Below are 115,343 nucleotides of genomic sequence, written 5' to 3'. Positions count from 1 at the left end.
GCGGCTTGGAAGCTTGCGGTGCAGAGCACAAATCACCCAACAGCGCTTGTATTGACACGTCAAAACCTTCCTACAATCGACCAAACAGCTGAAGAGGCATTGGCTGGTGTAGAAAAAGGTGCTTATGTTGTTTCTAAGTCTAAAAACGAAACACCTGACGCTCTTCTCATCGCTACGGGCTCAGAGGTTGGCCTCGCAATCGAGGCACAGGCAGAATTGGCGAAAGAAAATATTGATGTTTCTGTCATCAGCATGCCTTCAGTAGATCGTTTTGAGAAACAATCGGATGAATACAAAAACTCCGTGCTTCCGTCAGATGTGAGAAAACGTCTTGCGATTGAAATGGGCTCATCATTTGGCTGGGGCAAATACACAGGGCTTGAAGGAGACGTGCTCGGTATTGACAAATTCGGCGCCTCCGCTCCTGGCGAAACCATTATCAATGAATACGGCTTCTCAGTTGCAAATGTTGTGGATCGAGTCAAAGCATTAATCAATAAATAAATTTTTCAAAGGGGATGAGTCAAATCATCCTCTTTTTCTTGTTTATCCGACAAAAATAGTATTGGCTGTTTAACAGTAATAGACAATTCTTTCTTCTCTTCTTTTGTATAATAGAATGCAAATGAAATGCTGCTGGAAAAGGGGATGAGAAGATGGAACGTCACTACTATACGTACCTGATCAAAGAGGAATTTGCCAATCACTATTTCGGGCGGGAATCGGTTATGTTTGATCTGTTTCAAGACTATCATTGGACAAGCCTGACGAGGCAGCAGTATGAAATGACAGAGAAACAAATTCAATATATTACGAAACCCATTCCGATTTTACATATGCATCAGCGGTTAAAAATGAATTTGAACAATACAAACTATACACAGCTGGATTATATTTATAGATTATCTCTCCCAAAAGCAAAGGGACAAGCGTCTTTTATGATGAAAGAACACATGATTGAAATTGTAGCTAACGGAGATTACGAGGCGGAAACGATATTTTTTGAAGTTCTTCGCAAAGTAAGCCCTTGCTTTCTCGCAATGGATTTCAATACGAAGCGGTATGGGTGGTTAAATCCGGTGAAAGAAAGAAATTTTGTCTAAAACCGAAGAAAAAGAGATGTAAATGTTGTATAATAGCTTTTGGTTTAGTACACTTTAAACTAGACAACATGAAGGAGGAAATAAAATGACTTTATGGGTTGGCATCCTAGTGGGCGTTGTTGCACTGCTCATAGGTGTTGCACTCGGGTTTTTTATTGCTCGTAAATATATGATGAGCTATCTTAAAAAGAATCCGCCTATTAATGAACAAATGTTACGCATGATGATGATGCAAATGGGAATGAAACCTTCTCAAAAGAAAATCAATCAAATGATGAAAGCCATGAATAATCAAACGAAATAATACGTAAAGATTATGATATAGAGAAACATGGTTATAAAATAAAAAACCCTTTATCGGGTTTTTTATTTTGCAATCATTCATCACCCGCTACTGCTCGAAGGCGCTGCTTTTGATATTGTATGAGAAGATGGTCAAGCTCCTGACTGAGTTCTATCGTAATATGAGATGTCATTCCGTTCGCCATGACAATTTGCAGCAGCTCTGCTCTTTTTTTTTCAATTTCATTTAATAGATGCTCTCTAATCACAGGGATGTATCCTTTCATACATTAGATCTTCAAAAGTGAATGTTTATATTATATCCATATTTATACTAATTTTCAAATGAGAAGGAGTACAATGTCTCAATGTCAAATTAAATTATATAAGTTTTTTTTGAAAATAGAAATCCTTCGAGTGAAAGTGTTAAAAAAATGAAATGATTTTGTCATAACTTGAAGGAATGTCAAATCATGAAGGGATGATGACATGGGAGATGTGAATTATTTTCTGACATTCGGGGCGGGATTTTTATCATTTATTTCGCCTTGCTGCCTGCCGCTTTATCCGGCTTTCCTGTCATATATTACAGGAGTCAGCATGGATGATGTGAAAACAGAGAAACTATTGCTGCAAAAAAGAAGCTTGGCCCATACGCTGTTTTTTTTGCTGGGGTTTTCAGTGATTTTTATAGCTTTAGGATATGGAACATCTTTTATTGGAACCTTGTTTAGAGATTATCATGATGCCATACGGCAAGTTGGCGCTTTGCTCATTATTTTGTTTGGTTTTATTACGCTTGGCGTGTTTCGGCCTGAGGTTATCATGAAAGAACGCAGAGTCCATTTTAAGCATAGGCCAAGCGGTTTTTTCGGTTCCGTTTTAATCGGTATGGCTTTTGCGGCCGGCTGGACGCCTTGCACCGGTCCCATTTTGGGGGCTGTTATCACATTAGCAGGTACTAATCCTGGCTCAGCGATACCGTATATGATGCTATATGTTCTCGGATTTGCCGTTCCGTTTGTATTATTGTCGTTCTTCATCACGAAACTGAAGTGGATCAGGAAGAATCAGCTTTTGATCATGAAAGCGGGCGGTGTACTTATGATTGTTATTGGGGTACTGCTATTTTTTGATTGGATGAACTTGATCATTATTTTGCTGTCGGATCTTTTTGGTGGATTTACAGGTTTCTGACTGCTAAATTACTTTTGCACTACTACTAATCCTTTTGTTTTTGGTACAATAAGACTATTACCTGAGGAATTCGATTTTTGGAGGGGAATATGACAAGAGTTTTAGTTGTAGACGACGCCAAGTTCATGAGAGTAAAAATCAGAGAGATCTTGGAAGAGGCAAATTACATAATAGCAGGCGAGGCGGCGGACGGTGAGCAAGCGGCTGACCTGTATAAAAAACTTCGGCCGGACTTAGTGACGATGGATATTACGATGCCGGTGAAAAACGGCATTAAGGCACTCCGTGAGATCATATCCTTTGACCCTAAAGCAAAGATCATCATGTGTACGGCAATGCGCCAGCAAAGAATTGTTACAGAAGCCATTGAACTTGGGGCCAAAGATTTTATTGTCAAACCGTTTGAGGAGTCCAAAGTATTAGAAGCTGTCAACCGCGTTATGGGAAATTGATAGTCATTTCTTTTCAAAATGGTTTTTTTTATTGTTTTGGAGTATAGTATATAGTGTCAACACTCCGAGAAAACAAAGGAATGATAAGTATGATGATTATAGTTTCATCAATTGTTGCTGTTTTAATGGCTGCAGCTGTGATGGTGGTCAGAATTAAGTCTTCCGATAAGCCCGTTTCACCGAAAAAAATCATTCTCCCGCCGATTTTTATGAGTACGGGGGCGTTAATGTTTTTATTTCCGGTTTTTTGGGTAACGGGTGAAGAGTTTTTAGAAGCGATCACTTTAGGCGTGATTTTCTCTATTTTTCTTATAAAAACTTCAAAGTTTGAAATTAAAAATAATGAAATTTACATGAAACGCTCTAAGGCATTTGTCTTTATATTAGTCGGCCTTTTAGTGATCAGAATTGTGATGAAATCAATTTTAAGCACATCGGTTGATTACGGCGCACTGAGCGGAATGTTTTGGATTCTGGCTTTCGGTATGATTGTGCCATGGAGAATCGCCATGTATCTGTCATACCGAAAACTTCAAAGCGAGCTGCAGTCAGCAGACATTCAAATGAATTAAAAAACCTTTCCTCCTTGCGGGAAAGGTTTTTTATTTAAGAAGGGCCTGATAAGGTTCAATATCGATTTTCTTGTCTCTTAGATGTTTCTTTAAAAAGGTATGGTCTCTTTTCGGAGTAGCCAGAATATAACCTTTGATAATAAGCCGCTGATCAATTGCTGCTGCGTTTTCTTTTAATGCCAGCTCTCCGATTTTTCCGGCAATTTTTGCTCGAGCTATATCTCTGAACAGCTCCGGAACAGGTGTGACCAATTCATCGAGAAATTGTTTGTTTTCATTGCTCCATAGATGTCTGCTGTTTTCAATATAGTAATCCTGCCAATCCAGCTCAGATTTGCCGTCCTCTTTTGGTAAACGCTTTAAAAACTTTCGAAACATAAAAAAACCGCCGATTGATAACAAGACAATCATCGTGATCACCCAAAACAGAATAAACCACAAAAACCAGCCTTCCAGCATCAATCATTCCCCCTTATACTAACCATATTGTATATGAAGAAAGAATAGAAGAACAATGTTTTAAAAAAATAGAAAAAAATGATAGACGTCTAGTCAAAAGAGATGGTAGATCATATTCTATTGTATAGTGAATCTGCTATTTGGCCATGGGAGAGTCACTAGAGGGTATTTGACGATAAATGGACGGAAAAAAAGTCACTTTCATTATAGGGGATGAAAGTGACTTTTGATTTTAGCTGAGAGGGAATTGAAGAGAAAAAGAAGAGCCATCATTCGTCTCTTTATTGACGGCAACTGTGAGAATTTGATTTTCGCATTCAGTCTCAATCGACTTGTCATTCAAATAAAAAGGAAGCATCATTTGTTTTTCAAGAGTCTGTTCTGAGGATTTAACCGTCAGGATGAACTCACATCCGGACAAGGTAATTGTGATTTGTGTCGGCTGTATAGACGACAGATCTGCTTCAATAATATATTGCTGACTTGTTTCATATAGATCAATAGGTAATGTTTCGTCGTACCAGGCGAACGGATCTTCAAAAAATTGCCGAAGCCATTCCTCCATACCATCGAAATCATTAGCATCGTTTCGTTTTGAATGGGTCATGGAAGCATTCCTCCATATATCAACCTTGCTTTAGCTTATGCAGTTGGTCAGAAATGGGTGAACGCATAAAAAAACAGACGCTAAGGTCTGCTTTTATTACATATCATGGCTGGAATTGTGCTTTTGTCTTGTGTGATTTCTGTTTTTAACTTTCTTGCTTCCGCTGAGGGGTTCCGGCTGACCCGGATTGTGTCCTTTAGGAGCGTTTTTATGCATATCTTTACTTGTATTTTTATTGGTCATAAAATGAGAACCTCCTTAAAAGAGTTCAACGTTATTGATTGGTTTTTCTTTTTTTGTTATTTTGGCGTTCTGCTTCAGTCAGTACAAGCTGATCGTTTTCTACATAGCCGGCGCCTTTGCCTTGGCTTTTCGCGTCATTCATCCCATTTATTACATGATTTGCTTTTCGTTTGACCATCATTATCACCTCAATCATAATATGGCTTCTTTCAATGAGGAATATGAGAGAGTGCAGACAGTAAAATTTCCCGCTTTTTTGCCCTGATAAGCCGATCTTATTGTATTTAATAAAAACATTGATATTTACTTATGTATGATTTTGTTTTAATATGAAATTGTGAGAAAATTGTGATGGAATGTAATGTTCATCTGAGAATGAACTGATCTGAAGGGGGATTTTGGAGAATGGCAAACGAGCAAAAAACTGTAGCACAAGACGTTTTCCAAGCGAGAAAATCGTTTACTACAAATGGGAAAACTTATCATTACTACTCTTTGAAAGCATTGGAAGATTTGGGGATCGGAAATGTGTCGAAGCTTCCTTATTCCATTAAAGTTCTTTTAGAATCTGTATTGCGTCAAGTTGACGGATTCGTCATCAAAAAAGAACACGTGGAAAATTTGGCAAAATGGGGAACTGCCGAGTTAAAGGAAATCGATGTTCCGTTTAAACCATCTCGCGTTATTTTACAAGATTTCACTGGGGTACCGGCAGTAGTTGACCTTGCTTCATTACGTAAAGCAATGGCAGCTGTCGGCGGAGATCCTGACAAAATCAACCCTGAGATTCCTGTTGATCTTGTCATCGACCACTCTGTACAGGTTGATAAAGCGGGCACAGAAGATGCTCTGGCTATTAATATGGACTTGGAATTCGAAAGAAATGCAGAGCGTTACAAATTTTTAAGCTGGGCAAAGAAAGCGTTTAATAACTACCAGGCAGTACCGCCGGCAACAGGTATCGTTCACCAGGTAAACCTTGAGTTCTTGGCAAGTGTTGTCCACGCAGTCGAAGAAGACGGAGAACTGATTACGTATCCTGATACGCTGGTAGGAACCGACTCGCATACAACAATGATTAACGGAATCGGTGTTCTCGGCTGGGGTGTCGGCGGAATTGAAGCCGAAGCCGGAATGCTTGGGCAGCCTTCTTATTTCCCTGTTCCTGAGGTAATCGGCGCGAAACTCGTCGGAAAGCTTCCGAATGGAACAACAGCCACTGACTTGGCGTTAAAAGTGACACAAGTACTGCGTGAAAAAGGCGTAGTCGGTAAATTTGTTGAGTTCTTCGGACCGGGAGTTGCTGAACTGCCGCTGGCAGACCGTGCGACAATCGCCAACATGGCTCCGGAATACGGTGCAACATGCGGATTCTTCCCTGTAGATGAAGAAGCTCTAAATTATCTGCGTTTGACAGGCCGCGATGCTGAACATATTGACGTAGTAGAAGCATACTGCAGAAGCAACGGTTTGTTCTACACTCCAGATGTAGAAGACCCGCAATTTACTGATGTCGTTGAAATTGATTTGTCTAAAATTGAAGCAAACCTTTCCGGACCAAAACGTCCTCAGGATTTGATTCCGCTTTCTGCTATGCAGGAAACGTTTAAAAAGCACTTAGTCAGCCCTGCGGGTAACCAAGGATTCGGATTAAACGCCGAAGAGGAAGACAAAGAAATTAAATTTAAATTGCTTAACGGCGAAGAAACAGTCATGAAAACGGGTGCAATCGCTATTGCTGCGATTACAAGCTGTACAAATACATCTAACCCATACGTCTTAATCGGCGCCGGCCTTGTGGCGAAAAAAGCGGTTGAATTAGGACTCAAAGTGCCTAACTACGTGAAAACATCACTTGCACCGGGTTCTAAGGTTGTTACAGGATATCTTGTTAATTCAGGCCTTCTTCCATACATGAAAGAGCTTGGTTTTAACCTCGTCGGATACGGATGTACAACATGTATCGGAAACTCAGGTCCGCTTTCACCGGAAATTGAAGAAGCAGTTGCGAAAAATGACCTGTTGATTACGTCTGTTCTTTCTGGAAACCGTAACTTCGAAGGACGTATTCATCCGCTTGTGAAAGGTAACTATCTTGCTTCTCCGCCGCTTGTAGTAGCTTATGCGCTGGCTGGAACAGTGAACATTAACCTGAAGACTGATCCGATCGGTGTCGGAAAAGACGGACAAAAAGTGTACTTCAATGATATTTGGCCGTCAATGGACGAAATTAATTCACTTGTTAAACAAACTGTTACACCGGAGCTCTTCCGCAAGGAGTACGAAACAGTATTCGATGACAACAAACGCTGGAATGAGATTGAGACAACAGATGAAGCGCTGTATAAATGGGATAATGAGTCAACTTATATCCAAAACCCGCCCTTCTTCGAAGAAATGTCAGTTGAACCAGGCAAGGTTGAACCTTTAAAAGGCCTTCGTGTTGTCGGTAAATTCGGCGATTCAGTCACAACCGACCATATCTCTCCAGCAGGGGCAATCGGAAAAGATACACCTGCCGGAAAATACTTGCAAGCAAAAGGAGTGTCACCTCGTGACTTTAACTCCTACGGTTCACGCCGCGGAAACCATGAGGTTATGATGAGAGGAACATTTGCAAACATCCGCATCAAAAACCAAATCGCGCCGGGCACAGAAGGCGGATTTACAACGTACTGGCCGACTGGTGAAGTGACATCAATCTATGATGCCTGCATGAGATATAAAGAAGATAAAACAGGCCTTGCCATCTTAGCGGGCAAAGATTATGGTATGGGATCTTCCCGTGACTGGGCTGCAAAAGGAACAAACCTGCTCGGCATTAGAACTGTAATTGCTGAGAGCTTTGAAAGAATCCACAGAAGTAACCTGGTATTCATGGGTGTGCTCCCGCTTCAATTTAAACAAGGTGAAAATGCGGATACACTCGGCTTAAGCGGTAAAGAAGTAATCGAGGTGGATGTTGATGAAAGCGTACGCCCTCGTGATATCGTTACAGTAAGAGCAATTGATGAAGACGGAAATGTAAAAACATTTGAAGCACTTGTGCGCTTTGATAGTGAAGTTGAAATTGATTATTACCGCCATGGCGGAATTCTGCAAATGGTGCTTCGCGAAAAAATGAAGCAATCATAATATATGAAGAAGAGAAGGCACCCTGCTTTCTCTTCTTTTTATGAGATAAGATAGCTCCGGGGGTGACATTATGCTGAAAAAATGGGTGGCAGGAATCCTGTTGATTGGGCTTGCCGGATACATGTGCTGGAACATCTATCAGCAATTTAGCAAAAAAGAAATAGGTATTGAAGAGGGACAGCAAGCGCCTGACTTCACTCTGAAAACACTATCAGGAGAAAGGACCTCTTTATCAGATGTCAAAGGCAAAAAAGTTCTGCTTAACTTCTGGGCAACTTGGTGCAAACCGTGCCGACAGGAAATGCCGGCGATGGAGGAACTGCAAAAGGAGCACTCAGATGTAGCGGTTATTGCAGTTAATTTCACTTCAGCTGAGAAAAGCGAGAAACAGGTGCAAACTTTTGCTGATACGTATCATTTAACCTTCCCCATTTTGATTGATAAAAAAGGAATTAATGCTGACTATAATGTGTTTTCATACCCAACTACGTATATTTTAGATGAAAAAGGCGTAATTCAAGACATACATATCGGGACTATGACAAAAAAAGAGATGAAAGAAAAACTGGATCTTCATTAGATTCAGTTTTTTTATGTGCAAACATGCTTACAAATTTTCAGAATTGGAAAAAATAAAAGAATACGCGGAGGTGAGAAGAGTGAAGAAGATGAGAAAACGGTCTTTTCATGAGCTCGTCATGGAAAACAAAAAAGAGCTGATGACGAATACGGAATATTTAAATCAGCTTGAGGAAAAGCTTGAACAGCGATTTAAGCAAAAATAACCTTTAATTTGTATTCATGTTTGCCCCTCCTTTTGAGAATCCTATTTGTTGAGGAGGGATAAACATGGGAAACAACAAGAAAAACGGTCAGCCTCAATATGCTCCAAGCCACTTGGGTACGAAACCTGTTAAATATAAACGCAATAAAGGGGAAAAAATGCACGATACTTCTGGTCAGCAGCCAATTATCATGCAGACGAAAGGCGAATAGCGCCGGATTGATTTTATTCTAGGAGGTTCATCCCAATGACAAAAAACCAAAATCAATATCAGCAGCCTAATCCTGACGACCGTTCCGACAACGTAGAGAAACTGCAGGATATGGTCCAAAATACAATCGAAAATATAGAAGAAGCAAAGGAATCAATGGAGTTTGCTTCAGGAGAAGATAAGCAGCGCATCAAAGAAAAAAACGCAAGACGGGAAGAGAGCATCGAAGCATTTCGCAATGAAATTCAAGACGAATCCGAAGCGAGAGAAAACGGATACCGTTCGTAAAAACCAGGGAAACCTGGTTTTTTTCTTTCTGATTTGGATGTGGTAAAATGGTGCTAAACTGATTAAGGGAGCAGAGTATCTTGCATGTATCAAAAACAGAAATAGAAGTGCGTTACGCCGAAACAGATCAAATGGGGATCGTGTATCATGCGAATTATCTTGTTTGGATGGAGGTCGGAAGGACGGCACTCATTAAAGACTTAGGCTTTTTGTACAGTGATATGGAAAAGAAAGGCGTGCTTTCCCCAGTCGTTGATATCAATATTTCCTACAAAAAGCCCCTCCATTATGGAGAAACTGCGGTGGTGCACACATGGATTGAGGAATACAACGGCTTTAAAACCATATATGGCTACCATATTTATAATCCGGCTGGTGAGCTATCAATTGAAGCAAAATCATCTCATATTTGTGTGGATAAAGAAAGTTTTAAACCGATTCAGTTTCGTAAGGCTTTCCCCGATTGGCACGCAGCATATGAAAAGGCCAAAAAATAGGGAAGTGAATGACGTATGGCATTTGGCGTGAAACGGGAGGAAGTTAACCGATGGAAGAAGGCAGTCAAAAGAGGGGAAATCGCATTTTTAACACATTATTGGCTGGATGACCGTTTCCCGGAATCTAAAACCGTGACAAAAGCAGGCTGTGCAGATATTGATAAGCTGGTACAATGGGGTGCGGCGTACGGTTTGAAGGAAGAATGGATACATAAAAAAAGCGAATTTCCCCACTTTGATCTTTTGGGCGAGACGCAAAAATATATCTTAGAACAAGAAAAGCTGACCGACCATCTCACACGTTTTCATTTATAAAAAAAGAACGCATATGATATGCGTTCTTTTTCTTAATGGTATTCAAATACAGGCTCATCGGCAGACTCTGAATAGCTGACGAGAAGATCATGGTTGTCAAAGTACCAAAGATCACTTTCTTCAATAAAGAAGGTGATGCCTCCGACTTCTGCCGTGACTCCTGCCTCTTGAGGAGCATCTTTCGCCACTCCGAGAGAAAAGCCTTTTTGAACGTTGCTGCAGCCGCCATAGCGGACGAAAAATCGAACTTGGTCTCCGTTTTGTAAATCAAGCTCTTCTTTATACCAGTTCAGCGCGTCTTCGTTAACTGTCATATTCATAACAGGACCCCCTTTTCCCTTTGTTATCATTTGATTTTCTCTATTATAAACGTATAAGGCTATCTCGTGTCAAAATAGAAGTTTTTTAAACATTTATAACCATTTAACTTTAGGTTCTGTTTTATTGATAATTCGTTTGATATTCGCCCGGTGCCTGTATATTACAAAAACAGTGAGCAGCGTGACGACAATCAATAAATACTTATCATGTACAAAGAGACTATATATGACAGTATATATCCCTGTTAACATTGATGACAGAGAGACAAATTTTGTCAAGTATAAAAAGATGAAAAAGACCGCAACCATTGTAATGAATAACAGAGGTGCATAAAACAGCAAGACGCCTCCCGAAGTTGCTACGGCTTTGCCGCCTTTAAATTTGGCGAACACTGGAAACACATGGCCAAGAACCGCTATGACTCCCGCAAGGAGCGGATGAATATCAACATGCATGAGGTAAGGCAATGCAGCTGCCAGTGTCCCTTTTAAAATATCTCCGGCTATGACAACCGAACCAGCTTTTACGCCCAGTGTACGGAACGCGTTGGTAGCGCCTAAATTTCCGCTTCCATGCTCCCGAATATCAATTCCCTTGGCAAGCTTACCTACGATTAAGCCAGATGGAATACTGCCTATCAAGTAGGCCAAAATAATCAATAAAGCAATTAACATCTACATTTCTCCTTTTTCAATGTCCCTAATCTCTATTTTAACATGAGATGTCATGATCTGATGATAAGTTTTTTTGTAAAGTTTGCTTACAAATCTAATCAGCCATACATCATGTTTTGATTTCTTCCTTTTCGGTCGTGTAGAATAAACAAAAAGGAGTGGTCTATCATGCAAAACCCTTCAAAAGCGGAAATCAAAGAAATTCTTGATGGAAGTAAGAGAATTGCGGTAGTCGGGCTTTCAGACCGTCCCGATAGAACATCGTATATGGTATCAAAAGCGATGCAAGATGCGGGATACGAAATCATACCAGTAAATCCGACGATCGAAGAGGCGTTTGGTGTAAAAGCCGTATCATCGTTAAAAGAAATTGACGGTCCGGTTGATATCGTAAATGTATTCAGACGTTCAGAACAGCTTCCTGATGTCGCTAAAGAGTTTCTGGAGACAGATGCCCCGGTATTTTGGGCGCAGCAAGGCCTGGTGAACGAAGAGGCTTATCAGATGCTGAAGGAAGATGGCAGAACGGTCATCATGGATCTGTGCATAAAAGTGGCACACGCTGTAACAAAATAGGTGCAGAGCTGCAAAAATCCTTGTGAATTCAAGGATTTTTGCTTTTTCATGTAAAGATATTGTTTGCGAATTACTGTGAAACAGATACAATAAAGCTTGAACAGCTTTTTTTGAAAGCCTTGCTAAGCTGGGTTCCGGCCGTTCGATTTGCGAAGGTCCGCTGCTTTATATATAATAAACAAACATACGTTCTCATTTCGGAAAAACAGCACTTTTGGATGTTTTACGGAATGATTCGTTAGCTGTATGTTGAGAATGGGATGACATTGGTTATAATGAAGAGTCCAAGGCAGAAGCGCACCGGGGCAAGGATTATGAAAAATACTTTTATACAATTGACAAGTAACAATGAAAAAGAGAATGTTAGTTTTTTGAAAGGGGTTTGTACGTTTGGCTAGAAAACAACAATTTGATTACAACGAAGATGCCATACAGGTGCTGGAAGGCCTTGAAGCCGTAAGGAAAAGGCCGGGTATGTATATTGGCTCAACCGACGCGAGAGGCTTGCATCACTTGGTTTATGAAATTGTAGATAACTCCGTCGATGAGGTACTTGCCGGCCATGGAGATCACATTATCGTTAAAATACATAAAGACAACAGTATTTCTGTACAGGATAGAGGCCGCGGCATGCCGACTGGAATGCATAAACTCGGCAAACCAACCCCTGAGGTCATTTTAACGGTGCTTCACGCAGGCGGAAAATTCGGGCAAGGCGGTTATAAGACAAGCGGAGGGCTTCACGGCGTCGGCGCATCTGTCGTGAATGCTTTATCTGAATGGTTGACGGTTACGATTGAGCGGGACGGCTTCATCTATCAGCAGCGTTTTGAAAACGGAGGTAAACCGGTCACATCTCTCGAAAAGATTGGCAAAACGAAAAAGACAGGCACACTTACTCACTTTAAGCCTGATCCGACAATGTTCAGCACAACAACTTATAATTTTGAAACGCTTTCTGAACGCTTACGGGAATCAGCGTTTTTATTAAAAGGATTAAAAATTGAACTGATTGACGAGCGGAACGGCCAGCGTGAAGTCTTTTATTATGAGAACGGAATAGAAGCGTTTGTTGCTTACTTAAATGAGGAAAAGGATGCCCTGTCTGAAGTGGTCTCGTTTGAAGGAGAGCACCATTCCATCGAAGTGGATTTTGCGTTCCAGTTTAACGACGGCTATTCAGAAAATATCCTGTCGTTTGTTAACAACGTCAGAACAAAAGACGGCGGAACTCATGAGTCAGGTGCAAAGACAGCGATGACGAGAGCCTTTAATGAATATGCGAGAAAAGTGGCTTTGCTGAAAGAAAAGGATAAAAACCTGGAAGGCACAGATATAAGGGAAGGGCTTTCAGCTATAATTTCTGTCCGTATTCCTGAAGAACTTCTTCAATTTGAAGGACAAACAAAAGGAAAACTCGGCACAAGCGAAGCAAGATCTGCTGTCGACGCAATCGTATCAGAACAGCTTGCTTACTTTTTAGAGGAAAATCGGGACACCGCTACTCTTCTTGTGAAAAAAGCAATAAAGGCGAGCCAGGCGCGAGAAGCGGCACGTAAAGCCCGGGAAGAAGCCAGAAGCGGCAAAAAACGAAAAAAATCAGAAGCGACATTAAGCGGTAAGCTGACACCTGCGGGTTCAAGAAATCCGGCAAAAAATGAATTGTATCTCGTTGAGGGTGACTCTGCGGGCGGTTCAGCAAAGCAGGGAAGAGACCGCAGATTCCAAGCGGTTCTGCCATTGCGCGGGAAAGTCATTAACACGGAAAAAGCAAAGCTTGCTGATATCTTTAAAAACGAAGAGATTAATACGATCATTCATGCCATCGGCGGCGGTGTCGGAGCTGATTTTTCAGTCGACGACATTAACTACGATAAAATCATCATTATGACGGATGCCGATACTGACGGCGCTCATATTCAAGTGCTGCTTTTAACCTTTTTCTATCGCTATATGAAGCCGCTCATTGAGAATGGAAAGGTATTTATTGCACTGCCTCCTTTATATAAGGTCAGCAAAGGCAGCGGGAAAAAAGAAATCATTGAATATGCATGGTCTGATGAAGAGATGGATGATGTACTGAAAAAAGTCGGCAAAGGCTATACAATCCAGCGATACAAGGGTCTTGGTGAGATGAACGCAGATCAGCTGTGGGAAACGACGATGAATCCGGAATCCCGTACGCTTGTAAGAGTCAAAATTGACGACGCGGCACGTGTTGAGAGACGCGTGACAACATTGATGGGCGATAAAGTAGAGCCGCGCAGAAAGTGGATTGAGAAAAACGTAGCTTTCGGCTTGGATGAAGAAAGCAATATTTTAGAAAATGAAAACTTATCGGTCGCTGAGGAGGTTTAATGATTGTCACAGCCAGAATTATTTCATGATTTACCATTAGAAGAGGTGATCGGCGACCGTTTTGGACGCTATAGTAAATATATTATTCAAGACAGGGCGCTGCCTGATGCGCGCGACGGTTTAAAGCCCGTACAGCGCAGAATTCTGTATGCGATGCATACGGACGGAAACACATTTGATAAAAATTTCAGAAAAGCGGCCAAAACGGTCGGTAATGTCATCGGTAACTACCATCCGCATGGTGACAGTTCGGTGTATGAAGCAATGGTGCGGATGAGCCAGGATTGGAAAGTGCGGAATGTATTAATTGAAATGCACGGGAATAACGGAAGTATAGATGGAGATCCTCCGGCGGCCATGCGTTACACAGAAGCGAAGTTGTCTTCGATTGCATCAGAGCTTCTGCGGGATATTGACAAAAATACAGTTGAATTTGTCCCGAATTTTGATGATACAAGCAAGGAGCCTGTCGTACTTCCGGCTATGTTCCCTAATTTGCTGGTCAACGGTTCTACCGGTATATCTGCAGGATACGCGACTGATATACCGCCTCATCATTTAGGAGAGGTCATTGATGCTGTTATTAAACGCATTCAAATGCCGTCATGCTCTGTAGACGATCTCATGGAAGTGATCAAAGGGCCCGACTTTCCGACAGGCGGAATTATCCAGGGCGTTGATGGCATTAGAAAAGCCTACGAAACCGGAAAAGGGAAAATTATTATCCGCGGAAAAGCTGAGATCGAAACGATCAGAGGCGGACGTGAGCAAATTGTGATTACAGAAATTCCGTTTGAAGTCAATAAAGCCAACCTTGTGAAAAAAATGGACGAGTACCGTATTGATAAAAAGGTTGAGGGCATCTCCGAGGTTCGAGACGAAACAGATCGAACCGGCCTTAGAGTGGTCGTAGAACTAAAGAAAGAAGCAGATGCCAAGGGCATTTTGAATTACTTATATAAAAATACTGATTTACAGATTACGTATAACTTTAATATGGTGGCGATCCACAACCGCCGTCCAATGCTGATGAGTCTGCCAGCTATTTTAGATGCATACATCGGCCACCAAAAAGAAGTTGTCACAAACCGATCCGTTTACGAGCTTCAAAAAGCAAAAGACAGACATCACATTGTAGAAGGTCTTATGAAGGCTTTATCGATCTTGGATGAAGTCATCGCAACGATTCGCTCCTCTAGCGATAAACGTGACGCTAAAAACAATTTAATGGCAAAATATGAATTCACTGAGCCTCAGGCTGAAGCTATCGTGTCCTTGCAGCTATATCGTTTAACAAATACCGATATCACAGCGCTCAAGGAAGAGGCTGAAGAGCTCAGCAAAAATATTGAAGAGCTTGAATCGATTTTGAGCAATGATAAGAAGCTGTTAAAGGTCATTACAAACAGCTTAAAAGCGCTGAAAAAGAAATATGCGGACACGAGACGCTCTGTCATTGAAGAAAAAATTGAGGAAATCAAAATTAATCTTGAAGTCATGGTTGCCTCTGAGGATGTATACGTGACTGTTACAAAAGATGGCTACTTAAAGCGCACAAGCCAGCGTTCCTTTGCCGCTTCAAACGGACAGGATTTTGGAATGAAGGACACAGACAGGATGCTGCACCAGTTTGAAATGAATACGACAGATGTGCTGCTGCTTTTCACGAATAAAGGAAGCTATATCTATTGTCCGGTTCACCAGCTGCCTGATATCAGATGGAAGGACATGGGCCAGCACTTTTCTAACATAATCACGATTGAACGTGACGAAACGATTGTAAAGGCCATACCGATAAAAGAGTTTGATCCATCTGCTTATCTTTTATTCTTCACGAAAAACGGCATGGTGAAAAAGACAGAACTCACGCATTACAAAGCACAGCGTTATTCTAAAGCACTTGTGGCGTTAAATCTAAAGGGTGAAGACGAGCTGATTGATGTACATGTGACAAATGGTGACAGTCAGATCTTGATGGCGACACATCTTGGATATGGCCTATGGTTTGGAGAAGATGAAGTAAATGTTGTGGGCGCACGTGCAGCTGGCGTTAAAGGAATTAACTTGAAAGATGGAGACTTTGTCGTGTCAGGAGAAATTCTGCATGAGTCTAATTCTCTCGTATTGTTTACACAGCGGGGAGCAGTCAAACGTATGAGTCTTTCTGAGTTTGAAAAGACCTCCCGTGCAAAACGGGGAGTCGTTATGCTGCGTGAACTGAAGAAAAATCCGCATCGTGTCGTTTCGCTGTTCGCGTGCGGACTTGATGAGCGGTTTATGGCAGAGACGGAAAAAGGGGACAGAAAAGAACTGCAGGCTAAAGAGCTGCGAACAAACGACAGATACAGCAATGGTTCATTCTTTATTGATGAAGAAGAATCAGGCAAGGTCACAGCTGTCTGGCGTCTTACAACTGAATAATCATTAAAAAACCCGCCCACATATCGTGAGCGGGTATATTTTGTTTTTCATCAGCTTTCATGGCTGGTGAATAAGTCTGTCACGGCATGAATGACTTCAATACCTTGCCATACAAATAAGTTCAGCGCTGTGAAAGAGAACAAGCCTAAAATCACCATTCTTAAGATAAACAACATGTTAACAGCCTCCTCATATTTTCGTTATATATTCGGGTGATGTTGAACATGAAGTTTGTCGAAATAAGACGATTGATAAAATTTGGCCAGTATAAAGCTTTTTCTTCGCTGCCGTCTCCGGGAGTAACATATATCTTTGTTTTCCGCGGTCATCAGCAGCACAGCCATTGAGAAGGCAGTCAGCGCAAAAGCTCCGGTGATGGATTTCTTTTCATCATCTGCATTTTGGTCAGCTTTCATCTCATGTATTTCCTGCTGGTCGGCTACCGCTTTATAATGATGGCCAATATCAAAGGCGTGGGGAATTGAGAACAAATGAAAACTGGCAATCGCCAAAAATAAGATGGAAGCTTTAAGTATCGTTACTTTTTTCAAATGATCTCCCCCCTTCGATATTACTGAATATTTTTATAATGATACCCCAGACCATCTTAAAAGTAAACCTGATTTATTAAATTTAAAAATAAAATTCACTTTGTTAAGTATATATCGTTTCAGTTCCTTTCTAAAGTGAAATGTCTTTTATTAGTATATGTATACCCGATCTAGGGTGTGATTCAAAACATATTTTAAAGATATGTTTGCACCTCAAAAATTATCACGATATACACCCTAAGGGTAGGGAGAAACAAGCGGAGAATGAATAGAAAGGGAGACTCTTTTTATTGGTTTCTAATGATTTTATTCATAGAAAATAAAAAATCAAACTAACATAATATTCTTCCGAAAAAACTTTCTAATTCGACATATTGTGATATAATAATACTCGTTATGTTAAAAAATCTAACATCGAAATTGAATTCACAATGAATTGATGAAACAGGAGGTAAATATGGAGTCTTTTTTCAACAGTTTGATTAATATTCCAAGTGATTTTATCTGGAAATATTTATTTTATATTTTAATAGGACTTGGATTATTTTTTACACTTCGTTTTGGTTTTATCCAATTCCGTTACTTTATCGAAATGTTTAGAATAGTAGGTGAGAAGCCACAAGGCAACAAAGGTGTTTCTTCTATGCAGGCATTTTTTATTTCTGCCGCATCCCGAGTCGGTACAGGGAACTTGACTGGTGTTGCCTTAGCGATTGCGACAGGCGGACCAGGCGCTGTATTTTGGATGTGGGTTGTAGCAGCTGTCGGTATGGCTTCAAGCTTTGTTGAGAGTACGTTAGCTCAGCTTTATAAAGTGAAGGACGGAGACGATTTCCGAGGCGGACCGGCTTACTATATCCAAAAGGGGCTTGGGGTCAGATGGCTTGGCATCGTATTTGCTGTCTTAATTACCGTATCATTCGGTTTAATCTTTAACGCTGTTCAATCAAATACAATTGCAGGAGCGTTAGAAGGCGCTTTTCATGTGAATAAAATAGTTGTCGCTGTTGTTCTTGCTGTTTTAACGGCTTTTATTATTTTTGGCGGTTTAAAACGTGTTGTCGCTGTAACACAGTTGATTGTTCCGGTCATGGCGGGGCTTTATATTCTTATTGCACTATATGTTGTATTCACAAATATTTCTGCATTCCCAAGCGTTATTGCGACAATTGTCAAAAACGCTTTAGGGATTGAACAAGTTGTTGGCGGAGGAATAGGAGCCATCATCGTCATCGGTGCACAGCGCGGACTTTTTTCTAACGAAGCGGGAATGGGTAGCGCGCCAAACGCTGCTGCGACAGCTCATGTTTCGCATCCGGCTAAGCAAGGCTTTATCCAGACATTAGGCGTGTTTTTCGATACATTTATCGTATGTACGTCCACAGCGTTTATTATTTTGCTGTACAGTGTAACACCAAAAGGTGACGGCATCCAAGTAACGCAGGCTGCTTTGGACCACCATATTGGGGGATGGGCGCCTAGTTTTATAGCAGTCGCAATGTTCTTATTCGCTTTCAGTTCAGTTGTCGGAAACTACTATTATGGCGAGACAAACATTGAATTCATTAAAACAAGCAAAACATGGCTGAACATTTACCGTATTGCGGTTATTGCTATGGTTGTCTTTGGATGTGTAGCAGGGTTCCAGATTGTTTGGGACATGGCGGATCTCTTTATGGGGGTTATGGCGCTGATTAACTTAGTTGTGATCACACTGCTGTCAAACGTAGCATACAAAGTCTATAAAGATTACGCGAAACAGCGCAAACAAGGACTAGATCCTGTGTTTAAAGCGAAAAATATCCCAGGACTGAAACACGCTGAAACTTGGGAAGAAGAGAAACAAGAAGCATAAAATCATAAAGAATACGGCTGCATTCAATGACTTGAATGCAGCTTTTTATTTGCCTAAAAAAGCGGAATCTTTTGATTTTATCAAAAAATAACGTGTAAAGTCCTGAACAAGCACTATTATCCCTGATATACACGTGTCAGCTGTATAGGAAGCAACACAAAAAGAGTCAATAGACAGGCTTTTAAGCCGCTTAAAAACAAGAAATTAGGTTGATAGACAATCATGAGAAAGATTTTTACAATGAGTCCGTGTTTAAAAAAAGAAAGGGAGGGAGAGCGGCAGCTAATAGACATACATTTTACATGATTATTTGGAGGAGGAGAGAATGCTATATGAAACGTTCAGTCTCTATCTTTATCGCTTGTTTATTAATGACAGTATTAACAATTAGCGGTGTCGCGGCACCAGAAATATCTGCAGCAGGGGCGAAAACGCCTGTAACCCTTAATGGCCAGCTTAGTATCAAAGGTACTCAGCTAGTCAATCAAAGCGGAAAACCGGTGCAGCTGAAAGGGATCAGCTCACACGGTTTGCAGTGGTTCGGCGATTATGTCAATAAAGACACTTTAAAATGGCTAAGAGACGATTGGGGAATTACCGTCTTCCGGGCGGCAATGTACACGGCTGACGGCGGTTATATCGAGAATCCGTCTGTGAAAAATAAAGTCAAAGAAGCTGTTGAAGCGGCAAAAGAGCTCGGGATATATGTCATCATTGACTGGCATATTTTAAATGATGGCAATCCAAATCAAAATAAAGAGAAAGCAAAAGAATTCTTTAAGGAAATGTCAAGCCTTTACGGAAGCTCACCAAACGTTATATATGAAATTGCTAATGAACCGAACGGTGATGTAAATTGGAAGCGCGATATCAAACCGTATGCGGAAGAAGTGATTTCTGTTATCCGTAAAAATGACCCGGATAACATCATTATTACCGGAACAGGCACTTGGAGCCAGGATGTCAACGATGCTGCGGATGATCAGCTTAAGGATGCAAACGTCATGTACGCGCTTCATTTTTATGCCGGCACACACGGCCAGTTTCTAAGGGATAAAGCGGACTATGCGCTCAGCAAAGGAGCGCCGATTTTTGTAACGGAATGGGGGACGAGTGACGCATCCGGAAATGGAGGGGTATACCTTGACCAGTCGAGGGAATGGCTGAATTATCTCGACAGCAAGAAAATCAGCTGGGTAAACTGGAACCTTTCCGATAAGCAGGAATCATCCTCAGCTTTAAAGCCGGGGGCATCTAAAACAGGCGGCTGGCCGTTATCAGATTTATCCGCTTCAGGGACATTTGTAAGAGAAAACATCCGCGGCTCCCAAAATTCGAGTGAAGACAGATCTGAGACGCCAAAGCAAGAGAAACCCGCACAGGAAAACAGCATCTCTGTGCAATACAGAACAGGGGATGGAAGTGTGAACAGCAACCAAATCCGTCCTCAGATCAATGTGAAAAACAACAGCAAGACCACCGTTAACTTAAAAAATGTAACTGTCCGCTACTGGTATAACACGAAAAACAAAGGCCAAAACTTCGACTGTGACTACGCGAAGATCGGATGCAGCAATGTGACGCACAAGTTTGTGACATTACATAAACCTGTAAAAGGTGCAGATGCCTATCTGGAACTTGGGTTTAGAAACGGGACGCTGTCACCGGGAGTAAGCACCGGAGAAATTCAAATTCGTCTTCACAATGAGGACTGGAGCAATTATTCACAAGCCGGGGATTATTCTTTTTTCCAGTCGAATACGTTTAAAGATACAAAAAAAATCACATTATATAATAACGGAAAACTGATTTGGGGAACTGAACCCAAATAGTGACTGTTTTGACGGACATCACAATTGGTGTCCGTTTTCATTATCTAATCAGCGGCAGTATAAGGAGGTACAAGCTGTGGACGAAACATTGAAACAGTATATGTTGCTGTTCAAACAAAATAGCGACTTGGTTAACGGACCGGACTATCCAGGTAAGGAAAAAGATATCCAAAACCAAAAAGAACAGATTGAAGCCTACGAAAAACTTCTGCAGCAAGGCTTTACCAGCGATTATGATTATGATGAGTTTGCTGATTCGGTGATCAAATGCGCATACGGTGATATGACATTGGAAGAGCTGGAAGCCGTATATTATGGGTTGACTTCGCCATTTTAAAGTTTCTTAATAAGACTTGCTGAAGCTCAGGCATTTGACACTTGAAATGAAAAGCAATCGAAATTGGTCAACCTGTAAGTAATTTTCTTATTCTGTCTCACTAACTTAAGTATACTTTGTTATTGAGACAGAATTTCTTTAAAATTTATTACTTCCTAGAATATATATTATGTTAACTAAAATAAGTCGCAAATCCACACCATTGTTGTTCAGCCTCTCTTATGCCAGGATGAAAACAATAATTGGTTTAGGTGCAATGAAATTTGACAAATCATTGCACCCTTGAGCTTGTAATAATAATCTATTCCGTCAGTTGATTTTTTTAATTGTTTTGCCGCTTCCAATGCCCAATATGGATTTAGGGTTATCGGCTCTGTGTCTGTACGACTAGCTCTTTGACTTGCGTTTATCAGCAACCTATCGGTTATGTCACTTGTTGCTGGTCTTCTTGATCAAGTCCACGCCATCGTATGCCAGACTCTCCACACTTGCAGCCTTCTCCAGTATGTAATGATCAAAAAAGTTCTTCGTATAGTCTGTAACAAGATTTCGCATCTCCATAGCATCCCGTTCGCCTCTGAGTTCCTCATTAACACTGGTAAACACGATGTCGCAGTAATCTAAATGCGCAACACGATCAACAGAGAAATAATAGGTTTCCATGCTATTGTTAGCGCCAATTATCGCATTCATGTTATAGTTAGGTTCACAAAACAGTAGCAAAAAGGGTTTCTTAAGGTCGCTGTCGAGAAGGCCGAACGCACCGCTATCCAAGCCAATCCCGCAGGCGAACCGGTCGTCGTCCCGGCAAACAATCGCCGTCGTAGGCCCTCCATAAGAATGTCCGACTATGCCCATGCCGATGTCAAGCAACAATCTGCCCTTAAAGATGGAATTCAGCTCTCCTGAGTCCAGTTTGTAAAGATAATCAGCTGCATACCTTACATCTTCTGCCTGTAATTCACTGTACTCTGTTAACTTGGCAAGTATCGGCAGTGTAAGCACGTTATGGCACATCTCAATGGCAGTTTCATCGTCAGGCCGCATCTCCATCTTACCAGCCAACGCCAGCATCTTCGGATCTCCAGAAAACGCCATAATGACATCCGAAAAATCCTTTGATACATTAAACAGGCGCCCATCTTTACGCTTATACATCGTGCTATTCTGATGGCCGATGCTTACCACAACATATCCCATGCTTGCCAAGTCTGTACAGATCACTGTACCCCATTCTGGAGAACCGCCCCCGCCGCAAACATAGAATAACACCGGATAGCGCTTTTCCTTCCCGGAGAGAGCAAGGTCGTCGTAACACTGGGTCTTGATATCTCTTGATATCTATAGAGAAAACATCCTTCCCTTTAAGATACGCAGTGACAAGTGGCTGCTCATTAAACATCTCGTAGACTTCAGGAAACATGTACGTTTCTGATGCCGTGTACTCAAAATCCATCTGGGTTCGGCCGACAGTATAGCCGCCAATAGGTTCTGGAAATGCGTCATAAGTTTTCATTCTCTTGTTCCCCCTTAATTAATAAAAGTGGCGAATGTGAAATACATACATTGCGCTCTAAGCGCTTTTCAAAACTGATTTAGGGTCTGTTTCAACAAGAACCCAAAAATCGTATTCTAGATCACTGAACAAGCGAACATTCCTTTTTAGTTAAGGACTATATGATCCCCAATAATTATTTCCAAACTTGCTGCTTCTTTTCATGTTAAAGGGCGAATACATGTGCACACCTCTTTTAACAAGATTTTTCTATAAAATTTCGACAAGGTTCTACAATACCCTTCTATAAATATTCATAATATCTCAGTAATAGTGCATCGGTCGTTCAGAATGGATCCACTTTTACTTTCTGTAAAGAGAACATAAAAGTGGATCCATTAAATGATAAAATACTTATTTGACTAGTTTTTACAATGCATAAAATGGATCTATGTTTACTTCCTTGTACAATTCCTCCTTGTTTCTATACCACCTCCTAAGCTGCATCCTTAACTTAACTCCCAAGATTACTCGATCACTTTTTACGATAGTATATTTCCATTGTGCATTTGAATTGATCATTGAACAGCCAAAAAAAGAATAAACCATGCCTAAAGGCGTTAAAACGGACAAATAAAAAAGGACACCTTCACCAACCGGTAAAGTCTGTCCAAAATGGAGTCGAATTTATACGTAAGTTACTGGGGCTGAATAGGCTACGTAGTCTCTATCACATTAGTTCACTAACTTTTCCCTCGCTAACCAAGCCCTCCTAATAATTCCCCTGCCTTAGACCCCTCCCCTATATTACAATAAAGTTATTTAAATACGCCCATTAGACTGTTCCAGAAAAGGATCATTTTGTTGAATTTAAAAGCGATAGCAAAATACCCTTAAAAACTTGACTAAAACGATTCAATCTAATAATAAATTTCGCTATAATTCACATTAAAGGGGATGCTTACAGATGGATAATCACTTAAGAATGTCTGGTACTTCTTCCGCTCATGCAAAGCCTATTATTGGAAAGGCGATACTTTGCATGGGGCGAAATGTTTCTAAGTCATTTTCTCCATTTTTAGAATCTTGCCGGATTTTTTTAAACAGTAAATAGACCCCAGCAAAATGTTAGGATAAACACGTGATGTTAGAGAAATACAAGGAGGCATAAAAAATTATGATACATTCTTTTTTACTAGTTGGTCAATCAAATATGGCTGGACGCGGATTTTTAAAGGATGTTCCAATGATTTGTAATGAACATATAAAAGTTCTACGAAATGGAAGATGGCAAATCATGATGGAACCTATAAACTATGATCGAGCTTTTGCAGGGGTTGGTCCTGCGGCTTCTTTTGCAGCTGCATGGTGCAGAAAAAATGAAGATAAAGAAATAGGTTTAATACCTTGTGCTGAAGGTGGTACAAGTCTAGATGATTGGTCAGTAGAAGGACCACTGTTTGAACATGCTATCTTACAAGCAAAACTTGCAAAGCGAAGCAGTAAGTTAGAGGGAGTTTTATGGCATCAAGGTGAAAATGAATGTTCTTCAGGACGTTCTAAACTTTATCATGAGAAATTTTTGGAAATTGTTGAGGCGTTTCGTCATGAACTTTGTGAGCCAGATCTACCTATTATCATAGGCGGAATTGGTAACTATTTAGGAAGTGGTTTTCTTGGTCATTACTTTCCAGAACACTCTGAGGTTAATCAGGAATTACTGGAGTTTGCTAAAAAGGAAAAGAACTGTTATTTTGCAACAGCATTGGGACTAACACCTAATCCTGACGGTATTCATTTGAACGCAGTTTCACAGAGAATATTTGGTCTTCGATATTTTGAGGCATATAATAAACGAGAGCATATATTAGAACCCCTAGAAGGTGAAGAAAATGCTATTAATATCGATAGTGAAAGACCTTTAACAAAGACTGAAAAGACTGCAATACTAGAAAAACAATTTGCTGGAGGAGAGATATCTTTAGAAGAGTATCAATCGCAGTTGATGAGTTAAAATCTAGAAAAATATACATATATTTCAGTCATTCGTACATCAGGGTAACACAATTCTGTCATTTTCAGTGACGAAATTGTGTTACCAAAAATTCAAAAAAACCCATCAAATTAGGGTTTTTTTGAACATATAATTGTATCGTTACACATCCTTCTTCTCTTCTTCCTGCAGTCCCGCTTGCCTGAGGTGCCCTTAACGATTTGCGACAAATGTTGTCACGCTTTGAGCTGGAAGATGGGCCCAAAAATGATTGCCCGTTACATTGAGATTCGTTCCAGGTTGAAGATTGCTGCTTCCGCTTGTTATCCACCTAGATACCTGAGAAGCAGATCCATTCTGCAACACAAAGTTTTGGTTGACGCCTGTATTGCTTTTGTTAATGGCAACAATAACGACCTTGTTGTCACCTTTATAGGCTGACACGTAAACGTTCGCATTAGGATTTTTCGTTGCATCAACCCTTACATAGCCGGGACGCACAAACTTCGAGAAATGAGCCATATTGTAACCTCGTTTGCTGATCGTACCGTCTTCTTTCATAGGACCGTAAGATCTGCGGATGTACCACCAAACATAAGCTTGAAAATCTCCCTCCACCATTGAATGGTGAATATGCTCTGAAACTCCTAATGCCTCGGGCCAGCGATCCGCTGAATTGTTGTCACTGTTTGGATAGTATACTTCCGTCATCCATAGCTCTTTCCCTGCTCCTTTTTGTTTGAATAGAGGATAAGGAAACTGACTGACCTGAGTACCGTACAGGTGAGTTCCGAGAATATCCATATTCCTAAGCGCCTGTGGATCGTTCAAAATGGGGTCCGATATATTTTTAAAGTACTGAAAAGATTCTGGTGCAATGACACGTGCATTAATGGAACCGGCATTTTCTCTCATGAAACGAAGTATTTCTTGCGGAGTCCACCACGTCCATTCGTGTGCATAATCAGGCTCGTTTTGAACAGAAATCGCATAAAGATTCACGCCATTATTCTTCATGTAGGTAACAAAATCGTTAAGATGCTGCGCGTATGCGGCGTACTTATCGTATCTTAGCCGTTTAGCTGATGTGTCACCATTACGATTGAAAGTCTCAACCATATCGCTTGGAGGATTCCAGGGAGAAGCAAAAACGATTGCTCCATGTTTGATCGCACTCTTTGCAGTCTCCACTTCTCTGTACCAATTATTTCTATTTTCATCCACATGAATTCTTAAGATTGAAAAACCTAACTGATTCTGTCCATTGCCAAAAGCAGTTTCTCTTTGAGCTGCTGTCAAATCTCCAATCCAAGCCGGGTGGTTCATGCCTCCAAAACCGCGAATCACTTGTTTTTCTGCAGATACATTAACTGTTACATCACTTGCTGCCAAAACTTCAGTAGCGCCTGGCCCGGTTAACATTACTGACAGCATAGTGAAACATACCAATAATACACAAATTGGTTTCTTCACGCTTGAAATCATTTTTTCCTCTCCTTGTCTTTTATGGTATTAAACAAACTGATCTGTCTCCTTTTATATTGCAAACAAAAGGTTTTCTCATCTGCTATCTTTGCGTAAACTGCCAGTAATCAAAATTAAACAAGTTTCCTGTACCTGTTCCGGTAAATACAAAGAAAACTTTGTGCACACCGGTTGCACCGCTTACCGCAGTTTCTATTTCTCTCCAGGTTTGCGCTCCGCCTGTGGAAGGTACATTCAGGGTTCCTGCAAGCTTACCGTTTGTACTGTCGAGGCGCACTTCTATTTTCCCGCCTATAGTGGATGCTACATTTGCTTTAAACGTTCTGGCACCGCCCGCCCCGAAGTCTGCATTTCCTACAGCAATCCAGTCTCCGTTATGAATGCTTGTTACATTTTGATTATTTAACGGCCCGCCGGTTGCTGAAGATTTCTCGGTCAATATGCGTCCATTCCAGGCAAACGTTTCAGCCTCTATCCGGTTATATGGATTCAAATTGGAAAGCTGTGTTACGCCTGCATAATTTGCCGCAACCTCTTGAATGGATTCATCTGCATTGTGCACCAGCTTATTAATATGGGGAGAACGGTATCCTTTGCCGGCCCCGAACAAAGCGGAACTGACAGTTTGAGTATGGTACATCGCATACCACTCGTTTTTAAAATTGAAAACAGCATGGTGGTTGTTTCCGCCACCTCCGAAAAATGCTCCCGGATTTTTCAGGAAGTGCCCTCTATATGTAAAGGGACCCATGGGACTTGAGCTGGTCATGTAGCCGATCTCACCTGGGGGTTTATCGGCCGGATGCGTGCCCCCGAAATTGATGCAATAGGAATAGTAATATTTTCCGTTATGCTTATGCATTCCCGAATCTTCAAACATAAAAGGCGCATCAATCGTAGATGCACTTCCAACAACACTGGTCATATCAGGTCCCAATTTCATGACTCTTGCTGTTTTAGGATTGGCCCATTGCCCCTGCGTTGGATTTGAACCGCCAGGGATGCCTCCGCCTGCATACAGGTAACCGGAACCGTCGTCATCTACGAATACTGCCGGATCAAAAAGCCACACAACACCGGACATTCCTGGTGTACTTGGCGTTACCAACGCTTTTCCGATTGGATCGGTCCATGGGCCAATCGGGCTGTCTGCGGTGAGAACCCCGATACCTCCGCCGCTGTTTGCGAAATAAAGGAAGAATTTATCCTTACCATTTATCTTTTTAACTGCGACCGACGGGGCCCAGGACGCACCTGCCCATTTCGCAATCCCCCGGCCGCCATTAGCCCCGTTGGCACCTGCTACCGGAATGGCTCCGTGGTCTGTCCAGTTCACCATATCCGCTGAAGAGATGACGAATACTCTATTCAAATTGGCAAATGAGTTATCCTTAATCGTTCCGTTGCTATTATATTCATAGTCATCACTTGACATATAGATGTAGACTCTTCCGTTATAGGTCAGCGCAAACGGATCTGCTCCCAAATGATGGTCGATAAGCGGGTTTGAATTCCCTGCATGTTTTGCAATTGTAGTACTGGCTGCATACGCAGACTCCCCAAATAAGCAACTCAATAATAAAGCAAGAACCCATAAACATACGCTACACTTTTTATTCATGACTTAACATCCTCCTTTTTTCTAAAAATGGGGGGTGATCACACAGGTCATGAAGGACACATAAATCGGATACTGATCGTATTATCGAACGGTGAAAAAGCGCACTGACATTCAAATAAGGTATATTTAGCCCCCCCTTTTCCTCCGCCATCCTGATGACACATTCCACAGCTTGCGGATGCCTGAAAATCACATGCTGCTGGCAGGAAATAAAAAGGCAGGATTTTTCATGAGTTCCCTCCGATCACATTGAATAGAGATGCAATATTATACAAAATATTCCTTTATCTAACATCCTAGCATGGTTATAATAAATGTGTATAGAATACTTTCGGAGGAATTATTGTTCGGTTTTACAAAGAAACTGGATACATTTATTCATTGAAAATATAAGGTGGGGCTGACACCGGAAAATCAGTCTTAAAAGGTTTTCAGGCGCAAAAAAACAGCCGTTCAGAGCGGCTGTTTTTTTTAGAGTACAAGAACTATTGCGGTATACCCGCCGTCCATGACTACGGCCTGACCTGTGCTGCCTTTTGCTTTGTCGCTGTCCCTCTTGAGTGCGAGAAGCCTTTATGTAATAAGCCATTCACCCCTTCCTGTAAACCGCTGTAAGTGATGACCCGTTCTCCGCCTTGTTCATAGGGGAGCGTCCTGGAAAGCTCTCATTCTGACGCTGTAATATGTTTCTTCCTGCACCATATCCCCCTCCTTTCTAACCTTGAGAATGAATGTTAACTAAATTCATTAAAGGTTAACACTCGTGCAGAATATTAGGATTCCTCGTAAAATATGTCAACCTACACGATCAAACGATTAACTTAATGAATCTGCAAGGCCTCATTATTTTTTCATGTTTTGTTCATATTTTAGTAATTGTTTATTCAACACTGTCCGCTAAAGTAATCCATATCAACAAATGTGACAGCCATCTGCATTTTTTATGAAGGGAGGTCAAAACGGGTGCCGTTATGTTGAAAGAAAAAATAAAAACATTAGGCCGTTTTTGCACCGTAGGCGTCGGCAATACGCTGATAGATTTTGGTGTCTTCTTTCTTCTCACCGCTTGTCATGTCCCTTATCTGCCGTCACAGATCTGCTCCTATTCCGCAGGTATCATCAACAGCTATGTGTGGAACCGGAATTGGACGTTTCGTGTAAAACGTAAGGCTGACGGAAAAGAGATCGTGCGCTTTCTCATGATTAATATTGCCGCGTCGGGGATCACCTTTTTGCTGCTTTATTTGTTTCAAAAAGGCGGCTGTTCGCTTTTGGTGAGTAAGCTCGCCGCCACTATCGGCGGAATGATGATGAATTTTATCGGAAACCGAATCTGGGTATTTGGAGATTCGCTGAAAAACATACAGGATCAGGAGTGAAGATGAATGAGAAAAAAAGTGAGAAAAGCGGTCATTCCCGCAGCGGGTTTAGGAACGAGATTTCTGCCGGCGACAAAGGCGCAGCCGAAAGAAATGCTCCCGATTGTCGACAAACCGGCAATTCAATACATTGTAGAAGAGGCCGTAGAGTCAGGAATTGAAGATATACTGATTATTACAGGGAGAAACAAACGCTCGATTGAAGATCATTTTGACCGGTCGGCGGAATTGGAATTGAATCTGCGGGAAAAAGGCAAGACGGAGACGCTTAAGGAAATGCAGCAGATTGCCGATTTGGCCAACATACATTATATCCGCCAGAAAGAGCCGCTCGGATTAGGTCATGCGGTGCTGTGTGCGGAGCATTTTATCGGAGATGAGTCTTTTGCCGTTCTATTAGGCGATGATATTATGGTGTCTGAAAAGCCGGCTCTACGGCAATTAATGGATGTATACGCCGATTATGGCACAGAGGTTGTCGGTGTACAGTCTGTTCTCCCTGAGGATGTCAGCAAATATGGCATTATTCAGACATCAGGCTCTCAAGACCATGTGTATGAAGTGAACGATTTAGTTGAAAAACCGTCTCCGGAAGAAGCCCCTTCCGAAATTGCAGTGATGGGCCGATATGTACTGAATCCTTCTATCTTCCCTGTTTTGAAGTCGATCGGGAGAGGCGCAGGCAATGAGATTCAATTAACAGATGCACTTCGTGAGGTTTGCCGCACCCAGCCTATTCATGCGCGGCTTCTGGAAGGAAAACGATATGACATTGGCGATAAATTGGGCTGTTTTAAAGCAAGCACCGAAATCGGCTTAATGCGTCCTGAAATGAGATCTCAGCTTTTAGCTTATTTAGAAGAAGTGCTCAAACGGGAAACAAAAGAAGTGCTGCGATAAAAAAATTTGTAACCATCTTGCTCGTCAATCAGTCATATAATAGTGAAAAAGATAAGGACAGGTTGTGAAGAATGTGGGCAGTTTGATAAGCGAAATTTTAACTTGGCTGACGAATATGGGATATGCGGGCATTGCAATTGGGTTGATGATCGAAATCATACCGAGTGAAATTGTATTGGCCTATGGCGGCTATATGGTATCGGAAGGCACGATTGGATTTATCGGCGCCATCATTGCGGGGGTTATCGGGGGCACCATTGCCCAGATCTTTATTTATTGGATCGGACGCTATGGCGGCAGGCCGTTTTTGGACAAATACGGGAAGTACTTATTGATTAAAAAGCATCACATTGACATGTCAGAAAACTGGTTTCAAAAGTATGGTACGGGGGTTGTCTTCTCGGCACGTTTTATACCGGTTGTCAGACATGCGATATCAATTCCCGCAGGCATTGCCAAAATGCCGTTTCTCAAATTTGTGGTACTGACTGTACTTGCTATCATTCCGTGGTCTATCCTGTTTGTTTATTTAGGCATTCAGCTCGGAAGCCAGTGGGATGACGTTGAGAACATTGCGGGCACTTATACAACACCGATTATGATACTGGCTATAGTGGTCATTGCACTTTATTTTGTCATAAAAAAACGCACAGCCATTTTTAAACGATAGCTTATGGATATGCATAGGGATGACTCTCCCCTATGCATATTTTTTGTTATTTTCGATGATGATTTGAAAGCTTCATATGTTCCGCTAAAAATGCGACAAACACTTCATCCCGTACAAGAGATGCTGCGTAATTCCTTTTAATAAACCACTCTGCTTCCTCAAAAGCCGCGAAGGTTTCGTCCTGTGTCTCCCCGTTAATTTGAATGTTCCATGCGTTGTCCAAAGGAAACAGGAAGAATCTCATTTGTTCGCGATTTTCGTATAATGAGCCGTTTGCCGACCCTTTCAAATTATAGAAATTACGGAATGCATCTGGGCGGACCGGTTCCATTCGGAATGCTTCAGCTACAAACAAATCGTATACTTCGTCCGTTATGGAACAGCCTGAAGCCTTCGCATGCCCCCCGCCTCCGTACCGGCCTGCTACTTCTGAAACATCAATGTAATCATGAATGGTGCGCAAGCTGGCTCGTTTTGATCCCATGCTTAAAATGGCAATGTAATCAAGATGCGGATTGTCTTTTCCAAGTCTGTTTCCGAGTTCAGAATGGTACGATTCTGCGTGAACGATCCCTACACAGTGTTCGTGAACAAAGGTTTGCACCATTTCTCTTTTTTTCCTGCGAAGGTAGCGCTCGATTTTCTCTTCTTCTAAATCAAGCAGTTTCACTTCAAATTCATCAAAGAAGAATTCGTCATGGACAGAAAGCCGCTGAATCATTTTTTGTTCAAATTCATCAATTGAAAGCAAAAAGAAAAGGTCATTGAGCCGCTTTGCCTGTTTTTGATCGTACTGTTCCCATTCCCAAGTGTCGTATTGGCGGATGAGCTCTGTAAATTGATCTAAGGCGTTTGTCGGCTTCATCAGATCTTTTTGGACAAGATAGTCGTATAAAAGAGATGTGGCCGATGCAAGACGTCCGTCATCGTATTCCACCTGGACAAATCCCCACTCATGCTCATTCAAATGAAGGGCTGTTTTATGGTGGTCAATCAGTTTCACTTTTCCGCCCGCATGGACATACTCGTTCAGCCTCTTTTCATTTTCTTCATTGACAGCAAGATCCGTGATAAATAAAGCATCGTGTCTGCTGCTCTCTTTTGCTTTTTCTAAGAAGTATTGAACTTGAGCATTTAAGCCGTTGACAGAGTTATAACGGACCTCAACTTCTTTCCCGAAAGCCAATTTCGCAACGATCCCGCACCCTACTCCGTCCAAGTCGTTATGTGAATATAAATGGTACATAATAAAGGCCCCTTTGTATCATACTGGAGATTGCCGCTATAGGTGTGCGGCAGCCTTTATTTACTATTGTAAAAAACAGAGGGTTTTATGCACAGTTGATTAGTTAACATAATAAAATTATTATAAACAATAAAAAGAGCGCTTATTCACGCTCCTGGTACTTCCTTTAAACTGGATAAACCGGATGTTTTCGATTGGTGAATGTCACTTCCTTTGTCATGTACGCCATAAGCCGTTTGTGCAATTCTTCGCGCAATGAATTGGCTGGGATTACCGCGTCAATGATCATCTCTGAAGCCAAGCGGTATATATTGATGTCCTCTTTGTACTCCTCGCGTTTGCTGCTGATAAATTGAGCCCTCTCTTCTTTCGGCAGCTCGGAGATTTTTTTGGCATAGACAGCGTTTACGGCTGCTTCAGGGCCCATTACGGCGATTTGTGCGGTTGGAAGCGCTATGCAGCAATCCGGTTCAAAAGCCGGTCCGGCCATAGCATATAATCCCGCTCCATAGGCTTTTCTCACGATCACAGAAAGCTTGGGGACGGTTGCTTCTGACATCGCTGAAATCATTTTGGCTCCATGGCGGATAATTCCGGCCTGTTCTACCTTTGTGCCGATCATAAAGCCGGGAATGTCCGCTAAGAACAGCAATGGAATATGAAAGGCGTCGCATAATGTGATAAATTTAGCGGCTTTGTCCGCTGAATCGTGGAATAAGACACCGCCTTTTACTTTTGGCTGATTCGCAATAATTCCGACAGGCTGTCCGTGAATCCTCGCAAGACCTGTAATGATTTCCGGTGCGAATAAAGCTTTGATTTCAAAAAAAGAGCCTTCATCTATTACACGATCGATCAGCTCAAACATATTAAAAGGTGCATTTTGGTTTTGCGGAATAACGTCGGAAAGCGGTATGTCAAAGGGCTTTGGCGGCCGTTTTTCTTGTACAGGCGCTTTTTCTTTATAATTTGCCGGAAAGTAAGATAAATATGAGCGTGCCAAGTGAATGGCTTCTTGTTCAGTTTCTGCGAGAATATCTCCGCAGCCGGAAACTGAACAATGCATGCGGGCGCCTCCCATCTCTTCAAGTGACACCTTTTCGCCGATCACCATTTCTGCCATCCGCGGCGAACCTAAATACATGGACGCGTTACCGTCTACCATGACGACAATATCGCAGAAGGCAGGAATATACGCACCCCCAGCTGCGGACGGGCCGAATAGAAGGCAGATCTGGGGAATGCGCCCTGACAATTTGACCTGATTGTAAAAAATTCTCCCTGCGCCTCTTCTGCCCGGAAATACATTGATCTGGTCGGTGATTCTGGCGCCTGCCGAATCGACTAAATAAATGAGCGGACAGTTTAATTTTTCTGCTGTTTCTTGTATTCTGATGATTTTTTCAACTGTTTTTGCTCCCCAGGAGCCTGCTTTCACTGTAGAATCATTTGCCATGGCGCAGACGGTTTGGCCGCCGATTTTACCGATGGCGGTTACGACTCCGTCGGCGGGAAGCCCGTCTGACATACATTCTGCAAAAAAAGCGTCCTCAAGCTCGATGTCATCGTCAAATAAAAGGGCAAGCCGCTCTCTAACAAAGAGCTTGCCTTTTTCTTGGTTGCTGCGATGATACTTCTCCGCTCCGCCTTTTTGTATCCTTTCCGCCCGTTCTGTTCGTTCTTTTTCATAATCCATAAGGCATTCCCTCCGATCTTTATTCTCCCGTGTATACGGCACGTCTTTTTTCTTGAAAGGCTTGAAGTCCCTCTGTCCTGTCCTTTGTCGGGATCGTGTGTTCATATGCTTTTTGTTCAATTGATAATCCCGTTCCAAGGTTTGTTTCCAATCCTTTATTGATCGCGAATTTAGCCTGGCGGACGGCAATTGGTCCGTTAGCTGAAATGGCTTCTGCCAGTTCCTCTGCTTTCGCCATAAGCTCACAAGAAGCCGTAACATGCTCTACAAGGTTTATCTCTTTGGCTTCATGTGCGGTTATGCGTCTGCCTGTATAAATGAGTTCTTTTGCTTTTCCTCTGCCGATCAGACGCGGAAGTCTTTGTGTCCCTCCTGCGCCTGGGATAATGGCTAAAGCCGTTTCCGGAAGGCCTAACGTAGCGTTCTCGGCTGCTATACGTATGTCGCAAGCCAATGCCAATTCAAGCCCCCCTCCTAAAGCACTTCCGTTTATAGCTGCTATCACCGGCTGCGGCAAGGCTTCGAGTAAAGCAGCGGTTCTGTGAATGAAGGATACACTTTTGAGAACCTGATCTTGTTTCATTTTTATTCTTTCTTTCAAGTCTGCTCCCGCACAGAACGCTTTTTCACCGGCTCCTGTCAGGATGACGCAGCGGATTTTCGTGTTGAATTCGATTTCTTGGAGAATGGATTGCAGGTCTCTAAGCATTTCTGCCGAAAGGGCATTTGCCGCATGGGGCCTGTTAAGGGTGATAACAGCAATATGTTCTGTTTTTGCAGTGAAAAGAATAGATTCTCCCATTGGTATTTCCTTTCTTTTATAAAGATGATTTATACACCTGTAAATTTCGGCTCGGAAGATGTTTCCCGATTTTCTCCTCGATCCATTTGGCTGCTGGAAGTAACTTGGCGAGCTTTACGTTTGTTTCGATTCCCATTTGATCAAGCATGTACACGATATCTTCTGTCGCAGCATTTCCCGATGAACCTGGAGCATACGGACAGCCGCCAAGCCCGCCCGTTGAGCCGTCAAATGTGGTGATGCCCATTTGCAGAGCGGTGAGAATGTTGGCGAGAGCCGTTCCCCTTGTATCATGAAAGTGGAGTGCGAGCTGGCTTGCCGGAAATCGTTTTAAAAGCGCTTCAAGTACGATTTCAACCTGTAAAGGATTTGCCGCGCCGATCGTATCTCCAAGCGATAGTTCAGAAATTCCGAATTCAAATAAAGATTCTGCCAGGCGAATCACTTGTTCGATCGGTACATGTTTTTCATACGGACAGCCGAAAACTGTGGAGAGATAGGCTCTTACTGTAAGATTTGCTTTTTTTGCGTCGTCTGTTACTTGTTTGAGAACTTGGAGAGTGTTCGCAGTGGATTTGTTGATGTTTTTTATGTTGTGTGTTTCGCTTGCGGACATAAAGACAGAAGCTTCGTCAATGCCCCCTTCCAGCGCATTCTCCAGTCCCTTTTGATTAGGGACAAGTGCTGCGTACGTGATGCCTTTTGCCCGGCTGATGCCTTTTGCCACATCTAGAGCATCTCGAAGCGCGGGAATCCATTTTGGATGAACGAAGGATGTTATTTCGATATAGGAGAGTCCTGTCTGGGAAAGCTGGTTGATCCAAGCGATTTTGTCTTCTGTTGCAAGCCACACCGGTTCGTTTTGCAAGCCGTCCCGCGGGCCGACTTCTCTTAACATGACTTTTTTAGGATAGGACATGGTAAGCCTCCCCGATTATTGAGTTGGATCGTTCAGTTCGAGCAGCACATCACCTTCATTCACGAAATCACCTTCCTTTTTTTTCACTTCTTTGACTGTTCCGCTTCTCTCTGCAACAATCGGGATTTCCATTTTCATTGATTCTAAAATGGCGACTTCCTGGCCTTTTTCAACGTGGTCTCCGGCTTTGACATGCACCTTCCACAGGTTCCCTGCCATTTGAATGTGTATCGTCATGACAGCTGCCTCCTTTATAAGTTGTTTTTCAAAAAATCAGTTGTGACGTCTCCTTTTTTGAATGCTTCTAATGAAGCAGCCTGTAAGAGAAGCGGAATATTCGTTTTGATTCCTTCTATCCGATAGTTACGGAGCGCCTCCTTTAGCCTCTCAATCGCTTCCTCTCTGTTTGGGCCTTTGACGATCATTTTGGCGATCATCGGATCGTAAAAAGGCGTAACTGCGCTCCCTGTTGCTACTGCACATTCGTGTCGTACTCCATATTGTTCCGGGAGAGAAAAAGCGGTGATTGTTCCCGGTGACGGATAGAAGGTTTTCGGATCTTCCGCATATATTCTGACCTCTATGGCATGCCCGTTTCGTTTTATGTCCTGCTGAGCGAACCTGAGAGTCTGTCCCTCCGCAACCCTTAATTGCTGCTCAACTAAATCTAAACCTGTAATTTCTTCAGTCACGGGATGTTCTACCTGCAATCTCGTATTCATTTCCAGAAAATAAAAGTTTTTATTCTCATCGACTAAAAATTCGATCGTTCCCGCATTGGCATAGCCAATCGCTTTAGCTGCTTTCACTGCCGTTTCTCCTATCTTCATTCTCAGCTCATCATCAACAAATGGAGATGGGGCTTCTTCAATGACCTTTTGGTGGCGTCTCTGGACAGAACAATCACGTTCAAACAGATGCACGGCATGCCCGTGGTGATCGGCAAGAATTTGAATTTCGATGTGGCGGGCGTGTTCAATCACCTTTTCTATATACATGGACCCGTCTCCGAAAAAATCTGCTGCTCGCTTTTTGTTTCCTTCATACGCCTTTATCAATGCTTCTTCGTCAGGAACGAGCTGCATTCCGATGCCTCCTCCCCCTGCTGAAGCTTTCAGCATAACGGGGTAGCCGATTTCACTCGCGGCGAGGCAGGCTGCCTGAATATCTCCAAGGGATTCGGAAACACCCGGCACTACAGGAACACCTGCCTCCTCCATTGCCTTTCGTGCTTCAATTTTACTTCCCATTTTGGCAATCACAGCGGGTGAAGGACCGATAAATACAATGTTTTCTTCTTTGCAGCGTTGCGCGAAACGGCTGTTTTCTGACAATAATCCATATCCCGGATGGATGGCGTCGGCATTTGCCTTTTTCGCCGCCTCTATGATTCTCTCAATATTTAAATAGCTCTCACTGACTCTCGATTCTCCGATATAATAAGCCTCTGTTGCTGTCTTTGCATGGAGCGCATCTCTGTCTGCTTCAGAATATACCGCTGCCGTTTTGATCCCAAGGCGGCTGCACGTACGAATGATTCTCATTGCGATTTCTCCGCGATTGGCAATCAGCACTTTTGTAAACAAATGAAATCACCCCTCATTGACTTGATGGTAAGTGAAACAGCTGAATCGTTTTTTCACGAAGCTTGTATTTTTGAATTTTGCCTGAGGCCGTCATAGGATACTCGTCTGTAAAGATGAAATAACGCGGAATTTTGTGGCGGGCGATTTTCCCTTTGCAATAGGTTTTCAGCTCTTCGGGTGAAGCTGTTTTTCCCTCTTTCAGCTTAATCCAGGCAGCTGCCTCCTCCCCGTATTTTTCGTCAGGCACACCAACTACCTGTACATCTAAAATATTAGGATGACGGTATAAAAATTCTTCTATTTCTCTCGGATAAACGTTTTCACCGCCTCTGATGAGCATGTCTTTTAATCTCCCGGTGACGCGGCAGTATCCGTCTGCATCCATCACAGCGAGATCACCGGTAAAGAGCCATCCTTCTGGGTTGATTGCCTTTTGCGTAGCTTCTTCGTCTTTATAATAGCCCTTCATCACATGATAGCCGCGGGTGCAGAGCTCTCCCTGTACGCCTCTTTGAACCTCATTAAACGTGCCGGGCTCCACAATTTTCACTTCGACCTCTGGCAAGGCTCGGCCGGTTGTTTCCACTCTTCTTTGGAAGGAATCATTAGCTCTTGTTTGTGTGATCACCGGCGAAGCTTCCGTTTGTCCGTAGGCGATTGTGATGTCTGTCATGCCCATTTTTTCAATGACAGCTTTCATCACCTCACTCGGACAGGATGATCCTGCCATGATGCCTGTTCGCAACGAGGACAGATCATAAGAATCAAAATCTTGAAGATGAAGCTCCGCGATAAACATCGTCGGAACACCGTGCAGTGCTGTGCATGTCTCGTTTTCAACCGTTTTAAGGACTGTGGCAGGTTCAAATTCTACAACAGGTACCATGGCTGCTCCGACGGTCACACATGCCAAAACGCCAAGCACGCAGCCGAAGCAATGGAAAAACGGAACCGGAATGCACATGCGGTCAGATGAGGTTAATTTCATACATTCAGCGATATTTGCGGCGTTGTTGATGACATTAAAATGAGTCAGCATCACTCCTTTAGGAAATCCTGTCGTTCCTGACGTGTATTGCATGTTAATGACATCATCTTTTTCAAGGCTGCTCATTCTTGCTTCCAGCTCGGCATCTGACACTGTTTGTGCCAACATCTCTGTATCGTCCCAATGATACATACCAGGTAAACGTTTTTCACCGATATAAATCAATGTTTTTAAACACGGATAGCGTTCTGATTGCAGCTGCCCGGGCTCTGCTTCCTTCAGCTCGGGAATTAAGCTGTTCAAGATCTCAGTATAGGAAGTGCCGCGATATGAATCCATGACGATAAGTGCATCCGCATCTGATTGTCTCAGCAAGTAATCAAGCTCTTGGGATTGGTAATTTGTATTTACGGTAACGAGCACGGCCCCGATTTTTGCGGTGGCGAATTGAGCAGCAAGCCATTCCGGTATATTCGAGGCCCATATGGCCACGTGGTCTCCCTTTCTAATTCCCATCCCTATGAGCCCTTTAGCGGTTTGGCGGCACAGCCTGTTGAATTGCGCGTACGTATAGCGGAGATTCCGTTCGGGATAGACAACCGCTTCTTGATCAGGATAGGCTGCTGCCGTTTGTTCCAGCAGCCTGCCGATTGTGCAATGGATGAGTTCGGACATGTGTCGGTCCTCCTTTCACGAGATCAGAAAGCGTTTACATTTTATTTTAGAAGCTGTCTGGCGATCACGATACGCTGAATTTCTGATGTGCCTTCTCCAATTTCCATCAATTTTGCATCCCGCAGCATCCGTTCAACCGCATATTCTCTCATGTAGCCGGAACCGCCGTGAATTTGAATCGCTTGGTTGCATGCCCTTGTTGCCATTTCAGAGGCAAACAGCTTGGCATAAGCCGCTTCTTTCGTAAACGGGCGCTTATGATCTTTCAGCCAGGCAGCTTTTAATACCATTTGCCGGGCAAGATCGATTTCCATCGCCATGTCGGCAAGTTTAAACTGAATGGCCTGAAAGGAAGAGATCGGCTGTCCGAACTGCTTTCGTTCTTTCGCATAGGCTAAGGAGGCTTCAAGTGCCGCTTGGGCAATGCCGACTGCAAGAGCGGCAATTGAAATGCGTCCGCCATCCAGGGTATGAAGAAACTGTTTAAATCCTTTTGAAGGGTCGCCGAGCAGGTAACTTGCGGGGACACGGACATCCTCAAGCAAAATTTCCGCTGTATTTGATCCGCGCACGCCCATTTTATCGTACGGGCTCGTTATGGTAAGGCCGGGTGTGTCAGTCGGAACAATCAATGCGGAGATGATATTATTTCCGCTCTCATTTTTGCCTGTCACTGCCGTCACAATTATCGTACGTGCATAGCTGGCATTTGTGATCCAGCATTTTTCGCCGTTAATCACATATTCATCACCATCTATCACCGCTTTCGTTTGCGTGCCTCCTGCATCAGAGCCGGCATTTGGTTCTGTCAGGCCGAATGATCCGAGTGCTTTTCCGGAAGCCAGAGGAATCAAATGCGCCCGTTTTTGTTCTTCTGTCCCGAAGTAATATAGAGGGCTTGCACCGAGTGAAACTGCAGCTGCATAGCTTAATCCTGTACTGCCGCATGCTTTGCCGATTTCTTCAACAGCTAAGGCATAGGAAATCGTATCTCCGCCTGATCCCCCGTATTCCTCAGGAAAGGGGATGCCCATCAGTCCGAGATCACCCATTTTTTGAAACGTTTGTATCGGAAATTCACCCGTTTGATCTACATGTTCTGCGTGAGGAGCAATTTCTCTCTTTGCAAAATCCTTTACCATTTCACGAACCATTTGCTGTTCTTTTGTCAGCTCAAAATTCACTTGGTTTCCTCCTTCACATCTTTGTAACATCCTATTAAGTGAATTCAGGAATCATTCCCTGACAAAAGAAGTCTGAAAATTAAAACGTCAGCATTAAAATTAACCGGTGATAATAAGCATTTTCCTTCGTTGGGGCTTTTGCTGATTTTAGCTTTTCGGTTGGCGGACGCTGATTGTTCTTTACGTTTGCCCATGAACTGTCGCACACATGACGAACCACCTCCAGCATCAGGCTCTCTTTAGTACGAAAATGATAATAAACGGTTCCTTGCGTGACATTTGCTTGTTCGGCAACTGATTTTAACGTCATTGTAGTCCCTTGATACTTCTCATAAATCCCCCGCTTTTTTCTGATCATCTCGATCAAAATGGCTAATCATTTTATGTACTGTCTTTATGTTATGTTTAGGAAGGATGCCGCAGTTTTCAAATACTTCGTCATGATCATAGCTTGAAAATACATGTTGCAAGTGTGCCTCTTCGATCTTTTTTATACGAAATGCTCAGAAATCATTTTCTCTTAGTAATTCAGCACCGGCAATCCGTTTCTTGTCTCATTCATAAAAACGCAATTTGTTGAAAAAGACGGCTAGTAAACAGCCGTCTCTGCGCTATTGATTTATTTTTCTTTTCGAGGCCTTGCTTTCGTTATGAAGTCGGTCTGCGGACGTGACATAATACGTATATGTTTTATTTGGTTCTGCCGTGTCATCCAGGAAGGTTTGCTTGTCGTTTGTTTTTCTTGCTGTGGCCAATAATGTTTGCTCCTGTTTTCCTTCAGCCCTGTATATCGCATAATAGGCTGTTTCCTTTGTTTTTCGATTTGATGAGTGGTCTTGTATGTGCAGGAGGTTTCCGTTATCGTCTGCGGTTACTTTGATCAGTTTCGGTTTTTTCGGTGCTTTGCTGTCGAGCCAAGGCATTTCGGGTACCAATGCAGGCTTGCTGTACAGGTCGGTGATGAGTCTGTCTTTGATGCCGAGCGGATTTTTATTGAGGTCTTTGAGGCTGAAATGCATGCTTCCTTTCACCAGCTCCAGCTGACGGTTGAGATTGATTTGTCTGGCGTATTCTTCAGGGTCGGACCAAGGCGGGTCAAAATTGTTATTGATTTTATAGGCTGCCTGCCCGATGTATAAATGAACGGGTCTGTTTTTGACCTCGTTGCTCCACCAATCAGCCAGCACGTCATAAGCGGCTGCGTTGAAGCCGATGCTCCAGTAAATTTGCGGGGCAATATAGTCGATGTCGCCTTGCTGGATCCAATGTCTCGTATCTGCATAAAGGTCGTCATAATTTCTGACACCTGCTTTGGTATTCGATCCGGTTGGGTCGTCTTCTGCATTTCTCCATACACCGAATGGACTGATGCCGAATTTGACATATGGTTTTTCAGCTTTGATTGTTTGATTGATTTGGCTGACAAGCTGGTTTACATTATCTCTTCGCCAGTCATCAATATCGGGAAACGTGTCTTTCCCGTATTGTTCATACTGTACGGTATCAGGAAATTCCTGTCCGGCTATTTTATAAGGGTAAAAATAATCATCCATATGAACGGCATCAACGTCATAATGCTTTACGACTTCTTCAATACCTTCGATGATAAAATCCCTCGCTTCAGGAATGCCGGGATTATAATAAAGCTGCTTTCCGTGAGCCACGACCCAGTCCGGATGCTTTCTTGCCGGGTGATCATCAGACAATTTATTGAGATCTGTATGGTTCATCGTAATACGGTAAGGATTAACCCAAGCGTGAAATTCAAGATTTCGTTTATGGGCTTCTTCAATCATAAAAGCAAGCGGATCATAACCTGGGTCTTTTCCTTGAACACCAGTCAAATATTCAGACCAAGGCCCGTAAGCGGACGGATAAAAGGCATCGGCCGTCGGCTTAATTTGAACAATGACGGCATTCATTCCCATTGACTGAACGTCATCCAGCAGGCTGAGATACTCCTGTTTTTGCGCTTCAATCGATAAGCCTTTTTTTGACGGCCAATCAAGGTTTAGTACGGATGCAATCCATACGGCTCTCAGTTCCCTGTCCGTTTGTGCTTTGGCCAGATAAGGAACGGATATGATTAACGTTCCGATGAGCAAGCTGACAAGAATACGTACAATCGGCTTTTGACAACCCTTCATTCTGTTTCTTCTCCCCCATTACATCGCTTTCACTATTCGTTATTACGGTATTCCCGGGCTGTAAAAGGGTGCTTAATTGGATTGAAGAAACCGGATTTATAACCGGCTGAACGTAAAAAAGCCCCGAAGCCTCTTTACCCTGCTTTAGGACTTTTTATCATTTATGAGAATTTGGACACTTTTTAACACGTCTACGAGTTTTACGCCTACGCCGACAGCTGATTCAAGAATGGCCTGTGCGCCTGCGATCGATAATATGAAAATCACCGGAACAGCGATATCGGGTAAAAAAAGATAGCCAAGCCCGATCAGGATGGCACACCAAACGCCCGCGCACCAGTAGCAATTTAACATATAGCCAAAGTTTGAGGACGGCACGTTTTTTTCATTCACATGCCCGTTTGCATCAACGGTTCTTTTCTTTTTCATAAAAGGTTTTCGGATGAATTCAGTAATTTTGTCGAATACAATTAAGTGTGTCAGCCTGTAACTCGCCAGTATCAGCATAAAAAAAGTAAGCCAAGAAAGATGTTCCATGACAAGCCTCCAAGAAAAAGGATGATGTTATCATTCCCCGCTTTTTTGCATCCATTCTTATGCGCGACGCTCTTGCAAAAAGAAAACCGGACAGAGATACGCTTCTGTCCGGCAAGTATTTGTTTAATGCTTATTTGGCAGCACTTTTTGAACTGAATTGATCTTGTCTAAAATATAGAGGATAATATTTGCATTTTTTTCAGCAAATTCACCTTCCAACATGTCTTTGTGTGCGCCGTACCCGGTGTATTCGGCATAGCCTTCCTCAGCGGCGTCTTGCCATTTCTGTAATACCATAGCCCCGCTCGTTTCGGTTTGAATGCCAGCTTCAATGAAATGAATGTTTGATTTGATGCGGCCTTCATTTATTAACTGAGCCCAATATTCCTGATAACACCTTTTTTTCTGCATCACTGTTTCTCTGACTGCTTCCGGCAGGTATGCGGCTGAGTCGTCGTTTTCGGTATCTGCTGTTATAGACTGATCCTTTTTGTAGGCGTCTACGATAATGAAGTCACTGACTTCTAATCCTTTCTGCTCCATAGCCTGTACGACCTCAAAAGCCAAGTTTCCGCCCGCGGAGTAGCCTAATAGAACGTACGGCCCTTCTGGCTGTATTTCGGTAATGCGGCTGACATATTGTTCGATGCGGCTGTCTTCCTCAATAAAATGAAAGCCATACACGGCTGCTTTGTGATTCAGCTGCAATGCCAGGTCTTTAAAATAAATCCCGAAGCCTGAAATCGGCGGGAAGCAGAACAGGTTTTTTCCGCCTTGCTGGTTCAGTTGGATCACATGCTGTTCGCCGGCCGCTGACAGCTGATTAGAATAAAGCTTTTCCGCAAGCTGGGCGATCGTCGGATTTTCGAATAAGACATCAATCGGTATATCAATATGCTGATGATGTTTAAGCATGTGTATCACTTGAAGCGCTTTTAGTGAATGTCCGCCAAGAGCGAAGAAATCATCATGTATTCCGATCGTTTTGACGCCGAGTACGCTTTTCCAAATTTGCGCCAATTCCTGTTCGACCCAGTTTCTGGGCGGTGTGAGGTCCTGACGATTTTCAGACTCGTTTTCTGGAACAGGGAGTGCGCTGCGATTGATTTTTCCGTTTCCGGTAAGCGGCATACGGTCAACCCGAACCCAGCGCTGCGGAATCATGTAGTCAGGAAGCACTCGTGCCAATGCAGCGCGAATTTCCTTTTCGTTTCTGCTTTCATCACTAACATAATGCGTGTATAGCTGCGCCTCTCCATCTGTTTCCAGCAATGTAACTGCCGCTTCACGGACCCCTTCGATTTCTAACAGCCGCGCTTCAATTTCAGCGGGCTCAATCCGTTTTCCGCGAATTTTAATCTGTCTGTCAATCCGGCTGATATATTCTAGGTTCCCATCAGGCAGCCACCGCGCCAAATCACCGGTACGGTATATTCTTTCTCCAGGTATGAAAGGATCAGGAGAAAAAACGGCAGCTGTTACATCATCTCTGTTTAAATAGCCTTTTGCCACCCCGTCACCGCCGACACATAGCTCTCCGGGAACGCCTATTGGCAAGAGACATCCTTTTGCATCTAAAATGAAAGCGGTACAATTGCTGATCGGTTTCCCGATCGGGATAGGAGTGGCATAGTCTCTTTTAATCTCAAAAAAGGTTGAGAACGTCGTGTTTTCTGTCGGTCCATAGATATTATAAAGCGAAAGGTTCGGACACGCGCGCCTGACAGCATTTATAAGCTCAGGCGACAGCGCTTCGCCCCCGACATATAGCGTATGAAGCCTGTGAAACATGTCAGCTTGAGCTTGTGCCAGCTGATTAAAAAGAGCGGTTGTCAAAAACAGCACAGTGATGTTGTTTTCAATTAAATACGCGCCAAAACGATCTGGTGTCAGCATTGTTGATTTATCAATGATATGCAGAGTTGCTCCTTTTAAAAGCGCTCCAAACATTTCAAAGGTGACGGCGTCAAAGCTGATGGACCCTGTCAGGATAAACCGGTCATTTACAGAAGCTGATGTGTAATTGCTGTTGCAAACAAGGGACACGACATTGCGATTGGTAATCATGACGCCTTTAGGCCGGCCTGTCGAACCGGAAGTATACATGATGTACGCGAGATCATCCGGGCCAGTGACGATTTCCAAAGGTTTCGTATGTTCTTCAATCATCGCCTCTGCATCTGCAGAAATGAAGGTTCCAGCAAACGCTGTGTTTGGCTCCAGTCCTTTTTGAACAATCAGCATAGCGGCTTTTGTTTCGTCGAGCATATAGCTGATCCGTTCAGGCGGAAGCTCCGCGTCAAGAGGAAGGTATGTCCCCCCTGCTTTTAAAACAGCCAGTACACTAATGATGAATTCAGGAGAATGACCAGCCAAAATACCGGCTGTTCCGTTCCGGCGCAGCCCGTTTTCATACAATGTTCTGGCCAGTGCATCCGATTTTTGATCGAGTTCACGATACGAAATGGACCTATTTCCGTAAACTAGAGCTGTTTGATCTGGTGTTTTTACTGCCTGTTCGCGGAATATATCTATTACTGATTTGTTTTTCGGATACGCCGTCGAAGTGTCATTACATTGTGTTAAAATCTGCTCTTTTTCTTTCGGATCAAGAAAGGAAAAGTCTGCAACGGGAATGTCAGGGTGATCTGCAGCGGCTTGTAACGCTTGTGTCAGCTGTCTTTGGATGCAGGTCATCCAGGCAGCATCATACACGTGCGCATTATAGCTGAACTTGATGACGAGTTCATCACCGGGAGCAACGACAAGGTTGAAATTGTATCCTGACTGTTCAGATACTTTCACATTGTCTATTTGCAGAGGTGAATCAATCTGATCAGCTGAGTCAGCCATTTTTTGCTGTAACGGATAATTTTCAAAGACAATAATGTGGTCAATCAGTTCCTGTTTTAAGGCGGTGTTTGCCTGAATATCGAATAAAGGATGGCAGGTAAACGGCTCAGCGTCCAGCATATCTTGTTGACAACGGCTGAGCAGTTCTGCAAACGTTTCTTCTTTGCCTGTTTTAACACGAACCGGAACTGTATTGATAAACAATCCGATCATTGACTCAACACCCGGAATTTCAGATGGTCTGCCTGAAACGACCGCGCCAAAAACGACATCGTCCGTTCGGTTGTAGCGCTGGAGCATGACACCCCAGACCGTTTGAATAAAGGTGGCAAGCGTGACGCCTGTTTGTTTGGCGGTCTCTTTTAGCTTGTCCGTCAGCTTTTGATTTAGAGTGAAAATTAATTCTTCACGGTAATACCCTTCTTTTGCTTCTCTGTCCGTCACCCGAGGCAGCTGTGAGGGGGTGCTGTAGTTTTTCAGATAAGCACGCCAGTAGTCTGCTGCCGTTTCTTTGTCTTGTTTTGTCAGCCAAGAAATATAGGTGCTGTAGGGACGAACAGGCTCCAAAGCAAGGTGATTTCCTGTTTGGATAGATTGATAGATTTGCATAAATTCCTGCAGAATGATTCCGAGACACCAGCCGTCCATTAAGATGTGATGATGGCTCCAGACACAGACATGCTCATTTTCCGCTGTTTTGAGCAGAGAAATCCGCATCAGCATGTCTTTTTGCAAATCAAACCCTTTTTTCTTATCTTTCTCCTTAAACTGTTCAATATAATCATTCTGCTCATTCGTTTGCAGGCTGGAAATGTCCTCAGTGTGCAAATGGAATTTCCGTTCTGTCATCACGACCTGCCGAGGCCCCGATAGATTAGGGACGTGCGGCAGAAATACAGTTCTGAAAATATCATGGCGGTCGATGATGGCTTGAATACTGCGCTGAAACATCTCATAGCTAAGGCTTCCTTTTATCGTAAAGAGCGACTGCTCAACATAAGCTCCCTCCTCTTTATGGAGGAAGGAATGAAACAGCATTCCCTCCTGCATATGACTCAGAGGATAAATATTCTTGATTTTTTTGGTTTTAACCATATCGCCTGCACCTTTCTATACGGTTTCATTAGTGAAAACTGAGCATATCAGCGATTTCTTGGAGCGCATCCTCGGTCAGTTCATGATCATCAAAATCGCTGATGGTTTTTTCTGTTTCTGTTTTGTTCAGACAGTGATCAATCAGCTTCAGTAAGTAGTGATGGCAATTCTCACAAAGCTGTGCGATTGTTTTATGCTGGAAACGGGATGTTTCATACGTCATGTTGACTGTCATTTTTCCTTCTGCTGCCATCGCACTGATGTCAAGCGTTTGCTCACGGTTCCAAGAAGTGCTGATATCTTCTCCGGTCCCGAGCGGAGAAAACGAGAAGGTGTTTTCATCAGGCGCTTCAGTTGTACGGCTGTTTTCAAATTGACCCAGATAGTTGAAGCTGATGTCCGCCGTGCCGGTGAAATCGACGTCAGTTTTCTCAGGCGGGGTCAAATATTTGAGTACACCGTAGCCGAATCCTTTGTCCGGAACACGTCTCAGTGTATCTTTTGTTGTTTTTAACACATGAACCAAGTATTCTTCTTGATCCTTGTCGGTCAAGTCTGAATCTAGTTTGACGAATAATGGATAAATGGCGGTAAACCATCCAACCGTGCGGCTGACATCTATGCCGTCTAACACATCCTCGCGTCCGTGGCTTTCTAATGACAATTTGACGGCGGATTGTTTTGTCCAATCCCGCAAAGCTAGAATCACGGAAGCCAGCAGCATATCTTGCGTATCTGTGTTATATGTGCTGTTGACGCTTTTTAAAAGCGCATCCGTCTCTTTTGTATTTAGAGAGAATGAAACCGTATCCCGTTTTCTCTCATTTGCCGTTTGAGCGTCCATTTGATCAAACGGCAGTGCTTCTGTTTGATACTCTTCAGCTTCGCGCCAATATGCGAGCTGTTTCATAAGCTGACGGCTTTCAGCATAGTCAGCGAGTTTTTCCGTATATGCTTTGAAAGAGCTTGTTTTAGGCGGCAAATCAATGTCTTCTCCGTTTACAGCCTGACGGTATACGGTTGCCAAATCCTCAAGCAGGACACGCCATGAGACGCCGTCAACAATGAAGTGATGAGCCGTTAGGAACAAAAAGTCTCCGTCATCTGTACGGAAAAGTCCGGCCTGCATTAGCGGCCCTTTTTCCAAATCTATGTTCTGCTGAATGTCACGTACATGATGTTTAATCAGAGATTCATATTCATTAACTTCTGAACCTTTAAGATTGATGATCTGAAGGCTGTACAGCGCGTCATCTGAATGACTGACCGGCCGATTATATTGAACCCATTTGCCTTGCTCAGACTGTGTGAACACCATTCGCAGCGCATCGTGGTGGATGGTGATGGCTTTTAACGTTTTGCGCAGCGCGTCTTCTTGAATGGAGGTACTCCGATGCAGCATAACAGATTGATTAAAATGGTGTTTCTCTTTTATATCTTGAGAAAGGAACCATTTCTGAACAGGTGACCACTGTACTTCTCCCTCAACCGGAGCTTGGCTGGCACTAGTATCGGAATCACGGATATATGCTGCCAGTTCTTTAATTGTCGGATGACTGAATAAATCTTTAACCGACATTTGTTTCCCGATTCGATGAAGCCGTGCTGACACCTGTAACGCTTTAATGGAATCTCCTCCGAGCTCAAAGAACGAATCATCAATTCCGATTTTCTCTGCACCGAGCACTTCACCCCATATATCTGCCAGTTTTTGTTCCATCTCGCTGTTCGGTGCATGAAATGTACGTACTTGATTCAATGCCGGTTCTGGAAGTGCCCGGCGATCCAGCTTGCCATTTGGTGACAAAGGAAGCGAGTCCAGCGTTTGAATAAACGCCGGCATCATATACAAAGGCAGCTGTTTTTTTAATTCGGCACGCAGCATTTCTGTATTAAAGTCTTGCTCTGCCACAATGTAAGCACATAATTCGGTTTGAGCAGACGCTGTTTCGCGAGCAAGGACAACAGCCTCTTTGACTCCATTTATACGGCGGATAACCGATTCAATTTCTTTCGTTTCTACACGGTGGCCTCTGATTTTGACTTGATCGTCCATTCGTCCTAAGTATTCGATTGTACCGTCTGCCATCCATCTGGCTGCGTCACCTGTTCGGTACATGCGTTTTTCGGGCTGGAATGGGTGCTGAACGAACGTTTTTGCTGTCAGTTCCGGAAGATTGACGTACCCTCTCGCAAGCCCTGTTCCTGCTATGCAAAGCTCGCCGGCAACGCCGATTGGCTGAAGCTGATCCCCGTTTAAAATCAGCACTTCAGTATTGTCGATCGGCCGGCCGATGCATACGTTTTTCTGCCGTTCCATATGTCTCATGGCTGTGGTTGCCACACTGTTTTCTGTCGGCCCATATTCATTTGCTAGCTCTGTATTCGGGCATATTGCCATGCTGCGGTCTATCAATTCCCGGTCAGCTGCTTCTCCTGCAAGCGTGACTACTCTAAGCGTCTTCGCATCTTCCGGCTGTATGACGTCCAAAAGTGCCCGATATAAAACAGGGACGATAATCATATGTGTAATCCGATGATGAGATAGATCATGCTTAATGGACAAAATATCTTTCGCTTCGTTTTCATCAGGCAGCACTGTCTTTGCACCTGACAAAAGCGGTGTGAACATACTTGTTAAAAAGCCGTCAAACGAAAAAGAAAAGAGCTGAAGGACTGTGTCTGTCTCATTCAAAGCATAAGCATTTCGCCGCCACTGCAGGGTGTTGGCTATTCCTTTATGCTCGACCATCACGCCTTTTGGCTGGCCTGTCGTTCCTGAAGTGTAAATGATATAAGCCAAATGCTGAGGGCGTGACACTTGAGGAAGCGGTGATCCGTCGTATGTCTCCGCGTTCTCTATGGCGAATATCTCACCTTCAAAATCTTCAAGTGCTTCTTGGTCCGCAGCAGGTAAAGTGATGAGCAGTTTGGTTCGGCTGTCGCCGAGTATATAGCGTTTCCGTTCCGCCGGGTATTCCGGATCAATCGGGACATAACAGCCGCCGGCTTTCCAAACGCCCAGAATGGCTGCAATCATGCTGAATGAACGATGCATCATAATGCCGACTGGTGTGTCCGGTTTAACCCCGCGGTCTCGCAGGGCCCATGCTATGCCATTGGACCATTCGTCCAGTTCCTGATAGGTGAGCGTGTTTTCTCTGCTGACGAGTGCAGGAGCATTCGGAGTCAGCACTGCTTGTGTTTCAAACAGCTGATCGATTGTTTGCACTTTATGTTCATTTTCTTGCCCGCTGTTAAACTCATTCAACAGTTTGTTTCGCTCTTCATGAGTCAGAATGTCGATATTGTTAAGAAGTGTGTTCGGATTTTTGACGATATGGCTCAGCAAATTTGTCAGATGATATGTCCATTGTTTTATCGTTGCTTTTTGAAAAAGCGAAGTTGAATATTCAAATTGCAAATGAATTTGCTCGTCACCCTCAGAAGCCTGCAATGTGATATCAAACTTAGAAACATGATGAGAAACGCCGGTCGGCTGAAGTTGTATGTCATCCAGCTCCAAAGTCTGTTGCTCTGTATTTTGAACGACTAACATCGCATCAAACACTGGATTTCGGCTCATATCCCTTGTCACGCCGAGCTTATCGACAAGCTCTTCGAACGGATAATCCTGATGTTCATAAGCTTCCAATGCAGTCTCACGCACTTCCTGCAAAAATTGCGCAAACGGCTTCCCGCCCTCCGGGCGTGTCCGAAGCGCCAGGGTGTTGACGAACATTCCAAGTATCGGCTCAAGATCTTTGTGAGGACGTCCGGCAATTGGTGACCCGACGATGATGTCTTCCTGTCCGCTTAAGCGCGCCAATAACGCTGTGTAAGCTGCCAGAAGCACCATGTACAGGGTGCTTCCGTTCTCCCGTGCGAGCTTGTGAAGCCCGGCTGTGAGTTCTTGATCGAGCGTAAATGAGACTTGATCACCCGCGAAGCTTCGCACTGGCGGCCGGGCGTAATCAGCCGGCAGGTCCAGTACGGGCAGCTCGCCTTCGAGCTGCTTCAGCCAGTACGCCTCCTGCGTCTTGTACGTGTCTCCTTTTTTAAAGGCCTCCTGCCATACGGCATAGTCTTTATATTGAATGTGAAGCGCAGGTAGCTCTTGATTGGCGTACAGCTCCCCGAATTCGCGAATGAGCGTATTGACTGACACACCGTCTGAAATAATGTGATGCATATCGACCAGTAATAGATGCCGTCCGTCTGATACCTTGACGATTCCCGCTCGAAACAGCGGAGCTTGGCTGAGGTCAAACGGCTGGATAAACGCTGCCGCGGCTTCCTGTTCAGTTTGTCCGCCGAGCACAGAGGTGTGGAATGTAAACGTCACTTCGTCATGGATGCGCTGAACCGGCTCGCCGTCTGTGTCCGTTGTAAAGGACGTCCGCAGTGACTCGTGGCGTTTGATCAGCTTTTTGAATACAGCATCCATTCTTGTAAGATCCAGCTTTCCTTCCAGCTCCAAGACTGCCGGCATATTGTAGCCTGTGCCTCCATCCTCCAGCTGCTGGAGCACATACATCCGCTTTTGGGCGGAGGAAACCGGGTAGGTCTCGCGTTTTTCAGCCGGCTTCATGGCTTCATACGGACTTTCCGTTCCTTCGCTGATGACAGAAGCCAAACCTTCTACCGTCGGATGGGCAAACACATCCTTCAGCGGCACCTGGACGCCGAATTCCTTAGCGATCCGGGAGACAAGCGCGGTGGCTTTTAAGGAATGGCCGCCCCGGTCAAAAAAGTTGTCGTGAATGCCGACAGGTCCGCTTTTCAGCACTTCCTCCCACAGCTGGGAAAGCTTCATCTCTGTCAGATTTCTTGGCGCTGTGTAGGTTTCCCGATCTGCCGCTCCGTCAGGAGCAGGCAGCGCTTTTCGGTCGAGCTTTCCGCTCGGGGTAACCGGCCATTGTTCCATCTCAATGATATGAGCAGGGATCATGTAGCCCGGAAGCAAAGTATCAAGCTGCTTGCGCACTTCATTTCTGCCGAGCCCTTCCGCATACGCACATAATTCCGCCTCGCCGCTTTCTGTACGAACAGTCACAGCCGCTTCCCGCACGCCTTCTATGCTTCTGAGCGCCGCTTCGATTTCTCCCGGCTCAATCCGGTAGCCGCGGATTTTCACCTGGTCATCCAGACGGCCGAGGAATTCAACCTGTCCGTCTGGGAGCCAGCGCGCCAAATCACCCGTTTTGTACATGCGTTCACCCGGATAAAATGGATCATCAAGAAAACGTTCTTCTGTTAATTGCGGACGATTCAAGTAGCCTCTGGCGACGCCGGCTCCGGCGATGTACAATTCTCCGATACATCCAGCAGGCAGCATCCTCTGCTTCTGGTTCAGAATATACAATCTGACATGATGAATAGGTTTGCCAATGGGAATGCGGTCAAGTTTTTCATCCAGCGGGCAATCAAAGTATGCCGCTTCTACAGTAGCTTCGGTAGGCCCATAGGAATTGGTTAATGTAACACCTGGCAGCAATTCACAGAACCGAGAGACAAGGTGTGCCCCCAGCTGTTCGCCTCCAGAAAACACCCTCTTCAGCCTGTTCGTTTTGATCGGTACAGGGCCATTTTTTAGATATTCTAAAAACGCATGAAGCATAGAAGGCACAAAATGCATCGCTGTAATCTGCTGTTCTTCTATGACCTTCAATATCATGTCCGGTTCTTTTTCGCCTCCTTGAGGAAGCAGATAAACAGAGGCGCCGGCGTACGGCCACCAAAACAGCTCCCATATTGAAGCATCGAAGGAATACGACGTTTTATGCAAAATGACGTCCGATTGGTTCAAAGGATAGCGGAACTGAAGGGAATTTAAAAAATTCACTGCAGATTGATGCTCAACCTGTACACCCTTAGGTCTTCCAGTAGAGCCGGATGTATAAATCATATAGGCTAAAGAATCCGGATAGACTTCAACATTTGGATTGGACAGACGACGTTTCAGCCCGCTGTTTAATTGACTGAGATGAACGATTTCTCCATCAAAAGCCGGAATGTCTAGATTGTCAGATTGAATAAGGAGAATGCCAGAATCGCTGTCCTTCAGCAAAAAACGGATCCGTTCCTCTGGATAATCCGGGTCAATAGGAAGATAAGCGCCGCCTGCTTTTAGAATCGCATAAATCCCGATCAGCATTTCAGAGGAACGCCTTCCCATAATGGCAACAGTCGTTTCGGCTTTTACTCCCCGGTCGATCAGCTCCCAGGCTACACGGTTAGTCTGTTCGTTCAATTCCTTGTAGGTTATCTCTCTGTCTTCAACGATCACGGCCGGTTGGTCAGGTGTTTTTGCCGCTTGCTGTTCGAGTGCATGGTACAGGGTCTGTTTCAACGGATAGCCTGTCTCTTCAAGCGGCTGGCATGAGTCAATGAAAGACCTTTCTTCTTCTAAAGTCAGGATCGGGATATCGTCCAATTCCATGTCAGGACTGGAAACTGTGTTTTCCACAAGTGTCGTAAAAAGGTCGGCCCACCTTTGAACGGTATCTTTTTCAAACAAAGCGGTACTGTATTCAAACTGACAGTACAGCTCAGCTTCATGCTCCGTGACATACAGGGAAATATCGAACTTAGATATCGGATGCTGCAAATCGTTCCATCTAAGCAGCAAATCATTCATTTTCAGCGTTTGCTTTTCCATATTTTGCAGCACAAGTGTTGTATCAAACAGCGGATTCCGGCTCATTTCCCTCTGCACACCGAGTTGATCAACCAGCTCTTCAAACGGATAATCCTGATGCTCATAGGCTTCCAGTGCAGTCTGCTTGACTTCCTTCAGAAAATCCGTAAATGTCTTATTGCCGGCTGGGTGCGTCCGGAGCGCTAATGTATTGACGAACATGCCAAGGACCGCTTCAAGATCGGCATGCGGGCGTCCGGCAATAGGCGAACCGATCACGATGTCTTCCTGACCGCTTAACCGCGACAAAAAAGCTGAATACAATGCGAGTAGCGTCATGTACAGCGTGCTCCCATTTTTGCGGGCTAGCTGCTTCAGCCGGGACGTGATGTCTTCATTCATTTGAAATAAAACTTTGCCGCCTGAGAAATTCCGTTCTGCCGGTCGGCGCTTGTCTGTTGGGAGCTCGAGCACTGGCAGCTCACCGCTAAACTGTCTCAGCCAGTAAGTCTCCTGCTTTTTGTATGTGTCTCCCTTTTGAAATTCCTGCTGCCAAACGGCGTAATCTTTATATTGGATTCGTAACGGCTTAAGCGCCCGATTTGCATAGCGCTCAGTGAATTCGCGGATTAAAAGCTGAACGGATACACCATCGGAAATGATATGATGCATGTCCACCAGCAGCAAATGCTTCTCGTTCGCCAGTTTCACAAGGCCAGCTCTGAATAACGGCGCTTGACTGAGGTCAAATGGACGGACAAATCCTGCAGCAGAGGCTTCTTCACTTAACGTAAACGGAACCTCACTGTGAATACGCTGTACGGGCTCGGCATCTTCTCCCGGCACAAAGGACGTTCGAAGCGGCTCATGCCGGCTGATCAGTTCCTTGAATACAGCAGCCAGTTTTTCGCGATCAAGCTTCCCTTCCAGTTCTAAAACTGCCGGCATGTTGTAGCCGACACCGCCATTATCTAGATGCTGGAGCACGTACATCCGCTTTTGAGCTGATGATACTGGGTACGTCGGTTGTTCTTTTGCCTGTGCAACCGACGCATAGGGATTTTCCTCTGCATGTCGAATAATGAGAGCCAATCCTTCCACTGTCGGATGGGCAAATACGTCCTTCAGCGGGACTTGAACATGAAATTCCTTGGCGATTCGCGACACAAGCACCGTTGCTTTTAACGAGTGTCCGCCGCGGTCAAAAAAGTTGTCGTGAATGCCGATCGGGGCTTCCTTCAGCACATCTTCAAACAGCTGCGAAAGCTTTACCTCTAACAGGTTCCGCGGAGCAGCGTATGTATTACTGCTGATTGAAGCTTCCGGTTCTGGAAGAGCTGATTGATCGACTTTTCCGTTCGGCGTCAAAGGAATGCTGTCAACCCAGACCCATTTGGGCGGAATCATATATTCTGGGAGCTCATTTGCCAGATATTGTCGCAAAGCCGAGGCATCCAGCCTGTGCATACTGCAATAATAAGCGCATAACTCATGCTCTTCACTTTGATTTTGCCGGATAAGAATAGCAGCTTCTTTGACCTCTGGATGATTCATTAACGCGATTTCTATTTCTTGCGGCTCGATTCGATAACCTCTGATTTTCACTTGATCGTCGGCTCGACCGATATATTCAAAGCTGCCGTCTTCACGAATTCTCGCTACATCTCCCGTTCGGTACATGACCGCTCCGGACCTGAAGGGATCGGGTAAAAATTTCTCTCGCGTCAGTTTATCGTTATTGATATAACCCCTGGCTACACTTGAACCGGAAATATAAAGTTCTCCTGATACCCCCCGAGGCTGTAGCTGTTTTTGGCGATTTAAAATATACATATCAGTACAATCAATCGGTTTTCCGATCGGAGGAAACTCCGGAATTTGGTCACCCGGATATATGGTATATGCCGACACTACATGAGTTTCTGAAGGTCCATAATGATTGTGCAAGTACATACTGCGCTGACGCAAAACATCTTGGAGAAGACTGGAAACGATTAATTGCTCACCGGCTGTAATCAGGTGTTTTACATCATGAGGAAACACGTTCGCAAATTCCTGTTCGCTGAAAATCATTTTGATAAAAGCTGTTGGGAGAAACACAATAGTCGTCTGATGCTCTTTTATAAATGCAAACAGCTGAGGCACGTCTCTTTTTATAGCTTCAGGCACGATATGAAGTGTGCCGCCTCCCAGCAATGTTGAAAATATTTCTTGATAGCAGACGTCAAAAGCAGGAGTTGCAAATTGCAAAACATCATTTTCAAAGTCAATGCCAGAGCGAGTGAATTCGAACTGCAGCAAGTTAGCCATATTTCGATGTTCAAATTGAACGCCTTTTGGTTTTCCCGTTGTACCTGATGTGTAAATCATATAGAGCAGGTCGTCCGCACTATTCACTGAATGTAAGCAGCTGCCGTCTTCGATTTGAATATCTTCTATATAGGTAACATTCAGGCCAGTCTCAAGCAAAGGTGCAAAATGCGCTTGTGAAACGACATGAGAGCAGCCGCAGTCATTTAGAATATAATTTATTCTGTCAGACGGATAATGGGGATCGATTGGAACAATGGCGCCTCCAGCCTTCAATATACCGAGAATACCTGTAATGAACTCAGTTGAGCGTTCCATCATGATTGCGACAGGTTCCTGCCTCATAACGCCTTTTTTCCGCAAATGCCGTGCCAATCTGTTGGCGGATTCGTTCAATTCTTTATAGGTCAGAGAATGCGCTTGATCAATCACAGCCCGCGCGCCAGGCGTCCTTTCTGCCTGTTTTTCAAACATGGCATGGATGGTTTCATAAACTGGTTTGTGATCTTTGATTTCCCCAATCAGCTGCAGCTTTTCAGTGTCTGTTGTGATATCGATGTCTTCGGGTGAGAGATGCGGATGATCTAAGATTTGGGAAACAGTGTTCAAAAGATGCTCCTTAACAGAAAGCACAAAGGATCGGTCATGCAGTGCTGCATCATAGCTCATTTTTATATGGATTTCTTCCGCTGGCGCCACCATAAGATAAAAGCTGTAATTGGTTTCATCCGCTACTGTAAAGTTATGAATCTGAAAAAGATCCGAATCGTGCTCCTGGCTGTTCAGCATTTCTATTTCTTTCTGCACCGGATAGTTTTCGAATACAAGAATGTGATCAATCAAACCTTGCTTGACTGCTGAACGGGACTGTATCTCGTATAGAGGATGGTAGCTGTATGCTTCTGCAGCAAGGCGATCCTTTTGCATGTCTTTTACGAGCTGTAAAAACGGCGTTTTTGATCCATGCAGGCGTATGGGAATCGTGTTGATGAAAAGCCCGACCATTTGTTCAATTCCTTCAATATCTGAGGGCCTTCCTGAAATGACAGAACCGAATACCGCGTCATCACTATTGTTATATTTTTGAAGAAGAATTCCCCATAGGGTATGGAAAATTGTACTGAGTGTGACTTCTTCTCTTACGGCAAGCTCTGACAGCCTGCTGCTGTCTTCTTTTGAAAATGAAAATGTAATTTGCTCCTGCCTGCTTGTGCTCTTTGTTTTTTTCTGCTTCGGGAGCAAGGTTTGCTGCTCAATGCCGGAAAGATAATTGTCCCAATAGGAAACAGCTTTCTCTTTGTCTTGCTCCATCAGCCAATTGATATAAGTTCCGTATGGCTGAACGGGCTCCAATGATAATGGAGCCCCTTTTATTTTTGATGCATAAATCTGAAGGAATTCTTTTAGTACAATGCCGAGGCACCAGCCGTCCATCATGATGTGATGAAAGGTCCAAATACAAGTATATTGCCGCTTTCCTGTTCGAATAAGTGTGATGCGCATGAGCATATCTTTTTGCAGATGAAACCCTTTGGCGCGGTCCTTTTCTTTTATTTGTTCGACAAAAGCAGATTGGCCCGCTTCATCTAAATGAGCAATGTCCTCCTCCAGTACACTGACAGTCCGTTCCCTCAGGACAACCTGCTGAGGTGAAGAGACATTTTGGCTGATGAAAATCGTTCTGAAAATGTCATGTCTTGCTACTAAAGCATTGATGCTCTCTTGGAAAAACTGCAAATTGACTTCTCCCTCTATTGTAAAAGAGGCTTGTTCAACATATGCCCGTGAATCTTTTTGCAGGAGGGAATGAAAAAGCATTCCTTCCTGCATATAAGACAGCGGATAAATATCCTGTATTGAATTCGCTTTTGTCATGTTCATATCTCCCTGTCACGATTTTCTACAAGTCTTCCACCAAGCTGGATATACTGTCCAAATCCTCTGCCGTTAATGATTGGCTGCTGAAATCGCTCAGCGTCTTTTCTGTGTTCTGTTTTTCAGCACAGTGTTTCATAATATCCTGCAAATAGCATTCAATCATGGTGATGAGCCGCTCCATTGTACCCCTGTGAAACCGTGCCGGCGGATAGCTGAGCTGAAAATGAAGCTGATTTTCTGCTGCCATCGCACTCATCTCAATAAGTTGCTCCCGCTTCCAAGTAGGAGTGATGTCCTTACCGCTCCCAAGACCGGATGGGCGGAAACGGTCTTGACTTTCTATGTCGTTGAACTGCCCTAAATAGTTAAAGCCGATTTCGGGTGTTTTTGAAAACACCATGCTTTTATGTTCGGGATGTGTAAGATATTTCAACATGCCGTACCCTACCCCTTTGTTCGGTATCCGGCCCAATGTATCTTTCACAGTTTTAACTGCGGTTCCAAGCTCATCCGCTTGATTTTCAAAGTCAATAAGGACGGGGTAAATGGATGTAAACCAGCCAACCGTCCGGCTGATGTCTAAATCCGGCAGAATGTGTTCTCTTCCGTGTCCCTCCATTGCCAAACGGAGCTTGCTGCCCCCTGTCCAGTCACAAATCGCTAAGGAAGCCGCCGTCAATAAAATATCTTGTGTATCTGTGCCATAAGCGTGGTTTACCTTTTGCAGCAAGACCGCGGTGTCTGCTTCAGTGAGTGAAAAGCGCAATGTTTCCCTTTCACTGCTGTTCATATTCTCCATATAAGGCATTTCATATGGCAGTTCCGCTGCTTTTTCCTCTTCAACCGTCCGCCAGTACGTTTCCTCGCGAATCAGCTTGCTGCTTTGGGCATAATCTTGAATTCGCCGTGCGTATTCCTGATAGGAATCTGTTTTAGGCGGAAGCTGTATAGCCTGTCCTGAAGCTGCTTGATGATATGCCGCTGACAGGTCCTCCAGTAAAATTCTCCATGATACCCCATCAACGACCAAATGATGAATCGTGAGAAATAAATAATCTCCGGACAGCGTTTTAAACCAAGCGGCATGCAGTAATGGTCCTTGTTGGAGATTGATACTTTGCTGAAGATTTGCCACTTCTTCTTTAATGCTCGTTTCCCAATCGATTCCCGGATCTGAAAAATCAGAAATCCTTAAGCTGTACAGTTTGGATTCATGAATATCTTGGTTGATTTGTATCTGTTGTCCGCTATCATCCCGATAAATCATCCGAAGGGCATCATGATGCTCTGCCAGTTTTTTTAATGATGCGCGCAGTGCATTTTCCGACAAACAATCAGGGCTAAACAGCATGACAGACTGGTTAAAATGGTGCCTATCTTCTATATCCTGAGAGAGGAACCAATGCTGAATAGGTGTCCATGGAACAGCTCCCTCAACAGATCCTTGGTCTATTACTCTTTCTGTCTTCCGGATGACCGCTGATAAATCTTTTATGTTCGGATGGCGGAATAAATCGCTTGCATGCAAGCTCCATCCATAACGTCCGAGGCGCGCGGATACTTGAAGAGCCTTAATTGAATCTCCGCCTAGTTCAAAAAACGAATCTTCTATTCCGATCCTCTGTGTCCCGAGAACCTCCTGCCATATGATCGCAAGCTGTTCTTCAAGGTCATTTCGAGGCGGGACGTACGTTTGTTTAGATGTGATATCTGGTTCAGGCAGTGCTTTTCGGTTCAATTTTCCGTTGGCAGTGAGCGGGAGAGCATCCATTTCTATCACATAGGCCGGCATCATATAGCCTGGCAGCTTTTGAGAAAGGTGAGTACGCACTTGTTCAGCATCTGTACCCTCTTTTACGCTTATATAGGCGTAAAGCTCCTTGCTGCCTAATTGTCCTGTTCGCGCCAATGCGGCTGCTTCTTTGATACCGTCTATATGACGAAGCGCTGATTCAATCTCACCTAGCTCAACCCGGTACCCCCTTATTTTTACCTGATCATCGGCACGGCCTACATATTCAATTGTGCCGTCCGGTAGCCAGCGTGCCAGATCACCGGTACGGTACATTTGTTCGCCGGGCGCAAATGGATTTGGCACAAATTTCTCTTTCGTCAGGTCTGGTCGACCAAGATAGCCTCTTGCCACACCATCTCCGCCGACACACAGTTCACCGACAGCTCCGATCGGCTGCAGCATTCCCCATTTATTTAAGATAAATGCGGTTGAATTACCAATCGGCCGGCCGATCGGAATGGAATGTTCATACAGTTTTTCAATGTGAAAACAAGTCGAAAATGTTGTATTCTCAGTCGGCCCATATCCGTTCCAGATTGACAATTCCGGGCATGCTTGCTTGATTCGATTGACATGACTGGCTGACAAAGCTTCTCCGCCAATAATCAGATTTATGAGCCGGGAAAATGTTTTCTCATTCTGTTCTGTTAAATGGTTGAAAAGAGATGCAGTCAGCCACATTGTGGTGATTCCGTTTTGTTCTATGTACCTCTTAAGCTGATGGGAATCCAGAAATGTTTCTTTATCTGTGAGATGCAAAGCAGCGCCATTTAGCAGCGGCCCGAGTATTTCAAATGTAACGACATCAAAACCGAGTGAAGAAGTCAGCAGAAGCCGGTCTCCAGGTGTAAATTCAATGTAATTGCTGTTTTTGACAAGACGGATCACACTTCGCTGCTCAATCATGACACCCTTCGGTTTGCCGGTTGATCCCGAGGTATAGATGATATAAGCGAGTGAATGTGGTCCTGCTGGAGATTCAAAGTTCTTCGTTTCTCCTTGTCCTTGAATCTCTTCGATGACGATTTGCTCACATTTAAGCTCTAAGTCTAATCGTTGATTGTTTGCTTTTTCAGATTGAAGGAGTATTTTTGCACCGCTGTCAGACAGCATATATGATATTCGGTCAGCTGGAAGATCCTTAGCGATAGGCAAATAGGCTCCTCCAGCTTTCAAAATGCCGAGCATTCCTGCTGCAAGTTCTGGAGTTCGTGTTGTCAATAATGCAACTACAGTTTCAGGTCCGACTCCTTTTCGGCGAAGAACAGCAGCAATCCTGTTTGCCCGGATGTTCAGCTCCTTATACGTTAATGTTTGTTCATCGCCGGCCACAGCTATGGCATCAGGCGTTTGTGCAGCCTGTAACTCAAACAGCCTGCTGATGGTTTCATGTCTCGGATACTCTCTTTTTGTGCAGTTGAGTTCATGGATAAGGAAATGGGTTTCATTCTCGTCCAATACATGTATTGTTCCAAGGGCTGCTTCGCTGTCTTGGATGATGGCGCGCAGCATATTCATTAAATATTGAAGCCACATTTCAATCGTATTTTTCTGATAGAGATCAGTGCTATATTCCATTTGAAACATCATAGATCCATTAGCTTCCTCGTACGCATACAGGGTTAAATCGAACTTTGAGACTTGATGTCCCACATTTGTTGCGGGCCGGAGACACAGGTCCTTCAGCTGCATGGATTCTTGGTCCATATTCTGAAGCACAAACATCACATCAAACAGCGGATTTCGGCTCATATCCCTCGTCATGCCGAGCTTGTCGACAAGCTCTTCGAACGGATAATCCTGGTGTTCGTAAGCTTCCAATGCAGTCTCACGCACTTCCTGCAAAAATTGTGCAAACGGCTTCCCGCCCTCCGGGCGTGTCCGAAGCGCCAGGGTGTTGACGAACATTCCAAGTATCGGCTCAAGATCTTTGTGAGGACGTCCGGCAATTGGTGACCCGACGATGATGTCTTCCTGTCCGCTTAAGCGCGCCAATAACGCTGTGTAAACTGCCAGGAGCACCATGTACAGGGTGCTTCCGTTCTCCCGTGCGAGCTTGTGAAGCCCGGCTGTGAGTTCTTGATCGAGCGTAAATGAGACTTGATCACCCGCGAAGCTTCGCACTGGCGGCCGAGCGTAATCAGCCGGCAGGTCCAGTACGGGCAGCTCGCCTTCGAGCTGCTTCAGCCAGTACGCCTCCTGCGTCTTGTACGTGTCTCCTTTTTTAAAGGCCTCCTGCCATACGGCATAGTCTTTATATTGAATGTGAAGCGCAGGTAGCTCTTGATTGGCGTACAGCTCCCCGAATTCGCGAATGAGCGTATTGACTGACACACCATCTGAAATAATGTGATGCATATCGACCAGTAATAGATGCCGTCCGTCTGATACCTTGACGATTCCCGCTCGAAACAGCGGAGCTTGGCTGAGGTCAAACGGCTGGATAAAAACTGCCGCGGCTTCCTGTTCAGTTTGTCCGCCGAGCACAGAGGTGTGGAATGTAAACGTCACTTCGTCATGGATGCGCTGAACCGGCTCGCCGTCTGTGTCCGTTGTAAAGGACGTCCGCAGTGACTCGTGGCGTTTGATCAGCTTTTTGAATACAGCATCCATTCTTGTAAGATCCAGCTTTCCTTCCAGCTCCAAGACTGCCGGCATATTGTAGCCTGTGCCTCCATCCTCCAGCTGCTGGAGCACATACATCCGCTTTTGGGCGGAGGAAACCGGGTAGGTCTCGCGTTTTTCAGCCGGCTTAATGGCTTCATACGGACTTTCCGTTCCTTCGCTGATGACAGAAGCCAAACCTTCTACCGTCGGATGGGCAAACACATCCTTCAGCGGCACCTGGACGCCGAATTCCTTAGCGATCCGGGAGACAAGCGCGGTGGCTTTTAAGGAATGGCCGCCCCGGTCAAAAAAGTTGTCGTGAATGCCGACAGGTCCGCTTTTCAGCACTTCCTCCCACAGCTGGGAAAGCTTCATCTCTGTCAGATTTCTTGGCGCTGTGTAGGTTTCCCGATCTGCCGCTCCGTCAGGAGCAGGCAGCGCTTTTCTGTCGAGCTTTCCGCTCGGGGTAACCGGCCATTGTTCCATCTCAATGATATGAGCAGGGATCATGTAGCCCGGAAGCAAAGTATCAAGCTGCTTGCGCACTTCATTTCTGCCGAGTCCTTCCGCATACGCACATAATTCCGCCTCGCCGCTTTCTGTACGAACAGTTACAGCCGCTTCCCGCACGCCTTTAATGCTTCTGAGCGCCGCTTCGATTTCTCCCGGCTCAATCCGGTAGCCGCGGATTTTCACCTGGTCATCCAGACGGCCGAGGAATTCAACCTGTCCATCTGGCAGCCAGCGCGCCAAATCATCTGTTTTGTACATGCGCTCTCCCGGATAAAATGGATCATCAAGAAAACGTTCTTCTGTTAATTCCGGACGATTCAAGTAGCCTCTGGCGACGCCGGCTCCGGCGATGTACAATTCTCCCGCTACGCCGACAGGCTGTACGGCTAAATGAGGATCTAACACATACAGACGCGCGCCAGGCACGGGTATTCCGATCGGAAGACGCAAGCGATCCCTGTCCAGCTCAGGATCACACGCGTAAAATGCCGCATCAACGGTTGCTTCTGTCGGCCCGTAGCCGTGAACCAGCGATGTCTCCGGCAGCAAAGAAGCGAACCGGGCTGCCGTATGGGGTGCCAGCGGTTCACCTCCGGCGAATACGCGCTTCAGGCTTCTCGGTGCCTCTATTTCCGCTTGATCCAAAAAGCTGTTCAGCATGGCCGGAATAAAATGGGCCGTTGTAACGCCTTCCTCCCGAATGGCTTTTACCATCAATGCCGGGTCTTTCTCCCAGCCGGACGGAAGCAGATAGGCCGAAGCACCTGAAAGCGTCCACCAAAACAGCTGCCAGACAGATGCATCAAAGGAAAAAGACGTTTTCATCATAATGATGTCGTCTTCCTCTAAAGGAAACTGCATCTGCATGCCGGTCAGAAAGGAAACCGCCTGGCGGTGCTCCACGGTGACCCCTTTCGGCCGTCCAGTGGAGCCCGACGTATAGATTACATAGGCGAGAGAATCGCTGTCCGCTTGATGAAGAGAGTGATATTCGGATTCTTCATTCGCAAGCGCCGTCATATCCACTTCAAGTGTCTTTTTGGAAAAAACAGGTGCCTTTAATCCCGGCTGCGTCAGCAACAATGCTGCCCCGCTGTCTTTCAGCATATAGCTCAGCCGCTCCTCTGGATATGCAGGATCAAGCGGCACATAAGCTCCGCCTGCCTTTAAAACGGCGAGAACGGCTGTCAGCATGTCCGGCGACCGCTCGCTTAGAACACCGACAATGCTTTCCTTCGTGACACCATGCGCCGTAAGGCGCGCTGCCAGCCTGTTGGCGTACATGTCAAGCTCCGCGTAAGTCAGCGAGCCGCCAGAAAAGCGCAAAGCCGTCCGATCCGGCGTCAAAGCCGCCTGACGTTCAAACAGCCCGTGCAGTGTCGGAGCTAACGCTGAAACAGTTCCCGTCGTATTATATTCAGCAACCATTTTCTGTGTTTTGTCTTTATCTAGTAACGTCATCTTTGAAACAGGAAGAGAAGGATCAGAGATGACAGCTGAAATCATATGCTGTAAATAATCTTTTATCTCAGCTACTATGCCAGGCTCATATAAACCTGTATGAAAATTGATGCGCACGAACAATGTGCGGCCTGGAATTACTTTGACGCTGCATCCATAATTAGTCTCCTCCGCCATCGCAAAATTTTCCACTGAGAAACCGAACGATCCAGTCTGGTTTAGTCCTTCAATTTCTTGCTGGGTCGGCACGTTTTCAAACACGATAATATGATCAATGAGCTCTTGTTTAAGAGCACTCTGTGCTTGAATGTCATATAGAGGGAAATAGCTGTATGCTTCTGCTTCAGTCATTTCCTTTTGCATCTGGCTGACCAGGCCAGAGAAAGAAAGAGTTTTGCTTTGGACTCGGATGGGAATGGTATTGATAAAAAGGCCGACTATATTTTCTACATCCTCCAGCTCAGAGGGCCTGCCTGAGACGACTGATCCGAACACGGCATCGTCACACCGATTGAATTTTTGCAGCAAAATCCCCCACAAAGCTTGGAAAACGGTGTTAAGCGTTGCACCGGATGCTGCTGCGATTTTCTGCAAATCGGACGTTTCTTTTTCAGAGATGGTAAACGTCACCTGCTGTAATTCACCTTCTGATACTTGCTCGTTTCTTTTTGGCAAAGAAGAAGCTTTCTCGAAATGCTGCAGCCGCTTTTTCCAATACGCAGCTGCCTCTTCACGATCCTGCTGCATCAGCCATTTAATATACGTTCCGTACGGCTGAACTGGCTGCAAATATGGAAGCCGCCCTTCTCCCAGCGCTTGATAAATGTGGAGAAAGTCTTTAATGATGATGCCTAAGCACCATCCGTCCATTAAAATATGGTGATGGCTCCAGATGCACACGTAACGCTCAGGCGCCCATTTTAAAACGGATATTCTCATCAGTACATCCGACTGAAGATCAAAGCCCCTTTTTTTATCTTGTTCCTTGAATGCTTCTGTACAATGTTCTTTCTCTCTCTCATTAAGATGAGAAATATCTTCAAAATGAACATGGCAAGGACGGTTTTTAAGCACCACCTGACGAGGTTTGGCTACATTTTTGTAGATAAAAGTCGTTCGAAAGATTTCATACCTGTCAAAAACAGCGTCCATACTTTTCTGGAAACGGTCTAAGTCAAGCTGCCCATTGATTGTAAAAGACGCCTGTTCAAAATAAGCTCTCGACTGTTCATCATACAGCGAATGAAAAAGCATCCCCTCCTGCATAAAAGACAAGGGATATATATCCTGTATTTCGGGTTGCTGCGGCATCAATGAATCTCCTCTCCTATAGTTTGTTGACGGCCCCCATAATCTCACTTAAATCCTCCAGCGTTAAATCCTCATCAGTAAAATCAGCGGCACTCCATTCGCGGTTTTCTTTGCCCGCGCAATGCTGAATTATGTTTTCAAGCGCATGTTTAAGATGATCGGCTAATGCTTGTACGGTTTGTTTCTTAAATTGAAGACGGTTATAAATAATGTGCATGTGCAAGCATCCTGATGAAACGGCTCCACTGATATCAAGCACATAAGGACGCTCCCAATCCGGGCTGATTTCATTCCCTGTCTTAATATCAGAAATCTCAAAAGCTTTTGATTGAACATCCTGATCAAACTGGCCTAAGTAATTAAAGCTGATTTCCGGGTCGCTGTACTTAGAATCCCATATCTTGTTGATATATTTCAGCACTCCATAGCCTGCGCCTTTATGCGGTATGCGGTGCAGCATGTCTTTTGTCTGCTTAATGTGTCGCCCTAGCCGCTCACCTTCATCCGTATAGTCAGAATCACTCATATCAAGCCATACAGGATAAATTGAAGTGAACCAGCCTACTGTTCTGTTTATGTCAATATTGTCAAGATAATCTTCTCTGCCGTGGCCCTCCATACTGATTTTGAAATGGTCAAGTCCCGTCCATTCCTGCAAAGCTAGGCCTAAAGCAGTCAGAAGGATATCATTCGTTTCCGTGTTGTATGCATTGTTTGCACCAGTTAACAGCAATTCTGTATCTTCACGAGACAGCTCGAAATCAATTACTTCTGTATCTTTGAATGAGTTCGATGTGACCGAATGATCTTTGGGAATACGCTCAATATGCCGGTCCTCCCGCTCATTCCAATACGCGATTTCACGCTGCAGACGACGGCTTTTTGAATAGTCAGCCAATGTTTGTGCATAGGTGAAATATGAATCCGTTTTTTCCGGCAGTACGATGGGTTTTCCTGAGACTGCCTGTTCGTAAGCAATTGAAAAATCCTCAAATAAAATGCGCCATGAAACGGCATCAATGACTAAGTGATGGATCGTCAGAAACAAATGGTCTCCATCTTCGGCTTTAAACAAACCAGCATGAAGCAAAGGGCCAGTCTCCAATCGAATGGTTTGCTGAATTTGGTTTGCCATTTCTTCAATCTGTTTGTGTGCTTCGGCTGACAAGCCCTGTGCATTTCCGGCTGTATTTGAACGATGATCTCTTATATCAAACAGATCGAAGGCATATAGCTCCTCATCCGGAAGATCTGCTCCTCTGTTAACCTGTACAGGCTTGCCATCTTTGTAACGGCATATGATTCTCAGTGCGTCATGATGAGTCACCAAGCTTCTCAGCACATTTCTGAGTGCAATGTCATCAAATCGTTCAGCCCGGTAGAGCATGACAGATTGATTAAAATGATGGGCTTCCAATGACTGTGAGAAAAACCACTGCTGTACAGGTGTCCAAGGCAGCTCGCCTTCGACTGGCGTTTGGTCAATTACGCGTACAGCTTTTCGAACGCGGGCGGACAGTTCACCAAGCGTCTGATGCTCAAACATCTCACGCACTGTCGTTTCATAGCCTCGCTGCTTCAGCCGTGCACACACCTGCAATGCTTTTATTGAATCCCCTCCAAGCTCAAAGAAATTCGCGCTGACACCTATCTCCTCCGCTTCGAGCAGTTCCTCCCAAATGTCAGCAATCGCCTTTTCAATCTCATTTCTAGGGCTGATATCATTCTCAGCTTGAGCGCGCTTATCTGGTTCCGGCAGGGCTTTCTGGTCGAGCTTGCCGTTAACCGTCAGCGGGATGCTGTCAATCTGGATCAAGCGGGCAGGCACCATAAAATCAGGCAGAACGGCTCTCATGGCAGCCCTGATATCTGCTTCATTTACGACCTGTCCATCTTCCGCAACCAAGTAAGCATATACAGCGGATTGGCCTTGTTCATCATCTCTTGTGATGACAGCAGCCTCTTTGATTATTGGAAGCCGAAGCAGAGACGCCTGGATTTCGCCGAGCTCGATGCGGTGTCCTCTCACCTTTACTTGATCATCAATGCGGCCCATATATTCCAGATCTCCACTTGCCAGACGCTTTGCAAGGTCTCCGGTTCGGTATAATCTGTCTCCCGGAAGATAAGGATTAGGTACAAATCGGGCCGCGGTCAGATCATCTCTGTTCAAATATCCCCGGGCTACCCCTTCTCCGCCAATATACAGCTCTCCTGGAACTCCTGTAGGCTGAAGATTCATATGAGCATCCAGCACATAAGCCTGAAGAGTTGCCAGCGGTTTTCCGATATTGCTCTTATTTTTTTCTATATCAGCTGAGGACAATTTCTTATATGTCACATGTACAGTTGTTTCAGTAATGCCGTACATATTGATCAGATCAGTATCAGGGTATTTCTCGTTCCAGGTTACAAGCATGCCGGGCTGTAAAGCTTCTCCGCCGAAAATAACGTATCGCACATGTAATCGGTCCGTATGGTTTTCTTCTTCATGAATGAGTCCGTAAAAAGCAGTTGGAGTCTGATTGAGTACTGTGACGCCTTCGTTTTTTAACAATAGGCGGAATGCATTTGGATCGCGGGCTGTTTCTCTGGAGACAACAACCAGCGTACTTCCATTCAGCAACGCTCCGAACATTTCCCATACTGAGAAATCAAAGCAATATGAATGAAATAAAGTCCAAACGTCCTCACTGCCAAAATCAAAAGGCAGATCCTGATGCTTCAATAGACTAATCACATTGCGATGCTCGACAACGACGCCCTTTGGCTGCCCAGTGGTTCCAGATGTATAAATCACATAAGCTGGCTGGTCTGCTAATGTTTCTTGCGCTTTCAAATCAGGCGAAATCAATTCGTTTTCGGCGTCATTCAGATATAAAATTTGCCCATGGTAATCCGCCGGCTTGTTGTGCCCGTGCTCTGTCAGAAGAATTCTTGCCCCGCTGTCATTCAGCATAAAGCTGATGCGTTCTTGAGGATATTCAGGGTCAATCGGCAAGTATGCCCCTCCGGCCTTTAGAATAGATAAAACGCCAATCACCATATCAGGCGATCGATCAAACAATAAACCGATAATATCCCCGGATCGGACTCCCTGTTTCATCAGCATAGCCGCTGTACGTTCTGCTTTTTCATTCAGGTCGCGATAAGTCAGCCGTATATGATCGCATACGACTGCGGTATGTTCGGGATGTTCAGCTGCTTGTTTTTCAAATAAACGAACGAAGCTTTCATCTCTTGGATAGTCAGCATACTGACCCATCGTTTCAAGAAGCAATTCGCGCGCTGGAGCAGAAAGCAATTGCATTTCCGAAAGCTTCATATGGATATCAGACGTTATTCCTTTCACCAGCTCAATAAAATGGGAAGCCCATCTTACAATGGTCTCTTCTTCAAACAGCGCGGTACTGTATTCGAAGCGGCAGCGAATGCCATCGGAATGCTCCTCAGCGTGTAATGTCAAATCGAATTTAGATACATTGTGTGACGGGGTTACAGACGAGATAGATAAACCAGGCACTTCAAACCGGAAATCTTCGCTGTTTTGAAGCACAAGCATCGCGTCAAACAGCGGATTGCGATTTACCTCCCGTTTCGTTTCAAGCTTATTGACGAGCTCTTCAAAAGGATAATCCTGATGCTCGTATGCAGTCAGAGCAAGTTCGCGAATTTCCTGCAAATAAGAGCTGAACGTTTTGCGGCCCTCAGGCTGGCATCGCATAGCTAATGTATTGACAAACATCCCGATGACTCGCTCCAGATCAGCGTGCGGTCTCCCGGCAGCAGGCGAGCCGACAACAATATCCTCCTGCCCGCTCAGTTTGGAAAGCATGATGGAATAGACAGCCAGAAGGAGCATATACATCGTCGTTCCCGTTTCAAACATCAAGCGGTGCAGTTCTTCCGCCGTTCTTTTATCAATGTTTACTTCAAATGTTCCGCCGCTGAAATCAGGCAGAAGCGGCCTCGTTTTATCAAGCGGCAAATCCAATACTGGAAGGCTGCCGCCAAGCTGCTTCAGCCAGTAGGCCTCCTGTTTGCTGTAATGCGTTTCCGGAAACTTCTCTTGCTGCCAAACTGCAAAATCCTTATAATGCAGGTTTAAAGCTGGAAGCTCTTTTCCGCAATAAAGATCAGTGAATTCTTGGACGAGTGTACTCATAGAGATTCCGTCAGCAATGATGTGATGCATATCAAGCAACAAATAGGCTCTTTCTTTTTCGAGAGAAATCAAGCTTGCTCTAAAAAGCGGTCCCACGGTGAGATCAAACGGTTTGATAAAGGACGAGATCGCAGACTGCAGCATTTGCTCTGATTCAATTTCAAGCTCTTTCAGATCAGCTGTCAGCGCCGGATGAATCTTTTGCACTGGCTCTCCGTTGTTCAGTTCAAATGCCGTACGCAATGATTCATGCCGATTCACAAGCTCTGTGAGAACTTTTCTCAATCTCCCGCGATCCAAATGTCCTCGCAGTTCCAGTACGGCCGGCATGTTGTAGCCTGTGCTGTCATCTGCCAACTGGTAAAGAGCGTATAATCTTTTTTGCGAGAAAGACAGCGGATAGACATCTCTAAAATCCGCAGGTTCAATCTGTGTAAAAGCATGCTCACGTAAACTCATCAGTTTGGCTGCCATGCTTTCCACGGTCGGATAAGAAAAAACGTCACTGAGCGGCAGCTCGATATTCAGCCGTTTATGTATTCTTGATACGAGTGTGGCTGCTTTTAAGGACTGTCCGCCTAATTGAAAGAAATCATCGCGAATACTGATTTGATTTTTGTTCAGCACCTCTTCCCAAATGCGTGCCAGTTCAGTTTCCATTAAGGTTTGTGGCGGCATGTACGTTAAGCTTGTTGTGTTTTCTGGTTCCGGAAGTGCGGAACGGTCGAGCTTCCCGCTGGATGTTAACGGCATTTGAGTGATTTTGATGATGCTTGCGGGAATCATATAGGACGGCAATGTACCGGCAAGATGCTGGTGCAGATTCGGAAGGCCGTTTCCTTTTTCCGGAACGATATAAGCAACGAGTTCCTTTTCCTCATCAGAAACATCACGGGCCAGCACTGCAGCTTCCTTCACTCCAGATGCTTGCCGGAGAACAGTTTCAATCTCACTTAATTCAATGCGATATCCCCTGATTTTTACCTGATCATCAAAACGTCCAATATATTCAATCGTGCCATCAGGCAGGAAGCGCCCTGCATCTCCGGTTCGATATAAGCGTTCCCCTTTGAGGAATGGATGGTCTGTGAATGCTTTCTCTGTTAGCTCTGTCCGCTTATAGTACCCCCGTGCGAGACCCGCGCCGGAAATACACAGTTCACCCGCCGCGCCTATCGGCTGCAGTTGCTCTCCTTGTAAAATATATACTTTTGTATTGGCGATCGGGTGTCCGATCGTGATTCTCTCTTCTTCGTTCAGATGACGAAGGATTGTTGTTGCCACACTGTTTTCTGTCGGTCCATATTCATTTGCAAGTTCAGCGGAGGGACAAATCTTTCTGCTGGTCTCAAGCAGGTCAGGAGTCACTGCCTCGCCCGCAAATGTCACGATACGAAGACTTTGTGCATCTTCAGCAGTCAGCACTTCTAATAACACCCGGTACAAGGAAGGAACAATAAGCATATGACTGACCTTGTATTGAGCTATTTTCCGTCTGAGGGCGAGCACGTCCTTCGCTTCGTTATCTGTAGTCAGCAGCACGCATGCGCCGGACAGAAGCGGAGTAAACAAGCTCGTCACGCAGCCGTCGAAAACATAGGAAAACAGATGAAGTGCTGTATCCCCTTCGCTCATGCCGTACTCTTCCCGTCTCCACTGCAAGGTATTTGCAATTCCTTGATGGTCAACGAGCACTCCTTTTGGCTGTCCTGTCGTTCCTGACGTATAGATCAGGTAGGCAAGCTCACCAATCGATGCATCAGGAGAGTCCGTTTTGTAATGTGTTGTATGTTCTGATGTCACAATTCTGCCTTCATAGCCTGACGGGATGAATGAAATAAGTTCCTCTTCTGTCAGTAAGAGAGCTGCTTGACTGTCATGCAGCAGAAAAGAAAGCCGCTCTTTCGGATAACTTGGATCAAGAGGCAGATAAGCGCCGCCGGCTTTCCAAACTCCAAGCAGGGCAGCAGCCATGTCTATTGACCGTTCCATCATCACAGCGACAATCCCGCCAGATCCAGCTCCCTTTTCTGTCAGGGCGTGTGCAATCTGATTGGCTCTTTCATCTAATTGCCGGTATGTCCGGCACTCATCTCCCATTCTCAAAGCAGCCGCGTCAGGTGTTTTGAGAGCCTGTTCCTCAAACAATTGGGATAGCGTTTTATTTGGATAATGGCGCTCCGTTTCGTTAAACGATTGAATGAGCTTACGTTCTTCAGGAGGCACAATGTTGATGCTGTCGACAGCAATATCGGGATTTGACAAAATACAATCCATTGCCTCCATGAGGTGCCCCTGAATCCGAAGCACCTCTTCCCGTTCATAAACGGCGGCATTGTAGCTGAATTTAATATAAAATGATTCACCTGGAACGATGACAACGTTAAGGTCATAGCTGGTTTGTTCTGACATAGAAATGTCATCAAGCTTCAATGCGTTTTCGTCATTTTCGCTTTGCCTATTGACTGCCTGCTGAAGCTGTACAGGATAATTTTCAAAGACAAGAATATGATCGATCAATCCTTGCTTTAAAGCACTGCGGTTTTGAATCTCATAAAGCGGATAATAACCATGCTGCTCAGAACGTAAAGTATCCTCCTGCACGGATTTGACAAGTGTAGAAAATGCCATTTTCTCTGCAGATCGAATACGCACCGGAACAGTGTTAATAAACAAGCCGACCATTGACTCGATCCCGTCAATCGCTGACGGACGTCCGGAAACAACAGAGCCGAAGACCGCGTCATCCGTTCCGTTGTAACGATGGAGAAGAACACCCCATAGACTCATAAATAAAGTGTTTAATGTAACTCCCCAATTTTGGGCAGCTGCTGTCAATTTCTGAACGATAGCCGGCTCTAAAGAAAAACGGATATGTGCGGGTTCATATTCCCCGTTCGCTGAGCGGCTTTTTAGCTTGGGAATAGAAGCGGTCTTGCCGTACTCCTGCAGATAATCTCTCCAGTATGCAGCGGTTTCTTCTTTATCTTGTTCTCCGAGCCATTCAATATAACGGCTGTACGGCACCGTGCTGCCGAGCTGTACAGGCCTGTTATTTTTAAGTGAGTCATACATGCTGAAGAATTCTTTGAGGATGATGCCCAAGCACCAGCCATCCATGATGATATGGTGATGTGTCCAGACACATGTATATGTGCTGTCTCCTCTATCAAAAAGCGTGAGCCGCATTAACGGATCTTTTTGCAAGTGAAACCCTTTTTCCCGGTCCTGCTGCATAAAGTCTTCTATCAGAGCAAGCTGCTCATCATGTTTCAGGTGAGAAAGATCTTCCCTTTGTACGGTCAATTCACGGTTTGTCAGCACAACTTGCTGCGGCCCAGTGAGGTCTGGAACCTCCTTAAGGAATATGGTTCTGAAAATATCGTATCGGGAAACAAGAAGATTTAAGCTCTTTTGAAACGAATCGATACACAGGCTGCCTGTAATGGTAAACGAGGTTTGTTCCACATAGGCTTTAGAGCTGAAATCAAGCAGTGAATGAAACAGCATCCCTTCCTGCATGTACGATAACGGATAAATATCTTGGATCTGCGTTGCTTGCGTCATCAATTCCACACACCTTTTCCAAAAGTTAAAGATCTTTAACGAGATTTTCGATGCTAGATAATGCGGATGGCGTTAGTTCTTTGTTGCTGAAATCGCTCAGCGTTTTTTCTCGTTCTTTTTTCTTTGTACAATGCTCAATGATCTCAATAAGATGACTGTGAAAGCTGTCCATCAAACACTGAATTGTGTTTTCGCGGAACACCCGGGTGTATACTGCTTTGACTTGCAGGCGTCCGTCGGTTATCAAAGCATTAATATCGAGCTCATACTCTCTTTCTCTCTCCCCCGCTATTTCGTAACGAGGCTGATAAGAAGACAGTTGAAACAAATCAGAACCCTCACCTTCGCTGAATTGTCCAAGATAATTGAAGCTGATCTCAGGCTCTTTATGCTGTATGGCTCCCTTTTGTACCAATAAGCCGTAGCCCGTTCCCTTGTGCGGCACTCTTCTCAGCCTGTCCTTTGTCGCTTTGATTCTGTAACCGAGCTGATCTTCAGATGAATGCGGTGCACTCATGTCCAGAAGGATAGGATAAATAGAAGTGAACCAACCTACTGTTCGTGAAATATCAATATTCGGAACATGTCCTTCTCTTCCATGGCCCTCAGCGCTGATCACAATTTGTTCGTGTCCGCTCCATTCATAAAGCGCCATTCCTAAAGCAGTCAGCAAAAGTTCGTTGGCATCAGTACCATAGGCTTGCTGCGTTTCAAACAGCAGTTTTTTAGTCAAGTCACTGGCTAATACAAACGCAGCTGTTTCGGCACTGCTTTGATGCCTGTCCGACTCAGCCATGTCCTTAGGCAGAAAAACGTTATGAGCATCTAAAATCGTTTGCCAATATGTTATTTCTGATAACAATTGCCGGCTCCCGGCTATCTGTGCCAGACCGTTGGCATATGATAAATAAGAATCGCTTTTCGGCGGCAGATTGATCTCTGTTTGCTCCAAAGACTGTTGGTAGGCTGCAGCTAAATCTTCAAGCAGAATCCTCCAAGAAACGCCATCTACAGCGAGGTGGTGGATCGTAATCAGCAAATGGTCTCCTTCTGTGGTTTTAAACAATCCTGCTTGCAGCAAAGGTCCTTCTTTTACATTCATATTGCTTTGAAGCACGATTTCCTCAGCAGCAAATTTTTCTTCCAAGAGTGTGCCTTTTGCCTGTTCTTTTGTCCAATCTGCTAGGTGAAATCCGAACAGTTCGTTTTCAGTAATCTGAATTCCGCGATTGTACTGAACGACACGCCCGGTATGATCCTGTGTAAACACCATGCGAAGCGCGTCATGATGCTCAGTCAATTTGCGCAGCGCTTGGCGAAGCGCGTCAGCATGAAACCCCTTTTCGCTGAAAAGCATGACCGATTGGTTGTAATGATCACGAAAAGCATGACGCTGATCGAAAAAATTGCTCTGAATCGGTGTGAGATCCGCTTCACCTTCGATAGGCCTCTGTTCTGCCTGAGATATCAATGGAGTGATATGGCTGCTCAGCTCATGAACTGTTGGATAACGGAATAAATCTTGTATAGTCATGCTCCAGCCTTCAGCTGCCAGGCGGGCGGACACTTGCAGTGCTTTAATAGAGTCTCCTCCAAGCTCAAAAAAGGAGTCGTGAATACCAACTCGAGACACGCTCAGCACGTCCTCCCAAATCTGCGCTGTCATTCCCTGCAATTCGTTTACCGGTGCAGTATACGGCCGCGAGAAAGCTTCATTTGGTGCCGGTAAGGCTCTTCTGTCCAGCTTCCCGTTTAATGTCAGCGGCATAGTTTCCAAAGGAATGATATGCGCAGGAATCATATAGGCCGGCAGCATTTTCGATAAAGCACCGCGGAGAACCGTTGTATCGGCATCTGAAGGCAGAATATACGCTGCCAAACGAGCCTGTCCATTCGTATCATTTTGAACCGCAACAACCGCTTCATTGACAAGTCCGGTTTGGAGGAGCACACTTTCAATTTCTTCTGTTTCAATCCTGTACCCGTTTATTTTTACTTGATGATCCATCCGGCCAAGAAGCCTGAGAGTGCCGTTTGGAAGCCAGCAAGCCAGATCCCCTGTTCTGTACAGTCTTTCTCCGGGCACAAATGGATTTTCTGTAAATTTCTTTTCCGTTAATTCAAATTTTCCGTGATAGCCCTTGGCAACGCCGGCTCCGCCGATACAAAGCTCGCCGGCAATACCGATTGGCTGTATTTGGTCAGTCTGGCTGAGTACGTACAGTTTTACATTGGGAAGCGGGATGCCGATCGGTACGCTGTCTCCCGAATACTCTTCACCCATATTCATTTCATAGTAACTTGAATCGATCGTGGCCTCTGTGACCCCGTAACTATTGATTAAGCGCATTTTGTTTCCGAAATGGTCCGCCAGTGTTTTGAAATCATGGGCTTTCACCATATCCGAACCAAGAATAAGGATGTCTAAGTCAGGAAGACTGAGCTGGTTGCGGTAAACATATTCCATAAATGGGACAATGAGTGCCGGTGTTGACTCCATGATCGTGATACGCTGGCTGTTCATCAATGCATATAATTCAGCAGGTTCAAGCCTTGTTTCATCAGGGCAAATGACTAGTGTCCCTCCGTTGGCCAATGTTCTCGCCAAGTCTCCTGAAAAGACATCAAAGGAAAAGCTCGCCATTTGAAGCAGTCTGACAGGCATTTGATCGAGCTGATATATGCTGCGCCATGCAAGAACAGCATGAGCAAAGTTTCGGTGCGTAACGATAACGCCTTTAGGCGCACCGGTTGTTCCTGACGTATAAATGATATATGCCGAGTCCTCCGGGGCAGGAGATGAAGCAAGGTTGCATCTTTTTGCTTCATAGAAACTTTCATCATCAAGACAGATGCGAGAAATATCACCTATATCTGAGCCTGCAATCAAATGCTTTACTTCATTCTGTAAAAGAAGAATTTCAGCCCCGCTGTCTTTGAGAAGGTATTCAATCCGGGCTTTTGGATAATGAGAATCTATCGGAATATACACGCCGCCGGCTTTCATAACGGCTAAAATACCAACAATAGCATCAATGGATCGCTCCGCTAAAACAGCAACGATCGGCTGCGTCTCGGTCCCTTTTTCTTGCAGTGTGTGTGCCAGACGATTGGCTTTTTCGTTGAGATGACGATAGCTGATCTGTTTTTCACCGTCCATAACAGCAATATGCTCCGGTGTCTCTTCAGCCCTCTTTTCAAACATGCGATGAAAAACGGTATCAGTTTGAGAACATTCAACGCGGGTTTTGTTGAGTTCTATCAAAATCTTTTGTTTTTCTTTTTCGCTGAGTATATTCACTTGTGAAAGAGTTGTATTAGGATTTGACGTGGCAGCACGCAAAAATTCGGTAAAATGAGCCGTCCAGCGTTCAATTGTCGTTCTCATAAATACGTCGGTACTAAATTCCATGTCACATTTGATGACTCCATCTGATTCAGCCGCAATCAACGTCATGTCAAATACAGAAATTTGATGATTGACATTTGCAGGCCGTGCTTTTATGTCTCCAAGATTAATGTCTTGTTTGTCCATATTTTGAAGAATAAACATCGCATCAAACACTGGATTTCGGCTCATATCCCTTGTCACACTGAGCTTGTCGACAAGCTCTTCGAACGGATAATCCTGATGTTCGTAAGCTTCCAAGGCAGTCTCGCGCACTTCCTGCAAAAATTGCGCAAATGGCTTCCTGCCCTCCGGGCGTGTCCGAAGCGCCAGGGTGTTGACGAACATTCCAAGTATCGGCTCAAGGTCTTTGTGAGGACGTCCGGCAATTGGTGACCCGACGATGATGTCTTCCTGTCCGCTTAAGCGCGCCAATAACGCTGTGTAAGCTGCCAGGAGCACCATGTACAGGGTGCTTCCGTTCTCCCGTGCGAGCTTGTGAAGCCCGGCTGTGAGTTCTTGATCGAGCGTAAATGAGACTTGATCACCCGCGAAGCTTCGCACCGGCGGCCGGGCGTAATCAGCCGGCAAGTCCAGTACGGGCAGCTCGCCGTCGAGCTGCTTCAGCCAGTACGCCTCCTGCGTCTTGTACGTGTCTCCTTTTTTAAAGGCTTCCTGCCATACGGCATAGTCTTTATATTGAATGTGAAGCGCAGGTAGCTCTTGATTGGCGTACAGCTCCCCGAATTCCCGAATGAGCGTATTGATTGAAACACCGTCTGAAATAATGTGATGCATATCGACCAGTAATAGATGCCGCCCGTCTGATACCTTGACGATCCCCGCTCGGAACAGCGGAGCTTGGCTGAGATCAAACGGCTGGATAAACGCTGCCGCGGCTTCCTGTTCAGTTTGTCCGCCGAGCACAGAGGTGTGGAATGTAAACGGCACTTCGTCATGGATGCGCTGAACCGGCTCGCCGCCTGTGTCCGTTGTAAAGGACGTGCGCAGTGACTCGTGGCGTTTGATCAGCTTTTTGAATACGGCCTCCATTCTTGTAAGATCCAGCTTTCCTTCCAGCTCCAAGACTGCCGGCATATTGTAGCCTGTGCCTCCATCCTCCAGCTGCTGGAGCACATACATCCGCTTTTGGGCGGAGGAAACCGGGTAGGTCTCGCTTTTTCCTGCCGGCTTCATGGCTTCATACGGACTTTCCGTTCCTTCGCTGATGACAGAAGCCAAACCTTCTACCGTCGGATGGGCAAACACATCCTTCAGCGGCACTTGGACGCCGAATTCCTTGGCGATCCGGGAGACAAGCGCGGTGGCTTTTAAGGAATGGCCGCCCCGGTCAAAAAAGTTGTCGTGAATGCCGACAGGGCCGCTTTTCAGCACTTCCTCCCACAGCTGGGAAAGCTTCATCTCTGTCAGGTTTCTCGGCGCTGTGTAGGTTTCCCGATCTGCCGCTCCGTCAGGAGCAGGCAGCGCTTTTCTGTCGAGCTTTCCGCTCGGGGTAACCGGCCATTGTTCCATCTCGATGATATGAGCAGGAATCATATAGCCCGGCAGCAATGTCTCAAGCTGCTTGCGCACTTCATTTCTGCCGAGCCCTTCCGCATACGCACATAATTCCGCCTCGCCGCTTTCTGTACGAACAGTCACAGCCGCTTCCCGCACGCCTTCTATGCTTCTGAGCGCCGCTTCGATTTCTCCCGGCTCAATCCGGTAGCCGCGGATTTTCACCTGGTCATCCAGACGGCCGAGGAATTCAACCTGTCCGTCTGGGAGCCAGCGCGCCAAATCACCCGTTTTGTACATGCGTTCACCCGGATAAAATGGATCATCAAGAAAACGTTCTTCTGTTAATTCCGGACGATTCAAGTAGCCTCTGGCAACCCCGGCCCCGGCAATGTACAATTCTCCCGCTACGCCGACAGGCTGTACGGCTAAATGAGGATCTAATACATACAGACGCGCGCCAGGCACGGGTTTTCCGATCGGAAGGCGTAAGCGATCCTTGTCCAGCTCAGGATCACACGCGTAAAATGCCGCATCAACGGTTGCTTCTGTCGGCCCGTAGCCGTGAACCAGCGATGTCTCCGGCAGCAAAGAAGCGAAACGGGCTGCCGTATGGGGTGCCAGCGGTTCACCTCCGGCGAATACACGCTTCAGGCTTCTCGGTGCCTCTATTTCCGCTTGATCCAAAAAGCTGTTCAGCATGGCCGGAATAAAATGAGCCGTTGTAACGCCTTCCTCTCGAATGGCTTTTACCATCAATGCCGGATCTTTCTCCCAGCCGGACGGAAGCAGATAGGCCGAAGCACCTGAAAGCGTCCACCAAAACAGCTGCCAGACAGATGCATCAAAGGAAAAAGACGTTTTCATCATAATGATGTCGTCTTCCTCTAAAGGAAACTGCATCTGCATGCCGGTCAGAAAGGAAACCGCCTGGCGGTGCTCCACGGTGACCCCTTTCGGCTGTCCAGTGGAGCCCGACGTATAGATCACATAGGCGAGAGAATCGCTGTCCGTTTGATGAAGAGAGTGACTTTCAGATTCTTCATTCGCAAGAGCCGTCATATCCACTTCAAGTGTCTTTCCGGAAAAATCAGGTGCCTTTAATCCCGGCTGCGTCAGCAACAATGCTGCCCCGCTGTCTTTCAGCATATAGCTCAGCCGCTCCTCTGGATATACAGGATCAAGCGGCACATAAGCTCCGCCTGCCTTTAATACGGCGAGAACGGCTGTCAGCATGTCCGGCGACCGCTCGCTTAGAACACCGACAATGCTTTCCTTTGTGACACCATGCGCCGTAAGGCGCGCTGCCAGCCTGTTGGCGTACATGTCAAGCTGCGCGTAAGTCAGCGAACCGCCAGAAAAGCGTAAGGCCGTCCGATCCGGCGTCAAAGCCGCCTGGCGTTCAAACAGCCCGTGCAGCGTCGAAGCTGCAGGCGAAACAGCTTTCGTTCTGTTAAATTCATACAAAACTTTTTCTTTCTCACGTTTTTCTGCCATATCTAATTCTTTTATAGTACTATGCGGATTTTGAAGCGCGTTTTCCAGCAACGTAAGCAGGTGGTGCTGAATCCGTTTAATGTCCTCAAGAGAAAATAAGATATTTTGATAGTCGAAATTTAATTGAATGGCTCCAGTATCTATCCGCTCCTGTATTTGAACAGAAAGCTCGTTTGCGGTGTATCCGCTGAAATAAAGCGCCGTCTCATAGTTCAAATCATCCGCTTTTTGCCACTGAAGCGGATGGTACTGCATTGATATACCGATCAGGTTGTGTAAATCCTTGTGTTCTTTTCTTAATTCATTCACCAGCAAATTATAAGGAAATCTTTGATGGCGCATGACTGAAAGCTGTTCTCTGCCGACACTGCGTACAAAGGAAAGAAAATCGGCGTCAGAATCAACCGTTTTTCTGATTGGAAGAGAGCTGACAAACATGCCAAGCATTTCTTTCTCCGCTTTTGACCCCCTGTTTCCATAGTAGGTTCCGATTGCAAGGTCCGTTTTGGAGGTGATGCGGCTGATGCATATGTAAAATGAAGCCATAAATAAGGAGATCATACTGATTTTCTGTTCTTCGCAAAAAGCTTGGATGGTATGTGCTAGGTAAGGTGAAAGTGTGATAGTATCTCTCGATGCGGAGGTACTCTGCTTTTGTGAAGTGCTCTGTCCGGTAAGTGAGTGGTATACCGGCGGCTGTTGGTAGGTTTGCGTCCAAAACAAATGGTCTTTTTCAAAACGTGAAGATTGTAAGTACTGCCTCTCTTTTTCTATGTAGCTAATGTAGGAAGGCTCTTGCACATCGGGTATAGGCTCCCCTTTTTTGATTTTTTGATACAGATTAATAATTTGATTTCCCATCAAATTTAAAGAGATGCCGTCCATGATAATATGATGGAATTTCGCATATAGCCAAATTTCATGGGGGTGGATTCTAAGGAGATAAAATTGATACAGAGGCGAATCAAGCAGCTTAAACGGAATTCTGGCTTGATCATGAATCCATTGCTCTGTTTCTGTCATTTCAGCATTTGTAAAATCTATTATTTCAAGTGATAATTCTTTGTATTCTGCAAGATACAGACGAGGCTCTGACTCCGATTCAATTCCTTCTGTCAGCTGGAACCTGATTGCATCATTACGGGAGATTGAAAGGTTCAGAGCCAACTGAAGAGCATCAAGATCAACATCACCCCTGAATTTTACACAGGCGGTCAGATTACAGATGCTTGTACCAGGCTCCAACAGTTCAGTAAACCAAACTCTCCTTTGGGCATGAGTTAAACCATAAGTATTTTCTTTCAACGAATTCCCTCCAATTCTAATTTATAAGAGGATAAGAAACTGAAATAATTACAATAAAAAGAAATTATATGACTATATAATCCATATATGCATTATATTAACCGAATTTTTTTAAAGTACAATAAAAAATATAAAATTTTTATAACATTTTTTTGAATATAGTATTAATTATTTATTTTTCTTGATTAATTTTATTAGGATTTCGAATGTAAAGTTATGAAAGTATCGATTTTTAATAGTTCTTCATCACTAGATTTTTTCTTCATTTATTTAATTTCATATGAGGATAGGTTGAACCGTTTATAAGATATTCTCCGCCTCAGTATCAGTTACATTTCTACAATATTTAGCTGAATGTTTTAAAAACAAGCGCGATAATGTAAAAAGAAACATAAAAAAACCTGTTTTCCACGAAAACAGGTTTAGCGTTTTTATTGATTTGCCAAAATAACAGCAATTTGATCCTCAATGTCTTTGCCATCCGAGTCATCAATCAAACCGTTTAGAAGAATAGAGAAAACGAGCGTTTTTCCGCTCTTTGTTTCTGCATAGCCAGACAGAGAGCTGACAGTGCTTAACGACCCGGTCTTTGCTCTTATCTTCCCTTCTGCCGGGGTGTCTTTCATGCGGTTTCTTAGCGTCCCGCCTACCAGTCTGTCACTGTTCCCCGCTTCCGGCAGAGCATGCAGATAAGTTTGAAACCACTTTTCATCTTGGATGTCATATAACAGCTTTGTGATTTGGTCTGACGATACAGCATTGATATGAGAAACCCCGGAACCGTCCCTCAAAATAAGTGTTTTGGGATCAACGCTGAAATTCGGAAGCGTACTGTTCAGCACTTCAAGCCCTTTTTCCCAGCTGCCCTCTCCTTTTTCCGCTTTCCCCATCTCTTTTACAAGTACCTCGGCGTGTCCGTTATTGCTTAATTTCATAAAAGGAAGAAATAGCTTTGACAAAGGCATTGAGTGATGAGTGGCCAGTACGTCTGAAGAGTCGGGCGCTGTGCCCATTATGATTTTCCCTTTTACTGTAATGCCTTGGTTTTTAAGAGCCTGCTTAAATAAATCTAAAGCATATCCTGCCGGCTCCCAGACGGAAATCCACTCTTTTGTTTTGCTTGCATCAACCGGTATGCTCCCTTTAATCGTAATCGTATTGGTTCCATGTTCTCTTTCGATAGAAAGATCTTTCTTTTTTCCCGCCTCAACTGTTTTCGCCTCATTCTCAATCGCTACATAATCCGTTTTTGGTGACACTGATATTGCTGGCTTTTGTCCTTCTTTCTTTCCCGGGCTGGCTTCTATTATCACAGAGCCTGCATCATAGTCCTCATTTGGAGACGCTGTCAGTGCGGAAATTTGCGCGCCGTAATAAGTGTACTCATCACTCCATGGCAAATCAGGCGAATAGCGGATATGATCATACCATGAGTCATCGGCGACAAGATTGCCTTTTATGGACTTGATGCCGGATTTTTTCAGCTTTTCGGCCATTTGATCAAAATCAGCTGGTAAAAGTGTCGGATCTCCTTTTCCTTTCAGATAAAGGTTGCCATTCAGTTTTTGTCCTTTAAGGCGGCCGTCTGTCCGCACTTCTGTTGTGAAAGAATAATCCTCACCGAGAACAGAAAGTGCCGCGGCGGCTGTAAAAAGCTTCAAAGAAGAGGCGGGTCTCATCCGGACATCCCCTAAATGGCCGTAAATGACGTCGCCTGTTTCTGCAGAACGGACAGTAATGCCAGCCATTGCGCCTTTTAAAGCAGGTTCATTGGCTAAAATAGTTTCAATCTGCCCGGCAAGTGTATCCTGTTCTTCAGCCGCTTGTGCAGCATGATGCAAATATGGAATGGAAGCAAAGATGAAAAGCAGCAATATTACAAAACAAAGCTTCATGCTTTTTCTCATTGTCTTATCCCGCCTCTCCTGATTGGCTATCGATGATTACGCTCAATCGTGATGCTGCTTTTTACTGTCTTCTCTTCACCAGGCTCTAACACTTGTAAGCCAGTGAGTGACGAAGGGAGATCAAGGTTAACTGCGTTTGTCACCCATGTATAAGGCTCTGGGCACAAATACCCTTGTGTTCCATCAGCATTATACACAACCCAATGCTTAAATTGTTCATCCGCCTTGTAGATCATATTCAGGTGTGCATGCTGATGGTAAATGACAGCCTGATTTTCTCCCCCTCTCTTCTGATAAGAAGATAAAAAGACATCATCAAGCTGCTGCCGCAAGAGCATTCCTTCGTGCAAAGCTTCCTGATTTGGTATATCGATCAGCTTTCCGGTCGGCAATAAACGTTCATCCAATTCCCATTGCTGATCAGCAGTAAGAGAAAATAAAGAGCTCTCTTCCGGGAAAACGAAGGTCGTATGATAACCAAGCCCCCAAGGAAATGCATCCTTCCCTTTATTCATGATCGTGGCATGCTTATAAAGAGTGTTATCTTTTAAAATGTATGTCATCCGTACAACAGCATGATGCGGAAATTGTTTATAAACATGGGGAATTTCCGAAAGATCAATTTCAGTTTCTATGATCACTTCTTCGTCTGTTTGTTGCATCGTTAAGATGTCCCACTTTTTGTCATAGAGAAAGCCGTGAAGGTGATGGTGTTTATCTTTTTCATTGATATCAAAATGATACGTTCTGCCCCGGAAGGTGAACGTTCCGTCACTTATGCGGTTAGGCGGAAATAAAATGGGAATTCCATACAATGTAGGTGTGTCATGAAAGCTTTCAGTTGTTTCCGGTTCTCGTAAAAGGTGCATCTTTGTTTCTTTGTCTACGAGAGAAATGACGTTGCTGCCCCACTCAGGCACGACTATTATTTCCAAATGCTCATTACCCGCTTTGACAGCTGGTGTTCCTAAATACGTCATCTTTTCAATATAATTTGTCATGTGTACTCAACCTCTCCTTAGTTCAATGCTTATATATAAATTCAATTCAGTGTGCACTATTTCCTCCATTTTATGTTTTCCCTTTAGTCTTTAAGTAAACAAAAAACACCATTCAAAATGAACGGTGTTCTTTTGGAGTTTATTGAATCAGACGTGTAATCTGCTTCTTTTTCCAAATGAATTGATAATACCCGTAAATCAAAAGCAAACTCACGGCAAATGCTGCCGGATAGCCTACCCAAATGCCGAGTATTTCAAGATTTGTATAGTGAGACAGAACAAACGCGACCGGCACTTCGATTCCCCAGATGGCAAAAATACTGATGAGGGTCGGCCATAAAACCGTTCCGCTTGCACGCATCGTCGCAGAAATAATTTGGGCATTCCCAAACAGCAAATAGCTCCATAATGTAATCATCAAAAGCCTGTGTGCAATGTAAAGTGTATCTTTCTCGGTCAAAAATAATGCTAAAATCTGATGTGCAAAAAGATAGATAAGGAGGATCAGCACACCGCCAATGATATAATTCAGCCAAATGCCGACCCGAATGACTTGCTTTAACCGGTCAAACTCATTCGCGCCAATAGATTGAGCGGCGAAAATAGACACCGCGATCCCCAGACTGACAGCCGGCATTTGCACATAGCTGGCTACCTGGTTGACCACGCCATATGCTGCGGTTGCATCAGAGCCATAATGATTGACGAATGAAATGACCGCTATTTCCGATAGTGAGACGAGAATCATGTTAATGCTTGACGGAATACCAAGACGCAGCAGAAGCGCCAGCAATTCCTTATCCATTTTCAAATAACGCCGCACTGTCTTATCAAATTGCAGCGGGTGTTTCGTTTTCCGCAGATACACCAATAATACGATAAAGGTCACAATTGTAGAAATAACGGTTGCGTAAGCAGAGCCGTAAATGCCCAGCTTCGGCAGGCCGAACATGCCGAGAATGAAGATCGGTAAAAGTGCTATATTGATGACTGTGCTTACAATCAATGTATAAAACGGTGTCTTAGAATCTCCTGTCCCCCGCAAGAATGTGGTATAAGCAAAATATAAAAACATAAACGGCATTGCACAAAATAAGATACGCGCATAGCTGACACTGACATGAATTACATTTTCCGGCGTTCCCATGAGACGCAGAATATCTAAGGTGAATATACTGCCGATCACAGCTAACACAATTCCTAATAAAAAGGTGAATGTCAGCGTTGTTCCGACAACGGCCTTTAACCGTTCCTCATTTTTTGCCCCATAGGCTTGCCCGATAAGAATGGAACTGCCGGAACCGATGCCGATCGTAAATGAAATGAGAAGAAAAAACAGCGGGAAAAAGGATGAGACAGCTGCAAGCGCATCTACGCCAAGCCATCTGCCCACAGCGACCATCCCGACTAATTGGCCCACTGATTGCAGCACATTGCTCAGAAGGAGCGGCACTAAAAATAGTGACATTGACCGCCAAACAGATGGATTGCTCTTCTTCTTAGATACGGGATTTTCTTGTAATGTTTCCATATGAATGACTCCTTTATTTAAACTCGTTTCACTAACGTGCTCCCGTTTCTCTTGAAATGAACACGACATGCAACATGTAACTATTCACCACAGTACTTATAAAACCCTTCCCGATTCTCCTGTTTTTACACATTTTTCAATCTGCAAGAATAAACTAGCGCGATACAGCATAGTCTTTTGGTGAGATGAAAGAATAAAAAATAATTTATGCAAAAGTATTGTAATCTAAACGTAACTATTGTAACATTTGTAACATAAGAGAAAGAGATTTTAAAGGAGAGAGCCACATTGAAAAAATATCTTCTATTTTTAACCACTATTGCACTTATTCTGTCATTAAACACAAATGCATTTGCGAAAAACACATCTGGGGATTTATCACAAAAACAAGCATTGCAGCTGGCACTAACAGCAAGAGAGCATTTTTGGAATACAATGAGCGGACACAATCCAAAAGCGAAAAAAGCAGTTTGCCCATCAGGCACATTCGAGCATCAAAATCTTCAGTACGTATACATGTGCAGTGACCTTGGCACAAAAGAAAAAGCTGTGAATTACTTAACACCTATTTTCTCAAAACCAGCGATTGAAAAAGGCTTTAAAGACTATCATTTCATTGTCTCAAAAGGAAAACTGGCTGTTCCGATCGGTGACGGAGACAATCTCTTAAATTGGAAAAAATCAACCGCTAAACTCATTTCTAAAAAAGGCGGCACAGTCACATATGAATTTACCGTTCCTACTTTGGACGGATCACCTTCAGCAAAACGGAAAGTGACATTTGTAAAAGAGAATAAAAAGTGGAAAGTAAATCGCTTTGACGCAGTTATATAAGAAAAAACGCCCGAGAAAAACGGGCGTTTTTTATGTTAAGCATAAAAAAGGCAACGGACGTATCGGCCGTTGCCTTTTTGTTTTATTACGCTCTAGGAGAGATTCGAACTCCCGACCTGCAGTTTAGGAAACTGCTGCACTATCCGCTGTGCTACTAGAGCTTTTTTGATATCTATATAGTAGCTCCGATTGTCACGATTTTCAAGCGATTTGATTTACAGCCCTCCAAATACCTTATAAGCAGCTCTTGTTGTATCTTCATCGATTCCAATATAACGCATTGTAATTGAAGGTGATGAATGATTAAGGATCCTCTGCAGCTCAGCGATATCTTTTGTCCGCTGGTAGAAATGATAGCCAAATGTTTTCCGGAGCGTATGGGTCCCTATTTCCTCAAGTCCGCACGCTTCGGCTGCCTCTCTTAAAATTCTGTATGCCTGAATGCGTGAAATTGGCTTTCTGGTTCGTACAGATTTAAAGAGGTATTCATTTTCTTTCATATCTTTCGTATACTCGTATATTTCTGCTTTCAAAGATTCTAAAATGAGAATCTTCCTTTTCTTTTTTGTTTTGCTTTCAGTCGCCCATAAATGGTCTTTATTTCTGACATCTTTCACTTGAAGCGGCAAAATATCAGAAATTCGGAGCGCGCTGTTAATGCCGAAAATAAACAAAAAATAGTCACGCTTGTTTTTGCTGCGTAAATACTGTTTTACATCTTGAATTTTCTCTAAACTGCGGATCGGCTGTACAATATGCATCAAAAAACTCCTTAAAAACCGTTATGTAACGTTTTGAGGTCTATGTTACTATTATAGCGGAAAAACGTTGAATGTCAAAGTTCGGTGGCATTTATGTAACATAATATACATAGTGTTACATAAGCAGAAAAAAGATCTCTTGAAACGCCCTATCCTCTGAAATGACATTTACAGGCTCATATAAAGCTTTTTTGACTCCTGAGACAAATCACTCTGACCCTTTCCGAAAAAGCCCTTAAAACGCAATATGACGCTTTTCTTTTCGAGATGCTCACAAAAAAATATGCAAAAAAAGACACAATTTGAAATTGTGTCCTAGTCTTCATCCTTTACATCTATATCTTCCGGAATCGGTTCATTTAATATTTCCTGCACGAGCGCTTTATAATTTTCCAGCTGTTCGAGATGCGTTTTGAACTGTCCCTTATAAATCAAAAATTGCTCACCGTCATGAACGGCCCTGATTTTACCTTCGAGCACCAAACTTTTAATATAATCCTCTGAAAGATTTGCATATTCTGCTGTTTCTTTAATCGTTAAATACATATAGCATTCCTTTCTTAATCCGTATGCTGTTTCTACTATAGCACATGACTCACCCCAATATAATCAATTTCACACAGAAATAAGGCCGGATGATATAGATAATATACCATTTGTCACTTGTGAAACCGCTGTATTTTTTTTACGCTAAGATTGTAACATAACAGCTTAATAGGAGGGAGAACATGAAAAAAACGTGGAACGTCTGTTTAGCAGCCCTGCTTAGTGTTCTGTTAGTCGCTGGAAGTGCTCCATTTCACGCGGAAGCTAAAAAGCCGCCCAAAGGCTATGACGAGTACAAACAAGTAGATGTAGGCAAAGACGGAATGGTTGCCACTGCGCATCCTCTCGCTTCAGAGATCGGAGCTGACGTCCTGAAAAAAGGCGGAAATGCCATTGACGCGGCGGTTGCCATTCAGTTTGCGCTTAATGTCACAGAACCGATGATGTCAGGTATTGGCGGCGGCGGTTTTATGATGGTGTATGACGGAAAAACAAAAGATACAACGATCATTGACAGCCGTGAACGCGCTCCCGCAGGCGCAACTCCGGATATGTTTCTCGATGAAAACGGCAAAGCGATACCTTTCTCCGAACGTGTCACAAAAGGTACTGCCGTTGGTGTTCCGGGTACACTGAAAGGGCTGGAAAAAGCATTGGATAAATGGGGAACCCGTTCGATGAAACAATTAATTTCCCCCTCTATTAAACTCGCTGATAAAGGCTTTCCGATTGATTCAGTGTTAGCAGATGCGATTTCTGATTATCAGGAAAAATTATCACGGACTGCCGCTAAGGATGTATTTCTGCCGAATGACGAGCCGCTTAAAGAAGGCGATACGCTCATTCAAAAAGATCTGGCCAAAACCTTTAAGCTCATTCGTTCGAAAGGCATAGACGCCTTTTACGAAGGCAGATTTGCCAAAGCCCTTTCTGATACTGTTCAGGATTTTGGGGGATCAATGACCGAAAAAGATTTAGAAAATTATGACATTACAATTGACGAACCAATTTGGGGAGAATATCAAGGCTATCAAATCGCAACGACTCCTCCTCCAAGCTCTGGCGGCGTTTTCTTGCTGCAAATGCTAAACATTCTCGATGATTTTAACCTTTCACAATATGATATCCGCTCATGGGAAAAATACCATCTGCTCGCTGAAACCATGCATTTGTCTTACGCTGACCGTGCGGCTTATGCAGGCGATCCCGAATTTGTAAATGTTCCTCTCAAAGGTTTGCTTCACCCCGACTATATAAAAGAGCGCCAGCAATTAATCAGTTTAGATGAAGTCAACAAAAAACCAAAAGCCGGTGATCCTTGGAAATACGAAGAAGAAACCGCAAACTATAAGCAAGTCGAACAGCCGAATGATAAAGTAGACGGCCAAACGACACACTTTACCGTCGCAGACCGGTGGGGCAATGTTGTTTCCTATACAACAACAATTGAACAGCTGTTTGGCACAGGCATTATGGTTCCTGATTACGGCGTCATTTTAAACAATGAACTAACAGATTTTGATGCGGTTCCAGGCGGAGCCAACGAAGTTCAGCCGAACAAGCGGCCATTAAGCAGCATGACTCCGACGATTTTGTTTAAAGATGACAAACCAGTTCTCACCGTCGGATCTCCTGGAGGGGCAACGATTATTTCTTCCGTGCTGCAAACCATCCTCTATAATATAGAATATGGAATGGAATTAAAAGCAGCGGTTGAAGAGCCGAGAATTTACACAAACAGTATGAGCTCCTACAGATACGAAGACGGAGTTCCAGAGAATGTACTCAGCAAATTAAAAGACATGGGCCATAAATTCGGCACAAGTCCAGTGGACATCGGAAACGTGCAAAGCATTTTTATCGACCGTGAAAACGGCACCTTCAAAGGAGTAGCCGATTCAAGCAGAAACGGCGCAGCGATCGGAATTAATTTAAAACATAAATAAAAAAAAAAAAACTGTACTCATTTTTGCCGAGTACAGTTTTTTTGCTGTGAACGATTAATCTTGTCTATGGTCCTCGCAAACTCCTTAACGGTCGGTATGAATACCTTTCAATATAACATCCAGACATGTGCCAGATAACAATTCGAAACACATAAAGGTTTGATCAGCTAATCAATTCATAGACCTTAAAGCTTCTTTGTTTTTTGAAAACAGTCTCTCCAGCTTACGAAAACAAAAATCTATCCCGCATCCCCTGCTATTGTTGAATCTTCTCTTCTTGATTAGACTGATGGGATCAATTTGGTTTCGTTCAATTCTGCAATAAACCGCTGAAATGCACTGGTCATAAAAAAGTCTTTTCTGTAAATAAACACGATCGTCATATCCTGATATGATGCGGGAAGCTGGTGAACGTACAACCTTTGGCGATGGACAGAGCAGGCAATGGCCGACTTTGGCAGCAGCGCCGTTCCCAAACCAGCGGAAACTCCTCTGATAACGGCTTCCAATGTGCCAAATTCTATGATTTTTTGCTGTCGAATACCTGCTTCCTCCAATAATCTTTTGACCCTATCGCGATGAGAGCAGCCGGTTCCAAAAAAGAGCATCGGCAGCCGTAGCATGTCCTCTATCGCCCCTTCCTCCGGTGAAATCAACACCAATTCCTCATGGGAAACAGGAATTTGTTTGATATCCGTGTATTCAACAGGACCGTACACAAAAGCGCCATCCACCTTATGATCTAGAACTTGTTGAACCAAGCTGTGCGTATCACCTGTGTTCACTGATAAATCAACTTCAGGAAAACGTCTGAGGAATGAAGCTGCATGTTCAGGCAGGTGAGTGACCGCTGTTGTTTCCAATGTTCCAAGCCGCAACGGCCCTTTTGGATGCTGACTTAACTGCGCTGATTTCTCAGCTTCGTCTAATAATGATAAAACTTGATCTGCGTATTGTAATAGGTTTTCCCCCGCAGCCGTTAACTTCATTCCACGATTTGTCCGGTGAAATAACTTAATATTCAGATCTGTCTCAAGCTTATGGATTCTGGCTGTTACATTAGATTGAACATAATTCAGCTGCCGGGCTGCTTTTGTTATACTTCCTTCACGGGCAACAGCCCGGAATATCTTTAATTCTCCGCTTTCCACACGCTGTCACCTTCTTGCTATGATTAAAAGTGATACCGGCAATCATTTTTGTTCATTTTACCTGAAGAAAACCGCTGTGTAAAATATGTGAAGATCATAGATTACGAGGAATATAGGAGGCAGACGGCATGAAAGCGGTTATTCATAACGGAAAAAGCGGACTTCGGGGGTTAGCGTATCAGGACATCCCTTCTCAAAATCCCGGATACGGAGAAGTGAAAGTAAAGTTGAAAACGGCGGGATTAAATCATCGGGACCTGTTTCTCATGAAAAATAAAACTGAACAAGATCCTGAGTTTATTCTGGGCTCTGACGGTGCTGGCATTATTGAAGCGGTCGGTGAAGGTGTAGATAATCTGGCTGTTCAAACAGAAGTGGTGATTTTACCGACTTTGAATTGGGAAGTAACAGATGATGTACCTCCTGTTCCGGATATTTTGGGAGGCCCTTCAAACGGAACACTTGCTGAATATGTGATCATTCCTTCACAAAACGCAATGAAAAAACCTTCTTATCTATCCTGGGAGGAAGCAGGCGTGTTGCCATTATCAGCTCTGACCGCATATCGAGCACTTTTTACAAAGGCCCAATTAAAAAAAGGCGAGCATATTTTGATACCCGGAATTGGAAGCGGTGTTGCAACCTACGCGCTAGTAATGGCTAAAGCGATTGGAGCAACTGTAAGTGTAACTTCTCGAAGCGAGGAAAAAAGAAAAAGAGCAATACAATTAGGCGCTGACCACGCTTTTGACAGTTACAGCAATTGGTCTGAACATCTTCAAGGACAAAAAGCTGATGTCATTCTCGATAGCATAGGGCCGGCCCTCTTTTCAGAATACTTTGATCATGTTAAACCGAACGGCCGTATTGTCAGCTTTGGTGCAAGTTCGGGTGATAATCTCAGTTTTCCGCTGCGTTCTTTATTTTTTTGCAAATCAATATATTGGGAACGTCAATGGGAAGCCGTGATGAATTCCGTGAAATGCTGCATTTCATGGAAAAACATAAACTTCGGCCCGTGCTTGACCGGACATATCCTATAGAACAAGCACATGAAGCATATACCAGAATGCAGGAAGGCAGCCAGTTTGGGAACATCGGGATCACAATAGATTAAAAAAGAAACCGACTGACAAACAGTCGGTTTCTTTTTTTATATAATCCCCTTTATTTACGGCAGAACTGAACTCCCCATCAAATATCGGTCAACTTCACGCGCCACTTCACGACCTTCATTAATCGCCCATACAATTAAACTTTGGCCTCTTCTTGCATCCCCTGCGGCGAAAACACCATCGATATTTGTTTTATAATCCCCATATGCTGCGCTGATTTTGTTGTTATTAGAATCAACACCAAATTGTTTTAAAAGCGGCTGTTCTGTGCCTTCAAAGCCGATAGCGATAAAGACGAGCTGAGCAGGCCATACTTTTTCAGTTCCAGGCAGTTCACGGAACTCGTATTTTCCATGCTCATTTTTCACTTTCTCCATTTGAATCGTATGGAGCTCTTTCAATTTGCCGTTTTTATCGGCAACCAATTTTTTTGTTTGGATCGAATATTCTCTCGGATCTCTTCCGAATTTTGCTTCTGCTTCTTCATATGCATATTCAAGCGTAAAGACGTGCGGCTGTTCAGGCCACATATTATCATTTGTGCGAGCCGGAGGAAGTTTCGGGTGTTTGCCGAATTGGTGCACGCTTTTGGCTTTTTGGCGCAAAGCGGTAGCCACACAGTCAGCTCCTGTGTCTCCGCCTCCGATCACGATAACATCTTTCCCCTTCGCATCAATGAATCGCTTGTCTTTAAAGTTAGAATCTAAATAGCTTTTTGTAGCAAGCGTCAAGTAATCCATTGCGTAGTGAACACCTTTTGATTCGCGTCCCTCGATTAACAGATCCCGCTGTTTTTGAGCACCTGTGCAAAGGATTACGGAATCAAATTGCTCTTTCAGCTCATCAGCCGTTATATCAACGCCAATTTCCGTATTTGTAACAAAATCGATTCCTTCTTGCGTCAGCAACTTAATGCGGCGTTCGACAATTCCTTTTTCAAGTTTCATGTTTGGAATGCCGTAAGTTAAAAGTCCGCCCGCTCTGTCTGCGCGTTCAAATACAGTAACAGAATGTCCAGCTTGGTTCAACTGGTCAGCACTCGCAAGTCCGGCTGGGCCCGACCCAACGATGGCGACTTTTTTGCCTGTTCGTTTTTTCGGAATTCTAGGCTGAATCCAGCCATTCTCAAACCCTTTATCAATAATGGTCCGTTCAATATTCTTAATCGATACGGCCGGGTCGGAAATCGCTAGTGTACATGACCCTTCACAAGGAGCGGGACAAACCCGCCCTGTGAATTCAGGAAAGTTGTTTGTTTTTACAAGCCGTTCTAATGCTTCTTTCCATCTGCCTCGGTAGACAAGATCGTTCCATTCAGGAATTAAGTTGTAAATCGGACAGCCGGATGTAAATCCGTTAATGTCAGCACCGATCTGGCAAAACGGTGTACCGCAATCCATACACCGCGCCCCCTGCCGTTTCGACGCTTCTTCTGAAAAAGGAGCAGAATATTCCTTCCAGTCCTTTAAGCGAGTGAGAGGGTCTCGCTCAGCTGGTTTTTCTCGTTTGATTTCCATAAATCCAGTTGGTTTCCCCATGTTCCTCTCCCCTTCCTTACTGTACTACCGCTTGTTTTTGTCCCGCCGGCGCTTTTTTCTGCTTTGGTTTCGTATTGGCTTCAAACGCGTACATGACGGCTTCTTCCTCAGATAAGCCCGCAGCTTTTTGCTCTTCGATGCTCGCAAGCATTTGTTTATAGTTTTTCGGAATCACTTTAATGAATGTTTTCACGCTGTCTTCCCACTGTTCAAGCAGGTCTGCTGCTTTTTGGCTGTTTGTATATGCAGCATGCTTTTCAAGCATTGCTTTAACTTGTTGAATTTCTTTTTCATCTTCTAATGACTCAAACAAAATCATTTCAAGGTTGCATTTGCGTTTAAATGCTTTTACATCTTCGGCCAATACATACGCGATTCCGCCGGACATACCAGCCGCGAAGTTTTTGCCGACATCACCCAGTACGACAACACTTCCGCCTGTCATGTATTCACAGCCGTGATCACCGATGCCTTCAACAACAACATTCACACCGCTGTTCCGAACGGCAAAGCGTTCACCTGCACGGCCGTTAATATATGCTTCTCCGCTCGTCGCGCCATAGAATGCTACGTTGCCGATAATTACATTATCATGTGATTCGGAGTTGAATCCTTCCGGTGATTTGACGATGATTTTTCCGCCAGACAGACCTTTTCCGACGTAGTCATTTGAATCTCCGTCTAAATAAAGCGTCATGCCTTTTGGAACGAACGCTCCAAAGCTTTGGCCGGCTGATCCTGTGAATTGCAGCTTAATCGTATCTTCCGGAAGTCCTTCTTCACCGTAACGTTTCGAAATTTCACTGCCTGTTACAGTACCTGCTACACGGTTTGTATTATTGATTTCGACTGAAATATCAGCTTCTTTTCCCGATTCGATGGCAACTTTTACAGCAGGAAGAATCGTTGTGATATCGAGCGATTGATCAATTTTATGGTTTTGCGGCGTTTGGAATGTCCGTACGCCTTCCGGCTGATAAAGAAGTGTGGACAAATCAAGCTGGCTCGCTTTCCAATGCGCCTTTGCCCGCTCACTCACGTTAAGTGCGTCAGTGCGGCCGATCATTTCATCGAACGTTTTAAAACCTAATGCAGCCATGTATTCACGGACTTCTTCAGCAATAAACAACATGTAGTTCACAATATGATCAGGATCTCCCATGAACTTTTTGCGAAGTTCAGGATTTTGAGTCGCTACCCCGACAGGACATGTATCCAAATGGCAGGCGCGCATCATAACACAGCCGAGAACAACTAACGGAGCAGTTGCGAAACCGAATTCTTCGGCGCCGAGCAATGCGGCCATGACGACGTCGCGGCCTGTCATAAGCTTTCCGTCTGTTTCTAATACAACACGATCACGGAGTCCGTTCAGCATTAAGGTTTGGTGCGCTTCTGCAAGGCCAAGCTCCCACGGAAGCCCTGTATGTTTAATGCTTGTTTTGGGTGAAGCACCTGTACCTCCGTCGTAACCGCTGATAACGATGACATCTGCAGTTGCTTTAGCAACACCTGCAGCGATCGTTCCGACACCAGCTTTTGAGACCAGCTTCACGCTGATTCTTGCATCACGGTTCGCATTTTTTAAATCGTGAATCAGCTGGGCTAAATCCTCGATTGAATAAATGTCATGGTGCGGAGGCGGTGAAATCAATCCGACCCCAGGTGTTGATCCGCGGACATCGGCAACCCAAGGATACACTTTATTGCCTGGCAGCTGTCCGCCTTCTCCCGGTTTTGCGCCTTGCGCCATTTTAATCTGCAGCTCATCGGCGTTGACTAAGTAATGGCTTTTTACACCGAATCGTCCGGATGCAATTTGTTTGATCGCGCTTCTTCTGTCATCGCCGTTTTCATCAGGCACAAAGCGTTTTGGATCTTCTCCGCCTTCACCGCTGTTGCTTTTTCCGCCCAAGCGGTTCATCGCAATCGCTAATGCTTCGTGTGCTTCCTTGCTTAATGATCCAAATGACATCGCACCTGTTTTAAAACGTTTGACAATCGATTCAGCAGATTCTACTTCCTCCACTTTTAGAGGCTTGCGGTTTTCGTCAAATGAGAACAAGTTTCGCAGGAATCCGATTCGTTCTTCATCTGCCGCTTTCGTATATTGTTTAAACAGATTGTAATCATTTCTGCGGCACGCCCATTGCAAGGTATGAATCGTTTTCGGGTTAAATGCGTGATGCTCCCCGCCGTTTCTCCATTGGAAGTCACTTCCCGGTTCGAGCGTTTTGCTGTAGTCATCTTTATACGCTTCCTGGTGGCGGCGCTGCGCCTCTGCCGCAATGGTATTTAAGTCAATGCCGCCGAGCTGTGATGCTGTTCCCGTAAAATAACGGTCAATCACGTCACGGCTGATTCCTACCGCTTCAAAGATTTGGGCGCCCCTGTAGCTCTGTACAGTAGAAATCCCCATCTTCGACATCACTTTTACGACACCTTCGGTAATGCTTTTTCCATACTTGCTGACTGCTTCTTCATAGCTGATATCCAAGCGGCCTTCGTCAATTTCCTGTTTATAGGTCGCATATGCTAGATAAGGATTGACAGCATCGGCTCCATAGCCGATTAGAGCTGCAAAGTGATGAACTTCACGTGCTTCTCCCGATTCAACGATAATGCTGACTTTCGTGCGCAATCCTTTTCGGATTAAATGCTGGTGCAGTGCGCTGACTGCTAACAGCGGCGGAATTGGCGTTAACTGCTCATTCATTGCTCTATCGGACAAAATCAAAAGACTGACGCCTTGGCTGATTGCTTTCTCAGCTTGGGTGAACATGTCTTTTAACCCGCGTTCAAGATCTTCTGAAAACAGCACATTCATTTTTTGGCTTCTTAAATCAGGATGGACGATGGTTTTCAGCGCATAAAACTGCTCATTTGATAACACGGGTGTATACAGCTTGATTCGGCGGACGTTTCGTTCATTCGGATGAAGGAGGTCGCCTTCTGCTCCGAGCCAAGTCATTGTTGAAGTCACGAGCTGCTCGCGAATCGCGTCAATCGGCGGGTTGGTAACCTGTGCAAACAATTGCTTAAAATAGTTAAACAGCGATTGCGGGCGATCAGACAAAACAGCAAGCGGCGAATCGTTCCCCATTGAGCCGAGAGGATCTTTTCCTTCTACAATAACAGGAATTAAATATTTTTGAATATCCTCATATGTGTATCCAAACGCTTTCTGACGCGTAAGAAGATCCGCGAACTGCTCTTCCTCTCTTGTTTCCGGATCAGGATTCACTTGCACAAGCTCTTCCTCAAGCCATTTTTGGTACGGATATTCAGTTGCGATTTGTGTTTTTACTTCTTCATCAGAAATGATGCGGCCTTCTTCCAGGTCAATTAAAAGCATTTTTCCTGGTTCGAGGCGGTTTTTATATAAAACGTTTTCCTGTTCAACCTCAATAACGCCGACCTCAGATGAGAAAATAATATAATCATCCTTTGTCACATAATAACGGGCCGGACGTAAACCATTTCGGTCGAGTATTGCGCCGATTTGTTTTCCGTCAGTAAATGAAATGGCAGTCGGACCGTCCCAAGGCTCCATTAATGAGCTGTGATACTCATAAAACGCTCTTTTTTCTTTAGACATGTGCGTATTTTCTGTCCATGGCTCAGGAATCAGCATCATCGCCGTATGTGCCGGCTTGCGTCCCGCCATAACGAAAAACTCAAATGCGTTATCTAAAATGGAAGAGTCACTGCCGTCAGCATTCAGAATCGGAAGAATTTTATTGAGATCCTCACCAAAACTTTCAGATACAAATTGCTGTTCACGAGCTCTCATCCAGTTGATATTTCCTCGAAGGGTGTTAATCTCACCATTGTGAACCAAATAACGGTTTGGGTGAGCTCTTTCCCATGTAGGGAAGGTATTAGTGCTGAAGCGTGAATGAACTAGTGCAAAAGCGGATACGAATGCCTCATCTTGCAGATCGGAATAAAACGCATCAACCTGTTCAGGTGTTAAAAGGCCTTTATAAACAATAGTTTGGCTTGAAAGACTGGCAAAATAAAAATCTAGACCTTCCGTTACTCCCCAGTTTTCAGCCTGTTTACGAATGACATACAATTTTCGCTCAAAGCACAAATCATCCTTCAGGTCAGAACTTGCGCCAATGAATACTTGACGGACAAACGGACAGCTTTTTTGTGCTACTGTTCCGATTTTTCCGACATTTATAGGTACAGTTCTCCATCCAAGCACAACTTGGCCTTCCTGTTCAATCAGTGCATTGATTTGCTTTTCGATTTTTTTTCTTTCATCTTCCTTCTGCGAGAAAAAGACCATTCCTACCCCGTAACGTCCTTTTTCCGGCAGATTGATGTCTTTGCACTCTTTCTTAAAGAAAGCATCAGGGATTTGAACCAGTAAGCCGGCGCCGTCTCCCGTATCCGGATCACTGCCTTGACCTCCTCTGTGGTCGAGCTGGCAAAGCATCTGCAGCCCCTGTTTGACGATGTCATGTGTCGCCTTGCCTTTTAAGTGCGCATATAGGCCGATTCCGCATGCATCATGTTCAAATTCAGGACGGTAGAGACCTTGAGCTTTTGGCATTTGATTGTAAGTCATAATTCCTCTCCCCCGATCAGTTTCCGATAATACCGGTCATAAAATCTAACAACTCTAATATTATTGTAGGTTTTCAAAACGATATAAACAATATATAATTTAGATCAAAAGAATCTCAAAATGAGATAGATGGATGTGAGACTTACATGGAGCTGCGCCAACTGCGTTATTTTATGGAGGTTGCTGAACGGGAACACGTTTCAGAAGCCGCTGATTATCTGCATGTGGCCCAATCAGCAATCAGCAGACAAATTGCAAACCTTGAAGAAGAATTAAATGTTACTTTATTTGAGCGTGAAGGGAGAAATATCAAACTCACACCGATTGGAAAAGAATTTTTAATTCATGTCAAAACAGCGATGAAAGCCATCGATTATGCTAAAGAACAAATTGATGAGTACCTTGACCCGCATCGCGGAACCGTAAAAATCGGCTTTCCTACAAGCCTCGCCAGTCAGCTTCTGCCGACTGTCGTTTCGGCATTTAAAGAAGAATATCCGCACGTAGAGTTTTTGCTGCGCCAAGGCTCTTATAAGTTTCTGATTGAAGCTGTCAGAAACCGCGATATCGATTTAGCGTTATTAGGCCCGGTGCCGACGAATTTTCCAGACATAGCAGGAAATATTTTATTCACGGAAAAAATTTATGCGCTTGTACCTTTAAATCATCCGCTCGCCAAACAAAAAACGGTCCATTTAATCGATTTGCGCAACGATCAATTTGTGTTGTTTCCGGAAGGATTTGTGCTCAGAAAAATGGCGATTGACTCTTGCAAACAAGCCGGGTTTGCCCCTCTTGTCTCTACAGAGGGTGAGGATTTGGACGCTATCAAAGGATTGGTGTCCGCAGGTATGGGTGTCACCCTTCTGCCGGAGAGCACTTTTGCTGAAACGACACCCCGATTTACTGTGAAAATTCCAATTGAGTTTCCTCAAGTGAAACGGACTGTCGGGATTATTAAGCCGAAAAACAGAGAGCTTGCACCGTCAGCGCAGGATTTTTATGAGTTTGTCATTCAGTTTTTCTCGAAATTGGAACAGTATCAATAAAAAAGAACCCGAGCTTCTCTGGAGAAGTTCGGGTTTTTTGTTCCCGTGTATTTCTTCTATTAATATACAGGCAAAGATAAATCCACATGGCATACAAACGCTTCTGGATCAATCACCGCTTTGTTTTTCATGCCTTTATTTTTTTCGGGTGTCTCAAGCTGCGAGGAAGAATAATTGACGATCCCGAGGCCGATGTCTTCACCATGAGAATCAGTAAGGCGGACAACAGCACCGCTTTTAAATTTTCCTTTAATCTCCCTTACACCATCTGGGTATATACACGACTGACCGTCAGCTATTTGGCCGGAACAGTCATCTGATAAAACAATTTCACCTTCTGGTCCGGAATTAAAAGCGATCCACTGCTCTTTTTGATTCAACGGAAGCGTTCCCTCAGCTTCAAAATAGGTGCCTTCCGCCTCTCCATGAACAGCTTGATATAATATATCTGCAGCGTCCGCCTGGCCAAGAAATCCTTTTATGCCGGATGCCATCACAATTTTAAACGCATCCAGTTTGGACCGCATGCCTCCGGTGCCGACCTCGCTGTCTGTATCGCCTGCACACGCTTCAATTTCCGGTGTAATCTCACTGACTCGCTGCACCCTTTTCGCTTTTGGATTATTTCGCGGATTGCCGTCATATAAACCGTCGATATCCGATAAAATCACAAGCAAATCCGCATCGATTAATCCGGCGACTTTGGCCGCGAGTGTATCATTATCGCCAAACTTAAGCCGATTGACGGTCACTGTGTCATTTTCGTTAATTATCGGGATAATACCGCGTTCGAGCAGTACATTCATCGTGTTCCGAACATTATGATATCGATATTCATCAGAAAAGTCGCTTCTTGTAATTAAAATTTGGGAAGCCACATAACCGTGGGCCAAAAACAGCTTTGAATAAGCCTCCATCAGCAACCCTTGACCGATTGAAGCAGACGCTTGTTTTTCAGGCAGATTTTCTGGTCGCTGAAGAAATCCGAGCTTGCGATATCCTGCAGCTACTGCGCCGGAAGACACCAGGATGACTTCATATCCGGCGTCTTTTAGTTTGGCGACCTGGTCCACTAAAGCTTCCAGTTTGCGAATGCTGATTTCTCCATGAAGACTTGTCAATGAACTGCTGCCGATCTTCACGACAACTCTTTTCATTTCTGTTTCAGACGTCACTTTATCACTCCTGTTTTATAGCGGTGCCGCTGTTTTTTCGATATCATCGCTGATTTCCTTTGAACGCTTAGCCGCATGTTTAATGGCTTGAGAAATGGCTTCTCCTCCGCCGTTCTTCTTCAAGGCCTGCAATCCGGCAGCAGTCGTTCCATTTGGCGAGGTGATATTATCTCTCAGCACCTCAGGCTGTTCTCCTGTCTCCATCAGCATTTTTGCAGCACCCAAGAGTGTCTGTGCACCGATGCTTCGTGATAAATGTTTATCAAGGCCCGCTTCCTCGCCTGTCTTTTCGATGAATTCCATTAAATAATAAAAATACGCAGGGCCGCTGCCGGCAATTCCCGTGAAAATGTCCATTTGATTTTCCTGGATTGTATACACTTCACCCATACAGCCGAGCAAAGCCGCCGTCAGTTTTTCTAAATCATCTGTTACATGCCTGCCAAGTGCGATGGCAGTTGCAGAAGCGCCGATCATACTTGATGTGTTAGGCATTACTCTGACAACCGGCTGTTGATTATGCAATGATTGTTCAATATAAGAGGTGGTTATGCCGGCTAGCACCGACAAAATTAATTGATGGGGTTGGATGCGTGTTTTTAATGATGACAGAGCGCTTTCGGCATCTTTTGGCTTCATCGCCAAAATGAGCACATCCATGTCTTCAATACATAAGTGATCCGGCGCCACGCCTTTGATTCCATATTGAAGTTCAAGCTCAGCTAATCGCTCTGTATTGCTGCGGTTTGTAACGCAGATGTTTTGTTTTGGGATTTTATTGGCACGAACGATACCTGATATCATTCCTTCCGCCATAGATCCGGCTCCGATAAAAGCTACTTTTTTTTGATCAAAGATCGGTAACATCTCCTTTGTTCGCTTTTTTGTTCGTATTTTCACACGTTTAAAATGTTACCACGTGAGGAAATGATGTCAAGTTTGAAGGTCACTATTGATTTGTATTGTTTCATTTCGACAAATATGTATAATGAAAAACAGAAAACACCCGATACTCGTGACTATGCCGGGTGTTTTCTATGTTAAAAATTATCTGACAGTGCTTTTTCAATCAGTTTCTTGCAGCGATCCAGCTCTACTTTCAGCTGTTTTTTATACAGCTTGGCTGCCTCGTAATCTTTAAATTGATAGAGGACCACTTCTTGGAGCTTAGCCCCTTCTTTCTTTACTTTGATTTGTTTTAATATCCCATCATCAAGAAGCTCATGCAAAGACCGGTAAACTTCTGTATGGTTTGGTTTAAAACCAATCTCTTTAAATTCTGATCGAAGCACTTCCAGAAGCTTTAACCCGTAAAGTCTTTTCTGCTCAGTCATGGTAATCATATAAAGCTTCAAAAACGCGCGCTGCTTGACTAAAAATCCAGTGGAACTTCTTTTTTCTTCTTTCATCGGTCTGCACCCCTTCTCTGTAAACTGAGAACACCATGTACTAAATATTCAATTTTTTCCTGTTGTTCTCCTTCTTCTATTAATAACATGATAATCAAGTTATTTTGTGTTTGGTGTTTGTATGGCTGGAGGGAATAAAAAAAGATAAAATGAACATTTAGTACATAGTTTGTTTGGTTCATTATAACTTGTTTTCACTATGATCTTCAATTTAAAACTATTGTCCGGTTTACATTTTCTTCAATATATGTCCGTTGAATTGAAAAACAGCCTTTGATAACGTATCGATAAAGGAGATGATAAAATGACAAAGCAAACAGCGTGCCCTGCCAAAGAAGAACGTTACGCCAACTTGATTCCCATGAAAGAATTACAATTCGAAAAGGATCGTCTTTTCCCCTTCCCGATTTATGAAAAGCTTCGGAAATCGTCTCCTGTCCGCTATGACAAACAGCGTGATTGCTGGGATGTTTTTAAGTATGATGACGTTCAATTCGTCCTGAAAAATCCCAAACTTTTTTCATCCAAACGCGGCATACAGGCAGAAAGCATTTTAACAATGGACCCTCCGAAACATACCAAATTACGTGCACTCGTCAACAAATCGTTTACTCCAAAGGCAGTGAAACGAATCGAAACCCGCATAAAAGACGTTACAGCATTCCTCTTACAGGAGGCCCGGCAAAAAGACACAATCGATATGATAGATGATATAGCAGGCCCCCTTCCTGTTATTATCATTGCTGAAATGCTTGGAGCACCGATTGAAGACCGGCACATCATCAAAACATACTCCGACGTGCTCGTTGCCGGAGCGAAGGACAGTTCAGACAAATCTGTCGCTGACATGGTTCAAAAACGCCGGGACGGCCACGCTTTCTTAAGTAACTATTTTAGAGACATTCTATTAAAACGACGAGCCCAGCCAAAAGAAGATTTGATTACGATGCTTTTGCAGTCAGAAGTCGATGGAGAGTATCTAACAGAAGAGCAGCTGCTCGGTTTTTGCATTCTTCTTCTTGTCGCTGGAAACGAAACGACTACTAATTTGATCGCGAATGCTGTTCGCTATATCACGGAAGACACAGCCATGCAACAACAGATAAGACAGAATACAGACTATGTGCCTAATATAATAGAAGAAACGCTACGCTATTATCCGCCTGTTCAAGCCATCGGACGAGTTGCAGCAGAAGATACAGCGCTTGGCGGAGCATTTATAAAGAAAGGATCTTCCGTTATCAGCTGGGTCGCGTCAGCCAATCGGGATGAAGCTAAATTTTCTGAACCTGATCGTTTTATCATTAACCGTCCCTCCTATCCCCATCTCAGCTTTGGGTTCGGAATTCACTTTTGCCTCGGCGCACCATTGGCCAGGCTCGAAGCAAAAATCGCTCTTTCCTCCCTCTTGTCTATGTCAGCTTATATTAAAAAAGCTGATGATGAACAGAAACTCGAAGCGGTACCAAGTCCTTTCGTGTTTGGTGTTAAACATTTACCTGTGCGGATTGAATTCAAATAAAAAAAGCCTGTCGCTAGACAGACTTTCGTTTTACGGATTTGTTGACCACAATCCTGCAGATTTAATGAAAATACGCGGATCTAATTTCAATTGAGCCACCATATATTCAGCCAGATCCTCAGGCTGCATAACCTTTTCAGGATTGCCGTCTGTCAGGTTCAGTTCAATCGACATATCACTTGCGACAGTGCTCGGCGTTAACGCGCTGACTCTGATATTATGCTTTCTCACTTCTTGCATGAGAGATTCCGTTAACCCAAGAACAGCAAATTTGGATGCGCTGTAAGCGCTTGTGACAGCTGCTCCTCTTTGGCCGGCTGTAGAAGAAATATTAATAATGTCACCAGCTTTGCGTTCAATCATTTCAGGAAGCACCGCACAAGTAACATGGTATACACCCATTAGGTTCACTTGAATGATATTTTCCCACTCATCAGCGGATAGTTCTAAGAATCCGCCAAATTTGCTGATTCCCGCATTGTTAATGAGAATATCAATCTCGCCAAGCTCCTCTTTAATAGAAGCCACAGCTTGATCAACATGCGCCGCATCCTTTACATCCGCAGCGGCAAACGCAGCTTTCACACCAAGTGCTTTTACTTCTTCTGCGACTTTCTCAACATTGGCGGCAGTTCGTCCGATTAAACCGATATTTACGCCTTCTTTCGCAAGCGCAAGAGCTGTCGCGCGTCCAATCCCTCTGCCTCCGCCTGTGATAAGAGCAGTTTTATTTTGTAAACTTTGCAATTGAAGCACCCTTTCTTTGTTTACATATGTACGATAACACATTATAAGCACAAGAAAACCAATACGCAAATGATATGAACTGCGCAACTATCATTTCACCTGCTTAAAATAGGCGAAATAGGGTATGACATTAGAAAAGGGGTGAACATATGGTTATCGTTTATATCAGTATCGCAGTAATAGCCATTTCAATCATTTACTTAGGGATAAATGCGATTCAAAACAAGAAGAAAATAGATCCCGCCATGAAGGAACTCACTGCAGTTACGCAATCCATGCAAAAACAAGTTGAAATGGTAAAAACGGAAGCACAGCAGCTGTCTCAAAAACAAAAAATGATTCAGTACGATGTTGAAATGAAAAAAACCGCGTTGCAGCAGACTGCTGCTGAAGTGAAAGAAGCCCCTCAAGCAGTTAAAGAGATGTGGCACGCAGGACATTTGAATAGAGGTTAAATATGGATGATATCCCGTTGTGACGTTTAAAATGGACAATGGGATATCATTTTTAGGGAGGTTCACCCATGATTGGAAACCGCAGCGGTTTAGCAGCATTTGCAGAGAAACTAAATACTCTTCCAGTATCAAGACCGCTTTCGAAAACGGATTTGCTTACTTCCCCATTTCGCATACACCAAGAAAACGCGCTTGAAATGTACTATTCACCTCATAATGAATATATCAATCAAGATGCTTCGATTGTGATTACAGGCATAACGCCTGGTTTTTCACAGATGAAAACAGCTTATGAAACAGCCGTAGAAAGCTTGCACAAAGGCCGATCTCTAGAACAGATCGCTTTAGACACCAAAAAAGCGGCAGGACTTTCTGGAACTATGAGAGATAACCTGATTACGATGCTGGATCAATGCGGGCTGCCGCAGGTTTTAGGCATTCAAAGCGCCGCACAGCTTTTCGGCGACTTGCGCCATATGCTTCACACCACTTCTGTTATCAAATACCCTGTTTTCATTCAGCAGAAAAACTATACAGGACATCGTCCGGCTATCCCCCGCTCATCTATGCTAAGCACTTATGCATATAAGCATTTTCCCGCTGAACTTGAAAAGCTATCGGGCCCTGCTCTTCTTATCCCGCTAGGCAAAGCAGCCGAAACAGTCTGTGAAACACTGATCAGGGAAAACAGCACATGGCGGCTGACCTGCCTACACGGCTTCCCTCACCCATCGGGCGCGAACGGCCATCGAATGAAACAATTAAAAAAAAAACAAAGAGGAATTAGAAAAACAAATCCGCTCCTTTGCTTCATCAAATTCGATTTCGTTATAGAAAAGAGGAAATAAAAGGGATATGATAAACCTACATACATCATAAGGGAGGGATTGGGTGTTTCCTGTATTAGAAACCGGCAGGCTTATTCTAAGAGAGATGACAGAGAAAGATGCGGAAGCCATTTTTACTTGTTTTTCAAACCATGACGTCACACGCTACTACGGACTTGATCCCTTTGAAAGTATAGATCAGGCAAAAACAATGATTCATCAGTTTGCCGACAATTATCAAGAAAAGCGGGGAATACGGTGGGGAATTGAAAGAAAAGACACCAAAGAACTCATCGGTACGATTGGCTTTCATGCTTTGGCCCCCAAGCATAAACGTGCAGAAATCGGTTATGAAATCAGCCCGGCGAATTGGCGAAACGGCTATGCGTCAGAGGCCATTTTAGAAATTTTGTCTTTCGGCTTTGATATCCTTGTACTAACGAGAATCGGTGCAGTTGTTTTTACGGAAAATGAAGCGTCAAATCGTTTGCTGTTAAAAATGGGATTTGAAAAAGAAGGCGTATTAAAACAATATATGTACCAAAGCGGTGTCCCTTATGATACAAATGTTTATTCCATTATAAAATCATGAAAATCAGAGAATGAGCAGAGGTTCTTGCTGCTCTTCTCTAAGTCTCTCGTCTGTTTCCACTCCGCAGGGTATATTGCAGAAACAAGATAAACTGAATGCTATCCAACGAATTTAGTTAGCGTGCCAGCAACTGGCTGCGCGCTCACACTTCCTGTCGCACACCGCTTTGCCCCAAACCCGCCACTCGATCATGTGCTTTTGAAACGTCATCCATGAGAGTTAAAAAGCGATTTAAATGCAGAAGCGATCACCCAAACTATTTTATTGGGCGGACTCCTAATGATGAAGTCCCGTCCAGAACAATTATTTGCGCGGCACTCTGTAACTGAAACCATTGCTGAAAAAAATCATGAAAAGCGCCCTGAAACAGGGCGCTTTTCATCAGGATGCATATTGAGGGGAAGTCTCTTTCTGTACTTCTTTTTCTTCAGGTATCTTAATACATTTCGTCATGACTGCACTCGCAAGATAAAGCACCGCAAAAATCCAGACAACGCCTTGTGCACCGACGAGTCCGATGAACATCCAAGCTAAAGCAGGTCCGACAAATGCCGATAAACCGGCTGCCAGGTTCAAAACGGACATGGCGGCTCCTTTGTCTTTTCCGGCAACTGTCGGCACGATCGCACCAATCGGCACGTAGCCTGCCAGCAAGCCGCCCCAGATAAAGCCGATGATGCTCACAACCGCTATATTCCCGCCTGAAAAAACAGGCGCATAGTATAATAAAACGGTGAAAATGCCGCAGCCGACACCTCCAAACCAAATGACGGTGTTTTTCCATCCGAATTTATCACCGACAATTCCAAAAATGAGGTTAAATACAATGTTGCCCAGAAAAATCGTTCCCCAAATCTGCAGCCACACATTAGTTGAAATGCCATGCTGAGCCATGTGCATCGGCAAAAACACAGGGAAACCATATGTGCCGATGCTGTTGATGATTCTAATCATTCCTCCTGTCAGCACCCGCGGATTGGTAACAAGAATGGTAACCCCTTTTAAAAGCTCCTCCGCCGTTTCTGATCTTTTTCTTTTCTTCTTTTCAAACCGGTCTTTATTAATAAACAACGCGAAGACTGCACCGAGGCATACCCAGAAAATAGAACTCCACAGCGTATTTAAATAACCAAACGTTTTAATTGCATAACTTGAATACCAAGCACCGAAAACAAACATGCCCAGACAATACGCAATCCAAAACCAGCCGACAGCTGTGCTGAGCCTGTTCTGCGGTGTTCTGTAGATGACCCATGTCAAGAAGGAATAAGCAAAAAGCGGGTATCCTAAGCCTTTAATAAAGTAAGTCACATACATGACAGGCAGATTTAGCTGTTCAAATCCGAAGACGATAAAAGCAGCTGTACCGATCACATAAAACAACAACCCCATAAACATCGTCCGCTTTGCGCCAAATGCTTCCAGACACACACCCGAAAACCATGAAGCGATGGCCAGTGAAATGCCGTATATACTAAAAATCGAAGCGGATTGCTGAACGGTGAGCCCATTTTCAATCAGAAAAGGACTGAGCCATCCTTGTTCAAGACCGTCTCCCATCATAAACAGCACAACCCCTAAAAACCCCCATGCCAGCCGCTTTGGTATACCAATTTTATCTAACATATCTGTATCCTCCTTAGATGCTTATCTCAATTACCGTATTACCTCATTAAAGTAAAAAAATATATAATTCCTCAATTGGCGGCAAAATTCAGCCTTATACTAATACCTTGTTTCCCGATGACGGCTCTAACCCTGAAAAGAAGCGTTGGACCTGCTTCCACTCCTCGTATAAAGTCATTTCTATCCGGCAATCCTGCGGTTCTATCACCTGAACACTTCCAGACATTTCTTCGGTCAATCTATAGGCCTCATTGCAAACCACCGCAGCACCAACGACTGATGCCTGACTGTACCCTTCTTTGACATAAATTTTTTTCTGAAGAAGATTGGCGATATATTGTGTAAATGCTCTGCTTTGGAATCCGCCTCCGCATCCCCACACATAGTCACGATCAAACGGAGTGATCTCTGTTAAAATGTCAAAGTTCCATTTGATTGAACATGCAATCTCCTGTAAGGCCGCACGTACAAAATGCGCTCTGCTTAAATGGGCTGAAAGCGGTATATCAAAGAGAAAGCCGCCTTTCGTCAGGGCGTTTTTTTCTGCCGATAAATACGAACCGAGGGAAGATACACATGCATGATCTTCCTTAGCAAGAGCAGCAATCTCTTCTTCCATCACATCGTACGGTTCATTCGGATAGAAAATACCCTTTAATTTTTGAAAATTCAGACCCGTTACCCCGGGATTTGTCTCCGCAAGCCACTGTCCTTGATCTGTGTGGCAGTTCAGCCAGGCTTTATTTTGTCTGTCCTCATGAATTTCACCAATAATTTTGGTAATCGGTGTTGTCGTACCTGATACAATGACTGCGTCTCCCAGAGCAGCACCAGTGCTTTTGACAGCAAGCTGTGTATCTCCCCCACCCGCTATAACCTTCGCATGAAGTGATAGTCCCAATTCTGCCGCATACCCATCTGTTATCGATCCAATGACTGTTCCCGCTCTTACTAGAGGCGGAAGAATAGATGGCGAGAAACCGAATATACCGCACATCTCTTCTGACCATGTATTTTGTTTTACATCAAACAGCAGCGTTTCCGTCGCCTGTGACGGTTCATATGTCAATACTCCGCTCAACTGATACGTCACCCAATCACTGATGCTTGTGAAGCTTGCAATTTTTTCCCATAAGGAGGGCTGCCGGTGCTTTAAACCATAAAGCTTGAGCGCTGAAAAAAGCGCAGTCGGCAGACGGCCTGTTCGGCTGTATACTTCTTCCCGATTCGGTATGTTTTCCTCCCACTCCCTGCCCCGATTGTCAATGTTGGGCAGACCGAGGAAAGACTCACCATTTTGATCAAGCAGCACGATCCCCTGTCTTTGACTTGTTGAAGTGAGACCAATAATTTCAATATGATGAGAACGAGAAATCGCACGTTTAGCCAGATTCATGATTTGATTCCACAGCGCCTGTGGAGAAAAATAACGGCTGTCCGGGTAAAGCGGCTCGGTCGTATATACAATGTCCTCCCGTTCAACCGTTTGAACGCTGCCCGACACACTTACGACCGCAACTCTTGCATTGCCAGTGCCAATGTCAAATACGAGATAACCTTTTTGTTTCGTCATCCTGATGCCCTCCTTTTTACACCTCTGCTTTAAGATCGTTTTTGTTATATAAAGTCGGAATATTGAGAGTTTTTTCACCCTTCCACTTTTTAAGCGCTTCGTTCAGAATGGTAACGTGATGATCCTCTACTTCAAATGTTGCTCCTGCTAAATGCGGTGTTGCCAGAACATTAGGCAATGAAATAAATTCATAATCCGATTGCTCTGGCGGCTCATGATAAAAAACGTCTAATATCGCACCCCTGATTTTACTTTCTTTCAGTACAGATAAAAGATCCTCTCGGTTTACCACGACAGCTCTTGATGTATTCACGAAAATGGCGCTCTCTTTCATCAAGTCAAAATACGGCCGATCAATGAGGCTAAGCGTATCATCTGTACGCGGCAGATGAACAGAAACGATATCACTATCTGAAAATACCTTCTCCAGAGATACTTTTTCATATTGCGGATAATCGTGCTGTACGTATGGATCGTAATACAAAACCTTGCAGTCAAACGCAGCCAGCAGTTTTGCAATTCTTTGCCCAACCGCTCCGAATCCGACCATACCCACGGTTTTTCCTGTTATTTCATTACCTTTGAATTTGGCATACGCCTGCAAATAATCGCTGTTCCATTTTCCATCCTTTAGCCATTGATTAGAGGTATTCGTATGCCGGAGAAATGAGATCACATTTCCAATAAACATTTCAGCAACAGCTTGTGCGTTGCGCCCAGGTGTATAGAAAACCGGAATGTCTCTGTTTGACGCTGCTGCCACATCAACATTGGAAGGCATTCCCCTGCATACTCCCACAAATGAAAGTTCCGGTATTGATGCAAACACGTTTTCTGTCACCTGATCAAGCTCAGTAATTAAACCCGTCGCATTTGATCCTTTTAATAGCTGAATCAATTCATCTTCCCTGTATGCCCGGCCGTTTTCTTTCCAAGACTGATAAACAACGGAACCGAACAATTCTTCAAGCTCTTTTCGTCCTTCTTCGTTGTACGGTGCTGTAATCAAAACCGTCATGATGCAAAACATCCTTTTCATCGTTATTTTTCACACAAAAAAATCTCTCTCCAAAGATGGAAAGAGATTCATGTATAGGCGCACTCTGCCACAGACAGAAGCCGGTATAAACCTTACTTTCCTATCTTTCAAGCTGACGCTTGCTGGAATTGGCACAATAATGTTGCCGAGGTTTCATAGGGCCAGTCCCTCCACCTCTCTTGATAGAAAATGTTTTGTATGTAATTTTCAGTATTGAGAATACGTTAATCATAAAGAAGACCCAGATTGATGTCAATGTCTTTTTTCAGAATTGACGTTATCATTCGAAATGTTATAATTCTTACAATATATCTAACTAGGGAGAGGAACTGGGCTATGAAATCGTTCGCCACTCAACAAAACGGCATTTTTAAATCCGTTTGCTCACTGGACTGCCCGGACCAGTGCGGATTGCTGGTACATAAAAAAGACGGGAAAATTGTGAAAGTGCAGGGTGATCCTGATCACCCCGTGACAGCCGGAAATATATGCAACAAAGTACGAAATATGGCTGAGCGCATCTATGATGAAAAGCGGCTGACGACTCCGCTGAAACGAACAGGTGTGAAGGGCGAGGCAGAGTTTAAACCAATTTCTTGGGAAGAAGCGATTGACACCATCACATCCCGCTGGAAACAGCTGATTGATGAAGAAGGAGCTGAAAGCATACTGCCTTACAGCTTTTACGGCAATATGGGAAAATTAACGGCTGAAGGAATGGACCGCCGCTTTTTTTACCGCTTGGGCTCAAGCCAGCTTGAGCGGACGATTTGCAGCAAAGCCGGATCAGAGGGCTATAAATATACCATGGGTGTGAGTGCTGGAATCGATCCTGAAGAAACGATCCATACGAAACTGTTTATCTTTTGGGGAATTAACGCAGTCAGCACAAATATGCATCAAATTACAATCGCCCAAAAAGCACGGAAAAAAGGCGCAAAAATTATTGTGATTGATGTGCATAAAAATCAGACAGGGCGTCTCGCAGACTGGTTTATTCCTATAAAACCCGGTACCGACAGCGCGCTTGCCCTCGGCATCATGCACATTTTATTTAAAGAAAATCTTCACGATGAAGCGTTTCTTTCAAAGTATACAGTCGGCTATGAAGAACTGCGCGAGCATGCGAAACAGTACCATCCAGAAAAGGTATCCCTGATCACTGGTATCAGTACCGACGATATCTATCAGCTGGCAAAAATGTATGGTGAAACCTCCCCTTCCTTTATCAGAATCGGAAACGGCCTTCAGCATCATGACAATGGCGGAATGATTGTAAGAACGATTGCCTGTCTACCGGCGATTACCGGTCAATGGATGCATACAGGAGGCGGTGCCATCAAACATAACAGTGGAATTTTAGAATATAACACCACCGCGCTTCAGCGTCCTGATTTACTGAAAGGCCGCACACCGAGATCGTTTAATATGAACCAGCTGGGCAGAGTTCTTCTGGAAACAGCCCCTCCTGTTCGCTCCCTCTTTATTTATGGGACGAATCCAGCCGTTGTGGCGCCAGAAGCAAAGAAAGTCAGACAAGGCCTCCTGCGGGATGACTTGTTCACCGTGGTTCATGATTTGTTTTTAACAGAAACGGCCAAATATGCGGACATTGTACTGCCCGCTGCATCTGCTTTTGAAAATACTGATTTTTACACCTCATACTGGCATCATTACATTCAGCTGCAGCAGCCAGTTATTGAGAAATACGGAGAAAGTAAGTCTAATACTGAGGTATTCCGGTTATTGGCTGAGGCAATGGGATTCACGGATCAGGAGCTCAAAGATTCAGATGAAGACTTAATCCGCCAGGCGCTTCACCACCCCGATAATCCTTATTTAGCAGAGATTAGTTATGAATCACTTACTGAACGTTCGTTTATGAAGGCGAAGCGTGAAAAGCCGCTGTTTCCAGGTAAATTGCCGACACCGAGCGGAAAAATAGAATTATATTCAGAAAAAATGAAACAAGCCGGTTTCCCGCCGTTACCGACACATACGCCGCTTGCGCCTGATCATGAATTCCCGTTTATGTATGTTCCGGGACCGAATCATAATTTCTTAAACTCAACGTTTTCCAATAATGCAAAGCACGTCAAACTTGAAAAGACACCGAAACTCTTTATCAACACGATAGATGCCGAAAAACACGGCCTCACTGATGGTGAAGCCGTACGGATTTGGAACAGCCGAGGTGAGTGTGAATTAACCGCCGCAGTCGGAGAACAAGTGCTGCCCGGTGTTGTCGTCAGTCAAGGGTTATGGGCAGATGAACCAGGCAAAAATCAGCTTGTTAACGCCCTGACCCCCGACCGCTTGTCTGATATGGGCGGAGGCGCCACTTTTTTCTCAGGCCGAGTGCAGATTGAAAAAGCATAGAAACCGTCCAGAGCTTGCTATGGCGGTTTTTTGTGTGCACAGTCAACAAAAATGAAACCAATGGTATAGATTGACCGTATAACATGACGATTACATAATGGAGGCATACACATGGACGTTTTTTTAGGAATCGGTATTGCATTGGCTGGATATTTTATCGGAGAAGGATTAAAGCATATTAACAACCCAAAAGCTAACGAAAAAAATGACATTATGCTGATTAAAGAACGAGATATTTACTTTTATATCGGGCATTTTTTAGGAATAACCCAAGCGGAGGCGAAACTCTTAGCAAAGGATCTCACAGACCTCCCTCATATCGAAATAAACGGAAAAAGATATGTGCAAAAACATATCTTAAGAGAATGGGTATTAACATTAGGAGAGAAACAACAAGCGAAAGATTAATGCGAATTTTTCAATAAGACGAGCTTTGAAATGTTCCTCTACCGTTGCTGTGCCAACTTGCATAAGTAAGTCATAACATTCTTTATTTCATAATCATTTGCACGTATAAAAAAGCGGCGGAAAATTTAGATCTTCCGCCGTTTTTCAAAGGTTTTATTCAGGAAACTGAACATGCCCGGGAACTGTGTACGCCCCAGATGTTCCGTTTGCAGGAAGCTTTGGAATCGTGTCTTTTACAACTTTTCCTCGAATGTCAGTGATTCTGACTTTAAGAGAGTCCGTTCCTAAATTGGTGCTGAGGAAATGATTATAGTCCGTTTTCTCCATGTTGATCCACTTTCCGTCTTTGAAGTATTCCATTTTCATAACGGGATACTTGTGATTTCTAACTTGGATTGCCGCCCACCACTGGCTGCTGCCTTCTTTAATCCGGTATGTGAAATTTCCAGTGATTGGCGCTTTGATCACGCGCCATTTGATCTTGATTTTTCCATCTTTCATAGCACCGATTTTGCTGAAGGCATTGGGTGAAAGATCAAGGGCCCCTGGGGCACCCTCAGGATATAGATCGGTAACATAGACGATCGTCTTCCCCTTTGGCCCTTCCACTTCAAGATAAGAGCCGGCAAGAGCTGCTTTCACACCGCCGTAATTAAGATCCTTTGGGTTAATTGCCGTAATTTCCATGTCAGATGGGATGGGGTCAAGAAGGAATGCCCCTCCTGAATAGCCTGATCCGGTATAGGTTGCATAGCCTTCGTGCAAATCGTTATAGGCTGCCGAAGCCTGCGGGCAAAAACAAAGAATCATCAACATAACCACGCTAATAATAGCACTGATCTTCTTTTTCATAGACTTCCTCCTAATCCAAATTTCGAATGAGAATCATTATCATTGTAATACTCATTCGATATGGATTGAAAGAGGACATAGATTCATAGATTGATTTATGTCTAATTCACTATTCTATATCTATCAAAGGGTGCATTTTATAAGCAATACTTATGTTCAGATGCACATATGAGCCAAAATTCTTGTTTCATTAATATGGGTAGCTATAGTGGGGATCTGAAGCTCAAAAAATCCCCATCCCCGCTTGAAATCGCAAGCGGGAGAATTTCACTTTACTTTTTGCAACTTGGCCAGAGCAGTAAGTATAATACCTAAAATGAGCACAATCGGAACCCAAATAATGATGTAATGAAAATGCGGTTCTGCAAAAGCTACAATAATAGCCCCCACACAATATAATATGATGGCCAGTGCCCTTAACACAGCATCTCTCATGAATGTTTTATTCTGTTTAGAGAAAAACAACCGGCCGGAAAGATCCTCTAAAAGAGAAGCCAATGTTCCGGTCAAAACAGTTGAAGAAATGCCTGCAATCCCTAGTTGTTTAGCTGCTATTGTTTGTATCCCCATGGCAATACTCAAAAGGATAATAAGGATGTACACGGGAACGAAAGCAGGAGATATTGAAAGACAAGCAAAAACAAATAAAATGAATGCTTCAATTGCCAGAGCTTTTGTTACAGCGGATGGCCAAAATGTTTTCTCTGCCTTTCCAACAATGATTGTTGAAATAATCACCCCCAATATGAAGCCGATTAGCGCAGTCAGAGAATGAAAAACAGTGACCTGAAGAGATTTTCCGATCGCTAATCCCAATAAAACGATATTTCCGGTCATATTAGCAGTGAAGACGTGTCCTAGGCTTAGATAGCCGATCACATCCACTATTCCCGCTGTTAAACAAAGGAGTGAAAGCAAGGTGTTTCGATATGCTGAAGCAGTCAATGGTGTATCAATCCTTTCGTGTTGTTCCAATTGTAACTCTTTTATTTGCATCAAAAAATATATAAAATCCCGGTTTTGATCAGGAATATAGACTCTATTCTTACTTTTGTCCAACTGTAATAATAATCCATATGAATTTATTTAAATTTGAAAGGAAGCTGAGTGGCTTTGAAACGATTTTCTTTATTATTTGCCATGTTAAGTTTATTATTGCTTCTCTTGCCTGAAAAAGCTTTAGGCGCCGTCGATTTTCCAAATACCTCGACGAATGGCATTTTAGGATTTGCCGGAAATGCAAAAAATGAAAAAGGAGTGTCTAAAGCCAGCACAACCGGCGGAAAAAACGGCCAGATCGTTTATATCCAAAGTCTAAATGATTTAAAAACCCATCTGAGCGGATCAACACCTAAAATTTTAGTGCTTCAAAATGATTTAATCGCTTCTTCAAAAACAACGGTAACGATTGGTTCAAATAAAACACTTGTAGGTTCTTACGCTAAAAAAACGCTGAAAAATATTTATTTAACAACATCTTCTTCATCCGGAAACGTCATCTTTCAAAATCTGACCTTTGAACACAGCCCGCAGATTAATGGAAATAACGATATACAGCTTTATCTAGATTCAGGCTTCAACTATTGGATCGACCATGTTACATTTTCAGGACACAGCTATAATGCTGGCGGAAGTGACCTGGACAAGCTGTTGTATATCGGTAAATCAGCTGATTATATCACCATCAGCAACTCAAAATTCGCAAATCATAAGTACGGTTTAATTTTAGGATACCCTGATGATTCCCAGCACCAATATGACGGCTATCCGCACATGACCATCGCCAACAACTATTTTGAGAATTTGTATGTAAGAGGCCCGGGGCTGATGAGATATGGCTATTTTCATGTCAAAAACAATTACAGCAACAATTTTAACCAAGCAATTACCATCGCGACAAAAGCAAAAATATACTCTGAATACAATTATTTTGGAAAAGGCAGCGAAAAAGGCGGAATCCTTGATGACAAGGGCACCGGATACTTTAAGGATACAGGAAGCTATCCATCCTTGAACAGGCAATCCTCTCCGTTGACAACGTGGAATCCAGGCTCCAATTACAGCTACCGGGTTCAAACTCCGCAGTACACAAAAGAATTTGTTACAAAATATGCCGGATCACAAAGTACAACATTGGTTTTTGGCTACTGACACAAAGAGGGCTTGCATAACGCCAAGCCTCTCTTTATGGCTATGTATTGTTCGTCTGGCTTGTGTCTAAACTTGCTTGTCAAACATATCATTCCTGCACAAGATGAACATGCTTATGGACCAAAAATTTTTTTGCCAAAATGTTCACTCCATTTTCATTGAATGAACACACGGACCTCTGAATTGCTTTTCTTATTATACAACTAGGTCATTATGGTTTCATCTCAAGCAAAAAGAATCCATTTCTAAAATGGATTCTCAGCTTGTAGAGAAAACGATGTTTTTTCTACAAGCTTTTTTTGTTTCTTTAGATGCTTATTGTATTTTAGATACA

General features: G+C 44.1%; 75 protein-coding genes, 1 tRNA gene, 5 pseudogenes and 1 riboswitch (1 of these 82 running past the window's edge). Of the genes and pseudogenes, 34 read left to right on the top strand and 47 right to left on the bottom strand.

Features of this window, described 5'->3' with window-relative positions; all coding sequences use genetic code 11:
• The 3 genes from tkt to MTN95_RS00400 form a co-directional block, all read left to right on the top strand.
• Positions 1-504, top strand: partial view of a transketolase gene (gene tkt / locus MTN95_RS00410; protein WP_248336546.1) — the 3' portion only. The gene continues 1,500 nt to the left of window position 1, outside the view; 504 of the gene's 2,004 nt are visible here — the last part of the coding sequence; its start codon lies beyond the left edge, outside the window; the stop codon is at positions 502-504.
• Between the two features lie 152 nt (positions 505-656).
• The gene (gene sirA / locus MTN95_RS00405; protein WP_095713923.1) at positions 657-1,103 is read left to right on the top strand and encodes a sporulation inhibitor of replication protein SirA; all 447 of its coding nucleotides are present in this window, start codon (positions 657-659) and stop codon (positions 1,101-1,103) included.
• 85 nt (positions 1,104-1,188) lie between these two features.
• A complete protein-coding gene (locus MTN95_RS00400; protein ID WP_003221221.1) occupies positions 1,189-1,407 on the top strand; it encodes a YneF family protein in 219 nt (72 codons plus the stop codon).
• Positions 1,408-1,480: 73 nt separating this feature from the next.
• Here MTN95_RS00400 and ynzD read toward each other — a convergent pair whose 3' ends face one another.
• Entirely contained in the window at positions 1,481-1,654 is a 174-nt protein-coding gene (ynzD, locus tag MTN95_RS00395) for an aspartyl-phosphate phosphatase YnzD (protein WP_024121579.1), read from the bottom strand.
• A gap of 220 nt (positions 1,655-1,874) precedes the next feature.
• On the opposite strand from ynzD, the gene MTN95_RS00390 reads away from it, so the two are divergent.
• The 3 genes from MTN95_RS00390 (at position 1,875) to MTN95_RS00380 (ending at position 3,606) form a co-directional block, all read left to right on the top strand.
• Positions 1,875-2,582: a cytochrome c biogenesis protein CcdA gene (locus MTN95_RS00390; RefSeq protein ID WP_024121580.1), complete on the top strand. Its 708-nt coding sequence runs from the start codon at positions 1,875-1,877 to the stop codon at positions 2,580-2,582.
• 89 nt (positions 2,583-2,671) lie between these two features.
• Positions 2,672-3,034 (top strand): response regulator, encoded by a 363-nt coding sequence (locus MTN95_RS00385; RefSeq protein ID WP_010334411.1) that lies wholly within the window; start codon positions 2,672-2,674, stop codon positions 3,032-3,034.
• 80 nt (positions 3,035-3,114) lie between these two features.
• Positions 3,115-3,606, top strand: a complete 492-nt coding sequence (locus MTN95_RS00380; protein ID WP_082687905.1) for a CcdC family protein — start codon at positions 3,115-3,117, stop codon at positions 3,604-3,606.
• A gap of 30 nt (positions 3,607-3,636) precedes the next feature.
• Here MTN95_RS00380 and MTN95_RS00375 read toward each other — a convergent pair whose 3' ends face one another.
• The 4 genes from MTN95_RS00375 to sspO form a co-directional block, all read right to left on the bottom strand.
• The gene (locus tag MTN95_RS00375) at positions 3,637-4,065 is read right to left on the bottom strand and encodes a DUF2621 domain-containing protein (protein WP_024121582.1); all 429 of its coding nucleotides are present in this window, start codon (positions 4,063-4,065) and stop codon (positions 3,637-3,639) included.
• Between the two features lie 232 nt (positions 4,066-4,297).
• Positions 4,298-4,690, bottom strand: coding sequence for an outer spore coat protein CotM (cotM, locus tag MTN95_RS00370; RefSeq protein ID WP_095713925.1), 393 nt, complete (start codon positions 4,688-4,690; stop codon positions 4,298-4,300).
• A 78-nt stretch (positions 4,691-4,768) separates the two neighbouring features.
• Complete coding sequence (locus MTN95_RS00365; RefSeq protein WP_003221237.1) at positions 4,769-4,915, bottom strand: small acid-soluble spore protein P; 147 nt, start codon at positions 4,913-4,915, stop codon at positions 4,769-4,771.
• A gap of 31 nt (positions 4,916-4,946) precedes the next feature.
• Positions 4,947-5,093: an acid-soluble spore protein SspO gene (gene sspO, locus MTN95_RS00360; RefSeq protein WP_003221239.1), complete on the bottom strand. Its 147-nt coding sequence runs from the start codon at positions 5,091-5,093 to the stop codon at positions 4,947-4,949.
• Between the two features lie 227 nt (positions 5,094-5,320).
• On the opposite strand from sspO, the gene acnA reads away from it, so the two are divergent.
• The 7 genes from acnA to MTN95_RS00325 all read left to right on the top strand — a co-directional run bounded on the left by acnA (position 5,321) and on the right by MTN95_RS00325 (position 10,145).
• Positions 5,321-8,050: an aconitate hydratase AcnA gene (gene acnA / locus MTN95_RS00355; protein ID WP_248336544.1), complete on the top strand. Its 2,730-nt coding sequence runs from the start codon at positions 5,321-5,323 to the stop codon at positions 8,048-8,050.
• Positions 8,051-8,120: 70 nt separating this feature from the next.
• Positions 8,121-8,630 (top strand): redoxin domain-containing protein, encoded by a 510-nt coding sequence (locus tag MTN95_RS00350; RefSeq protein ID WP_024121585.1) that lies wholly within the window; start codon positions 8,121-8,123, stop codon positions 8,628-8,630.
• A 79-nt stretch (positions 8,631-8,709) separates the two neighbouring features.
• Positions 8,710-8,835: an FbpB family small basic protein gene (locus MTN95_RS00345; protein ID WP_003244964.1), complete on the top strand. Its 126-nt coding sequence runs from the start codon at positions 8,710-8,712 to the stop codon at positions 8,833-8,835.
• 64 nt (positions 8,836-8,899) lie between these two features.
• Complete coding sequence (gene sspN, locus MTN95_RS00340) at positions 8,900-9,046, top strand: acid-soluble spore protein SspN (protein WP_024121586.1); 147 nt, start codon at positions 8,900-8,902, stop codon at positions 9,044-9,046.
• 35 nt (positions 9,047-9,081) lie between these two features.
• Positions 9,082-9,333 carry a small acid-soluble spore protein Tlp gene (tlp, locus tag MTN95_RS00335; RefSeq protein ID WP_105991921.1) on the top strand — a complete coding sequence of 84 codons (252 nt, stop codon included), beginning with the start codon at positions 9,082-9,084 and terminating at the stop codon, positions 9,331-9,333.
• A gap of 80 nt (positions 9,334-9,413) precedes the next feature.
• Positions 9,414-9,830, top strand: coding sequence for a YbgC/FadM family acyl-CoA thioesterase (locus tag MTN95_RS00330; protein WP_010334419.1), 417 nt, complete (start codon positions 9,414-9,416; stop codon positions 9,828-9,830).
• A 15-nt stretch (positions 9,831-9,845) separates the two neighbouring features.
• On the top strand, positions 9,846-10,145 hold the full coding sequence (locus tag MTN95_RS00325) for a hypothetical protein (RefSeq protein WP_024121589.1): 300 nt from the start codon (positions 9,846-9,848) through the stop codon (positions 10,143-10,145).
• 32 nt (positions 10,146-10,177) lie between these two features.
• Here MTN95_RS00325 and MTN95_RS00320 read toward each other — a convergent pair whose 3' ends face one another.
• Entirely contained in the window at positions 10,178-10,465 is a 288-nt protein-coding gene (locus tag MTN95_RS00320; protein WP_024121590.1) for a HesB/YadR/YfhF family protein, read from the bottom strand.
• 93 nt (positions 10,466-10,558) lie between these two features.
• Positions 10,559-11,140: a glycerol-3-phosphate 1-O-acyltransferase PlsY gene (plsY, locus tag MTN95_RS00315; RefSeq protein ID WP_024121591.1), complete on the bottom strand. Its 582-nt coding sequence runs from the start codon at positions 11,138-11,140 to the stop codon at positions 10,559-10,561.
• Between the two features lie 168 nt (positions 11,141-11,308).
• Between plsY and MTN95_RS00310 the strand changes: the two genes are divergently transcribed.
• The 3 genes from MTN95_RS00310 to parC all read left to right on the top strand — a co-directional run bounded on the left by MTN95_RS00310 (position 11,309) and on the right by parC (position 16,495).
• Positions 11,309-11,716, top strand: a complete 408-nt coding sequence (locus MTN95_RS00310) for a CoA-binding protein (RefSeq protein WP_248336541.1) — start codon at positions 11,309-11,311, stop codon at positions 11,714-11,716.
• Between the two features lie 390 nt (positions 11,717-12,106).
• Positions 12,107-14,074, top strand: coding sequence for a DNA topoisomerase IV subunit B (parE, locus tag MTN95_RS00305; RefSeq protein WP_105954365.1), 1,968 nt, complete (start codon positions 12,107-12,109; stop codon positions 14,072-14,074).
• A 3-nt stretch (positions 14,075-14,077) separates the two neighbouring features.
• Positions 14,078-16,495, top strand: a complete 2,418-nt coding sequence (gene parC, locus MTN95_RS00300) for a DNA topoisomerase IV subunit A (RefSeq protein ID WP_105954366.1) — start codon at positions 14,078-14,080, stop codon at positions 16,493-16,495.
• Between the two features lie 50 nt (positions 16,496-16,545).
• Here the strand turns inward: parC and MTN95_RS21480 are convergent, their stop codons facing one another.
• Both MTN95_RS21480 and MTN95_RS00295 read right to left on the bottom strand, forming a co-directional pair.
• A complete protein-coding gene (locus tag MTN95_RS21480; RefSeq protein WP_010334426.1) occupies positions 16,546-16,671 on the bottom strand; it encodes a hypothetical protein in 126 nt (41 codons plus the stop codon).
• Positions 16,672-16,695: 24 nt separating this feature from the next.
• Positions 16,696-17,046 (bottom strand): hypothetical protein, encoded by a 351-nt coding sequence (locus MTN95_RS00295; RefSeq protein WP_227599450.1) that lies wholly within the window; start codon positions 17,044-17,046, stop codon positions 16,696-16,698.
• Positions 17,047-17,503: 457 nt separating this feature from the next.
• Here MTN95_RS00295 and MTN95_RS00290 point away from each other — a divergent pair, with 457 nt between their 5' ends.
• The 3 genes from MTN95_RS00290 (at position 17,504) to MTN95_RS00280 (ending at position 21,070) form a co-directional block, all read left to right on the top strand.
• Complete coding sequence (locus MTN95_RS00290) at positions 17,504-18,901, top strand: alanine/glycine:cation symporter family protein (RefSeq protein WP_059291731.1); 1,398 nt, start codon at positions 17,504-17,506, stop codon at positions 18,899-18,901.
• Between the two features lie 332 nt (positions 18,902-19,233).
• Positions 19,234-20,733, top strand: a complete 1,500-nt coding sequence (locus tag MTN95_RS00285) for a cellulase family glycosylhydrolase (RefSeq protein WP_248336539.1) — start codon at positions 19,234-19,236, stop codon at positions 20,731-20,733.
• Positions 20,734-20,809: 76 nt separating this feature from the next.
• Complete coding sequence (locus MTN95_RS00280) at positions 20,810-21,070, top strand: YnfE family protein (protein WP_059291729.1); 261 nt, start codon at positions 20,810-20,812, stop codon at positions 21,068-21,070.
• A 429-nt stretch (positions 21,071-21,499) separates the two neighbouring features.
• On the opposite strand, the pseudogene MTN95_RS00275 reads toward MTN95_RS00280, so the two are convergent.
• Positions 21,500-22,586, bottom strand: a pseudogene (locus tag MTN95_RS00275) (alpha/beta hydrolase).
• 1,156 nt (positions 22,587-23,742) lie between these two features.
• Between MTN95_RS00275 and MTN95_RS00270 the strand changes: the two are divergent.
• Positions 23,743-24,579: a sialate O-acetylesterase gene (locus MTN95_RS00270; protein ID WP_105991928.1), complete on the top strand. Its 837-nt coding sequence runs from the start codon at positions 23,743-23,745 to the stop codon at positions 24,577-24,579.
• A gap of 192 nt (positions 24,580-24,771) precedes the next feature.
• On the opposite strand, the gene xynC is transcribed toward MTN95_RS00270, so the two are convergent.
• The 3 genes and pseudogenes from xynC to MTN95_RS00250 form a co-directional block, all read right to left on the bottom strand.
• Entirely contained in the window at positions 24,772-26,043 is a 1,272-nt protein-coding gene (xynC, locus tag MTN95_RS00265; RefSeq protein WP_105954370.1) for a glucuronoarabinoxylan endo-1,4-beta-xylanase XynC, read from the bottom strand.
• Between the two features lie 82 nt (positions 26,044-26,125).
• The gene (locus tag MTN95_RS00260; RefSeq protein WP_248336537.1) at positions 26,126-27,664 is read right to left on the bottom strand and encodes a glycoside hydrolase family 43 protein; all 1,539 of its coding nucleotides are present in this window, start codon (positions 27,662-27,664) and stop codon (positions 26,126-26,128) included.
• Between the two features lie 548 nt (positions 27,665-28,212).
• Positions 28,213-28,363, bottom strand: a pseudogene (locus MTN95_RS00250) (6-carboxyhexanoate--CoA ligase); the annotation flags it as partial.
• 222 nt (positions 28,364-28,585) lie between these two features.
• Between MTN95_RS00250 and MTN95_RS00245 the strand changes: the two are divergent.
• The 3 genes and pseudogenes from MTN95_RS00245 to uptA all read left to right on the top strand — a co-directional run bounded on the left by MTN95_RS00245 (position 28,586) and on the right by uptA (position 30,613).
• Positions 28,586-29,043, top strand: a pseudogene (locus tag MTN95_RS00245) (GtrA family protein).
• 6 nt (positions 29,044-29,049) lie between these two features.
• Complete coding sequence (gene galU / locus MTN95_RS00240) at positions 29,050-29,943, top strand: UTP--glucose-1-phosphate uridylyltransferase GalU (RefSeq protein ID WP_248336535.1); 894 nt, start codon at positions 29,050-29,052, stop codon at positions 29,941-29,943.
• A 73-nt stretch (positions 29,944-30,016) separates the two neighbouring features.
• A complete protein-coding gene (uptA, locus tag MTN95_RS00235) occupies positions 30,017-30,613 on the top strand; it encodes an undecaprenyl phosphate transporter UptA (protein ID WP_014113955.1) in 597 nt (198 codons plus the stop codon).
• Between the two features lie 46 nt (positions 30,614-30,659).
• Here the strand turns inward: uptA and MTN95_RS00230 are convergent, their stop codons facing one another.
• The 19 genes from MTN95_RS00230 to MTN95_RS00135 form a co-directional block, all read right to left on the bottom strand.
• On the bottom strand, positions 30,660-31,859 hold the full coding sequence (locus tag MTN95_RS00230) for a DHH family phosphoesterase (protein ID WP_105991932.1): 1,200 nt from the start codon (positions 31,857-31,859) through the stop codon (positions 30,660-30,662).
• A 166-nt stretch (positions 31,860-32,025) separates the two neighbouring features.
• On the bottom strand, positions 32,026-33,555 hold the full coding sequence (locus MTN95_RS00225; protein WP_105991933.1) for an acyl-CoA carboxylase subunit beta: 1,530 nt from the start codon (positions 33,553-33,555) through the stop codon (positions 32,026-32,028).
• A gap of 19 nt (positions 33,556-33,574) precedes the next feature.
• Positions 33,575-34,357, bottom strand: a complete 783-nt coding sequence (locus tag MTN95_RS00220; RefSeq protein ID WP_227599456.1) for an enoyl-CoA hydratase — start codon at positions 34,355-34,357, stop codon at positions 33,575-33,577.
• 16 nt (positions 34,358-34,373) lie between these two features.
• On the bottom strand, positions 34,374-35,276 hold the full coding sequence (gene ldeG, locus MTN95_RS00215; RefSeq protein ID WP_248336533.1) for a hydroxymethylglutaryl-CoA lyase: 903 nt from the start codon (positions 35,274-35,276) through the stop codon (positions 34,374-34,376).
• A gap of 15 nt (positions 35,277-35,291) precedes the next feature.
• Positions 35,292-35,513, bottom strand: coding sequence for an acetyl-CoA carboxylase biotin carboxyl carrier protein subunit (locus tag MTN95_RS00210; RefSeq protein ID WP_024121611.1), 222 nt, complete (start codon positions 35,511-35,513; stop codon positions 35,292-35,294).
• Between the two features lie 14 nt (positions 35,514-35,527).
• Positions 35,528-36,862: an acetyl-CoA carboxylase biotin carboxylase subunit gene (locus MTN95_RS00205; protein WP_105991936.1), complete on the bottom strand. Its 1,335-nt coding sequence runs from the start codon at positions 36,860-36,862 to the stop codon at positions 35,528-35,530.
• A gap of 13 nt (positions 36,863-36,875) precedes the next feature.
• On the bottom strand, positions 36,876-38,525 hold the full coding sequence (locus tag MTN95_RS00200; RefSeq protein WP_248336531.1) for an AMP-binding protein: 1,650 nt from the start codon (positions 38,523-38,525) through the stop codon (positions 36,876-36,878).
• A gap of 41 nt (positions 38,526-38,566) precedes the next feature.
• Complete coding sequence (locus MTN95_RS00195; protein WP_105954380.1) at positions 38,567-39,709, bottom strand: acyl-CoA dehydrogenase family protein; 1,143 nt, start codon at positions 39,707-39,709, stop codon at positions 38,567-38,569.
• Positions 39,710-39,788: 79 nt separating this feature from the next.
• Positions 39,789-40,019: a TetR/AcrR family transcriptional regulator gene (locus MTN95_RS00190; protein ID WP_242521252.1), complete on the bottom strand. Its 231-nt coding sequence runs from the start codon at positions 40,017-40,019 to the stop codon at positions 39,789-39,791.
• Between the two features lie 301 nt (positions 40,020-40,320).
• Positions 40,321-41,856, bottom strand: a complete 1,536-nt coding sequence (locus MTN95_RS00180; protein WP_248336530.1) for a glycoside hydrolase family 10-like protein — start codon at positions 41,854-41,856, stop codon at positions 40,321-40,323.
• Between the two features lie 144 nt (positions 41,857-42,000).
• Positions 42,001-42,393 (bottom strand): DUF1360 domain-containing protein, encoded by a 393-nt coding sequence (locus tag MTN95_RS00175; protein ID WP_105954382.1) that lies wholly within the window; start codon positions 42,391-42,393, stop codon positions 42,001-42,003.
• 123 nt (positions 42,394-42,516) lie between these two features.
• On the bottom strand, positions 42,517-46,341 hold the full coding sequence (gene fenB / locus MTN95_RS00170; RefSeq protein WP_248336529.1) for a non-ribosomal peptide synthetase: 3,825 nt from the start codon (positions 46,339-46,341) through the stop codon (positions 42,517-42,519).
• Between the two features lie 28 nt (positions 46,342-46,369).
• Entirely contained in the window at positions 46,370-57,166 is a 10,797-nt protein-coding gene (gene fenA / locus MTN95_RS00165) for a non-ribosomal peptide synthetase (RefSeq protein WP_248336528.1), read from the bottom strand.
• A 25-nt stretch (positions 57,167-57,191) separates the two neighbouring features.
• Positions 57,192-64,856, bottom strand: coding sequence for a non-ribosomal peptide synthetase (locus MTN95_RS00160; RefSeq protein WP_248336527.1), 7,665 nt, complete (start codon positions 64,854-64,856; stop codon positions 57,192-57,194).
• A 16-nt stretch (positions 64,857-64,872) separates the two neighbouring features.
• The gene (locus MTN95_RS00155; RefSeq protein ID WP_248336526.1) at positions 64,873-72,588 is read right to left on the bottom strand and encodes a non-ribosomal peptide synthetase; all 7,716 of its coding nucleotides are present in this window, start codon (positions 72,586-72,588) and stop codon (positions 64,873-64,875) included.
• Positions 72,589-72,613: 25 nt separating this feature from the next.
• Positions 72,614-80,296, bottom strand: coding sequence for a non-ribosomal peptide synthetase (locus MTN95_RS00150; protein WP_248336525.1), 7,683 nt, complete (start codon positions 80,294-80,296; stop codon positions 72,614-72,616).
• A 431-nt stretch (positions 80,297-80,727) separates the two neighbouring features.
• Positions 80,728-82,203 carry a D-alanyl-D-alanine carboxypeptidase/D-alanyl-D-alanine endopeptidase gene (gene dacB, locus MTN95_RS00145; protein WP_248336524.1) on the bottom strand — a complete coding sequence of 492 codons (1,476 nt, stop codon included), beginning with the start codon at positions 82,201-82,203 and terminating at the stop codon, positions 80,728-80,730.
• A gap of 26 nt (positions 82,204-82,229) precedes the next feature.
• A complete protein-coding gene (gene galM / locus MTN95_RS00140) occupies positions 82,230-83,204 on the bottom strand; it encodes an aldose 1-epimerase (RefSeq protein WP_105955727.1) in 975 nt (324 codons plus the stop codon).
• Between the two features lie 139 nt (positions 83,205-83,343).
• On the bottom strand, positions 83,344-84,735 hold the full coding sequence (locus MTN95_RS00135; protein WP_024121626.1) for an MATE family efflux transporter: 1,392 nt from the start codon (positions 84,733-84,735) through the stop codon (positions 83,344-83,346).
• A gap of 288 nt (positions 84,736-85,023) precedes the next feature.
• On the opposite strand from MTN95_RS00135, the gene MTN95_RS00130 reads away from it, so the two are divergent.
• Positions 85,024-85,569, top strand: a complete 546-nt coding sequence (locus MTN95_RS00130) for an IseA DL-endopeptidase inhibitor family protein (RefSeq protein WP_105955726.1) — start codon at positions 85,024-85,026, stop codon at positions 85,567-85,569.
• 88 nt (positions 85,570-85,657) lie between these two features.
• On the opposite strand, the gene MTN95_RS00125 is transcribed toward MTN95_RS00130, so the two are convergent.
• The 3 genes from MTN95_RS00125 to MTN95_RS00115 form a co-directional block, all read right to left on the bottom strand.
• Positions 85,658-85,730 (bottom strand) — tRNA-Arg (locus MTN95_RS00125).
• A gap of 54 nt (positions 85,731-85,784) precedes the next feature.
• Positions 85,785-86,330: a site-specific integrase gene (locus MTN95_RS00120; RefSeq protein WP_044155674.1), complete on the bottom strand. Its 546-nt coding sequence runs from the start codon at positions 86,328-86,330 to the stop codon at positions 85,785-85,787.
• 315 nt (positions 86,331-86,645) lie between these two features.
• Positions 86,646-86,876 carry an excisionase family DNA-binding protein gene (locus MTN95_RS00115; RefSeq protein ID WP_024121629.1) on the bottom strand — a complete coding sequence of 77 codons (231 nt, stop codon included), beginning with the start codon at positions 86,874-86,876 and terminating at the stop codon, positions 86,646-86,648.
• Between the two features lie 182 nt (positions 86,877-87,058).
• Here MTN95_RS00115 and ggt point away from each other — a divergent pair, with 182 nt between their 5' ends.
• Positions 87,059-88,822 (top strand): gamma-glutamyltransferase, encoded by a 1,764-nt coding sequence (gene ggt / locus MTN95_RS00110; protein WP_105955725.1) that lies wholly within the window; start codon positions 87,059-87,061, stop codon positions 88,820-88,822.
• Between the two features lie 281 nt (positions 88,823-89,103).
• On the opposite strand, the gene yofA is transcribed toward ggt, so the two are convergent.
• Positions 89,104-89,973, bottom strand: a complete 870-nt coding sequence (gene yofA, locus MTN95_RS00105) for a LysR family transcriptional regulator YofA (protein WP_248336523.1) — start codon at positions 89,971-89,973, stop codon at positions 89,104-89,106.
• A 128-nt stretch (positions 89,974-90,101) separates the two neighbouring features.
• Here yofA and MTN95_RS00100 point away from each other — a divergent pair.
• Positions 90,102-91,090 (top strand): annotated as a pseudogene (locus MTN95_RS00100) (zinc-binding dehydrogenase).
• 54 nt (positions 91,091-91,144) lie between these two features.
• On the opposite strand, the gene gltD reads toward MTN95_RS00100, so the two are convergent.
• The gene (gene gltD / locus MTN95_RS00095) at positions 91,145-92,626 is read right to left on the bottom strand and encodes a glutamate synthase small subunit (protein ID WP_044155668.1); all 1,482 of its coding nucleotides are present in this window, start codon (positions 92,624-92,626) and stop codon (positions 91,145-91,147) included.
• A gap of 16 nt (positions 92,627-92,642) precedes the next feature.
• Entirely contained in the window at positions 92,643-97,205 is a 4,563-nt protein-coding gene (gltB, locus tag MTN95_RS00090; protein WP_248336522.1) for a glutamate synthase large subunit, read from the bottom strand.
• A gap of 146 nt (positions 97,206-97,351) precedes the next feature.
• Between gltB and gltC the strand changes: the two genes are divergently transcribed.
• Entirely contained in the window at positions 97,352-98,254 is a 903-nt protein-coding gene (gene gltC, locus MTN95_RS00085; RefSeq protein WP_024121635.1) for a glutamate biosynthesis transcriptional regulator GltC, read from the top strand.
• A gap of 59 nt (positions 98,255-98,313) precedes the next feature.
• Here gltC and proB read toward each other — a convergent pair whose 3' ends face one another.
• The 3 genes from proB to rtp form a co-directional block, all read right to left on the bottom strand.
• Positions 98,314-99,429, bottom strand: coding sequence for a glutamate 5-kinase (gene proB / locus MTN95_RS00080; RefSeq protein WP_105992003.1), 1,116 nt, complete (start codon positions 99,427-99,429; stop codon positions 98,314-98,316).
• Positions 99,430-99,444: 15 nt separating this feature from the next.
• Positions 99,445-100,323, bottom strand: coding sequence for a pyrroline-5-carboxylate reductase (gene proC, locus MTN95_RS00075; RefSeq protein WP_105992034.1), 879 nt, complete (start codon positions 100,321-100,323; stop codon positions 99,445-99,447).
• Positions 100,324-100,469: 146 nt separating this feature from the next.
• Positions 100,470-100,838 carry a replication termination protein gene (rtp, locus tag MTN95_RS00070; protein WP_010334473.1) on the bottom strand — a complete coding sequence of 123 codons (369 nt, stop codon included), beginning with the start codon at positions 100,836-100,838 and terminating at the stop codon, positions 100,470-100,472.
• Positions 100,839-101,142: 304 nt separating this feature from the next.
• Between rtp and MTN95_RS00065 the strand changes: the two genes are divergently transcribed.
• The gene (locus MTN95_RS00065; RefSeq protein ID WP_105992004.1) at positions 101,143-102,360 is read left to right on the top strand and encodes a cytochrome P450; all 1,218 of its coding nucleotides are present in this window, start codon (positions 101,143-101,145) and stop codon (positions 102,358-102,360) included.
• Between the two features lie 30 nt (positions 102,361-102,390).
• Here MTN95_RS00065 and MTN95_RS00060 read toward each other — a convergent pair whose 3' ends face one another.
• Positions 102,391-103,107 (bottom strand): 3-ketoacyl-ACP reductase, encoded by a 717-nt coding sequence (locus MTN95_RS00060; RefSeq protein ID WP_105992035.1) that lies wholly within the window; start codon positions 103,105-103,107, stop codon positions 102,391-102,393.
• A 149-nt stretch (positions 103,108-103,256) separates the two neighbouring features.
• Between MTN95_RS00060 and MTN95_RS00055 the strand changes: the two genes are divergently transcribed.
• The 3 genes and pseudogenes from MTN95_RS00055 to MTN95_RS00045 all read left to right on the top strand — a co-directional run bounded on the left by MTN95_RS00055 (position 103,257) and on the right by MTN95_RS00045 (position 104,981).
• Positions 103,257-103,562: a DUF948 domain-containing protein gene (locus tag MTN95_RS00055; RefSeq protein ID WP_248336521.1), complete on the top strand. Its 306-nt coding sequence runs from the start codon at positions 103,257-103,259 to the stop codon at positions 103,560-103,562.
• A 68-nt stretch (positions 103,563-103,630) separates the two neighbouring features.
• Positions 103,631-104,410 (top strand): annotated as a pseudogene (locus tag MTN95_RS00050) (hypothetical protein).
• 43 nt (positions 104,411-104,453) lie between these two features.
• Positions 104,454-104,981: a GNAT family N-acetyltransferase gene (locus MTN95_RS00045; protein ID WP_248336520.1), complete on the top strand. Its 528-nt coding sequence runs from the start codon at positions 104,454-104,456 to the stop codon at positions 104,979-104,981.
• A 381-nt stretch (positions 104,982-105,362) separates the two neighbouring features.
• Here MTN95_RS00045 and MTN95_RS00040 read toward each other — a convergent pair whose 3' ends face one another.
• From MTN95_RS00040 to MTN95_RS00030, 3 genes are all read right to left on the bottom strand, one after another.
• Positions 105,363-106,607, bottom strand: a complete 1,245-nt coding sequence (locus MTN95_RS00040) for an MFS transporter (RefSeq protein WP_105955716.1) — start codon at positions 106,605-106,607, stop codon at positions 105,363-105,365.
• A gap of 94 nt (positions 106,608-106,701) precedes the next feature.
• Entirely contained in the window at positions 106,702-108,180 is a 1,479-nt protein-coding gene (locus MTN95_RS00035; RefSeq protein ID WP_248336519.1) for an FGGY-family carbohydrate kinase, read from the bottom strand.
• 16 nt (positions 108,181-108,196) lie between these two features.
• A complete protein-coding gene (locus MTN95_RS00030; protein ID WP_248336518.1) occupies positions 108,197-109,219 on the bottom strand; it encodes a 2-hydroxyacid dehydrogenase in 1,023 nt (340 codons plus the stop codon).
• Positions 109,220-109,316: 97 nt separating this feature from the next.
• Positions 109,317-109,408, bottom strand: a riboswitch (SAM riboswitch).
• Positions 109,409-109,555: 147 nt separating this feature from the next.
• On the opposite strand from MTN95_RS00030, the gene MTN95_RS00025 reads away from it, so the two are divergent.
• Together MTN95_RS00025 and MTN95_RS00020 are read left to right on the top strand one after the other, a co-directional pair.
• Positions 109,556-111,598, top strand: a complete 2,043-nt coding sequence (locus MTN95_RS00025) for a molybdopterin oxidoreductase family protein (protein WP_248336516.1) — start codon at positions 109,556-109,558, stop codon at positions 111,596-111,598.
• Between the two features lie 111 nt (positions 111,599-111,709).
• Positions 111,710-112,006 (top strand): hypothetical protein, encoded by a 297-nt coding sequence (locus MTN95_RS00020; RefSeq protein ID WP_069487381.1) that lies wholly within the window; start codon positions 111,710-111,712, stop codon positions 112,004-112,006.
• Between the two features lie 153 nt (positions 112,007-112,159).
• Here the strand turns inward: MTN95_RS00020 and exlX are convergent, their stop codons facing one another.
• The gene (exlX, locus tag MTN95_RS00015; RefSeq protein WP_248336514.1) at positions 112,160-112,858 is read right to left on the bottom strand and encodes an expansin ExlX; all 699 of its coding nucleotides are present in this window, start codon (positions 112,856-112,858) and stop codon (positions 112,160-112,162) included.
• 267 nt (positions 112,859-113,125) lie between these two features.
• Entirely contained in the window at positions 113,126-113,803 is a 678-nt protein-coding gene (locus MTN95_RS00010; protein ID WP_105992036.1) for a YoaK family protein, read from the bottom strand.
• Between the two features lie 195 nt (positions 113,804-113,998).
• Between MTN95_RS00010 and MTN95_RS00005 the strand changes: the two genes are divergently transcribed.
• A complete protein-coding gene (locus MTN95_RS00005) occupies positions 113,999-115,009 on the top strand; it encodes a polysaccharide lyase family 1 protein (RefSeq protein WP_369810953.1) in 1,011 nt (336 codons plus the stop codon).
• Positions 115,010-115,343 lie beyond the last annotated feature (334 nt).

The sequence above is a fragment of the Bacillus sp. 2CMS4F genome, from assembly GCF_023161785.1.
GTDB classification, from domain to species: Bacteria; Bacillota; Bacilli; order Bacillales; family Bacillaceae; genus Bacillus; species Bacillus halotolerans.
Note: the sequence above shows the minus strand (reverse complement) of the source record. Positions and strands in the feature narration are given on the sequence as shown.

Bases quoted from the DNA above. Each gene is read 5' to 3' on its own strand.
- acnA (WP_248336544.1), top strand. From the start codon at position 5,321: ATGGCAAACGAGCAAAAAACTGTAGCACAAGACGTTTTCCAAGCGAGA.
- sirA (WP_095713923.1), top strand. From the start codon at position 657: ATGGAACGTCACTACTATACGTACCTGATCAAAGAGGAATTTGCCAAT.
- fenA (WP_248336528.1), bottom strand. From the start codon at position 57,166: ATGACAAAAGCGAATTCAATACAGGATATTTATCCGCTGTCTTATATG.
- MTN95_RS00320 (WP_024121590.1), bottom strand. From the start codon at position 10,465: ATGAATATGACAGTTAACGAAGACGCGCTGAACTGGTATAAAGAAGAG.
- MTN95_RS00200 (WP_248336531.1), bottom strand. From the start codon at position 38,525: ATGTCCGAACTCATCCATTGCACAATCGGCAGGCTGCTGGAACAAACG.
- MTN95_RS00260 (WP_248336537.1), bottom strand. From the start codon at position 27,664: ATGAATAAAAAGTGTAGCGTATGTTTATGGGTTCTTGCTTTATTATTG.
- MTN95_RS00385 (WP_010334411.1), top strand. From the start codon at position 2,672: ATGACAAGAGTTTTAGTTGTAGACGACGCCAAGTTCATGAGAGTAAAA.
- sspN (WP_024121586.1), top strand. From the start codon at position 8,900: ATGGGAAACAACAAGAAAAACGGTCAGCCTCAATATGCTCCAAGCCAC.
- MTN95_RS00390 (WP_024121580.1), top strand. From the start codon at position 1,875: ATGGGAGATGTGAATTATTTTCTGACATTCGGGGCGGGATTTTTATCA.
- MTN95_RS00160 (WP_248336527.1), bottom strand. From the start codon at position 64,856: ATGCCGCAGCAACCCGAAATACAGGATATATATCCCTTGTCTTTTATG.
- gltC (WP_024121635.1), top strand. From the start codon at position 97,352: ATGGAGCTGCGCCAACTGCGTTATTTTATGGAGGTTGCTGAACGGGAA.
- MTN95_RS00220 (WP_227599456.1), bottom strand. From the start codon at position 34,357: ATGGGAGAATCTATTCTTTTCACTGCAAAAACAGAACATATTGCTGTT.
- tlp (WP_105991921.1), top strand. From the start codon at position 9,082: ATGACAAAAAACCAAAATCAATATCAGCAGCCTAATCCTGACGACCGT.
- MTN95_RS00285 (WP_248336539.1), top strand. From the start codon at position 19,234: ATGAAACGTTCAGTCTCTATCTTTATCGCTTGTTTATTAATGACAGTA.
- MTN95_RS00180 (WP_248336530.1), bottom strand. From the start codon at position 41,856: ATGAAGGGTTGTCAAAAGCCGATTGTACGTATTCTTGTCAGCTTGCTC.
- MTN95_RS00375 (WP_024121582.1), bottom strand. From the start codon at position 4,065: ATGCTGGAAGGCTGGTTTTTGTGGTTTATTCTGTTTTGGGTGATCACG.
- MTN95_RS00325 (WP_024121589.1), top strand. From the start codon at position 9,846: ATGGCATTTGGCGTGAAACGGGAGGAAGTTAACCGATGGAAGAAGGCA.
- MTN95_RS00030 (WP_248336518.1), bottom strand. From the start codon at position 109,219: ATGAAAAGGATGTTTTGCATCATGACGGTTTTGATTACAGCACCGTAC.
- MTN95_RS00380 (WP_082687905.1), top strand. From the start codon at position 3,115: ATGATAAGTATGATGATTATAGTTTCATCAATTGTTGCTGTTTTAATG.
- MTN95_RS00225 (WP_105991933.1), bottom strand. From the start codon at position 33,555: ATGGATTATGAAAAAGAACGAACAGAACGGGCGGAAAGGATACAAAAA.
- MTN95_RS00230 (WP_105991932.1), bottom strand. From the start codon at position 31,859: ATGTACCATTTATATTCACATAACGACTTGGACGGAGTAGGGTGCGGG.
- MTN95_RS00065 (WP_105992004.1), top strand. From the start codon at position 101,143: ATGACAAAGCAAACAGCGTGCCCTGCCAAAGAAGAACGTTACGCCAAC.
- galU (WP_248336535.1), top strand. From the start codon at position 29,050: ATGAGAAAAAAAGTGAGAAAAGCGGTCATTCCCGCAGCGGGTTTAGGA.
- MTN95_RS21480 (WP_010334426.1), bottom strand. From the start codon at position 16,671: ATGTTGTTTATCTTAAGAATGGTGATTTTAGGCTTGTTCTCTTTCACA.
- MTN95_RS00190 (WP_242521252.1), bottom strand. From the start codon at position 40,019: ATGACGTTAAAATCAGTTGCCGAACAAGCAAATGTCACGCAAGGAACC.
- MTN95_RS00040 (WP_105955716.1), bottom strand. From the start codon at position 106,607: ATGTTAGATAAAATTGGTATACCAAAGCGGCTGGCATGGGGGTTTTTA.
- MTN95_RS00270 (WP_105991928.1), top strand. From the start codon at position 23,743: ATGATACATTCTTTTTTACTAGTTGGTCAATCAAATATGGCTGGACGC.
- gltD (WP_044155668.1), bottom strand. From the start codon at position 92,626: ATGGGGAAACCAACTGGATTTATGGAAATCAAACGAGAAAAACCAGCT.
- MTN95_RS00210 (WP_024121611.1), bottom strand. From the start codon at position 35,513: ATGACGATACACATTCAAATGGCAGGGAACCTGTGGAAGGTGCATGTC.
- MTN95_RS00310 (WP_248336541.1), top strand. From the start codon at position 11,309: ATGCAAAACCCTTCAAAAGCGGAAATCAAAGAAATTCTTGATGGAAGT.
- MTN95_RS00035 (WP_248336519.1), bottom strand. From the start codon at position 108,180: ATGACGAAACAAAAAGGTTATCTCGTATTTGACATTGGCACTGGCAAT.
- sspO (WP_003221239.1), bottom strand. From the start codon at position 5,093: ATGGTCAAACGAAAAGCAAATCATGTAATAAATGGGATGAATGACGCG.
- MTN95_RS00055 (WP_248336521.1), top strand. From the start codon at position 103,257: ATGGTTATCGTTTATATCAGTATCGCAGTAATAGCCATTTCAATCATT.
- MTN95_RS00025 (WP_248336516.1), top strand. From the start codon at position 109,556: ATGAAATCGTTCGCCACTCAACAAAACGGCATTTTTAAATCCGTTTGC.
- dacB (WP_248336524.1), bottom strand. From the start codon at position 82,203: ATGAGAAAAAGCATGAAGCTTTGTTTTGTAATATTGCTGCTTTTCATC.
- MTN95_RS00350 (WP_024121585.1), top strand. From the start codon at position 8,121: ATGCTGAAAAAATGGGTGGCAGGAATCCTGTTGATTGGGCTTGCCGGA.
- MTN95_RS00175 (WP_105954382.1), bottom strand. From the start codon at position 42,393: ATGGAACATCTTTCTTGGCTTACTTTTTTTATGCTGATACTGGCGAGT.
- exlX (WP_248336514.1), bottom strand. From the start codon at position 112,858: ATGAAAAAGAAGATCAGTGCTATTATTAGCGTGGTTATGTTGATGATT.
- MTN95_RS00400 (WP_003221221.1), top strand. From the start codon at position 1,189: ATGACTTTATGGGTTGGCATCCTAGTGGGCGTTGTTGCACTGCTCATA.
- ldeG (WP_248336533.1), bottom strand. From the start codon at position 35,276: ATGTCCTATCCTAAAAAAGTCATGTTAAGAGAAGTCGGCCCGCGGGAC.
- MTN95_RS00005 (WP_369810953.1), top strand. From the start codon at position 113,999: ATGTTAAGTTTATTATTGCTTCTCTTGCCTGAAAAAGCTTTAGGCGCC.
- MTN95_RS00365 (WP_003221237.1), bottom strand. From the start codon at position 4,915: ATGACCAATAAAAATACAAGTAAAGATATGCATAAAAACGCTCCTAAA.
- MTN95_RS00155 (WP_248336526.1), bottom strand. From the start codon at position 72,588: ATGACGCAAGCAACGCAGATCCAAGATATTTATCCGTTATCGTACATG.
- MTN95_RS00135 (WP_024121626.1), bottom strand. From the start codon at position 84,735: ATGGAAACATTACAAGAAAATCCCGTATCTAAGAAGAAGAGCAATCCA.
- xynC (WP_105954370.1), bottom strand. From the start codon at position 26,043: ATGATTTCAAGCGTGAAGAAACCAATTTGTGTATTATTGGTATGTTTC.
- ggt (WP_105955725.1), top strand. From the start codon at position 87,059: ATGAAAAAAACGTGGAACGTCTGTTTAGCAGCCCTGCTTAGTGTTCTG.
- MTN95_RS00020 (WP_069487381.1), top strand. From the start codon at position 111,710: ATGGACGTTTTTTTAGGAATCGGTATTGCATTGGCTGGATATTTTATC.
- fenB (WP_248336529.1), bottom strand. From the start codon at position 46,341: ATGGTTAAAACCAAAAAAATCAAGAATATTTATCCTCTGAGTCATATG.
- galM (WP_105955727.1), bottom strand. From the start codon at position 83,204: ATGACAAATTATATTGAAAAGATGACGTATTTAGGAACACCAGCTGTC.
- gltB (WP_248336522.1), bottom strand. From the start codon at position 97,205: ATGACTTACAATCAAATGCCAAAAGCTCAAGGTCTCTACCGTCCTGAA.
- MTN95_RS00115 (WP_024121629.1), bottom strand. From the start codon at position 86,876: ATGTATTTAACGATTAAAGAAACAGCAGAATATGCAAATCTTTCAGAG.
- MTN95_RS00120 (WP_044155674.1), bottom strand. From the start codon at position 86,330: ATGCATATTGTACAGCCGATCCGCAGTTTAGAGAAAATTCAAGATGTA.
- MTN95_RS00290 (WP_059291731.1), top strand. From the start codon at position 17,504: ATGGAGTCTTTTTTCAACAGTTTGATTAATATTCCAAGTGATTTTATC.
- plsY (WP_024121591.1), bottom strand. From the start codon at position 11,140: ATGTTAATTGCTTTATTGATTATTTTGGCCTACTTGATAGGCAGTATT.
- rtp (WP_010334473.1), bottom strand. From the start codon at position 100,838: ATGAAAGAAGAAAAAAGAAGTTCCACTGGATTTTTAGTCAAGCAGCGC.